Source organism: Cellulomonas chengniuliangii (assembly GCF_024508335.1).
Lineage (GTDB): Bacteria > Actinomycetota > Actinomycetes > Actinomycetales > Cellulomonadaceae > Cellulomonas_A > Cellulomonas_A chengniuliangii.
Genome location: NZ_CP101988.1, coordinates 1,712,239 through 1,827,062 on the forward strand (window position 1 = coordinate 1,712,239; position 114,824 = coordinate 1,827,062).

Annotated in this window: 105 protein-coding genes, 1 pseudogene and 1 riboswitch (1 of these 107 running past the window's edge); of the genes and pseudogenes, 57 read left to right on the forward strand and 49 right to left on the reverse strand. The window is 72.6% G+C overall.

The window, feature by feature from the left end; all coding sequences use genetic code 11:
- Positions 1-28 precede the first annotated feature (28 nt).
- From aroC to nusB, 7 genes are all read left to right on the forward strand, one after another.
- A complete protein-coding gene (aroC, locus tag NP064_RS07940; RefSeq protein ID WP_227569079.1) occupies positions 29-1,219 on the forward strand; it encodes a chorismate synthase in 1,191 nt (396 codons plus the stop codon).
- Positions 1,219-1,782, forward strand: a complete 564-nt coding sequence (locus tag NP064_RS07945; RefSeq protein ID WP_227569081.1) for a shikimate kinase — start codon at positions 1,219-1,221, stop codon at positions 1,780-1,782. The genes aroC and NP064_RS07945 overlap by 1 nt, the downstream gene beginning before the upstream one ends.
- Positions 1,779-2,909, forward strand: coding sequence for a 3-dehydroquinate synthase (gene aroB, locus NP064_RS07950; protein ID WP_227569083.1), 1,131 nt, complete (start codon positions 1,779-1,781; stop codon positions 2,907-2,909). The genes NP064_RS07945 and aroB overlap by 4 nt, the downstream gene beginning before the upstream one ends.
- Positions 2,910-2,996: 87 nt before the next feature.
- Complete coding sequence (locus NP064_RS07955) at positions 2,997-3,620, forward strand: MarR family transcriptional regulator (protein WP_227569085.1); 624 nt, start codon at positions 2,997-2,999, stop codon at positions 3,618-3,620.
- Between the two features lie 58 nt (positions 3,621-3,678).
- Positions 3,679-4,131 (forward strand): hypothetical protein, encoded by a 453-nt coding sequence (locus NP064_RS07960; RefSeq protein WP_227569087.1) that lies wholly within the window; start codon positions 3,679-3,681, stop codon positions 4,129-4,131.
- A 113-nt stretch (positions 4,132-4,244) separates the two neighbouring features.
- Entirely contained in the window at positions 4,245-4,808 is a 564-nt protein-coding gene (efp, locus tag NP064_RS07965) for an elongation factor P (protein ID WP_227569089.1), read from the forward strand.
- Between the two features lies 1 nt (position 4,809).
- The gene (gene nusB, locus NP064_RS07970) at positions 4,810-5,226 is read left to right on the forward strand and encodes a transcription antitermination factor NusB (protein ID WP_227569091.1); all 417 of its coding nucleotides are present in this window, start codon (positions 4,810-4,812) and stop codon (positions 5,224-5,226) included.
- An 82-nt stretch (positions 5,227-5,308) separates the two neighbouring features.
- Here the strand turns inward: nusB and NP064_RS07975 are convergent, their stop codons facing one another.
- Complete coding sequence (locus tag NP064_RS07975) at positions 5,309-7,522, reverse strand: putative bifunctional diguanylate cyclase/phosphodiesterase (protein ID WP_227569093.1); 2,214 nt, start codon at positions 7,520-7,522, stop codon at positions 5,309-5,311.
- A gap of 120 nt (positions 7,523-7,642) precedes the next feature.
- On the opposite strand from NP064_RS07975, the pseudogene NP064_RS07980 reads away from it, so the two are divergent.
- Positions 7,643-7,795: pseudogene (locus NP064_RS07980) on the forward strand (bifunctional pyr operon transcriptional regulator/uracil phosphoribosyltransferase PyrR); the annotation flags it as partial.
- A 123-nt stretch (positions 7,796-7,918) separates the two neighbouring features.
- Here the strand turns inward: NP064_RS07980 and NP064_RS07985 are convergent.
- The 5 genes from NP064_RS07985 to NP064_RS08005 are packed head-to-tail and all read right to left on the reverse strand — an operon-like array spanning position 7,919 to position 14,264.
- On the reverse strand, positions 7,919-9,241 hold the full coding sequence (locus NP064_RS07985; RefSeq protein WP_284439692.1) for an anaerobic C4-dicarboxylate transporter: 1,323 nt from the start codon (positions 9,239-9,241) through the stop codon (positions 7,919-7,921).
- Positions 9,238-10,689, reverse strand: coding sequence for an aspartate ammonia-lyase (aspA, locus tag NP064_RS07990; protein WP_227569094.1), 1,452 nt, complete (start codon positions 10,687-10,689; stop codon positions 9,238-9,240). The genes NP064_RS07985 and aspA overlap by 4 nt, the downstream gene beginning before the upstream one ends.
- A gap of 55 nt (positions 10,690-10,744) precedes the next feature.
- Positions 10,745-11,494: a succinate dehydrogenase/fumarate reductase iron-sulfur subunit gene (locus NP064_RS07995; RefSeq protein ID WP_227569095.1), complete on the reverse strand. Its 750-nt coding sequence runs from the start codon at positions 11,492-11,494 to the stop codon at positions 10,745-10,747.
- Complete coding sequence (locus NP064_RS08000; protein WP_227569096.1) at positions 11,491-13,476, reverse strand: fumarate reductase/succinate dehydrogenase flavoprotein subunit; 1,986 nt, start codon at positions 13,474-13,476, stop codon at positions 11,491-11,493. The genes NP064_RS07995 and NP064_RS08000 overlap by 4 nt, the downstream gene beginning before the upstream one ends.
- Positions 13,473-14,264 (reverse strand): succinate dehydrogenase cytochrome b subunit, encoded by a 792-nt coding sequence (locus NP064_RS08005; protein WP_227569097.1) that lies wholly within the window; start codon positions 14,262-14,264, stop codon positions 13,473-13,475. Before NP064_RS08005 ends, NP064_RS08000 begins: the two co-directional genes overlap by 4 nt.
- A gap of 383 nt (positions 14,265-14,647) precedes the next feature.
- Here NP064_RS08005 and pyrR point away from each other — a divergent pair, with 383 nt between their 5' ends.
- The 24 genes from pyrR (at position 14,648) to NP064_RS08125 (ending at position 39,354) form a co-directional block, all read left to right on the forward strand.
- Entirely contained in the window at positions 14,648-15,232 is a 585-nt protein-coding gene (gene pyrR, locus NP064_RS08010; RefSeq protein ID WP_227569099.1) for a bifunctional pyr operon transcriptional regulator/uracil phosphoribosyltransferase PyrR, read from the forward strand.
- Entirely contained in the window at positions 15,229-16,221 is a 993-nt protein-coding gene (locus NP064_RS08015) for an aspartate carbamoyltransferase catalytic subunit (protein ID WP_227569100.1), read from the forward strand. Before pyrR ends, NP064_RS08015 begins: the two co-directional genes overlap by 4 nt.
- Complete coding sequence (locus NP064_RS08020) at positions 16,218-17,564, forward strand: dihydroorotase (RefSeq protein ID WP_227569102.1); 1,347 nt, start codon at positions 16,218-16,220, stop codon at positions 17,562-17,564. Before NP064_RS08015 ends, NP064_RS08020 begins: the two co-directional genes overlap by 4 nt.
- Positions 17,564-18,097, forward strand: a complete 534-nt coding sequence (locus NP064_RS08025) for a PH-like domain-containing protein (protein WP_227569103.1) — start codon at positions 17,564-17,566, stop codon at positions 18,095-18,097. Before NP064_RS08020 ends, NP064_RS08025 begins: the two co-directional genes overlap by 1 nt.
- Entirely contained in the window at positions 18,094-19,284 is a 1,191-nt protein-coding gene (gene carA / locus NP064_RS08030; protein WP_227569104.1) for a glutamine-hydrolyzing carbamoyl-phosphate synthase small subunit, read from the forward strand. Before NP064_RS08025 ends, carA begins: the two co-directional genes overlap by 4 nt.
- On the forward strand, positions 19,284-22,658 hold the full coding sequence (gene carB, locus NP064_RS08035) for a carbamoyl-phosphate synthase large subunit (protein ID WP_227569105.1): 3,375 nt from the start codon (positions 19,284-19,286) through the stop codon (positions 22,656-22,658). Before carA ends, carB begins: the two co-directional genes overlap by 1 nt.
- On the forward strand, positions 22,658-23,518 hold the full coding sequence (gene pyrF, locus NP064_RS08040) for an orotidine-5'-phosphate decarboxylase (protein WP_227569107.1): 861 nt from the start codon (positions 22,658-22,660) through the stop codon (positions 23,516-23,518). The genes carB and pyrF overlap by 1 nt, the downstream gene beginning before the upstream one ends.
- A 78-nt stretch (positions 23,519-23,596) precedes the next feature.
- Positions 23,597-23,908, forward strand: coding sequence for an integration host factor, actinobacterial type (mihF, locus tag NP064_RS08045; protein ID WP_227569109.1), 312 nt, complete (start codon positions 23,597-23,599; stop codon positions 23,906-23,908).
- Between the two features lie 51 nt (positions 23,909-23,959).
- Entirely contained in the window at positions 23,960-24,529 is a 570-nt protein-coding gene (gene gmk / locus NP064_RS08050) for a guanylate kinase (protein WP_227569110.1), read from the forward strand.
- Positions 24,530-24,569: 40 nt separating this feature from the next.
- Positions 24,570-24,833 carry a DNA-directed RNA polymerase subunit omega gene (gene rpoZ, locus NP064_RS08055; RefSeq protein ID WP_227569111.1) on the forward strand — a complete coding sequence of 88 codons (264 nt, stop codon included), beginning with the start codon at positions 24,570-24,572 and terminating at the stop codon, positions 24,831-24,833.
- A 41-nt stretch (positions 24,834-24,874) separates the two neighbouring features.
- Positions 24,875-26,080: a bifunctional phosphopantothenoylcysteine decarboxylase/phosphopantothenate--cysteine ligase CoaBC gene (coaBC, locus tag NP064_RS08060; protein ID WP_227569112.1), complete on the forward strand. Its 1,206-nt coding sequence runs from the start codon at positions 24,875-24,877 to the stop codon at positions 26,078-26,080.
- A 26-nt stretch (positions 26,081-26,106) separates the two neighbouring features.
- Positions 26,107-27,315 (forward strand): methionine adenosyltransferase, encoded by a 1,209-nt coding sequence (gene metK / locus NP064_RS08065; protein ID WP_227569114.1) that lies wholly within the window; start codon positions 26,107-26,109, stop codon positions 27,313-27,315.
- Between the two features lie 67 nt (positions 27,316-27,382).
- Positions 27,383-29,596 (forward strand): primosomal protein N', encoded by a 2,214-nt coding sequence (locus NP064_RS08070; RefSeq protein WP_227569115.1) that lies wholly within the window; start codon positions 27,383-27,385, stop codon positions 29,594-29,596.
- Positions 29,593-30,213: an HAD family hydrolase gene (locus NP064_RS08075; protein WP_227569116.1), complete on the forward strand. Its 621-nt coding sequence runs from the start codon at positions 29,593-29,595 to the stop codon at positions 30,211-30,213. The genes NP064_RS08070 and NP064_RS08075 overlap by 4 nt, the downstream gene beginning before the upstream one ends.
- Before the next feature lie 61 nt (positions 30,214-30,274).
- Positions 30,275-31,270, forward strand: coding sequence for a methionyl-tRNA formyltransferase (locus tag NP064_RS08080; protein WP_227569118.1), 996 nt, complete (start codon positions 30,275-30,277; stop codon positions 31,268-31,270).
- The gene (locus NP064_RS08085; protein ID WP_227569119.1) at positions 31,267-32,793 is read left to right on the forward strand and encodes an RsmB/NOP family class I SAM-dependent RNA methyltransferase; all 1,527 of its coding nucleotides are present in this window, start codon (positions 31,267-31,269) and stop codon (positions 32,791-32,793) included. The genes NP064_RS08080 and NP064_RS08085 overlap by 4 nt, the downstream gene beginning before the upstream one ends.
- 62 nt (positions 32,794-32,855) lie before the next feature.
- Positions 32,856-33,530: a ribulose-phosphate 3-epimerase gene (gene rpe / locus NP064_RS08090; protein ID WP_227569120.1), complete on the forward strand. Its 675-nt coding sequence runs from the start codon at positions 32,856-32,858 to the stop codon at positions 33,528-33,530.
- Between the two features lie 305 nt (positions 33,531-33,835).
- Positions 33,836-33,970: riboswitch (FMN riboswitch) on the forward strand.
- A gap of 136 nt (positions 33,971-34,106) precedes the next feature.
- A complete protein-coding gene (gene ribD / locus NP064_RS08095; RefSeq protein WP_227569193.1) occupies positions 34,107-35,165 on the forward strand; it encodes a bifunctional diaminohydroxyphosphoribosylaminopyrimidine deaminase/5-amino-6-(5-phosphoribosylamino)uracil reductase RibD in 1,059 nt (352 codons plus the stop codon).
- Positions 35,165-35,776, forward strand: coding sequence for a riboflavin synthase (locus NP064_RS08100; RefSeq protein ID WP_227569122.1), 612 nt, complete (start codon positions 35,165-35,167; stop codon positions 35,774-35,776). The genes ribD and NP064_RS08100 overlap by 1 nt, the downstream gene beginning before the upstream one ends.
- A complete protein-coding gene (gene ribA, locus NP064_RS08105) occupies positions 35,773-37,173 on the forward strand; it encodes a GTP cyclohydrolase II (protein WP_227569124.1) in 1,401 nt (466 codons plus the stop codon). The genes NP064_RS08100 and ribA overlap by 4 nt, the downstream gene beginning before the upstream one ends.
- The gene (gene ribH, locus NP064_RS08110; RefSeq protein ID WP_227569125.1) at positions 37,170-37,646 is read left to right on the forward strand and encodes a 6,7-dimethyl-8-ribityllumazine synthase; all 477 of its coding nucleotides are present in this window, start codon (positions 37,170-37,172) and stop codon (positions 37,644-37,646) included. Before ribA ends, ribH begins: the two co-directional genes overlap by 4 nt.
- The gene (locus NP064_RS08115) at positions 37,643-37,906 is read left to right on the forward strand and encodes a phosphoribosyl-ATP diphosphatase (RefSeq protein ID WP_227569126.1); all 264 of its coding nucleotides are present in this window, start codon (positions 37,643-37,645) and stop codon (positions 37,904-37,906) included. Before ribH ends, NP064_RS08115 begins: the two co-directional genes overlap by 4 nt.
- Positions 37,907-38,005: 99 nt before the next feature.
- Complete coding sequence (hisG, locus tag NP064_RS08120) at positions 38,006-38,857, forward strand: ATP phosphoribosyltransferase (protein WP_227569128.1); 852 nt, start codon at positions 38,006-38,008, stop codon at positions 38,855-38,857.
- On the forward strand, positions 38,854-39,354 hold the full coding sequence (locus NP064_RS08125; protein ID WP_227569130.1) for a PH domain-containing protein: 501 nt from the start codon (positions 38,854-38,856) through the stop codon (positions 39,352-39,354). Before hisG ends, NP064_RS08125 begins: the two co-directional genes overlap by 4 nt.
- A 17-nt stretch (positions 39,355-39,371) precedes the next feature.
- On the opposite strand, the gene NP064_RS08130 is transcribed toward NP064_RS08125, so the two are convergent.
- Positions 39,372-40,550 (reverse strand): DUF3866 family protein, encoded by a 1,179-nt coding sequence (locus NP064_RS08130; protein WP_227569131.1) that lies wholly within the window; start codon positions 40,548-40,550, stop codon positions 39,372-39,374.
- Positions 40,551-40,583: 33 nt separating this feature from the next.
- Between NP064_RS08130 and NP064_RS08135 the strand changes: the two genes are divergently transcribed.
- The 8 genes from NP064_RS08135 (at position 40,584) to NP064_RS08170 (ending at position 49,706) form a co-directional block, all read left to right on the forward strand.
- Entirely contained in the window at positions 40,584-41,639 is a 1,056-nt protein-coding gene (locus NP064_RS08135) for a helix-turn-helix transcriptional regulator (RefSeq protein WP_227569133.1), read from the forward strand.
- Positions 41,632-42,618 carry a helix-turn-helix transcriptional regulator gene (locus NP064_RS08140; RefSeq protein WP_227569134.1) on the forward strand — a complete coding sequence of 329 codons (987 nt, stop codon included), beginning with the start codon at positions 41,632-41,634 and terminating at the stop codon, positions 42,616-42,618. The genes NP064_RS08135 and NP064_RS08140 overlap by 8 nt, the downstream gene beginning before the upstream one ends.
- Before the next feature lie 42 nt (positions 42,619-42,660).
- A complete protein-coding gene (locus NP064_RS08145) occupies positions 42,661-42,987 on the forward strand; it encodes a hypothetical protein (RefSeq protein ID WP_227569136.1) in 327 nt (108 codons plus the stop codon).
- Positions 42,988-43,078: 91 nt separating this feature from the next.
- Positions 43,079-43,384 carry a Sec-independent protein translocase subunit TatA gene (gene tatA, locus NP064_RS08150; RefSeq protein WP_227569137.1) on the forward strand — a complete coding sequence of 102 codons (306 nt, stop codon included), beginning with the start codon at positions 43,079-43,081 and terminating at the stop codon, positions 43,382-43,384.
- A gap of 44 nt (positions 43,385-43,428) precedes the next feature.
- A complete protein-coding gene (gene tatC, locus NP064_RS08155) occupies positions 43,429-44,247 on the forward strand; it encodes a twin-arginine translocase subunit TatC (RefSeq protein ID WP_227569194.1) in 819 nt (272 codons plus the stop codon).
- Entirely contained in the window at positions 44,244-45,158 is a 915-nt protein-coding gene (locus NP064_RS08160) for a diacylglycerol/lipid kinase family protein (RefSeq protein WP_227569138.1), read from the forward strand. Before tatC ends, NP064_RS08160 begins: the two co-directional genes overlap by 4 nt.
- 22 nt (positions 45,159-45,180) lie before the next feature.
- Positions 45,181-48,042 carry a DEAD/DEAH box helicase gene (locus NP064_RS08165; RefSeq protein WP_227569139.1) on the forward strand — a complete coding sequence of 954 codons (2,862 nt, stop codon included), beginning with the start codon at positions 45,181-45,183 and terminating at the stop codon, positions 48,040-48,042.
- Between the two features lie 20 nt (positions 48,043-48,062).
- Entirely contained in the window at positions 48,063-49,706 is a 1,644-nt protein-coding gene (locus NP064_RS08170; protein ID WP_227569140.1) for an amidohydrolase, read from the forward strand.
- 102 nt (positions 49,707-49,808) lie between these two features.
- Here the strand turns inward: NP064_RS08170 and aroD are convergent, their stop codons facing one another.
- Together aroD and NP064_RS08180 are read right to left on the reverse strand one after the other, a co-directional pair.
- The gene (gene aroD, locus NP064_RS08175; RefSeq protein ID WP_227569141.1) at positions 49,809-50,570 is read right to left on the reverse strand and encodes a type I 3-dehydroquinate dehydratase; all 762 of its coding nucleotides are present in this window, start codon (positions 50,568-50,570) and stop codon (positions 49,809-49,811) included.
- A gap of 16 nt (positions 50,571-50,586) precedes the next feature.
- Positions 50,587-51,465, reverse strand: a complete 879-nt coding sequence (locus NP064_RS08180; protein WP_227569142.1) for a hypothetical protein — start codon at positions 51,463-51,465, stop codon at positions 50,587-50,589.
- Between the two features lie 160 nt (positions 51,466-51,625).
- Here NP064_RS08180 and NP064_RS08185 point away from each other — a divergent pair, with 160 nt between their 5' ends.
- Entirely contained in the window at positions 51,626-52,309 is a 684-nt protein-coding gene (locus NP064_RS08185; RefSeq protein ID WP_227569143.1) for a TetR/AcrR family transcriptional regulator, read from the forward strand.
- Positions 52,310-52,471: 162 nt separating this feature from the next.
- Positions 52,472-54,571, forward strand: a complete 2,100-nt coding sequence (locus NP064_RS08190; protein WP_227569144.1) for an oxidoreductase — start codon at positions 52,472-52,474, stop codon at positions 54,569-54,571.
- A gap of 172 nt (positions 54,572-54,743) precedes the next feature.
- Here the strand turns inward: NP064_RS08190 and NP064_RS08195 are convergent, their stop codons facing one another.
- From NP064_RS08195 to NP064_RS08245, 11 genes are all read right to left on the reverse strand, one after another.
- Entirely contained in the window at positions 54,744-55,721 is a 978-nt protein-coding gene (locus NP064_RS08195; protein ID WP_227569145.1) for an electron transfer flavoprotein subunit alpha/FixB family protein, read from the reverse strand.
- Positions 55,722-55,731: 10 nt separating this feature from the next.
- Positions 55,732-56,505: an electron transfer flavoprotein subunit beta/FixA family protein gene (locus NP064_RS08200; RefSeq protein WP_227569146.1), complete on the reverse strand. Its 774-nt coding sequence runs from the start codon at positions 56,503-56,505 to the stop codon at positions 55,732-55,734.
- Between the two features lie 29 nt (positions 56,506-56,534).
- Positions 56,535-58,271, reverse strand: coding sequence for an AMP-binding protein (locus NP064_RS08205; RefSeq protein WP_227569147.1), 1,737 nt, complete (start codon positions 58,269-58,271; stop codon positions 56,535-56,537).
- Between the two features lie 5 nt (positions 58,272-58,276).
- Positions 58,277-58,582, reverse strand: a complete 306-nt coding sequence (locus NP064_RS08210; protein WP_227569148.1) for a ferredoxin family protein — start codon at positions 58,580-58,582, stop codon at positions 58,277-58,279.
- Positions 58,579-59,865 (reverse strand): FAD-dependent oxidoreductase, encoded by a 1,287-nt coding sequence (locus NP064_RS08215; protein ID WP_227569149.1) that lies wholly within the window; start codon positions 59,863-59,865, stop codon positions 58,579-58,581. Before NP064_RS08215 ends, NP064_RS08210 begins: the two co-directional genes overlap by 4 nt.
- Positions 59,866-59,923: 58 nt before the next feature.
- Entirely contained in the window at positions 59,924-61,057 is a 1,134-nt protein-coding gene (locus NP064_RS08220; protein ID WP_227569195.1) for an acyl-CoA dehydrogenase family protein, read from the reverse strand.
- 76 nt (positions 61,058-61,133) lie between these two features.
- On the reverse strand, positions 61,134-62,354 hold the full coding sequence (locus NP064_RS08225) for a CaiB/BaiF CoA transferase family protein (protein WP_227569150.1): 1,221 nt from the start codon (positions 62,352-62,354) through the stop codon (positions 61,134-61,136).
- Between the two features lie 108 nt (positions 62,355-62,462).
- A complete protein-coding gene (locus NP064_RS08230; RefSeq protein ID WP_227569151.1) occupies positions 62,463-63,638 on the reverse strand; it encodes an acyl-CoA dehydrogenase family protein in 1,176 nt (391 codons plus the stop codon).
- Positions 63,639-63,940: 302 nt separating this feature from the next.
- On the reverse strand, positions 63,941-65,215 hold the full coding sequence (locus tag NP064_RS08235; RefSeq protein ID WP_227569152.1) for an MFS transporter: 1,275 nt from the start codon (positions 65,213-65,215) through the stop codon (positions 63,941-63,943).
- A 162-nt stretch (positions 65,216-65,377) separates the two neighbouring features.
- Positions 65,378-66,634 (reverse strand): MFS transporter, encoded by a 1,257-nt coding sequence (locus NP064_RS08240; protein ID WP_227569153.1) that lies wholly within the window; start codon positions 66,632-66,634, stop codon positions 65,378-65,380.
- A 345-nt stretch (positions 66,635-66,979) separates the two neighbouring features.
- The gene (locus NP064_RS08245; protein WP_227569154.1) at positions 66,980-67,663 is read right to left on the reverse strand and encodes a TetR/AcrR family transcriptional regulator; all 684 of its coding nucleotides are present in this window, start codon (positions 67,661-67,663) and stop codon (positions 66,980-66,982) included.
- Positions 67,664-67,865: 202 nt separating this feature from the next.
- On the opposite strand from NP064_RS08245, the gene NP064_RS08250 reads away from it, so the two are divergent.
- The 3 genes from NP064_RS08250 to NP064_RS08260 all read left to right on the forward strand — a co-directional run bounded on the left by NP064_RS08250 (position 67,866) and on the right by NP064_RS08260 (position 71,312).
- On the forward strand, positions 67,866-68,507 hold the full coding sequence (locus NP064_RS08250) for a shikimate kinase (RefSeq protein WP_227584416.1): 642 nt from the start codon (positions 67,866-67,868) through the stop codon (positions 68,505-68,507).
- A gap of 451 nt (positions 68,508-68,958) precedes the next feature.
- Entirely contained in the window at positions 68,959-70,524 is a 1,566-nt protein-coding gene (gene lnt / locus NP064_RS08255) for an apolipoprotein N-acyltransferase (protein ID WP_227569156.1), read from the forward strand.
- Positions 70,521-71,312, forward strand: coding sequence for a polyprenol monophosphomannose synthase (locus NP064_RS08260; protein ID WP_227569157.1), 792 nt, complete (start codon positions 70,521-70,523; stop codon positions 71,310-71,312). The genes lnt and NP064_RS08260 overlap by 4 nt, the downstream gene beginning before the upstream one ends.
- Before the next feature lie 66 nt (positions 71,313-71,378).
- Here the strand turns inward: NP064_RS08260 and NP064_RS08265 are convergent, their stop codons facing one another.
- The 6 genes from NP064_RS08265 to NP064_RS08290 form a co-directional block, all read right to left on the reverse strand.
- Positions 71,379-71,723: an RNA polymerase-binding protein RbpA gene (locus NP064_RS08265; protein ID WP_066588806.1), complete on the reverse strand. Its 345-nt coding sequence runs from the start codon at positions 71,721-71,723 to the stop codon at positions 71,379-71,381.
- Between the two features lie 205 nt (positions 71,724-71,928).
- Positions 71,929-72,429 carry a hypothetical protein gene (locus NP064_RS08270; RefSeq protein ID WP_227569158.1) on the reverse strand — a complete coding sequence of 167 codons (501 nt, stop codon included), beginning with the start codon at positions 72,427-72,429 and terminating at the stop codon, positions 71,929-71,931.
- Positions 72,430-72,538: 109 nt separating this feature from the next.
- The gene (locus NP064_RS08275; protein WP_227569159.1) at positions 72,539-74,719 is read right to left on the reverse strand and encodes an ABC transporter ATP-binding protein; all 2,181 of its coding nucleotides are present in this window, start codon (positions 74,717-74,719) and stop codon (positions 72,539-72,541) included.
- Positions 74,720-74,789: 70 nt separating this feature from the next.
- Positions 74,790-75,662 (reverse strand): putative protein N(5)-glutamine methyltransferase, encoded by an 873-nt coding sequence (locus NP064_RS08280; RefSeq protein ID WP_227569160.1) that lies wholly within the window; start codon positions 75,660-75,662, stop codon positions 74,790-74,792.
- Between the two features lie 8 nt (positions 75,663-75,670).
- Positions 75,671-76,783, reverse strand: coding sequence for a carboxylate-amine ligase (locus NP064_RS08285; protein ID WP_227569161.1), 1,113 nt, complete (start codon positions 76,781-76,783; stop codon positions 75,671-75,673).
- 190 nt (positions 76,784-76,973) lie between these two features.
- Positions 76,974-77,456, reverse strand: coding sequence for a heme-degrading domain-containing protein (locus tag NP064_RS08290; RefSeq protein ID WP_227569162.1), 483 nt, complete (start codon positions 77,454-77,456; stop codon positions 76,974-76,976).
- Between the two features lie 168 nt (positions 77,457-77,624).
- On the opposite strand from NP064_RS08290, the gene NP064_RS08295 reads away from it, so the two are divergent.
- Positions 77,625-80,015 carry an ATP-binding cassette domain-containing protein gene (locus NP064_RS08295; RefSeq protein ID WP_227569163.1) on the forward strand — a complete coding sequence of 797 codons (2,391 nt, stop codon included), beginning with the start codon at positions 77,625-77,627 and terminating at the stop codon, positions 80,013-80,015.
- 84 nt (positions 80,016-80,099) lie between these two features.
- Here NP064_RS08295 and NP064_RS08300 read toward each other — a convergent pair whose 3' ends face one another.
- From NP064_RS08300 to NP064_RS08320, 5 genes are all read right to left on the reverse strand, one after another.
- Complete coding sequence (locus NP064_RS08300; RefSeq protein ID WP_227569164.1) at positions 80,100-81,506, reverse strand: glycoside hydrolase family 10 protein; 1,407 nt, start codon at positions 81,504-81,506, stop codon at positions 80,100-80,102.
- 1,044 nt (positions 81,507-82,550) lie between these two features.
- Positions 82,551-83,048: a GNAT family N-acetyltransferase gene (locus NP064_RS08305; protein ID WP_227569165.1), complete on the reverse strand. Its 498-nt coding sequence runs from the start codon at positions 83,046-83,048 to the stop codon at positions 82,551-82,553.
- A 113-nt stretch (positions 83,049-83,161) separates the two neighbouring features.
- A complete protein-coding gene (locus tag NP064_RS08310; protein ID WP_227569166.1) occupies positions 83,162-83,386 on the reverse strand; it encodes a hypothetical protein in 225 nt (74 codons plus the stop codon).
- Positions 83,387-83,425: 39 nt separating this feature from the next.
- On the reverse strand, positions 83,426-84,079 hold the full coding sequence (locus NP064_RS08315; protein WP_227569167.1) for an MBL fold metallo-hydrolase: 654 nt from the start codon (positions 84,077-84,079) through the stop codon (positions 83,426-83,428).
- 70 nt (positions 84,080-84,149) lie between these two features.
- Positions 84,150-87,551, reverse strand: coding sequence for a pyruvate carboxylase (locus NP064_RS08320; protein ID WP_227569168.1), 3,402 nt, complete (start codon positions 87,549-87,551; stop codon positions 84,150-84,152).
- A 168-nt stretch (positions 87,552-87,719) separates the two neighbouring features.
- On the opposite strand from NP064_RS08320, the gene NP064_RS08325 reads away from it, so the two are divergent.
- Positions 87,720-88,496: a ParA family protein gene (locus NP064_RS08325; protein ID WP_227569169.1), complete on the forward strand. Its 777-nt coding sequence runs from the start codon at positions 87,720-87,722 to the stop codon at positions 88,494-88,496.
- Between the two features lie 115 nt (positions 88,497-88,611).
- On the opposite strand, the gene NP064_RS08330 is transcribed toward NP064_RS08325, so the two are convergent.
- The 8 genes from NP064_RS08330 to clsA all read right to left on the reverse strand — a co-directional run bounded on the left by NP064_RS08330 (position 88,612) and on the right by clsA (position 94,365).
- Complete coding sequence (locus NP064_RS08330) at positions 88,612-89,205, reverse strand: MerR family transcriptional regulator (RefSeq protein ID WP_284439661.1); 594 nt, start codon at positions 89,203-89,205, stop codon at positions 88,612-88,614.
- A 185-nt stretch (positions 89,206-89,390) separates the two neighbouring features.
- Positions 89,391-89,903 carry a bifunctional nuclease family protein gene (locus tag NP064_RS08335; RefSeq protein WP_227569170.1) on the reverse strand — a complete coding sequence of 171 codons (513 nt, stop codon included), beginning with the start codon at positions 89,901-89,903 and terminating at the stop codon, positions 89,391-89,393.
- A 77-nt stretch (positions 89,904-89,980) separates the two neighbouring features.
- Positions 89,981-90,784 carry a transcriptional regulator FtsR gene (gene ftsR, locus NP064_RS08340; protein ID WP_227569171.1) on the reverse strand — a complete coding sequence of 268 codons (804 nt, stop codon included), beginning with the start codon at positions 90,782-90,784 and terminating at the stop codon, positions 89,981-89,983.
- A 26-nt stretch (positions 90,785-90,810) separates the two neighbouring features.
- A complete protein-coding gene (locus NP064_RS08345; protein WP_227569172.1) occupies positions 90,811-91,329 on the reverse strand; it encodes an FHA domain-containing protein in 519 nt (172 codons plus the stop codon).
- Between the two features lie 117 nt (positions 91,330-91,446).
- Positions 91,447-92,253, reverse strand: coding sequence for a DUF881 domain-containing protein (locus NP064_RS08350; RefSeq protein WP_227569173.1), 807 nt, complete (start codon positions 92,251-92,253; stop codon positions 91,447-91,449).
- A 200-nt stretch (positions 92,254-92,453) separates the two neighbouring features.
- Positions 92,454-92,786, reverse strand: coding sequence for a small basic family protein (locus NP064_RS08355; RefSeq protein ID WP_227569174.1), 333 nt, complete (start codon positions 92,784-92,786; stop codon positions 92,454-92,456).
- Positions 92,783-93,646 carry a DUF881 domain-containing protein gene (locus NP064_RS08360; protein WP_227569175.1) on the reverse strand — a complete coding sequence of 288 codons (864 nt, stop codon included), beginning with the start codon at positions 93,644-93,646 and terminating at the stop codon, positions 92,783-92,785. The genes NP064_RS08355 and NP064_RS08360 overlap by 4 nt, the downstream gene beginning before the upstream one ends.
- Before the next feature lie 95 nt (positions 93,647-93,741).
- Positions 93,742-94,365 (reverse strand): cardiolipin synthase ClsA, encoded by a 624-nt coding sequence (clsA, locus tag NP064_RS08365; protein ID WP_227569177.1) that lies wholly within the window; start codon positions 94,363-94,365, stop codon positions 93,742-93,744.
- 124 nt (positions 94,366-94,489) lie between these two features.
- Between clsA and NP064_RS08370 the strand changes: the two genes are divergently transcribed.
- From NP064_RS08370 to NP064_RS08380, 3 genes are all read left to right on the forward strand, one after another.
- Complete coding sequence (locus NP064_RS08370) at positions 94,490-94,663, forward strand: CsbD family protein (RefSeq protein WP_227569178.1); 174 nt, start codon at positions 94,490-94,492, stop codon at positions 94,661-94,663.
- Between the two features lie 32 nt (positions 94,664-94,695).
- Positions 94,696-95,115, forward strand: coding sequence for a CoA-binding protein (locus NP064_RS08375; RefSeq protein WP_227569179.1), 420 nt, complete (start codon positions 94,696-94,698; stop codon positions 95,113-95,115).
- Between the two features lie 210 nt (positions 95,116-95,325).
- On the forward strand, positions 95,326-97,167 hold the full coding sequence (locus NP064_RS08380) for a DEAD/DEAH box helicase (RefSeq protein ID WP_227569180.1): 1,842 nt from the start codon (positions 95,326-95,328) through the stop codon (positions 97,165-97,167).
- Between the two features lie 64 nt (positions 97,168-97,231).
- Here NP064_RS08380 and NP064_RS08385 read toward each other — a convergent pair whose 3' ends face one another.
- Positions 97,232-99,922, reverse strand: a complete 2,691-nt coding sequence (locus NP064_RS08385; protein WP_256813514.1) for a substrate-binding domain-containing protein — start codon at positions 99,920-99,922, stop codon at positions 97,232-97,234.
- A 73-nt stretch (positions 99,923-99,995) separates the two neighbouring features.
- On the opposite strand from NP064_RS08385, the gene NP064_RS08390 reads away from it, so the two are divergent.
- Together NP064_RS08390 and NP064_RS08395 are read left to right on the forward strand one after the other, a co-directional pair.
- Positions 99,996-101,042, forward strand: a complete 1,047-nt coding sequence (locus NP064_RS08390) for a LacI family DNA-binding transcriptional regulator (protein WP_227569198.1) — start codon at positions 99,996-99,998, stop codon at positions 101,040-101,042.
- Between the two features lie 286 nt (positions 101,043-101,328).
- Positions 101,329-103,086 (forward strand): glycoside hydrolase family 6 protein, encoded by a 1,758-nt coding sequence (locus NP064_RS08395; RefSeq protein WP_227569199.1) that lies wholly within the window; start codon positions 101,329-101,331, stop codon positions 103,084-103,086.
- A gap of 198 nt (positions 103,087-103,284) precedes the next feature.
- On the opposite strand, the gene NP064_RS08400 is transcribed toward NP064_RS08395, so the two are convergent.
- The 5 genes from NP064_RS08400 to ku all read right to left on the reverse strand — a co-directional run bounded on the left by NP064_RS08400 (position 103,285) and on the right by ku (position 107,603).
- Positions 103,285-104,331, reverse strand: coding sequence for a threonine aldolase family protein (locus tag NP064_RS08400; RefSeq protein ID WP_227569200.1), 1,047 nt, complete (start codon positions 104,329-104,331; stop codon positions 103,285-103,287).
- A 35-nt stretch (positions 104,332-104,366) separates the two neighbouring features.
- Complete coding sequence (locus NP064_RS08405; RefSeq protein WP_227569201.1) at positions 104,367-104,828, reverse strand: Fur family transcriptional regulator; 462 nt, start codon at positions 104,826-104,828, stop codon at positions 104,367-104,369.
- Between the two features lie 152 nt (positions 104,829-104,980).
- Complete coding sequence (locus tag NP064_RS08410; RefSeq protein ID WP_066588874.1) at positions 104,981-105,265, reverse strand: HU family DNA-binding protein; 285 nt, start codon at positions 105,263-105,265, stop codon at positions 104,981-104,983.
- 169 nt (positions 105,266-105,434) lie between these two features.
- Entirely contained in the window at positions 105,435-106,484 is a 1,050-nt protein-coding gene (locus NP064_RS08415) for a PHP domain-containing protein (protein WP_227569202.1), read from the reverse strand.
- 6 nt (positions 106,485-106,490) lie between these two features.
- Positions 106,491-107,603, reverse strand: coding sequence for a non-homologous end joining protein Ku (gene ku / locus NP064_RS08420; protein WP_227569203.1), 1,113 nt, complete (start codon positions 107,601-107,603; stop codon positions 106,491-106,493).
- A gap of 100 nt (positions 107,604-107,703) precedes the next feature.
- Here ku and NP064_RS08425 point away from each other — a divergent pair, with 100 nt between their 5' ends.
- Genes NP064_RS08425 through NP064_RS08440 form a run of 4 tightly spaced genes read left to right on the forward strand, consistent with a single transcriptional unit; the run spans position 107,704 to position 110,812 of the window.
- Positions 107,704-108,630 (forward strand): ATP-dependent DNA ligase, encoded by a 927-nt coding sequence (locus NP064_RS08425; protein WP_227569400.1) that lies wholly within the window; start codon positions 107,704-107,706, stop codon positions 108,628-108,630.
- Positions 108,627-109,511 carry a non-homologous end-joining DNA ligase gene (gene ligD / locus NP064_RS08430; RefSeq protein ID WP_227569204.1) on the forward strand — a complete coding sequence of 295 codons (885 nt, stop codon included), beginning with the start codon at positions 108,627-108,629 and terminating at the stop codon, positions 109,509-109,511. Before NP064_RS08425 ends, ligD begins: the two co-directional genes overlap by 4 nt.
- Positions 109,512-109,559: 48 nt before the next feature.
- Positions 109,560-110,243, forward strand: coding sequence for a DUF4126 domain-containing protein (locus tag NP064_RS08435; RefSeq protein WP_227569205.1), 684 nt, complete (start codon positions 109,560-109,562; stop codon positions 110,241-110,243).
- Positions 110,243-110,812, forward strand: a complete 570-nt coding sequence (locus NP064_RS08440) for a Dps family protein (protein ID WP_227569206.1) — start codon at positions 110,243-110,245, stop codon at positions 110,810-110,812. The genes NP064_RS08435 and NP064_RS08440 overlap by 1 nt, the downstream gene beginning before the upstream one ends.
- A 128-nt stretch (positions 110,813-110,940) precedes the next feature.
- Here the strand turns inward: NP064_RS08440 and NP064_RS08445 are convergent, their stop codons facing one another.
- Complete coding sequence (locus tag NP064_RS08445) at positions 110,941-111,150, reverse strand: hypothetical protein (protein WP_227569207.1); 210 nt, start codon at positions 111,148-111,150, stop codon at positions 110,941-110,943.
- 91 nt (positions 111,151-111,241) lie between these two features.
- On the opposite strand from NP064_RS08445, the gene NP064_RS08450 reads away from it, so the two are divergent.
- Entirely contained in the window at positions 111,242-112,207 is a 966-nt protein-coding gene (locus tag NP064_RS08450; protein WP_227569208.1) for a pirin family protein, read from the forward strand.
- Between the two features lie 52 nt (positions 112,208-112,259).
- On the opposite strand, the gene NP064_RS08455 is transcribed toward NP064_RS08450, so the two are convergent.
- The 3 genes in view from NP064_RS08455 to modA are tightly spaced (each overlapping or abutting the next) and all read right to left on the reverse strand, a layout consistent with a single transcriptional unit that may run on beyond the window.
- On the reverse strand, positions 112,260-113,333 hold the full coding sequence (locus tag NP064_RS08455) for a sulfate/molybdate ABC transporter ATP-binding protein (RefSeq protein ID WP_227569209.1): 1,074 nt from the start codon (positions 113,331-113,333) through the stop codon (positions 112,260-112,262).
- On the reverse strand, positions 113,330-114,196 hold the full coding sequence (locus tag NP064_RS08460) for an ABC transporter permease (RefSeq protein ID WP_227569210.1): 867 nt from the start codon (positions 114,194-114,196) through the stop codon (positions 113,330-113,332). Before NP064_RS08460 ends, NP064_RS08455 begins: the two co-directional genes overlap by 4 nt.
- A protein-coding gene (gene modA / locus NP064_RS08465) for a molybdate ABC transporter substrate-binding protein (protein ID WP_227569211.1) crosses the window boundary here: on the reverse strand, positions 114,193-114,824 show its 3' portion. The gene runs 214 nt beyond the window's last position; only the last 632 of its 846 coding nucleotides appear in the window; its start codon lies off the right edge, out of view; its stop codon occupies positions 114,193-114,195. The genes NP064_RS08460 and modA overlap by 4 nt, the downstream gene beginning before the upstream one ends.

A 114,824-nucleotide genomic window follows, 5' to 3' on the forward strand; every position in this document is an offset into this window, starting at 1 on the left:
CGGTTCCCCCTCGTGGAAAGATGCCTGCATGCTCCGTTGGTTGACCTCAGGTGAGTCGCATGGCCAGGCCCTCGTCGGCATCCTCGAAGGCCTTCCGGCCGGTGTCGAGGTGCAGAGCTCGGACATCCAGGCGGCGCTCGCCCGCCGCCGGCTCGGCTATGGCCGCGGCGCCAGGATGAAGTTCGAGCAAGACGAGGTGCGGGTCCTCGCGGGGGTCCGGCTGGGGCTGACGCAGGGCGGCCCGATCACCGTGGAGATCGGCAACACCGAGTGGCCCAAGTGGGTCGACGTGATGTCCTCCGACCCGGTCGCGGATCCCGAGCTGCTGAACCGCGCGCGCAACGCCCCGCTGACGCGGCCGCGGCCCGGCCACGCGGACCTGGTCGGCATGCGCAAGTACGCGTTCGACGACGCCCGTCCGGTTCTCGAACGGGCGTCCGCGCGGGAGACCGCCACGCGCGTCGCCCTCGGCACATTGGCGGCGAAGTTCCTCGAGCAGGCGGCCGGCATCCGGCTCGTCTCGCACGTGGTGGGCATCGGCCCGGTCGCGGCTCCCGACGACGCCGCGCTCCCGACGCCTGACGACGCGGCCGCGCTCGACGCCGATCCGGTGCGCTGCTTCGACCCGGCCACGTCCGCGGCGATGGTCGCCGAGATCGACGAGTGCCACAAGGACGGCGACACCCTGGGCGGCGTGGTCGAGGTGCTGGCCTACTCTGTGCCCTCGGGGCTCGGCTCGTACGTGCACGGGGACCGGCGCCTGGACGCACGCCTCGCAGGGGCCCTGATGGGCATCCAGGCGATCAAGGGCGTCGAGGTGGGGGACGGCTTCCGCACCGCCACCCGTCGCGGCTCCCAGGCGCACGACGAGATGGAGCGGGACAGCTCCGGGAAGATCATCCGCCGGTCGAACCGCGCGGGCGGCATCGAGGGCGGCATGACGAACGGCGAGATCCTGCGCGTCCGCGCGGCGATGAAGCCGATCTCCACGGTTCCGCGCGCGCTCGACACGGTGGACACGGCCTCGGGCGACCCTGCCAAGGCCCAGCACCAGCGCTCGGACGTGTGCGCGGTGCCCCCGGCTGCGGTGGTCGCCGAGGCGATGGTCGCCCTGGTGCTGGCGGACGCGCTGCTGGAGAAGACCGGCGGTGACTCGCTCGACGAGGTCCGCCGGAACCTCGAGGGATACCTCGCGGCGATCCCCGAGCTGCAGCGCTGATGCCCCGTCCGTTGGTCGTGCTCGTCGGTCCACCAGGCTCGGGCAAGTCGACCGTGGCGACCGCGCTGGCGGCGCTTCGCGGAGTCACGGCACGCGAGACCGACGCGGATGTCGAGGCGGCAGCGGGCAGGCGGATCGGCGAGATCTTCGTCGAGGAGGGCGAGGAGCGCTTCCGGGAGCTCGAGAAGTCTGCCGCTGAGGCGGCGCTCGACGAGCACGACGGGGTAGTGGCCCTGGGGGGCGGCGCGGTGCTCGACCCGGGCATCGAAGAGCAGTTGGCTGCGTACTCCGCCGCGGGTGGCCTCGTCGTGTTCCTCGACGTCAGCCTCGCCCATGCCGCCCCGCGTGTCGGCTTCAACATCTCGCGACCGTTGCTCCTGGGGAATCCCCGCGCGCAGTGGCAGTCGCTCATGGAGGCGCGGCGGCCCGTGTACGAGCGCGTGTCCGGCCTTCGGGTCTCGACAGACGGGCGATCGGCGGCGGAGGTCGCCGACCTGATCCACGACGCAGTCACGCGCCATACCGCAGGCGGCAGCGCAGTAGACGAGGGGAGCGGCACATGAGCGAGCAGGGCACCCGGGTGGTCCGCGTCGACGGGGAGCAGCCGTACGACGTCGTGATCGGCCGGCATCTCCTCGGCGAGCTGCCCCGGCTCCTCGGCGGGGGCGTCAAGCGGGTCCTGGTGATCCACCCGACCGCGCTCGCCACCTCCGCGGAGGCGATGCGCCAGGACCTGCTGGACAGCGGCTTCGAGGCGATCCTGGCGGAGGTTCCGGACGCCGAGGCCGCGAAGACGGCCCAGGTCGCCGCGTTCTGCTGGCAGGTGCTCGGCCAGGCCGACTTCACGCGCTCCGACGCGATCGTCTCGTTGGGCGGTGGCGCCACGACCGACCTGGCGGGCTTCGTGGCGTCGACCTGGTTGCGGGGCGTCAAGGTGGTCCATGTCGCCACGACCCTGCTCGGGATGGTCGACGCGGCGGTCGGGGGCAAGACGGGCATCAACACGGCCGAGGGCAAGAACCTCGTGGGCACGTTCTTCCCGCCCGCAGGGGTGCTGTGCGACCTCGCGGCGCTCGAGACCATGCCGCGCTACGACTACATCGCCGGCCTCGCCGAGGTCATCAAGGCCGGGTTCATCGCCGATCCGCGGATCCTGGAGCTGGTCGAGGACGACCCCGAGCTGGTCAGCGACCCGGTGCGCGCCGCGCAGTCGCCCGTGCTGCTCGAGCTCGTGGAGCGCGCCATCGCGGTGAAGGCACGAGTGGTCGGCGCCGACCTGCGCGAGCACGGCGACCGTGAGTTCCTCAACTACGGCCACACGTTCGGCCACGCGATCGAGCAGGTCGAGCGGTACTCGTGGCGGCACGGGGCGGCAGTCTCGGTGGGCATGGTGTTCGCGGCAGAGATCGCGCGCTTGGCTGGTCGTCTCGACGACGCCGACGTCGACCGTCATCGCGCGATCCTCACCTCGGTGGGGCTTCCGGTCTCGTACCGCGGCGACCGCTGGGAGCAGCTGCTGACGGCCATGCGCCGCGACAAGAAGACCCGTGGCGACGTGCTGCGCTTCGTGGTGCTCGATGGGATCGGCCGTCCGAGCCGGTTGGAGGGCCCAGACCCCCTGCTGCTGGCCGCCGCCTACGCCGAGGTCGGCGAGGGCGCCGCGCCGCCGAGCACCGCCATCTCGTTGTGACGGCCCGCCGTCACCACCGTCGACGTGGCTGAGAATCAACAAGTTCTAGACCTTGTAATGGTCTTCACAAGCATCTAGCCTTGTGTGATGTTCGTCGTGACGATCGACCAGCAGGGCAGTCGCCGGGTGGGTGACCGCGTCGACGAGCTCCTCGCCACGCTCCGGGCGCGGGGCGACCTGTATCGAGGCTCGGCGGGCGTCGCCGCGCCGTTCGAGCGGACGGTCGGCGACGAGGTCCAGTGCGTCCTCGTCGACCCCGCACTCGCCGTGGATGTCACCCTCGCCGTCCTGCGTCTGAAGGGGTGGAGCGTCGGCATCGGCGCGGGCCCGGTGGACGAGCCGCTGCCCGCGTCGTCCCGAGCCGGTTCTGGGCCTGCGTTCATCCTCGCGCGCGACGCCGTCGAGCAGGCCAAGAGCCGGCTGAGGGTGGTGCCGCTGGTCGTGCACGGGCACCACGAGGCGCGGGCCCGCGAGGCAGAGGCCGTGCTCGTGCTGCTCGGGGCCACCCTGCAACGTCGCACGCCGGCCGGATGGGAGGTCGTGGACGCCGTCGAGCGCTCCGGCGAGACCCGGCAGGACGAGATCGCCCGCCGGATCGGCGTCTCGCAGCAGGCCGTCAGCCAGCGCCTGCGCACGGCGCTCTGGGCCGAGGAGCAGGCCGCTCGGCCCGTCGCCGCGCGGTTGCTCGCCGCGGCGGCTGTCGACGGCTAGGCGCCGCGCCCGCGGCTCCGCCACACTCGTCCCGCCTGCCCGCACCGAAGGAGACCCTGTGCACCCCGTGCTCGTGCTGCTGACCGTCGTCCTCATGCTGGCGGTGAGCGCAGCGGGCGGATGGGTGCTGACCGGCGCGGTGCTGCACCTGGCCGGGCGGTCCTCCGACGCGGGATCACCGGGCGCCGACACGCCGGAGCCGCACGCGGTCGCCGAGGGGGCGGGCCCGCGCTCCACCGCGCTGTCGGACGGTCCCGATGGGGACCGGGCCCGGGCCGTGCTGCGCGGCGGCACGTGGATCGGGATCCTCGAGCGCGTGGCTGTGACGGGGTGCCTGCTGGTGGGGGAGTCGAGCGGCATCGCGATCGTCGTGGCGGTGAAGGGCCTGGGCAGGTATCCCGAGCTGCGGGAGAACCCCGGCGCCTCGGAGCGGTTCGTCATCGGGACGCTGACGTCCATGATCTGGGCCGCGCTCATCGGCATCGCGGGACGCTCTCTGCTGCTGGGCTGAGGGAGCGGGCGCCGCGGGCTGTACGATGGTCGGCGGTCTGGTCGCCCCCTCCTGCAAGGCAGGTGAGCGCGGCGACGACTCGCACATTCTCAACTCGACAGGAAGCAGCTCTCGTGGCCACCACCAACGACCTCAAGAACGGCACCGTGCTGAAGATCGACGGGCAGCTCTGGACTGTCGTCGAGTTCCAGCACGTGAAGCCCGGCAAGGGTGGGGCGTTCGTCCGCACCAAGCTGAAGAACGTGCTCTCGGGCAAGGTCGTCGACAAGACGTTCAACGCCGGCCTGAAGGTCGAGACGGCGAACGTCGACAAGCGCGACATGCAGTACCTGTACAAGGACGGCTCGGACTTCGTCTTCATGGACACCGACACGTTCGACCAGATGCCCGTGTCGGAGGCAGTCGTCGGCGACGCCGCGAACTTCCTGCTCGAGAACCAGAACGCCATGGTCGCCACGAACGAGGGCGTCCCGCTGTACGTCGAGCTGCCCCCGTCCGTGGTCCTGGAGATCACCTACACCGAGCCCGGCCTGCAGGGCGACCGCTCCACCGGCGGCACGAAGCCCGCGACGGTGCAGACCGGCTACGAGATCCAGGTCCCGCTGTTCCTCGAGGCCGGCACCAGGGTCAAGGTGGACACCCGCGACGGGAGCTACCTCGGCCGCGTGAACGACTGACATGGGCGCCCGCACCAAAGCCCGCAAGCGGGCGATCGACGTCCTCTTCGAGGCCGAGCAGCGCCGTATCGACCCGGTGACGCTCCTCGCGCAGCGGATCGCGGAGCCGGGCACTGAGGCAGCCCTCCCGCAGTACTCGGTGGACCTGGTCGAGGGAGTCGCCGCCCACCGGGCGCGCATCGACGAGCTGATCTCGACGCACGCGCACGGCTGGACGATCGACCGGATGCCCGCCGTGGACCGCGCGCTGGTCCGGCTGGGCATCTGGGAGGTGCTCTACAACGACGACGTCCCTGACGCCGTCGCCGTGGACGAGGCGGTCGAGCTGGCCCGGTCCCTGTCGACCGACGACTCGCCGACGTTCATCAACGGGCTGCTGGGCCGCATCGTCGACCTGAAGCCGACCCTGCTGGCCTGACGCGCGACGCGCGAGCCTGACGAGGAGAGCCCCGGAGCCGATCGGCTCCGGGGCTCTCCTCGCGTTTTGGGGGTCGCCAGCCTCAATGGGCGCCGAGGGCCCCGTGGCGGCGCGGCCGCGGACCTCGCACGGGCAGCCCCGGCGCGGCGCGGCCGAGGAGGTTGCCCTGCACCCGGGAGACGCCCAGCTCGACGAGGGCAGTGAGCTGGGAGGCCTGCTCCACGCCCTCGGCGATCACCTCGAGCTCGTGCGCCTCGGCGAGGCCGACGATCGCCCGCAGCACCGCGAGGCCCCGCTGGGTGCCGATCTCACGGACGAACGACTGGTCGATCTTGAGGATGTCCACGGGCAGGGTCGCCAGGCGTGACAGCGAGCTGTAGCCGGTGCCGAAGTCGTCGAGGGCGATCCGGACGCCGCGCTCCCGCAGCGCCTCCAGCTTGAGGGTCGCGGCGGCGTCGTCGGCCAGCAGGGCGCTCTCGGTGACCTCGATCGTCAGGCGCACCCAGTCGCTGTCGCCCCACGCCCGGCCGACCTGTGCGAGGAAGTCAGGCTCGGAGATCTGCCGGGCCGCGACGTTGACGGCGATGGGCAGCTGGAAGCGGTCGTACCCCGACCGGGCGCTCGCCATGAGCGCCTCCCCGATGGGGATGATGAGCCCCGACTCCTCGGCGAGTGGGAGCCACTCGGCGGGCTGCAGCATCGTGCCCCGGTGCGACCACCGGGCGAGTGCCTCGAGCTCCACCACCTCGAGCGTGCGCGCGTCGACGATGGGCTGGAAGTGGGTGGCGAACTCCTTGTCGGCGATGCCGGCGTCGAGCGCGCGGCGCAGCCGGGTCTCCGACTGGACGCGGCGGCGGAGCGGGCGGTCGAACAGGAGCACACCCACGCGGGTCCGCTTCGCCTCGAGCATGGCGGTGTCGGCGTGCCGCAGCAGCGCCTCGGCGTCACGGGGCTCGCCGGGCTCCCACGCGGCGATGCCGACGGTCAGCCTCGGGGCGTTGGTGGTCGCGCCTGGCCCGGTGAACCCGTTGCGCAGGCGGAGACCGAGCTCGCGCAGCGCGTCGTCCGACGGCGCCCGAGAGATGACCGCCACGAACTCGTCCCCGCCGAGCCGGGCCACGTTGGAGCCCGCGGGCACCTGCGAGCGCAGGTGGTCGGCCACCTGGACGAGGAGCGCGTCGCCCCAGGCGTGTCCGTGGTGGTCGTTCGCCTGCTTGAAGTGGTCGAGGTCGCAGTACACGACCGCGACGCGGGTGCGCTCGACCTCGGCCTGGTCCAGGGCGCCCGCGAGGTGCTCGTCCAGCGCGTGCCGGTTCGGCAGGGCCGTGAGCGAGTCGGTGAACGCGGCGCGCGCGAGCTGGTGGGCCAGCTCGGTGCGCTCGGCGTGGGCCGAGACGATCTGGGCGAGGTCCATCAGGAACGCGCGCTCACGGGCGTCGAGGGAGCGTCCCTCGTCGGGGAAGAGCTCGGTGACGAACCGGCCGCGCGGGAGGTTGCGCAACGAGCCCTCGATGGTGGGGTCGCCGAGGACCTGGCGCGCCTCCTCGCGGGCCCGCAGCAGGAGCGCCTCGGGGTCTTTGAGGAACCAGGCGGCGTTGGAGATGCGGGCCACCGCGTCGCGCATGCTGTTCTGCCGGTCGGCCTCCCATTGCGCTCGTCGCAGCCGGTGCAGCGCGAGCGCCTCGAGGCCGATGCAGAGCGGGATCGCCCAGGTGCTGGTGAGCGTCTCGCGCAGCGACGGGTCGGTCACGAGGAAGGAGAGCACCAGCACCGCGGTGGACAAGGACGAGACGGCCAGCAGGGCGGCGCCAACCGGGGTGAGTCGCGCCTTGCCGACGGCCACGACGACATAGACGCCGACCAGGGTCACGGGGACGAGGAATGTCACCGTGTCGAGCGGCCCGGGGACGGGGGAGGCGCCGTCGTGGGTCACCACGAGATCCGTCGACACCCACAGGCCGGCCCGGAGGGCGTAGAGCACACATGCCGCGATGACGTAGTGGCGGACGGGAGGCCCCGACGCGTACGCGCGGGTGGCCGGCAGGGCCAGGACCACGGCCGCGGCGAGCAGCTGGGCGCGCACGAAGGGCAGGACCTCGCCGGCTGGCAGCACCGCGAGCAGGCCGTTGGCGAGGAACAGCAGGGCCAGGGCCGCCGACCAGACCAGCGTCCACGCGGCGCCGGCGCGGCGGAGCTGTCCGCGCCACCACACCCAGTGCAGCACGCAGAAGCCGCCCACCAGCCCGGCGGCGGAGAACTGGACGAGCGCCGCCCACGTCGGCGCTGAGATCCCCATAGAGGCTCCATCGGCCAGAGACCCCGTGGCGTTGAGCCCGCAACCGGGTGATGAGGTGCACAACCACGCCACCGCCGTGCCCCGAGCACGGACGCGACCGTCGTCCTCGGTGGAGCGGAGATCGGCCGCGCGCTGACCCGCATCGCCCGCGAGATCCTCGAGCGCAACAAGGGCGGCGCGGACCTAGTCCTGCTGGGCATCCCGACGCGGGGGCAGTCGCTCGCGCAGCGGTTCGCCCAGAAGCTCGCCGAGGTCGAGCCGGCCCGTGAGGCGGCCGAACGGGTGGCCCTCGGGGTCGCATGCCCCGGGGTACGCGCCCGGATGCCCTGAAGGGCAGCGCCCGGGGATTCCCGGACGCTGCCCTTCAGGGGCGAAGAGGTACTGACCCGATCGTCCTCAGATCAAGAACGAGCTGAACAGGAAGCCGAACCCCACCGCGAGGGCGATGTTGATGACTCCCGGCACCAGGAACGGGTGGTTGAAGACGTACTTGCCGATCTGCGTCGTGCCCGTGTCGTCCATCTCGACCGCCGCGAGCAGCGTCGGGTAGGTCGGGAGGATGAACAGCGCAGACACCGCGGGGAACGCAGCGACCGCTGCGGCTGGTCCAACTCCGATGAGGAGCGCGGTCGGCATGAGGGCCTTGGTGGTGGCCGCCTGCGAGTAGAGCAGTGCGGAGGCGAGCGCCAGGACCACCGCGAGCATCCACGGGAAGCCGTTCAGGAGGTCGGACGCGGACGCCATGATGGCCTCCTCGTGCGCGTGGACGAAGGTCGTCCCGAGCCAGGCGACACCCAGCACGCAGATGGCGGCGCTCATGCCGGACTTGAAGGTCGAGGCGCCGAGGATGTCGGCGGTCGGGACCTTGCACACCAGGACGATGATGGCCGCGATGCTGAGCATGATCGAAATGATGGCTGCGTCGCGCGGCATGACGGGCTCGGCGATGAGGCCGACCTTGTCCGAGATCAGGGTGGCGTAGGTCATGACCGCCACGAGACCGATGAGGAAGATCAGCACCGAACGCTTGGCGCCCGGCTTCAGCACACGCTGTTCCTTGGCCGCGACGGTGACCGTACCGGCCGCCATCCGGCGCTGGTACTCGGGGTGCGTGTCCAGCGCCGAGTTGCCCCGAATCTTGTCGAACGCGATCATGATCGCGGCCGTGCACATCACCGCGAGGAAGGTGGACGGGATCGCGACGGCTAGCAGCTGGATGTAGTCGACCCCGGTGCCCTCGCTCTCAAGGAGCGACGCCATGAAGACCACCGCGGCGGAGATCGGTGACGCGGTGATCGCGATCTGCGAGGCGACGACGGCGATCGACAACGGCCGGCTCGGCCGGATGTTGTTCTCCTTCGCGACCTCGGTGATGACAGGCATGGTGGAGAACGCTGTGTGACCGGTGCCCGCCATCATCGTCATCAGGAAGGTGATGATCGGCGCGAGGAAGGTCAGGTGCTTGGGATTCTTGCGCAGGATCCGGTCGGCCAGGTCGACCAGGTAGTCCATACCGCCGGCAATCTGCATCGCGGCGATTGCCACAATCACGCTCATGATGATCGAGATCACGTCGAGCGGCATGGCGCCCGGGGTTACCCCGAGCGCAGCAAGCACAAGGACGCCGAGGCCACCGGCGAAACCGATGCCGATCCCGCCAATCCTTGCGCCGAAGAAGATCGCTGCTAGAACAACAGCGAACTGAAGTGCCATCATCATCGTGCCGCCACCACCGTCTTGTTGTCAGAATCGGGGCCGTACAGCGCACCGCGGAATTGCGGGCACATCAGATTCTCCGGAGAGAGCACGTCGTCGAGGGTCGCTTCATCGAGCAGACCCATCTCGAGCACGACCTCGCGGACGTTGCGCCCGGAACGGGCGCACTCCTTACCTACCAGGTCGCCGTTGTGGTGCCCGATCAGCGGGTTGAGGAATGTCACGATGCCAATGGAGTTGAGGACGTAGTTCATGCAGACGTCCGCATTGGCGGTGATTCCATCCACGCACAGGCGGCGAAGGGCCGAGATGGCGTTGCGCAGCAGCGAGACGGACTCGAAGATGCTCTGCGCGATCACGGGTTCCATGACGTTCAGCTGGAGCTGACCAGCCTCGGCCGCCATGGTGACGGTCATGTCGTTGCCGACGACCTTGAAGCACACCTGGTTGACGACCTCGGGGATCACCGGGTTCACCTTCGCCGGCATGATCGAGGATCCGGCCTGCATCTCCGGAAGGTTGATCTCGTTCAGTCCGGCACGAGGACCCGAGGAGAGCAGACGCAGGTCGTTGCAGATCATCCCGACCTTGGCGGCCACGCGCTTGAGAGCGGCGTGCACGGAGATGTAGGCACCGGTGTCCGACGTCGCCTCGATCAAGTTCTCGGACGGTACGACGGGCAGCCCGCTGACGAGGGCGAGGTTCTCCACTGCCCGGGGCGCATATCCGGTCGGGGTGTTGAGCCCCGTCCCGATGGCCGTCGCGCCAAGGTTCACCTCGAGCACGAGCTGCGTCTGGTAGGTGAGGTTGCGGATCTCCTCGCGGACCAGGATCGCAAAGGCCCCGAACTCCTGGCCGAGCGTCATGGGCACGGCGTCCTGCAGCTGGGTGCGCCCCATCTTCAGGACGGAGTCGAACTCCTTCGCCTTCGCTTCGAATGACTCGGCGAGGCTCTCGATCTCGGTCTTCAGTTGCTCGACGACGGTGTACACCGCGATGCGGAAGCCCGTCGGGTACGCGTCGTTCGTCGACTGGCTCTTGTTGACGTGGTCGTTCGGGTTCACGACGTCATAGCGCCCCTTGGGCAGGCCCAGGTGCTCGAGCGCCAGGTTCGCGATGACCTCGTTCGTGTTCATGTTCACCGAGGTCCCTGCGCCGCCCTGGAAGGCGTCGATCGGGAACTGGTCCAGGCAACGGCCCGCGACCAGAACCTCGTCGCAGGCCACCACGATGGCGTCCGCGATGTCCGCCGGAAGCGTCCGCATCTCCTTGTTGGTCAGCGCGCACGCCTTCTTCACCATGACCATCGCCCGGACGAAGTCCGGCGAGTCGCTGATCGCGGTGGGGCTGATCCGGAAGTTCTCCAGAGCCCGCACGGTGTGGACGCCGTAGTACGCCTCTTCGGGAACTTCCTTGGTCCCGAGCAGATCTTCTTCGATCCGTGTGTTCATTGAATTTCCTGCTTCCCTAGCCCAGGCGATGGGATGACCCCACGCTCTGTGGTAATCAGTCGTTGCCGCGGTGCAGCACGGCGCGCAACCGTTCCTTGTTGACGGCGGCGATCGCTGTCAGCGGAATACCGGCGGGGCACACGTCGGCGCATTCCCCGTAGGACGAGCACGGACCGAAATCGAGCTCCATCTCCGTGATCATGGCTCGGGCGCGACGGCCTCGTTCCGCCTTGGTCGTGGGCAGCGCCGCCAGGTGGGCGAGCTTGGAGCCGACGAACAGGTGCGCGGCGCCGTTGGGGCAGGCAGCCACACAGGCGCCGCAGCCGATGCAGGCGGCGAAGTCGAGGGCCATCTCGGCCGCGGCGAAGTCCAGGGCTGCGGCGTCGGCATCGGGAGCGGTGCCAGCGGCGATGGCGACGTGCCCGCCGGCGGTGATCACGCGGTCCAGAGCGCTGCGGTCCACGACAAGGTCGCGGATGACGGGGTAGGCGGCCGAACGCAGCGGTTCGATGCGGATCCGGTCCCCGTCGGAGTACCTCGCGAGCCGCTGGTGGCACGACGGGGTGTTCGGCTGAGCGCCGTGCGGGCGCTCGTCCACAGTGACGCCGCAGGCCCCGCAGATGCCCTCGCGGCAGTCGGACTCGAAGGCGATCGGGTCCGCGCCGGACTCCACGAGCTGCTCGTTGAGGCGGTCGAGGAGCTCGACGACACTCATCTCTGCGGTGGCGTCCAGCACCTCGTAGGTCTCGAGGCGGCCGGGCCCGGCCGGGTTGTCCTGCCGCCACACGTCCAAGGTCAGCTTCATCGGTAGTTCCTCTTCTGCAACGGGACGGCATCGAAGCTCAGCGGCTCGTGGTGGCGCACGAAGGTCCCGTCGCCGGGCGCCTCCCACGCGGAGACGAAGGCCCAGAGCTCGTCGTCACGGGCGGCCTCGCCGTCGACCTGGTGCTCGCCGCGGAAGTGCGCTCCGCAGGACTCCTCCCGGTCAAGGGCGTCGACGCACATGAGCTCGGCGAGCTCGAGGTAGTCGGCGACTCGGCCGGCCCGTTCGAGCTCCTGGTTGAGGTGGTCCCCGGTCCCCGCCACGCGCAGCTCGGTCCAGAACCGCTCCCGCAGCTCGCGGATCGCCGTGATCGCCGTGGTCAGCGTCTCGGCGGTGCGATGGACCCCGCAGCCGGCGTAGAGGATGTCCCCGAGCAGCCGGTGGAAGTAGGTCGGGCCGTGCTGGCCGTCGACCGCCAGCAGGGAGTCGACCCGGCTCCGCGCCCGGGCGAGGGCCTCGCGTGCGGCGGGCCCGTCGTCGGCAAGGCGAGGCTGGCCGAGCAACGGGGCGAGGTAGTTGGGGATGGAGTAGGGGAGGGTGAACCAGCCGTCCACGCACGCGGAGAGCAGCGAGTTCGCACCGAGGCGGTTGGCGCCGTGGTACCCCCATCCGGCCTCACCGCCCACGAACAGGCCCGGGATGGAGGTCATCTGGTTGTAGTCGGACCACAGCCCACCCATCGTGAAGTGCGCCCCGGGGGCGATGCGCATCGGCACCTTGTACGGGTCCTCGCCGGTGGCGTGGGTATACATCTCGAAGAGGTTGCCGTAGCGCTCGGCGATCTTCGCCGCGCCCAGTCGGGCGATCGCGTCGCGGAAGTCGAGGTAGACGCTGTTCTTGAGCGGCCCGACGCCCCGCCCCGCGGTGATCTGTTCGCTCGCGTTGCGCGAGGCGACGTCGCGGGGGGTGAGGTTGCCGAAGGTGGGGTACCGGCGCTCGAGGTAGTAGTCGCGCTCGCCCTCGGGAATGTCGTTCGGGGCGCGCTCGTCGCCGGGAGCCAGCGGCACCCAGATGCGGCCGTCGTTGCGCAGCGACTCGCTCATGAGGATCGTCTTGGACTGCCACCGTGAGCTCACCGGCAGCGCGGTCGGGTGGAACTGGATGAAGGACGGGGAAGCGAAGAGCGCCCCGCGCTGAGTCGCGCGCCACGCGGCCGAGGCGTTGGAGTTCTTGGCCAGGGTGGAGAAGTAGAAGACGTTCCCGTAGCCACCGGTGGCCAGAACGACGGCGTCGGCCGTGTGGGACGTGATCTCCCCGGTGAGCAGGTTGCGCATGATGACGCCACGTGCGCGGCCGTCGTCGATGATGAGGTCGAGCATCTCGTGGCGGGTGCGCAGGGTGACCGTGCCGGCATCGACCTGGCGCAGGAGCGCCTGGGCGCTGGCGACCTGGAGCTGCTGGCCGGTCTGGCCGCGGGTGTAGTAGGTGCGCGAGACCTGGACGCCGCCGAAGGAGCGGGTGGCCAGCGCGCCGCCGTACTCGCGGGCGAAGGGCGCCCCGATCGCGTTCAGGTGGTCGATCACGCGGACGGACTCTTCGCCGAGGCGGAAGGCGTCGACCTCGCGGCCGCGGAAGTCCCCGCCCTTGACGGTGTCGGTGACGAAGCGCTCGATCGAGTCGTTGTCGACCTTGCGGGCACGGGCGGCGTTGATGCCGCCCTGCGCGGCGACCGAGTGTGCCCGACGTGGCGCGTCGTGATACGTGAAGGAGTGCACGTCGTAGCCCAGCTCGCCCAACGCCGCGGCGGCGCCGGACCCGGCAAGGCCCGTGCCGACCACGATGATCTTGAACTTGCGGCGGTTGGCCGGGTTGACGAGCTTGTAGGCGAGCTTGCGGCGGGCCCAGGCGGTCGCCGGTGAGCCGTCCGGGACGCGGCCGTCGAGGACGTCGCCGGTGGTGACGCCGGGGACCCGGGAGGCAGGCGTGTCGTAGGTCTCGGGGGCGCTGGATGCTGTGGTGGTCATTTCACGATCCCGGTGAGTACGGCGATGGGAATGAGGATGTTGCCGAGCAGGATCGCCAGGGCCATCGCCCCGCCCACGGCGAAGGCGACCGCGCGGAGGCGCTTGCCGGTCATGCCGAGGTCGTGCACGACGGTGACCAGGCCGTGGGCCAGGTGCAGGAACAGCGTGAGCAACGCGACGATGTAGAAGGCCGAGGAGGCCGGGCGCTGGAAGCTCGCGATGAGGTTCTGGTAGGCGAAGGACGCCTCCGTGGTCCCGGCGGTGTAGGTCTCGGGCGCGACGCCGGTGGTCCCGATGGTGAGATCCATCAGGTGGAACCCGACGAAGGCGAAGAGCACGATGCCGGTGACGAGCATGTTGCGTCCGGCGAAGGTCTTGAGCGGCATGCGCTTACGGGCGACTTTCCCGCGGGAGGCGCGGGCGCGTCTTTTGAGCAGGACGGCGGCGACGACGTGCGCCACGAAGGAGGCGCCCAGGACGACCCGCAGGATCCACAGGACGCCATTCCACGGGAGGAACGGCTCCAGGATCGTGTGCAGCCAATGCGCATACTCATTAAAATGTTCTGCGCCGGTAAAAACCTTGAGGTTGCCGAACATGTGCACCAAAAGGAACAGCGCGAAGATGGTGCCGGTCACGGCCATCACGACCTTGAGCACCCACGACGGGACCGCGGGGGCCTTCCGGATGCGAGCGTTCGTGACGCGGCCGGTGGCCAGGGCCGCGGGGTCGGAGCCTGGAAGGGTGGCGGGCCCGGCCTCTGCGCCGGGGGTGATTGGGGACGGCATCGGGCTCCCTCATGGCTGCGTTCGGCGCTGCGTCTGCTGCGTGCTTGATAAGTTATGAGTAGGAATCCGGATCGGATTAGGACTTTCAGCCTGAGGCCGGGTGAAATGCGAGGGCCGAATATCGCTATAAATGCAGAAAAGGACGTCCTGCTGCCGGCGCATTCCTGGCCGCTCGGTCGTGCGTCCGCGCGGCGTGTCCTGCTCCCAGCTCCGAGCCCGGGCCGGGAGCCTCGGGCGGAGCGCCCTTCGTAGACGGCGAGATTCCCGCGACCTGCACGCCCGTGAGACGGCCGGTCGGGGCGGGCAGCAGCCGGGTAGGATCGGCGACCGAGATCGACATTCCTTTAAGTGCCGTCCGGTGAGGCGGGGAAGGAGGTCGCCAGATGAGCTCTGGCACCGGTGCGCCCGCAGAGGGCGCCGCAGGATCGACCGTGGTGCTCGGCGAGGCAGAGATCGCCCGCGCACTGACCCGTATCGCGCACGAGGTCCTCGAACGGAACAAGGGCGGCTCCGACGTCGTCCTGCTGGGGATACCCACCCGTGGGCTGCCGCTCGCGCAGCGGCTTGCCACGCGGCTTGCCGAGGTCGAGCCTGGCCTGGACGAGTCGGCGCTCGTCGGGAGCCTCGACGTGACGATGTACCGCGACGACCTGGCCCATCACCCCACCAGGGTCATCGGTGCGACGAACGTCCCGCACGACGGGATCGACGGCAAGGTCGTGGTGCTCGTCGACGACGTGCTCTACTCCGGCCGAACGATCCGTGCCGCGCTCGACGCGATCAACGACCTCGGACGACCACGCGCGGTGCAGCTCGCCGTGCTCGTCGACCGGGGACACCGCGAGCTGCCCATCCGCCCCGACTTCGTGGGCAAGAACCTGCCGACCTCCACCTCGGAGCGCGTGCGGGTGCTGCTCGCGGAGACCGACGGCCAGGACGCCGTCCTCATCTCCGGAGGCGCCCGATGAAGCACCTGCTCTCAGCCCAGGACCTCGACCGCGCCACCGCGATCCGCGTGCTCGACACCGCGGGCCAGATGGCCGCGACCCAGTCGCGGGAGATCAAGAAGCTGCCCACGTTGCGCGGGCGCACCGTCGTCAACCTCTTCTTCGAGGACTCGACGCGCACGCGCATCTCGTTCGAGACGGCCGCGAAGCGGCTCTCGGCCGACGTCATCAACTTCTCGGCCAAGGGGTCGAGCGTGTCCAAGGGCGAGTCGCTCAAGGACACCGCGCAGACCCTGCAGGCCATGGGCGCCGACGCGGTCGTCATCCGCCACCATGCCTCCGGGGCGCCGCACATGCTGGCCCACTCGGGCTGGACGGACGGCGCTGTGGTGAACGCGGGCGACGGCACCCACCAGCACCCCACCCAGGCGCTGCTCGACGCGTACACGATCCGCCGGCACCTCGTGGGCGACGGTGGGCGCGCGGACGTGACGGGCCGCGACCTGGACGGCCTCCGGGTCGTGATCGTCGGCGACGTGCTCCACAGCCGGGTGGCGCGGTCCAACGTGCAGCTGCTGCACACGCTGGGCGCCCAGGTGACCCTCGTGGCGCCGCCCACCCTGGTGCCCGTGGGCGTCGAGGCGTGGCCGGCGCAGGTGTCCTACGACCTCGACGCGGTGCTGGCCGACGAGCAGCCCGACGCCGTGATGATGCTCCGCGTGCAACGCGAGCGGATGTCCACGGCGGGCGGCGGCTTCTTCCCCAGCCCGGTCGAGTACTCCCGCGGGTACGGGCTCGACGGCCGCCGGCTGCGGGCCCTGGCCGACCACGCCATCGTCATGCACCCGGGCCCGATGAACCGCGGCCTGGAGATCTCGGCGGAGGCGGCCGACTCGCCGCGGGCCGTGATCGTCGAGCAGGTCGCCAACGGTGTGGCCGTGCGGATGGCGGTGCTGTACATGCTCCTCGCCGGGGAGCAGACGACGAACGTGAAGGTGGAGGCAGCGTGAGCACGAGGTACCTGCTCCGGGCGGTGGCGCCGCTGGGCGGAGACGCGGTGGACGTGCTGCTGGCCGACGGGGTGATCGCCGCGATCGGCGCCGACGCCTCCGCCGAGGCAGGCCCGGACGCGATCGAGGTGGACGGCGCGGGGCTGGTGCTCCTGCCGGGCCTGGTCGACCTGCACACCCACCTGCGCGAGCCGGGCCGCGAGGACGCCGAGACGGTGCTCTCGGGGACCCGCGCCGCGGCCCTCGGGGGCTTCACCGCGGTCCACGCGATGGCCAACACCACGCCGACGCAGGACACGGCGGGCGTCGTCGAGCAGGTCTGGCGACTGGGCCGGGACGCCGGCTGGGTCGACGTGCGGCCCGTCGGCGCGGTGAGCGTCGGGCTGGAGGGCGAGCAGCTCGCCGAGCTCGGCGCGATGGCCGGCTCCGCCGCCCGCGTGCGGGTCTTCTCCGACGACGGCAAGTGCGTGCACGACCCGGTGCTGATGCGCCGCGCGCTCGAGTACACCAAGGCCTTCGACGGCGTGGTGTCCCAGCACTCGCAGGAGCCGCGCCTGACCGCGGGCGCCCAGATGCACGAGGGCGTCGTCTCGGCCGAGATCGGCCTGGCCGGCTGGCCCGCCGTCGCGGAGGAGGCGATCATCGCCCGTGACGTGCTGCTCGCCGAGCACGTCGGCGCGCGACTGCACGTGTGCCACCTGTCCACCGCGGGGTCGGTGGAGATCATCCGCTGGGCGAAGTCGCGGGGGATCGACGTGACCGCCGAGGTCACGCCCCACCACCTGATGCTCACCGACGAGGAGGCCCGGGGCTACGACCCGGTGTTCAAGGTGAACCCGCCGCTGCGCACGGCCGCCGACGTCGAGGCGGTCCGGGCGGGCCTGGCCGACGGGACGATCGACATCGTGGCCACCGACCACGCGCCGCACCCGCGCGAGGACAAGGACTGCGAGTGGGCCGCCGCCGCGTTCGGCATGACCGGCCTGGAGACCGCGCTGTCGGTGGTGCAGGAGGCGATGGTCGACACCGGCCGCATGACCTGGGCCGATGTCGCACGCGTCCTGTCGAGCACGCCGGCGGCGATCGGCCGGGTCGAGGACCAGGGCCGCCCGCTCGCAGTGGGCGAGCCTGCCAACCTCACGCTGGTCGACCCCGCGGCACGGCGCACGGTGGTCCCCGAGGAGCAGGGGACCGCGAGCGCGAACTCCCCGTTCCGTGGCCGGCAGCTGCCGGGCGCGGTGGTCGCCACCTTCCTGCGGGGGCGTGCCACGGTGCTCGACGGGCGCCCTCAGGACGACCCGGACGGCAGCCTGCGCGCCGCCGGGCGCGAGGCGACGGTCTGATGCGGCAGGCCCTCACGATCGGCGCCCTCCTGGCCCTGGGCCTGCTGGCGCTGTGGCTCATGCGGCGCGGGTGGCGCAACCGTGGCGAGCGCACGGCCGCGGTGGTGCCGGATCTTCCGGAGGCGCCCGCGGACGGTGTGCGCGGTCCGGCGCTCACCGGGCCGATGGAGGCGACGTACGTCTCGTCGACGCGTTCGGGCGACTGGCTGGACCGCGTGGTCGCGCACGACCTGGGCGTGCGGAGCAGCGCTGAGGCGCAGGTCTTCGGCCAGGGCGTCCTGATCGCTCGTCGCGGGGCCCCGGACATCTGGGTCCCGGCGCACGCGCTGCGGGCGGTCGGGTCCACGTCAGGCATGGCCGGCAAGTACGTCGGGGGCGACGGGATCGTCGTCCTCACCTGGGCCCCGGACGGCGACGAGCGCGGGCTCGACACCGGTGTGCGGCCCCGCCGCGCCGAGGACCGTATCCGCCTCCTCGAGGCGTCCCGAGAACTGATCGACCCGGCGTCCCCCGCCACGAAGGAGCAGCAATGACCGACGCAGTCCTGATCCTGGAGGACGGGCGGACCTTCCGGGGGCGTGCCTACGGCGCCACCGGGTCCACCGTTGGGGAGATCGTCTTCAACACCGGGATGACCGGGTACCAGGAGACGCTCACCGACCCGAGCTACCACCGCCAGGTGGTGGTGATGACCGCCCCGCACATCGGCAACACCGGTGTGAACGACGACGACCCGGAGTCGGGCCGCATCTGGGTGGCCGGCTACGTGGTGCGCGACCCCGCGCGCCGCGCGTCGAGCTGGCGCGCGCAGCGGACGCTGGACGAGGAGCTCGAGGCGCAGGGCGTCGTGGGGATCAGCGACGTCGACACCCGCGCGCTGACCCGTCACTTGCGCGAGCGCGGCGTGATGCGCGGGGGCGTCTTCTCCGGCGACGCGCTGCTCGGCGAGGACGGCGCGCGCCTGCCCGACGACGCGCTGCTGGCGGCGGTCCTGGCCGCTCCGGCGATGCAGGGGGCCGACCTGGCGGGGGAGGTCTCGACGTCCGAGGCGTACGTGGTCGAGGCCCTCGGGCCGGATGGCGGGCCGCTAGCGGAGCCGGTGGCCACGGTCGCCGCGGTGGACCTGGGCATCAAGTCGATGACGCCGCAGCGGATGGCGGAGCGCGGGATCCGGGTGCACGTGCTCCCCGCGACCTCGAGCATCGAGGATGTGCTGGCGACTGGGGCCGACGGGGTCTTCTTCTCCAACGGCCCGGGCGACCCGGGCGCGGCGACCCACGAGGTGGAGCTGCTCCGGGAGGTTCTCGACCGGCGCATCCCGTTCTTCGGGATCTGCTACGGCAACCAGCTGCTGGGCCGCGCGCTGGGCTACGGCACCTACAAGCTCGGCTACGGCCACCGCGGCGTGAACCAGCCTGTGGTGGACCGCCTGACCGGCAAGGTGGAGATCACCGCGCACAACCACGGCTTCGCGGTGGACGCGCCGCTGGACGGCGAGTCCACGGCGCCGCACGACGGCGGCCGGTACGGCCGGGTCGTGGTCTCCCACGTGAACCTGAACGACGACGTCGTCGAGGGCCTGTCCGCCCTCGACCTGCCGGCCTTCTCGGTGCAGTACCACCCTGAGGCCGCCGCGGGCCCGCACGACGCCGCGTACCTCTTCGACCGTTTCCTCGAGCTCATGCACACCACGGGTGCGCAGAAGGGTGCCGACCGCTGATGCCCCGTCGCACAGACATCTCCAGCGTTCTCGTGATCGGCTCTGGGCCGATCGTCATCGGGCAGGCGTGCGAGTTCGACTACTCCGGCACGCAGGCCTGCCGTGTGCTCCGGGACGAGGGCATCCGGGTCGTCCTGGTGAACTCGAACCCCGCCACGATCATGACCGACCCGGAGTTCGCGGACGCCACGTACGTCGAGCCGATCACCCGTGAGGTCCTGACCTCGATCATCGCCAAGGAGCGCCCGGACGCGGTGCTGGCGACCCTGGGCGGGCAGACGGCGCTGAACGCGGCCATCGAGCTCGACGAGGCCGGCGTCCTCGAGGAGTACGGCGTCGAGCTGATCGGCGCGAACATCGCGGCCATCCAGAAGGGCGAGGACCGCCAGCAGTTCAAGGAGGTCGTGGAGGTCTGCGGCGGGGAGAGCGCCCGCTCGGAGATCATCCACACCGTCGAGGAGGCCGTCGCGGCGGCCGAGGTGCTCGGCTACCCGATGGTGGTGCGCCCCTCGTTCACGATGGGCGGGCTCGGCTCGGGCATGGCCTACGACGAGGCGGACCTGCGCCGCATCGTCGGCCAGGGCCTGCACTACTCGCCGACCACCGAGGTGCTCCTGGAGGAGTCGATCCTCGGCTGGAAGGAGTTCGAGCTCGAGCTCATGCGCGACAAGGCCGACAACGTGGTCGTCGTGTGCTCGATCGAGAACGTGGACCCGGTCGGCGTGCACACCGGCGACTCGGTCACGGTGGCGCCCGCGCTGACGCTGACCGACCGCGAGTTCCAGCGCATGCGCGACATCGGCATCGCGATCATCCGCGAGGTCGGCGTGGACACCGGCGGCTGCAACGTGCAGTTCGCGATCCACCCCGACACCGGGCGGATCATCGTCATCGAGATGAACCCGCGCGTCTCGCGCTCCTCCGCCCTGGCGTCCAAGGCCACCGGCTTCCCGATCGCGAAGATCGCGGCCCGCCTGGCCATCGGCTACACGCTCGACGAGATCCCCAACGACATCACCGGCTCCACGCCTGCGTCCTTCGAGCCGACGCTCGACTACGTGGTCGTCAAGGTGCCGCGGTTCGCCTTCGAGAAGTTCCCGGCGGCTGACGACACGCTGACCACGACCATGAAGTCGGTCGGCGAGGCGATGGCGCTGGGCCGCAACTACACCGAGGCGCTGGGCAAGGCGATGCGGTCGATCGACAAGAAGGGCTCGGTCTTCCACTGGGACGGCGAGCCCGCCTCCGGAGAGGCGCTCGAGTCCCTCCTGGCGTCGTTGACCCGCCCGACCGAGGGCCGCCACGTCGACGTGCAGCAGGCGCTGCGCGCCGGGGCGAGCGTCGAGGACGTGTACGCGCTCACGGGCATCGACCCGTGGTTCCTCGACCAGGTGGCGCTGGTCAACGAGGTGGCCCAGGCCACGGCCGACGCGCCGGCGCTGACCGCCGACGTGCTCGCGCACGCCAAGCGGCACGGGCTCTCGGACGTCCAGGTCGCCTCCCTGCGCGGCGTCACCGAGGACGAGGTGCGCCGCACCCGGCATGCCGTGGGGGTCCGCCCGGTCTACAAGACCGTGGACACCTGCGCCGCCGAGTTCGAGGCCCGCACGCCGTACCACTACTCGTCCTACGACGAGGAGACCGAGGTCGCCCCCCGCGAGCGCCCGGCCGTCCTCATCCTGGGCTCGGGCCCCAACCGCATCGGGCAGGGCATCGAGTTCGACTACTCGTGCGTGCACGCCGCGCTCGCCCTCAAGGGCGAGTACGAGACCGTCATGGTCAACTGCAACCCCGAGACGGTCTCCACGGACTACGACACCTCGGACCGGCTGTACTTCGAGCCGCTGACCTTCGAGGACGTCCTCGAGGTCTACGAGGCAGAGCTGGCCGCCGGGCCGGTGGCCGGGATCATCGTGCAGCTCGGAGGGCAGACGCCCCTGTCGCTGGCGCAGCGGTTGGCGGACGCCGGCCTGCCGATCCTCGGCACGTCGCCGTCGGCCATCGACGCCGCGGAGGACCGTGGCGCCTTCGGCGCGGTGCTCGCCGAGGCGGGCCTGCCCGCGCCGGCGTTCGGCACCGCGACGACCCTCGAGGCGGCCCGTGAGACCGCCCGGGACATCGGCTTCCCGGTCCTTGTGCGCCCGTCGTACGTGCTGGGCGGGCGGGGCATGGAGATCGTCTACGACGACGCCCAGCTCACCGAGTACGTCGAGCGCGCCCTCGAGGCGGCGGTGGACCACACCGGTCGGGCCGGCGCGCTGCCGCCCCTGCTCATCGACCGCTTCCTCGACGACGCGATCGAGATCGACGTCGACGCCCTCTACGACGGCCATGAGCTGTTCTTGGGCGGCGTCATGGAGCACATCGAGGAGGCCGGGATCCACTCGGGCGACTCGGCGTGCGTGCTGCCGCCGGTGACGCTGTCCACCTCGGAGCTCGAGCGCATCCGCCGCTCCACCGAGGCCATCGCCCACGGCGTGGGGGTGCGCGGCCTGCTCAACATCCAGTTCGCGCTCGTCTCGGACGTCCTGTATGTGCTCGAGGCGAACCCGCGCGCCTCGCGCACCGTGCCGTTCGTCTCCAAGGCGACGGGGGTCTCGCTGGCCAAGGCGGCCGCCCTGGTCATGACGGGCCACACGATCGCCGACCTGCGCGCCTCAGGGGTGCTGCCGGCGGCCGACGCCAGTGTGCTGGACCTCCACGCGCCCATCGCGGTCAAGGAGGCGGTGCTGCCCTTCAAGCGCTTCCGCACCACCGACGGCACCGTTGTCGACACCGTGCTCGGGCCGGAGATGCGCTCCACCGGCGAGGTGATGGGCTTCGACGTGGACTTCCCCACGGCGTTCGCCAAGTCGCAGGCGGCGGCTTTCGGCGGTCTGCCGACCTCCGGCGCGGCGTTCATCTCGGTGGCCGACCGGGACAAGCGCTCGATCGTCTTCCCGGTGAAGCGGCTGGCCGAGCTGGGATTCGAGATCCTCGCCACCGAGGGCACCGCCGCCGTGCTGCGCCGCAGCGGCATCGACTCCCGGGTCGTGCGCAAGCACTCGTCGGGGCGGGGGGCCGCGGGGGAGCCCACCATCGTGGACCTGATCACCCAGGGCCTGGTGGACATCGTGGTGAACACCCCGTCCGGGCAGGGCGCCCGCGCGGACGGCTACGAGATCCGGGCGGCGACCACCGCGGCGGACAAGGCGATCGTCACGACAGTGCAGCAGCTGGGCGCCGCGGTGCAGGGCATCGAGGCCGCCCTCGCCGGGCCGTTCCAGGTGACCAGCCTCCAGGAGCACGACGCCGCGGCCCTTGTGCGGCGCTCGGCGGTCACGGGGACGAGCGGCGCCGGTGGCGCCGCGTCGTTCGCGGGATCGGTGGCCTGATGGCCGCCGCGTTCGGCGCCCGGCTCGCCGAGGCCATGGACGCGCACGGCCCGCTCTGCGTGGGCATCGACCCGCACCCCGGGCTCCTGGCGGCCTGGGGCCTGCCCGACGACGCCTCAGGGCTGGCCGCGTTCGCGCGCACGGTCATGGAGGCGGTGGGGGGCCGCGTGGCGGCCGTCAAGCCGCAGTCAGCCTTGTTCGAGCGGCACGGCTCGGCGGGGGTCGCGGTGCTCGAGGAGGTCGTCGCCGCGGGGCGCGCCACCGGGACGCTCGTGATCGTCGACGCCAAGCGGGGGGACATCGGCTCGACCATGGCCGCCTACGCCGACGCCTACCTGCGGGATGGGTCGCCGCTCGCCGGGGACGCGCTCACCGTCTCCCCGTTCCTCGGCTTCGGCTCGCTGGAGCCGGCGGTCGAGGCTGCACGGGCGACCGGGCGGGGATTGTTCGTGCTGGCGCTCACCTCCAACCCCGAGGGCGCGAGCGTGCAGCACGCCCGGGACGCGAGCGGGGTCTCCGTCGCCGCGGCGATCGCCGGCCAGGCGCGCCTGCTCAACGAGCGTGAGACAGCGGCATCGGGCGCGGAGCTGGGCTCTGTGGGACTGGTGGTGGGCGCCACCATCGGGTCCGCGGCCCACGACGCCGGCGTCGACCTGGCCGCCGTCCGGGGGCCGCTCCTGGCCCCCGGTGTGGGCGCCCAGGGCGCCGGCGCCGCCGAGCTCGCGGCCGTCTTCGGGCCCGCGCGGCGGGCGGTTCTGGCCTCGTCCTCGCGCGGTGTCCTGGCCGCCGGGCCGGACCGGGAGGCCCTGCGCCGGGCCGCGGAGCGCGCCTGCGCGGAGGCGGCCGCGGCGCTTCGTTGACGTTCGCGTTGCCGACCTGTGCGAATGCTCGCTAGGTTCGGTGGACGATCACGTCCCACTGACGAGAAGGTGACTCGAGTGGCTCTTCCACCGCTGACTCCAGAACAACGCGCCGCAGCTCTAGAGAAGGCCGCCGCCGCGCGGCAGGCACGTGCCGAGGTGAAGAACCGGCTGAAGTACTCGCAGGGGACTCTCTCGGAGGTGATCGCCCAAGGACACGAGGACGACACCATCGGCAAGCTCAAGGTCGTCGCCCTGCTCGAGTCCCTTCCCGGGGTCGGCAAGGTCAAGGCCAGGGCCATCATGTCCGAGGTCGGCATCTCCGAGACGCGCCGCGTGCGCGGCCTGGGCCCGCACCAGATCAAGGCGCTGGTCGACCGGTTCGGGTGAGGTAGCGTCAGTGGTTCCCCCCAACCACTGGCCCAGGAGTGCTGCAACGCCATGACGACGACGCCCGCCCGGCTCACCGTTCTCGCCGGACCGACCGCCGTCGGAAAGGGCACCGTGTCCGCCGACGTCCGGCAGCGGTACCCGGATCTGTGGCTCTCCGTGTCTGCGACGACGAGGTCGCCGAGGCCCGGGGAGGTCGAGGGGGTCCACTACCACTTCGTGTCTGGCGCGGAGTTCGACTCGATGGTCGAGCGCGGCGACATGCTCGAGTGGGCCGTGGTGCACGGGCGCAACCGCTACGGCACCCCGCGGGGCCCCGTCGAGCAGCACCTCGCGGCAGGTGAGCCGGTGCTCCTCGAGCTCGACCTCCAGGGCGCGCGGCAGGTGCGCGCGAGCATGCCGGACGCCCAGTTCATCTTCCTCGCGCCGCCGAGCTGGGACGAGCTGGTCCGCCGGCTGGTCGGCCGGGGGACCGAGGACGCCGAGGAGCGCGAGCGGCGCCTGCAGACAGCGCGCGTCGAGCTCGCGGCCGAGCCCGAGTTCGACCACACGATCATCAACGACGACGTCCAGCGGGCCACCGACGAGCTGGTCCACCTGATGGGACTGCCGACCGGGTAGCATGGCCTCAGTCCCACCCCTGCAACGTGCGGAGTTCACCGTGTCCGGAACCGTCGCCGCCCCAGTCGGCATCACTGACCCGCCCATCGACCAGCTGCTCGAGCGCGCCGACTCCAAGTACGCGCTCGTCATCTACTCGGCCAAGCGCGCGCGCCAGATCAACGCGTACTACTCGCAGCTCAACGAGGGCCTCCTGGAGTACGTCGGCCCGCTCGTCGAGACGCGCCCGCAGGAGAAGCCCCTGTCGATCGCCATGCGCGAGATCGACGGCGGCCTCCTGACGGTCGAGTCGACCGAGGCCTGAGCCGCCTCGCCCCCCGGGCAGGCGCCACGGCGGCGGACCACATGCGCATCGTCCTCGGCGTCTCCGGCGGCATCGCCGCCTACAAGTCCGCCCTGCTGCTGCGCCTGCTCACCGAGGCGGGCCATGACGTCCGGGTGGTCCCCACCCGCGCGTCGCTCGAGTTCGTCGGCGCCGCGACCTGGGAGGCGCTGTCCGGGCACCCGGTGAGCACCGAGGTCTTCGAGGACGTCGCGCACGTCCCGCACGTCGCGCTGGGCAAGTCGGCGGACCTCGTGGTGGTGGCCCCCGCGACCGCCGACCTGTTGTCGCGCGCAGCCACCGGGCGCGCTGACGACCTGCTCACCGCGACGCTGCTCACGGCCCGCTGCCCCGTGCTGCTCGTGCCCGCGATGCACACCGAAATGTGGGAGCACCCCGCCACCGTGGCGAATGTGCGCACGCTGCGCGAGCGCGGGGCGCACGTGCTCGAGCCCGCCTCCGGCCGCCTGACCGGCGCGGACACGGGCCCGGGCCGGATGCCCGACCCCGAGGTGGTGGCCGCCGCGGCGCTCGCGCTCGTGGACCCGGCGCCGGACGCGCCCCCGCAGGACCTCGCCGGGAGGCACGTGGTCGTCTCCGCCGGGGGCACCCGTGAGCCGCTGGACCCCGTGCGCTACCTGGGCAACCGCTCCTCGGGCCGCCAGGGCCACGCCCTGGCGCAGGCCGCCCGGCGCCGCGGCGCCCGGGTGACGTTGGTCGCCGCGAACGTGGGCCTGCCCGCGCTCGAGGGCGTCGAGACCGTGGCGGTCGAGACGACCGAGCAGCTGCGGGATGGCGTCCGCTCCGCCGCGAAGGACGCCGACGCGGTGGTCATGGCCGCCGCCGTGGCGGACTACCGTCCGGAGGCGAGCGCCACCTCCAAGATCAAGAAGTCGGGCGACGACCCGCTCGTCCTGCGCCTCGTGCAGAACCCCGACATCCTCGCCGAGCTCGCCTCCGAGCGACTCCGGCCGGGACAGGTCATCGTGGGGTTCGCCGCCGAGACCGGCGACGACGGCGCCTCGGTGCTCGACCATGGCCGGGCCAAGGCGCTGCGCAAGGGCGCCGACCTGATGGTCGTCAACGCGGTGGGCGAGGGCCGCGGATTCGGCACGACGGACAACGAGGTCACGATCCTCGACCGCGACGCCGAGATCGTCGCCACGGCCAGTGGGTCGAAGGACACAGTCGCCGACGCTGTCTGGGATGCGGTACTCGCACATCTGTGAGGCCTGCCCGCATTAGGCTGTTCGCCATGACCGAGCCCGACATGCGTCTGTTCACCTCCGAGTCCGTCACGGAAGGTCACCCGGACAAGATCTGCGACCAGATCTCCGACGCGATCCTCGACGCGATCCTCGAGCAGGACCCGGCGGCGCGCGTGGCCGTGGAGACCATGGTCACCACGGGTCTGGTGCATGTCGCGGGCGAGGTCACGACCAGCGCGTACGTGGAGATCCCGCAGGTCGTGCGCCAGGTGGTCCGGGGCATCGGGTACACCTCCTCGCACATCGGATTCGACGGCGACTCGTGCGGTGTGTCCGTGTCGATCGGGCAGCAGTCGCCCGACATCGCCCAGGGCGTCGACAAGGCCCTCGAGGCGCGGCAGGACACCGCCGACCACGACCCGCTCGACCTGCAGGGCGCCGGCGACCAGGGGCTCATGTTCGGCTATGCCAGCAACGACACCCCCACGCTGCTGCCCCTGCCGATCTTCCTCGCCCACCGGCTCGCCGAGCAGCTCGCCGAGGTCCGCAAGTCCGGGGTCGTCCCGCGGCTGCGCCCCGACGGCAAGACCCAGGTCACCATCGGGTACGAGGGCGACCGGGCCGTGCGGCTCGACACCGTGGTCCTTTCCACCCAGCACGACCCCGACCTGAACCTCGAGGCCGTGCTCGCGCCGGCCATCGCCGAGCACGTCGTGGCGCCGGTGCTGGCCGGGCTCGACATGGACCTCGACGTGCGGGGGCACCGCCTGCTGGTCAACCCCACCGGGACGTTCGTGGTCGGCGGCCCCCAGGGCGACGCTGGCCTCACCGGCCGCAAGATCATCGTCGACACCTACGGCGGCATGGCCCGCCACGGCGGCGGCGCCTTCTCGGGCAAGGACCCCTCGAAGGTGGACCGGTCCGCCGCGTACGCGATGCGCTGGGTCGCCAAGAACGTCGTCGCCGCCGGGCTCGCGAGCCGCTGCGAGGTGCAGGTCGCCTACGCCATCGGCAAGGCGCAGCCCGTGGGCCTGTACGTCGAGACGTTCGGCACCGAGACCGTCCCGCTCGACCGCATCACGCGCGCCATCCGGGACGTCTTCGACCTGCGCCCGGCCGCGATCATCCGCGACCTCGACCTGCTGCGGCCGATCTACCAGCGCACCGCCGCCTACGGTCACTTCGGGCGGGAGCTGCCCGAGTTCACCTGGGAGCGCACCGACCGGGTCGCGGACCTGCTCTCCGCCGTCGGCTGAGCGCTCGGAGCGACGGTCGACGGCCGGATCGAGGAGGTCGTGGCAGCAACGCTCGGGAGGTTGAGAGGTGCCGGTGGACGGAGAGGGCGTCGCTCAGGGTGAGCAGCTGACCCTGCTCGACCTGCCCGCCGCGCCGGCGCCCAAGGGCCGTGCCCGGCTTGCCCGCGACGGGGTCCAGCCCGCCGCCGAGCTGCCGGTCGCCCGGGTGTGCGTCGACCTGCCGCCCGCCCACCTGGACCGGCCGTTCGAGTACGTGGTGCCCGCCGCGCTGAGCGACGCCGCGCAGCCCGGCACCCGGGTCAAGGTGCGGTTCGGCGGCCAGGATGTCGACGGCTACCTGCTCGAGCGCGCGGAGCAGGCGGAGCACGAGGGAACGCTGGCGCCGCTGCGCCGGGTCGTCTCGCCCGAGAGGGTCCTGACCCCGGAGGTGCGGGTGCTCGCACGAGCGGTCGCCGACCGTTACGCGGGGACACTCGCCGACGTGCTGCGCCTGGCGATCCCGGCGCGGCACGCCCGAGTCGAGGGCGCCCCCGCGGAGGCCCCACCCGCCACCGCGACTGCGGACGCCGACCGTGCCGACGCGCCCCGCCCCACGGTCGACGCCGAGCCGCCCTCCCGCGCGCCGGCGCCCTCGACCGCGTGGCAGCCCTACCGCGGTGGCCCGGCGTTCCTGCAGCACCTGACCGCCGGCGGCGCGCCGCGGGCTGTGCTGTCCGCGCTGCCTGGGCCAGCCGGGCAGCGTTGGCCCGACGCCCTCGCGCAGGCGGCCGCCGCGTGCGTCGCGGGCGGACGCGGGGTGCTGATCGTCGTCCCCGACGCCCGCGACGTCGTGCGGGTGTGCGAGGCCCTCGAGGCGTCGGGCATCGGCCCCTGGGCGGGCGGCGCCACGGGCGGGTTCGTCCGGCTCCTCGCCGATGACGGTCCGGCGCCCCGCTACCGCGCCTTCCTCGCCGCCCTGCGCGGCCAGGCCCGCGTCGTGGTGGGAACCCGTGCGGCGGCCTTCGCCCCGGTGGCCGATCTCGGCCTGGTGGTCTGCTGGGACGACGGCGACGACCTGCACGTGGAGCCGCGGACGCCGCACCCGCACGTGCGCGAGGTCCTCGCCCTGCGCGCGGCCCAGCAAGAGGCCGCCTTCCTGCTCGCCGGGCACGGCCGCACCGTCGAGGCACAGGCACTGGTCGAGCGCGGGTGGGCGCGGGAGGTGGCGGCCGAGCGGGCCGTGGTCCGCGCCCGCACCCCGCAGGTCCGCGCCCTGACCAGCGTCGAGCTCGCCCGCGAGGGGGCGGCTGGCGCCGCGCGGCTCCCCAGCCCGGCCATCCGCCTGATCCGCGAGCGCCTCGAGGCTGGCCCGGTGCTGGTCCAGGTGCCGCGCGCGGGGTACCTGCCGGTCGTGGCCTGCGGGAGGTGCCGCGCGGTCGCGCGGTGCGGAGCCTGCCACGGCGCCCTCGCGCTGGCGTCCGCGCAAGCGGTCCCGCAGTGCCAGTGGTGCGGGCGCCTCGCGACGGGCTGGCGGTGCCCCGAGTGCGGCGACGGCGGGTTGCGCTCGGTGCGTGTGGGCTCGGATCGCACGGCAGAGGAGCTGGGCCGGGCGTTCCCCGGGGTGGCGGTGCGGTCCTCAGGCGCCCGTGCCGCGACAGGCGTCCTCGCGACAGTCCCCGACTCGCCGGCGCTCGTGGTCGCCACGACCGGCGCGGAGCCGGTGTGCGAGGCGGGCTATGCGGCGGCCGTGCTGCTGGACGCGGGCGTCGGCTCGACGTCGACCTCGCTGAGCGCGGGCGAGGACGCGGTGCGCCGCTGGCTCGCCGCCGCGGCCCTGGTTCGGCCGCACGGAGAGGGTGGCGTGGTCGCGCTCGTCGGAGACGGCGCGCCCGGCCCCACGCAGGCGCTGGTCCGCTGGGACCCCGCAGGACTGGCCGCACGCGATCTGCTCGAGCGCCAGACGCTGGCGCTGCCCCCGGTCGTCCGGGTGGCCGCCGTGACCGGGACGCGCGAGGCAGTGCAGGCCGTCGTCGACCGCCTCGAGCTGCCGCCCGGCGGGGGGGTGCTGGGGCCTGTGCCGGTCGTCGGCGGGTCCTCGCAGATCGGCGTGGCGCGACGTGCGGGCGCAGCGCGCGGCGCCGCCCAAGAGACGCTCGACGCCGAGGTGCGGGTGCTGATCCGCGCCCCGCTCGCGGAGGGCCAGGCGATGGCCCGCACCCTCGCGGCGTCGCTCGCGGTGCGCAGCGCGCGCCATGAGGGCGGGATCGTCCGGGCGCAGGTGGACCCGGCGGAGATGCTGTGACGCGCGACCGGTCGCCGATCGAGGCGGTCGTCTTCGACCTGGGCAACGTCCTCGTCCAGTGGGACCCGTACCTCCCGTTCACGGGCCGCCTGACCCGGGACGAGGTCGACGCGCTCTTCGACGAGGTGGACTTCGCCGCGTTCAACCACCTGCAGGACGCTGGCCGGCCGTGGGCTGAGGCGCTCCAGGCGGTGCGCGAGCGCCACCCGCGTCACCTGGCGGCCCTGACCCTGTACCGCGACAACTTCGCGGCCTCGCTGCCCGGGCCGGTGCCGGGATCAGCCGCCGTGGTCGCGGACCTGCGGGCGGCGGGGGTGCGGCTGCTCGGGCTGACCAACTGGTCTGCCGAGACGTTCCACCACGCGGCGCCCGCGGCGCCGGCCATCGACCTGCTCGAGGACGTCCTGGTCTCCGGGGAGGTCTTGCTGGCGAAGCCGGACCCGCGGATCTTCCAGCTGCTCGCGGACCGGTTCCGGCTGGTCCCGTCCCGGACGGTGTTCGTGGACGACTCCCCGGCGAACGTCGCCGCGGCGTCAGGGGAGGGGTTCGACGCGGTGCTGTTCACCGGCGCGACGGCGCTGCGGGGGGACCTGGCGGCTCGCGGCCTGCCGGTGTGACGCGTCACAGCCGACGCTCCGGGCGCGAGGCGGGGCCCGTGCGGGCACCTAGGATCGAGGGATGCGACTGCTCTTCGCCGGCACCCCCGAGGTGGCTGTTCCCGCGCTCGACGCCCTCCTCGACTCACGGCACGACGTGGTGGCGGTGCTGACCCGCCCGGACGCCCGATCCGGTCGTGGCCGCACGCTCGCCCCCAGCCCGGTGAAGCGGCGGGCCCTCGAGGCCGGCGTCGAGGTGCTGACACCGCCGAGCCCGCGGGACCCGGAGTTCCAGGCACGCCTGGCGGAGCTCGCCGTGCACGTGGCCCCGGTCGTCGCGTATGGGGCCCTGGTCCCCGCGGCGGCGCTGGGCATCCCGACGCACGGCTGGGTGAACCTGCACTTCTCGGTGCTCCCCGCGTGGCGGGGCGCCGCGCCGGTGCAGCGCGCCATCATCGCGGGCGACGAGGTCACGGGGGCGAGCACGTTCCTCCTCGAGGAGGGCCTGGACACCGGGCCGGTCTTCGGGACGCTGACCGAGACGATCCGTCCCCGGGACACCGCGGGCGACCTGCTCGGGCGGTTGTCCGTGGCGGGCGCGAGCCTGCTGGCCCGCACGCTGGACGCCATCGAGGACGGGATCCTCAGCCCCGTCCCCCAACCACACGACGGGGTGAGCCTGGCCCCGCGGCTCGAGGTCGAGGACGCACGGGTGCGGTGGGAGCACCCCGCGTACGCGGTGGACCGGCTCGTGCGCGGGTGCACGCCGGCGCCCGGCGCCTGGACGCTGCTGCCGGACGGGTCCCGTCTCGGGCTCGGACCGCTGACCGCTGACCCGGAGGTGACGGACCTGGCGCCAGGCGAGCTCCGCCTCGGCAAGCGGCACGTGCACGTGGGCACGGCCACCTCCGCGGTGCGGCTCGGCGAGGTCACTCCGGCCGGGAAGCGCACGATGGACGCGAGCGCCTGGGCGCGCGGCGCGCGGCTGGGCGACGGCTCCCCGTTGCGGGACGGCATCCGGCTGGGAGCCGCGGCGCCGGTCGACGACGACGCCGAGCGGGCGGAGGCTCAGGCGTGAGCGCCCCGGCAGGCCGGGGCCCGGGCTCCTCGCGCCGGGACGCGCGTGGGCGTGAGCGCGGGGCCGCGCGCGCCGATGGGCGCGGGGCCAGGACGGCGAGCGCGCCGTCGCAGCGGAGGAGAGGCGCCGACGCCGCGCGCACGGCCGCGTTCGACGTGCTGCGCGCCGTGGGCGGGTCGGACTCCTACGCGAACCTGGTGCTGCCGCCGCTGCTGCGGGAGCGGCGGATCGACGGCCGCGACGCGGGATTCGCGACCGAGCTGGCCTACGGGGCCCTGCGGCTGCAGGGCCGGTACGACGCCGTGATCGAGCAGTGCGCAGCGCGCCCGGTCGCCGCGATCGACGCTCCCGTGCTCGACGTGCTGCGGCTCGGCGCCCACCAGCTGCTCGGGATGCGGGTGCCCCCGCACGCCGCCGTCTCGGAGACCGTGGGCCTGGCCCGCGAGCAGGTCGGGGCGGGCGCCGCGCAGTTCGTCAACGCCGTCCTGCGAGCGGTCAGCAAGGAGCCCCTCGAGGTGTGGCTCGAGCGCATCGGGGACGCCGCCGACCCTGCCGGCGAGGAGCCGCTCGAGCGGCTCGCGGTGGTCGAGAGCCACCCCACCTGGATCGTGCGGGCGCTGCGGGAGGCGCTGGTCGCCCATGGCCGTCCCGCCGACGAGATCGAGGCGCTGCTCCGGGCCGACAACGACGCCCCTCGGGTGACGCTGGTCGCGCGTCCCGGGCTCACGAGCTCCGCCGAGGTGGTGGCAGGCCTGCCGGAGAGCCGCCCCGGGCGGTGGGCGCCCACCGCCGTGGTGCTGGAGTCCGGCGACCCCGCCTCGCTCCCGGCAGTGCGCCGCGGCGCGGTGGGGGTCCAGGACGAGGGAAGCCAGCTGACCGCCCTGGCCCTGGCGCGGGTCCCGGTCGAGGGGCGCGACGAGCGGTGGCTCGACCTGTGCGCTGGCCCCGGTGGCAAGGCGGCGCTGCTCGCCGCTCTCGCCTCCGAGCGGGGTGCGCGGCTGGTCGCCAACGAGGTCCAGCCCCACCGCGCGCGACTCGTGGAACGCGCTCTGGCGGCGCTGCCCGCAGACGCGGTCGAGGCCGTGCGGGTGGGCGATGGGCGGATCGTGGGCGAGCAGGAGCCCGGCGCCTACGACCGGGTGCTGGTCGACGCGCCGTGCACGGGCCTGGGCGCGCTCCGCCGACGGCCCGAGGCGCGGTGGCGGCGGAGTCCGGCCGACCTGGCGGGCCTGGGCGAGCTGCAGAGGGCGCTGCTCGGCTCGGCCCTCGAGGCGGTCCGGGTCGGGGGAGTGGTCGCCTACGTCACCTGCTCACCGCACCTGGTCGAGACCCAGCTGGTGGTCAAGGACGCGTTGCGGGCGGCTGCCCGACGTGGCCTGGACGTCGAGGTCCTCGACGCGCGGGGGCCTCTTCGGGACATCGCCCCCGGCATCGACCTGGCCGACCGAGACGACGCACAGCTGTGGCCGCACGTCCACGGCACCGACGCGATGCACCTGACGCTTCTGCGACGCCAGGGCTGACGGGCAGGGCGCTCCCGCGCGCCCCATCCTGCGGTGCGTGGCAGCGCGGATACGCTGGTCAGGTGGCCGCACTCGTCAATCCCAGCATCCTGTCCGCAGATTTCGCGAACCTCGAGCGCGACCTCGCGGTGATCAGCGGCGCGGACTACGCGCACGTCGACGTGATGGACAACCACTTCGTCCCCAACCTCACGCTCGGCCTGCCCGTGGTCCGGAGGATCGTCGAGGTGTCGCCAGTGCCCATCGACGTGCACCTGATGATCGAGGACCCGGACCGCTGGGCCCCGCTGTACGCGGAGGCGGGCGCCGCGTCGGTCACGTTCCACGCCGAGGCGTCGCAGGCGCCGGTCCGCCTGGCCCGGGAGCTCCGGGCGCAAGGGGTCCGGGCCGCGGTGGCGCTGCGGCCGGCCACGCCCGTCGAGCCCTACCTGGACCTGCTGGACGAGCTCGACATGATCCTGGTCATGACCGTGGAGCCCGGGTTCGGGGGCCAGGCGTTCATCGAGGGCACACTCGCGAAGATCCGGCGGGCGCGGGCCGCGATCGACGCGGTGGGCGCGTCCACGTGGATCCAGGTCGACGGCGGGGTCTCCCGCGAGACGATCGCCACGATCGCCGCGGCCGGCGCCAACTGCTTCGTCGCGGGCTCGGCGGTGTACGGGGCGCCCGACCCGGCCGCGGAGATCACCGCCCTGCGAGACCTCGCGGACGAGGCGACCGCCCGCACCGACGCCTGACCCCTCCGACGCCCGGGCCACGCTCCTCCGCCCACAGCTCGACGCCGGGGACGACGGTGACACGGTGCTCGACGGGTGGGGCGTGCTCGACGGGTGGGGTCTGCATGGGACTCCTCCAGGATCGGCGGACGTGACGTCCTCTGACTTGGCGCCCCGACCTGGGCCTGTGGTCCTCCGCGCGGCGGATGCGCCCCCGGCCCTTCGGTTGACCCGGCCCCACCGTCCGGGGCAGGGGGAGGCGCCGGCTCGCGCGCCGCTGGCCGGAGGACCCACGCGCGTGTGGCATCATCGTCAGCAGAACGCACACACGTGCTCCGGGGTCGGTGTAATTCCGAGCCGGCGGTGACAGTCCGCGACCCGGCCGCTCTTTCACAGAGCGTCCGGTTGACCTGGTGGAACTCCAGGACCGACGGTGAAAGTCCGGATGGGAGGAGACGTGGCGGCGCGTGCCCTTCGGGGTCGCGTGCCGTGGGTGGCGGACGTCCCCGACGGGCGTTCGTCCTCCCGCTAGCCCCCGGAGCCCAAGCGGCACGGGAGGCGGATGTGGACCAGCTGGACCAGGCTCTGGAGAGCGCGATGGCGCGCGCGCTCGAGCTGGCGCTCCGCGGTCCCGCCCACGGCCCCAACCCGCGTGTCGGCTGCGTGCTGGTGAGCCCTGACGGGCATCCGCTCGGCGAGGGCTGGCACCGGGGCGCCGGCACCCCGCACGCCGAGGTCGCTGCGCTTGACGACGCCCGGGGACGCGGCGCGGTTGTCCGCGGCGCCACCGCTGTCGTGACCCTCGAGCCCTGCGACCACACCGGCCGCACCGGCCCGTGCTCCCGTGCGCTGCTCGACGCGGGCGTCTCGCGCGTCGTGATCGCCGTGGCGGACCCGAACCCGGTCGCGGCAGGCGGGGCCGCGCGGCTGCGCGCGGCCGGCGTTGACGTGGTCGCCGGGGTCAGCGAGCAGGAGGGCCGCGCCGTGCTCGGCCCGTGGCTGCACGCCATCGAGCACGGGCGCCCGTTCGTGACGCTGAAGCTCGCGACGTCCCTCGACGGACGGGTGGCCGCCGCCGACGGCTCCAGCCGGTGGATCACGTCGCAGGCCTCGCGACGCGACGCCCACGTCCTGCGCGCGCAGGTGGACGCGATCGCCGTGGGCTCTGGCACGGCCGTGACCGACGACCCCGCGTTGACGGCGCGCGACGAGGCCGGAGGGCTGGCGGACCACCAGCCGCTGCGCGTGGTGGTGGGCCGTCGGCCGGCGCCCGCCAACGGCAGGCTGCGCGGGCCGGGCGGAGAGCTGGTGCACGCGGCGACGCACGACCCGCGCGAGGTGCTGGCCCTGCTGCACGCCCGGGAGGTCCGGCACCTGCTCGTCGAGGGCGGCCCCACGATCGCCGCCGCGTTCCTGCGCGCCGGGCTGGTCGACGAGGTGCGCGCCTACGTGGCGCCCGTGTTCCTCGGCGCCGGACGCCCTGCGGTCGCCGACCTGGGCATCGGGTCCATCGACGGGGCGCTGCGGCTGGAGCCGCACGAGGTCCGCCGGCTCGGGCCAGACGTGCTGATCGTCAGCCGCCCGCGCCCGCACGACCCGCCCCCAGGCACGGCGCAGACAATTCATCTGGTCCGCACGCCCAGCGAGGAGAGCTGATGTTCACCGGAATCGTCGAAGAGGTCGGCGCCGTCGTCATGATCGAGGCGGCCGCCGGCCAGGGGGACGCCCGGGTGGCGGTCAAGGGGCCACTGGTGGCATCCGACGCGGCGCTGGGCGACTCGATCTGCGTGGCGGGCGTGTGCCTGACCGTCACCGGCCTCCCCGGCGATGGGACGTTCACGGCGGACGTCATGCCCGAGACGCTGCGGCGCACCGCCCTCGGCGACCTCGCGGCGGGGTCGCCGGTGAACCTGGAGCGCGCGCTGCGCGCTGACGCCCGCCTCGGCGGGCACATCGTCCAGGGCCACGTGGACGGGGTCGCGGTGCTGCGCTCCCGCACCCCGGGCCCTCGCTGGGACGACCTGGTCTTCGAGGTCGGGCCGGAGCTGGCCCGGTACATCGCGGAGAAGGGATCGGTCGCGGTCTCCGGAGTCTCCCTGACCGTGACGCAGGTGTCGCAGGACTCGTTCGGGGTCTCGCTGATCCCGACGACGCTCGCCGCGACGACCCTGGGCGCCCTGGCCCCGGGCGCGCGGGTCAATGTGGAGGTCGATGTGCTCGCCAAGTACGTGGAACGGCTGCTGCAGGCGGGGGAGGCGGTCCGATGAGCGCGCCTGTTCTGGGAACCATCGAGCAGGCCCTCGACGCGCTGCGCGCGGGACGGCCTGTGCTCGTCGCGGACTCCCCAGACCGCGAGAACGAGGCCGATGTCATCCTCGCCGCCGCGTCCGCCACACCCGAGTGGGTGGCCTGGACCATCCGGCACTCCTCGGGCTACCTGTGCGCCCCCATGCCGGCCGCGCGCGCCGACGCCCTGCAGCTGCCCCTGATGGTGCCGCAGAGCGAGGACCCCCGCCGCACGGCGTACACGGTGACGGTCGACGCGGCCTCCGGCGTGACCACCGGGATCTCGGCTGCCGACCGCGCCCGCACGCTGCGGGTGCTGGCCGATCCGGCGTCCGGGCCGGAGAGCCTGATCCGGCCGGGGCACGTGCTGCCGCTGCGCGCGGTGCCCGGCGGCGTGCTGCACCGATCGGGCCACACCGAGGCCGCCGTGGACCTGTGCCGTCTCGCCGGGCTCGAGCCGGTGGGCGCCATCGCGGAGCTGGTCAACGACGACGGCACGATGGTGCGCCTCGACGAAGCCGCGCAGGTCGCCGCCGAGAACGGCCTCGTGCTGATCACCATCGCCGACCTGGTGGCGTGGCGCACCCAGCACGGCGACGTCGTGGAGGCGGCCGACGCGGACGCGGACGCGCACGGCGCCGGCACGACGCCCCGGGTGCACGCGACGCACACGGCGTACCTGCCGACCAGGCACGGCGAGTTCCGCATCCACGGCTACCGCGACCTGCGCACCGGCTCCGAGCACGTGGCGCTCGTGGCGACGCAGGGCCTCGCCGAGCAGCCCGTGGTCCGGGTGCACTCGGAGTGCCTGACAGGCGACGCGTTCGGGTCGGCGCGCTGCGACTGCGGACCGCAGCTCGACGCCGCGCTCGAGCTCGCCGCGCGTGAGGGCGGCGCCGTCGTGTACCTGCGCGGCCACGAGGGCCGGGGGATCGGGCTCCTGGCCAAGGTCGCGGCCTACGCGCTGCAGGACGAGGGCCGGGACACCGTCGAGGCGAACCTCGACCTCGGCTGGCCGGCCGACCGACGCGAGTACGGCGCCGCCGCGGCGATCCTCGCGGACCTGGGCGTGCAGCGGGTCACGCTGCTCACCAACAACCCGGCGAAGGTCACAGGGCTGCGAGCCCACGGCATCGACGTCGTCCAGATCCGGGCGCTCGAGGTGGGCCGGACGCCGCACAACGAGGCGTACCTACGCACCAAGGCCACCTCGATGGGACACGTGCTGACGTTCCCGCCGGGCACCGAGCAGACCGAGCCGCTGCGGCTCGACCCGGTCGAGGCCGCACCGGCCGCGCCCGGCACCGACACCGGCGACCACGTCCTCGTCGAGGACGACCTGGGCGCTATCCCCACCAGCGAGGAGATCAGGTCATGAGCGGCGCAGGAGCACCCACCCTGGACGTCGACGGCGCGGGACTGCGGGTGACCGTCGTCGCCGCCAGCTGGCACACCGTCGTCATGGACGGGCTGATCGAGGGGGCGCGACGCGCCCTGGCGGCGGCGCGCGTGACGGACGTCACGTGGGTGCGTGTCCCCGGCACGTTCGAGCTGCCCGTCGCCGCCCGGCACGCAGCCGGCCACGCCGACGCCGTGGTCGCGCTCGGGGTGGTCATCCGGGGCGGCACCCCGCACTTCGACTACGTGTGCCAGGCCGCCGCGATGGGCCTGACGGACGTCGCGGTGCGCACCGGCGTTCCGGTCGGGTTCGGTGTCCTCACGTGCGATGACGAGGCGCAGGCGCTCGATCGCGCGGGGCTGCCGGGATCGCACGAGGACAAGGGCGCGGAGGCCGCTGAGGCGGCCCTGGCGACGGTCGCGGCCCTGCGTGCGTCTAGGCTCCTGCCGTGAAGACGTTCGACGCGCTGTTCGCTGAGCTGGCCCAGAAGGCCGCCACCCGCCCCGCCGGATCCGGCACTGTCACCGAGCTGGATGCCGGCGTCCATGCGATCGGCAAGAAGGTCGTCGAGGAGGCCGCCGAGGTCTGGATGGCCGCCGAGCACGAGGGTGACGAGCGCACCGCCGAGGAGATCTCGCAGCTGCTCTACCACCTGCAGGTGCTGATGCTCGCGAAGGGCCTGACCCTCGAGGACGTCTACGCCCACCTGTGACCGCGGCGACCTGGCGCACCGCCCCGACGTGGGGGCGCCAGGGCTCCGCCGCCCGGCCACACCCGTCTCTTCCACCGAACGACCCATCGTGAGGACCCCGTGCTGAGGATCGCTGTCCCCAACAAGGGCTCGCTGTCAGAGCCCGCCGCCGAGATGCTCCGCGAGGCGGGCTACCGCCAGCGCCGCGACTCCCGCGAGCTCGTGCTGCCCGACCCGGACAACGACGTCGAGTTCTTCTTCCTTCGCCCCCGCGACATCGCGGTGTACGTGGGCGCCGGCACCGTCGACGTCGGCATCACCGGCCGCGACCTGCTCCTGGACTCCGAGTCGGCCGCGAGCGAGCACCTTCGCCTCGGGTTCGCCCGCTCGACGTTCCGGTTCGCGGCTCCCGCTGCCCAGGACCTCCAGGACGCCTCGGAGATCGCCGGGCGCCGGGTCGCCACGTCCTACCCGGTGCTCGTGCGCGCCTACCTGGCCGAGCGCGGCGTCGCCCCCTCGGAGATCGTGCGCCTCGACGGCGCCGTCGAGACCGCCATCCGGCTGGGCGTCGCCGACGTGATCGCGGACGTCGTCGAGACCGGCACGACGCTGCGCGCAGCCGGGCTGGCCATCTTCGGCGAGCCCATCCTGCGCTCCGAGGCCGTGCTCGTCCGGCGCTCGGACGGGGACGAGCCTGCGGGCCTGGACGTGCTGACCCGCCGCCTGCAGGGCGTCATGACGGCGCACGAGTACGTCCTGATGGACTACGACGTGCCGCTGGCCCTGGTCGACGAGGCCGTGGCGATCACCCCCGGCCTGGAGTCCCCGACGGTGTCCCCGTTGCACAACCGCGAGTGGGCCGCCGTGCGGGCGATGGTGCGGCGCTCCGACACGAACCGGGTCATGGACACGCTGTACGACCTGGGCGCGCGGGCCATCCTCGTGACGTCGATCCACGCCTGCCGGCTGTGACCGAGCACAGCCCTGGCGCGAGCCGGGGCGATGACGACCGGCCAGGGCTGGCCGACCTCTACGCGCCGTTCCGCCCCCGGTACGCCCGCCTCGTGACGCTCGGGCTCGCCGGGGTGGTCCTCGCGCTCACGGTGGTGCTCATCGTGACGTTCCCGCGGCTCGCGCCGGGCAGCGACGTGCTGGGCGACCAGGTCGGCTTCGGCCTGGTGGGCGGGGCGATCGCGCTGTTCTGCTGGCGGCAGGCGACCGTCTCGGCCCGGGTCGACCCGCAGGGCATCTCGGTGCGCAACCTCGTCTTCTCCCGGCGGCTCGAGTGGGCCGAGATCGTCTTGGTGCGCTTCGGCGAGGGGCGCCCGTGGGCGCAGCTCGACTTGGCGGACGGGGACACCCTCGCGGTGATGGGCGTGCAGCGCGCCGACGGCGCCAGGGCCGAGCGCGAGGCGCGCCGGCTGGCGACCCTGGTCGAGCTGCACAGCCGCACGCCCCGCGACGACTGACCGGACGGCCGGCGGCGTCAGGCCCGGCGACCGGCCGCGATCTCCTCGGCGTGCACGCCGGCGACCGCCGCGGCGAGGAACGCGCCCGGATCCGCCCCCAGGCCTCGGCCCATGGTGGACAGCCGCACCGGAGACGCGCCGAGGGCGGCGAGCAGCCCCTCGTCGGCGGACGTCTCCACCAGCCGGTGGCGTCCGGAGGGCGCGACGAGCCCGAGCGCCTGGGCCCGCACCCGCTCGCCGAGCTCGGCGAGCGTGGGCTGGCCCGACACGCCCTCCTGCGCGAGCCCGGTGGCGAACACCGGCACCACGACGTCGGCCGGCGCCAGGGCGACCCGGCCGTACGCCGTGAGCGAGTGGTGGGAGACCCCGAGGTGGCGCTCCCGTGGGTCCGCCCCGGACACCCGCAGCGACGCGACAGGCGTCCCGCGCAGCGTCGCCGCGGCGTTGACCGCCTCGCCTGCCGCGACGCCGGAGAACCCCCACCGCGTCCCGGTGCCCAGGTTGCCGGGGCCCTGCGCGACCACCACGAGGTCCGCGTCGACCACGTGCCGGGCGGCCAGCAACCCGGTGTGCACCGTGACGGCCTCCAGGTCCCCGCCGAACGCCTGCCCCGTGGTGACGCACGCCTCGATCCAGCCCGCGGACCGCAGCCCCGCCACCGCCTGGGAGAACCACGCGGGGAGCGCACCGCCGTCGGTCATCACGTAGGCGACCCGGGGCGCCGGCCGGCCGGCGCGCGCGGCCGCGTGCCGTGCGCCGGCGACGATCGCGGGCAGGGCGGAGTGCAGGTCGGCGACGACCACCGGCAGGCCGGCGAGGTCGTCGGCGTCCCGCAGCACGTCGTGGTGCGGCGACTCCTGGTCGTCCACGCCCAACACCATCTCCTGCAACGGGGTGTACCGGGCCTTGACGAGGTGCCCGGGACCCGGCTCAGCGTCTGCCGGGAGCGTGTCGACAGGCGCCACGACCATCGCGTAGCCCCCGGTGCCGAGCCCGCGCGCCAAGGCCGTGACGTTGAGCAGCACCCGCTCGCCCACCGCGGGGAGACCGACCAGGCCGGGGTAGGCGAGGGCGCGCACCGTCCCGCCGGGAGGCAGGCCGCCGACGCCCTCTCCCTCGAGGGAGGCCTCGAGCTCCGCCGCACCCGGCCAGCGCCGACCGTGCGACACCACGACTGCTGAACGCCAGGTGATCACCGGATCACGCTACCGGCCACTAGCGTGGTGCCGATGCCAGAACAGATCCATCCCGCCGAACGGCTGCTCAACCTGGTCATCGCGTTGGTCAACACCTCCGCGCGCATGACCAAGGAGCAGATCCGCACGAGCGTCGCCGGCTACGGCGACGCTCCGTCCGACGACGCCTTCGAGCGGATGTTCGAGCGCGACAAGGACACGCTGCGCGAGCTCGGCATCCCAATCCTCACGGTCACAGGCGCCGGCCACGGCGACGACATCGGGTACCGGATCGACCAGGAGGCGTACGCGCTGCCGCCCATCGAGCTGACGCCCGCCGAACTGGGCGCCCTGTCGTTGGCCGCCCAGTTCTGGCAAGACCAGTCGGTGCGGACCGACACCACCCGGGCGCTCACCAAGCTGCGCGCGGTGGGCGACGCGCCTGAGGCCGCAGACCTGGTGGCCGGCCTCGCCCCCCGGGTGCGCGCCGCCGGCGACAGCTTCGGCCCGCTGCTCGAGGCCGTCCACGCGCGGCGGGTCGTGTCGTTCACCTACCGCGCGGCCAGCACGGGGGAGGTCCGCACCCGCTCGGTCGAGCCGTGGCGGCTGCTGGCCCGGCGCGGCGGCTGGTTCCTCGTGGGGCACGACCGCGAGCGTGGCGAGGCCCGCTCGTTCCGGCTGAGCCGCATCGAGGGGCGCGTCCGCGCCGACGGGCCCGAGGGCGCGTTCGACCCTCCGCGCCCCGACCTCGTCGACGCAGCCACGAGGGCGTGGAGCGGTGGCTCCCAGCAGGTGGCGGTGCTCGCGGTGCGCCCCGAGCGCGCGGAGGCGCTGCGGGCCCGCGCCTTGCCCGCCGCGGCGTCCGGCGCCGATGCGGATGCGGCCGATGGCGTCGAACTGCGCGACCCGGCCGTCGCGGCGGTGGTGGCCGACCGCGACGTGCTCCATGTGCCCTTCACCTCGCTCGGCGAGATGGCGGAGGACGTGCTGGGGTACGGGGACGCCGTCGTGGTGCTCGACCCACCCCCGTTGCGGCAGGCCGTGCTGCGGCTGCTTCGGGTGGCCGCCGACCTGCACCCCGCCGAGCATGGAGGCGCATCCCGTGGCTGAGCGGGCGAGTGAGCGGCTGCTGCGGCTGCTCGGCATGATCACCTACCTGGACCGGCACGCGGGCGTGCCCGTCGAGCAGGTCGCGGCGCACTTCGGGGTGACGCCGCGCCAGGTGATCGACGACGTCGACACCCTGTGGATGACGGGCACCCCCGGGTACTACCCGCACGACCTCATCGACTTCGACGCCGCCTCGTACGAGGAGGGCGTGGTGCGGCTCACCGAGGCGCGGGGCATGACCCGGCCGCTGCGCCTGGGCACCCGTGAGGCGGTGGCCCTCGTGGCGGCGCTGCGCGCGATGCGCGAGGCGCTGGACCCGAGCCTCGACGCTGAGCGGGCCCAAGTGCTGGCCTCGGCCCTCGAGAAGCTCACCGCGGCGACCGGCGAGGCCGCGGCAGGCGTGGACGTGCGCTTGGCTGTCGACGGCGCCCCGCAGGTCGTGGCGGCCATCGGCTTGGCGCTGCAGCAGGGGCGCCGGATGTGGATGCGGTACGTCAACGCCTCCGACGTCGCGAGCGAGCGGGAGGTGGACCCCATCCGCCTGGTCACCTCGGACGAGCGCTCGTACCTGCTCGCCTGGTGCCTCCGCGCAGGCGGCGAGCGCCTGTTCCGCGTGGACCGGGTCGTGGCGGCGCGGGTCCTGGACACGCCCGCCGAGCCGCACGCGGTGAGCGACCGCGCGACCGAGTTCCGGCCGGACCGGTCGGAGGGCCTGGTGACGCTCGTCGTGCGGAGCCGTGCCCGCTGGATCGCGGAGAGCGTGCCCGTCGAGGCAGTGCGGAACCATCCCGACGGCTCGTTCGAGGTCGACCTGCGGGTCGCGAACGTCGCATGGCTCCGGCACCTGGTGCTCAGCGCCGCGGAGGACGTCATCGAGGTCCGCCCGCCCGAGGTGGCAGCCGCTGTGGCGGACATGGCACGGGCGGCGCTCGACGCGTACGGGCCTCTCGCCGACCGCGACATGCCGACGGGCCGGTAGCAGCGGCGCCTGGCTCGACGGTCGTCACACTAGGGTGGTCGCGTGCTCTGGTTCTTCGTGTGGACGGCCCTCGCCCTGGGGACGCTGCTCGGCGCGTTCTGGCTCGGGCGAGACCTGTGGCGCAAGGGCATCGCCCTGCTCGAGGAGCTCGGCCGCGCGGCCGAGGTGCTCGGCGTGCTGGCCGAGCGCACAGCCGAGCTGGCGGACGCCGCTGCGGCGGCCGCGCCGGCTCGCCCACAGTTGCTGGACGACCCCGCCACGCACCGCGTCACCGTCGACCGGTTGCGCGAGGAGCGGGCCGAACGGGCCGCGCTGCGCGCGGAGCGCCATCGTCAGACCTTCGCGCGCTGGCGGGCCTACAGCCGCTGAGCGGCCACGACGCGGGACCAAGGGCGGCGTGGCGGCGCCACCGCAGGCGGTTAGTATCTGGGCACCACGAAGGTTCCGAGGGAGACATCCGATGAACGCGCTCAAGCCCATGCACATCTTGGTCCTGGTGATCGTCGTGCTGCTCCTCTTCGGGGCGAAGCGGCTTCCCGACCTCGCCAGGAGCGTCGGCCAGTCGTTGAAGATCTTCAAGAACGAGGTCAAGGACCTCACGGACGACAACGACGTCCGTCCGATCCCCACCACGGCCGCCCCCGTGGCAGCCCCGCCGGCGAGCGTGGCTCCCGCGCCGCAGGCCGTCGACCCAGGCACGCCCGCGACGCCCGCTGATCGGCCGGCGCAGACGCCTCCGGCCGGGGGCGACCAGCACACGAGCTGACCCTGATGAGCGACAAGGCCCGTCGGCAGGCAGCCGGCGGCCGGATGCCGCTGCGCGAGCACCTCGTCGAGCTCCGCAAGCGGGTCTTCCTGGCCGCCTGCGGCCTTGTCGTCGGCGCGATCGGCGGCTGGCTGCTGTTCGATCCCGTCTTCCATGCCCTCCAGGAGCCGCTGCTCAACGCCGCGGAGGCCCGTGGGGCCAGCGCGTCGGTGAACTTCGGCGGCCTGGCGAGCGCGTTCGACATGCGGCTGAAGGTCTCGTTCTTCCTCGGCGCGATCCTGACCAGCCCGTGGTGGCTCTTCCAGCTGTGGGCCTTCGTGACCCCAGGGCTCACCCGCCGTGAGCGCGGCTACGCGGTGGGCTTCGTGGGGGCCGCCGCGCCGCTGTTCCTCGCCGGGTCCTGCCTCGCCTGGACCACGATGCCCACGGCCGTGCGCGTCATGACTGACTTCATCCCGGAGCAGGCCACGAACCTCATCGACGCGCAGAACTACCTCAGCTTCGTCATGCGCTTCGTCCTGGCGTTCGGCGTGGCGTTCGTGCTGCCGGTGATCATGGTGGCGCTCAACATGGCAGGGGTCGTGCGCGCCTCCACCTGGGCGAAGGGCTGGCGGTGGGCCGTCATGCTCGCCTTCGTGTTCGCCGCGGTGATGACCCCCACCCCGGACGCGATCACCATGGTCATCATGGCGCTGCCGATCTGCGGGCTGTACTTCATCGCCCTGGGCCTGTGCCTCCTCCACGACCGCCGCGTCGACAAGGCGCGGGTCGCCGCCGGCCTGCCGCGGCTTGACGGCACCATGGCCGACGAGCCGGCCGGCACCCCGGCCTCCGTCCACTCCGAGGAGCCCGGGCCTGCATGACCCACGTCGGTGTCGTCGCCAACCCCACCGCGGGGCGGGGGCGGGGCGCGAGGGCCGGCGCCCGCGCCGTGGAGCTGCTGCGCCGCAGCGGCCACCACGTCGAGGACCTGTCCGCCAGCGACCTGGAGTCCGCGAGCGCACGGGCTCGCCATGCCTCGGTCCGAGGCCTCGACGCCCTCGTCGTGGTGGGCGGAGACGGCATGGTGAACCTGGGAGCGAATGTCGTCGCGGAGACGGACCTGCCGTTGGGCATCGTCGCCGTAGGGTCGGGCAATGACCTGGCGCGCGCGATCGGCCTGCCCCGTGGTGACGTCGAGGCGTCGGTGCGCGCCATCGAGCACGGCTTGGCGCAGGGGCCTCGCAAGATCGACGCGGTGAGCGCCGGGCCGCCGAGGCACACGACCCGGACGTGGTACCTCGGCGCGCTCTCGTGCGGCGTTGACGCGGCCGTGAACGCCCGCGCCAACGCGATGCGCTGGCCCGGCGGCAGCGGGCGGTACGTGCGCGCCCTGGCCGCCGAGCTGCGGACGTTCTCCCCGTACGGGTACCGGGTCACGCTCGACGACGTGGTGTGGGAGTCGGCGGGGTGCGTGGTCGCCGTGGCGAACTCCCCGTGGTTCGGCGGCGGTGTGAAGATCGCGCCCGACGCGCTGCTCGACGACGGCTTGCTGGACGTGGTGGTCGCCGGGCCGTTCACCCGCGGCGGTGTCGTGCGGGTCTTCCCGGGGATGTACGCCGGCCGGCATGTGCGCCATCCCGCGGTCCAGGTCTTCCGCACCCGGACGGCGCTCATCGAGCCGGTGCCGATGCTCGGCCCGGCGCCACCCGACGCGTACGCCGACGGCGAGCGGCTGGGCCCCTCGCCGCTGCTGGCGCAGGTGCACCCGGGCGCCGTGCAGGTGCTCGCCTGACCCGTCGCCTAGGGTTGAGGACGTGGCAGGTCGTCTGGAGCAGTCCCCGGCAGAGCGGTACGCCGCAGCCCGTCGACGCGCGGCGAGCGCCGACAGCGAGCTGACGCGGTTCCGCGAGGTGCTCGACTTCCCGCTGGACGACTTCCAAGTCGAGGCGTGCGAGGCCGTCGAGCGAGGCAGCGGCGTGCTGGTCGCCGCGCCCACGGGCGCGGGCAAGACCGTGATCGGCGAGTTCGCGGTCCACCTGGCGCTCGCCACAGGGCGCAAGGCGTTCTACACCACGCCGATCAAGGCGCTGTCGAACCAGAAGTACGGGGACCTCGTGGCGCGGCACGGCGCCGAGAACGTGGGGCTGCTCACCGGTGACACCTCGGTCAACGGCGACGCCCCCGTGGTGGTCATGACCACCGAGGTGCTGCGCAACATGCTGTACGCCGGGTCCGGCGCGCTCGTGGGCCTGGGCTACGTGGTGATGGACGAGGTGCACTACTTGGCCGACCGGTTCCGCGGCCCGGTGTGGGAGGAGGTGATCCTCCACCTGCCCGACGACGTGCAGCTCGTGTCGCTCTCGGCGACGGTGTCCAACGCCGAGGAGTTCGGCGAGTGGCTGACGGCGGTGCGGGGCGACACAGCGGTGGTGGTGAGCGAGCACCGTCCCGTGCCCCTGGGCCAGCATGTGCTGGCACGCGGGGCGCTGCACGACCTGTACGCGGGCCACGTCGACCCCACCGACCCGGGGGTCAACCCCCCGATCAACCCAGAGCTCGCCCGCGTGGTCCGTCGGGACCGTGAGGACGGCGCGGCGCAGCACGGTCGGCGCGGCCCTGGCGACCGGGGGTACCGGGGGCGCGGGCACGGTGTCCGGGCGCAGGGCGGCGGCCAGGGGAAGGGCCGCCCGACGCCCCGGTTCATGGTGGTGGACCTGCTCGAGGAGGCCGGCCTGCTGCCCGCCATCGCGTTCATCTTCTCCCGGGCAGGGTGCGAGGGCGCCGTCGCGCAGTGCGTCGCCGCCGGCCTGCGGTTGACGGACCAGGAGCAGGAGGCCGAGATCCGCCGCGTGGTGGAGCAGCGCTGCGCCTCGATCCCGCCCGAGGACCTCGGGGTCCTCGGGTACTGGGGGTTCCTGGACGCGCTCTCCCGGGGCATCGCCGCGCACCATGCGGGGATGCTCCCGCTGTTCAAAGAGACCGTCGAGGACCTCTTCGCCCGTGGCCTGGTCCGGGTGGTGTTCGCGACCGAGACCCTGGCGCTGGGCATCAACATGCCGGCGCGCTCCGTGGTGCTGGAGAGGCTCGTCAAGTGGGACGGGTCGCGGCATGTCGAGATCACGCCGGGGGAGTACACCCAGCTCACCGGCCGAGCCGGCCGTCGCGGCATCGACGTCGAGGGCCATGCCGTGGTGGTCGACCACCCGGCGCTCGATCTGGTGGCCCTGGCCGGCTTGGCGTCCAAGCGCCTGTACCCGCTGCGCTCGAGCTTCCGCCCCACGTACAACATGGCGGTGAACCTGGTCTCCCAGGTGGGCCGTCCCCGTGCCCGCGAGGTCCTGGAGACCTCCTTCGCGCAGTTCCAGGCTGACCGGGGCGTCGTGGGACTGGCACGGCAGGCCCAGGCGCACTCGGAGGCCCTGGAGGGGTACGCCGAGGCCATGCAGTGCCACCTCGGCGACTTCCGCGAGTACGCCGCCCTGCGCAGGGCCATCTCCGACCGGGAGCGCGCGCTGTCCACGGAGGCCGCGGCGGCGCGCCGCCGGGAGGTCGGGCGGTCGCTCGAAGGGCTGCGGGTCGGGGATGTCGTCGAGATCCGCGCTGGACGGCGATCCGGGCACGCCGTGGTGCTCGACCCGGGGTCGGCCGCGGGGTTCGAGGGCCCTCGGCCCACCGTGCTCTCCACGGACCACCATGTGCGGCGCCTCGGGGTCGAGGACGTCGGCGAGGGCGTGCGCAAGGTCGGGTTCCTCCGGGTGCCGAAGTCGTTCAACGGCCGCACCGCCTCTGGTCGACGCGAGCTGGCGGCCACCCTGAGGCGCTCGCTCGCCGACCAGGGAGTCGCCGCGCCTGACGGCGGGCGCGGCGGTGGGCGCAAGCCCGGCAGCCGCCGCGCGCGGGCCGGCGGCGCGGAGGACGCGGTGCTGCTCGACCTACGGCGCCAGCTGCGGGCCCACCCGTGCCACGGCTGCCCCGAGCGGGAGGACCACGCCCGCTGGGCGGAGCGCTGGTCCAGGCTCAGCCGCGAGCACGACGCGCTGGTGGCGCGGATCTCCGGTCGCACCGGCTCCATCGCCAAGGTGTTCGACCGGATCTGCGACGTCCTCCTGCAGCTCGGGTACCTGGTCACCGTGACGGACGACGACGGGCAGTCCCGCACCGTCGTCACCGACGAGGGCCGGTGGCTGCGGCGGATCTACGCGGAGAACGACCTGCTCGTCGCCGAGTGCCTGCGGCGGGGCGCCTGGGCGGGCTTGGACGCGCCGGCCCTGGCGGCGGCCGTCTCGACGGTCGTGTACTCGGCGCGCAGGGACGACCGGGAGGGCAGTCCCGCGATCCCCGGCGGCCCGGCCGGCCCTCTGGGACGGGCCCTCGACGAGACCGTGCGCATCTGGTCCGAGCTGGACGACATCGAGGCAGCCCACCGGCTCGAGGCGACGGGCGCCATCGACCTCGGCCTGGTGATGCCCGTGCACCTGTGGGCCTCGGGGCGCTCGCTCGACTCGGTGCTGCGCGGCACCGAGCTCGCCGCGGGGGATTTCGTGCGCTGGTGCAAGCAGGTCATCGACCTGCTGGACCAGCTCGCGCAGGCGGCCCCAGACCAGCGGCTGCGGCGGACCGCGAGCCGTGCGGTGCTGGCGCTCCGTCGGGGGGTCGTCGCGTACTCCTCGCTATGACAGCGTTATCGTGAGCACTCGTGACCTCAACCCTGTATCGCCACGGAGTGGTGCACTCACCTGCGGACCCGTTCGCCGAAGCGCTGCTGGTCGAGGACGGAGTGGTCGCCTGGATCGGCGCCGACGACACCGCTGACGGCATCGCGCGCCGCGCCGACGAGGTCGTGGACCTCGACGGGGCCCTGGTGGCCCCGGGTTTCGTGGACGCCCACGCGCACCTGCTGGAGACCGGCTTCGCGCTCGACGGGGTGGCGCTCGACCGCGCCGCGGGGGTGCGGTCCCTCGCCGACGCCCTCGCCGCCGTCCACGACGCCGTGCAGCGCCTCAGGGGCGGCGAGCCGTTGCTCGGCCATGGCTGGGACGAGCAAGCCTGGCCCGAGGGGCGCGCCCCGCGCCTCGACGAGCTCGACCAGGCCGCCGGCGGCGCGCCCGTGTACCTGGCCCGCGTCGACGCCCACTCCGCCGTGGTCTCATCCTCGTTCGCGGACGCCGCGGGCCTGCGCGGCCTGCCGGGCTGGTCCGATGACGGCCGGGTCGAGCGGGAGGCCCACCATGCCGCCCGCGCGCTCGCCAGGGACGTCAGCCCGGAGCGCCGTGACGAGCTCACGCTCCGGGCGATGCGGGCCGCCGCCGCGGCCGGCATCGTCTCGATCCACGAGCAGAGCGCGCCATTCATCGACACCCGCGAGGGCCTCGCCCGGTTGATCGCGATGACCGCGGAGCCGTCGAGCGGGCTGCCGCATGTGGTCGGCTACCGCGGCGAGCTGTGCGTCACGAGCGACGACGCGCACGAGCTCGCCGCCGCGATCCCCGGGCTGACGGGCATTGGCGGAGACCTGTCGGTGGACGGCTCGCTCGGCTCGCGGACCGCGGCCTTGCGCGCCCCGTACGCTGAGGTCCTCCCGGGCTCGGAGCACGCGAACGGCGTCCTCCACCTGAGCGCCGAGCAGATCTGCAACCACCTCGGCTCGGTGACGCGCGCAGGTTTGCAGGGCGGGTTCCACGTCATCGGCGACCGCGCCATGGACGAGCTGATGATCGGCCTGCGGGCCGCAGTCGACGTCGAGGGCGTCGACGCGATCCGCGGCGCGGGCCACCGCGTCGAGCACGCCGAGATGATCGACGCCCACGCGCTGGCCACGCTCGTGCTGCTGGGCGTGCGGCTGAGCGTGCAGCCCGCGTTCGACGCGGCGTGGGGCGGCCCGGACGGCATGTACGCCGCCCGCTTGGGGGCTGGTCGGGCCGCGGGCCTCAACCCCCTCGCGGACCTCGCGGCCGCGGGTGTGCCGTTGGCCTTCGGCTCGGACGCCCCCGTGACGCCCTTCGACCCGTGGGGCGCGGTGCGCGCGGCCATCACCCATCACGCCGTCGACCAGCGCATCTCGGCGCGCGCCGCCTTCCGCGCCCACACCCGTGGCGGGTGGCGGGCAGCCGGGCTCGAGCACACCGGGGCCGGCGAGATCCGGGTGGGATCGCCCGCCCACCTGGCGATCTGGCGGGCTGAGCACCTCGCCGTCCAGGGCGCCGACGGGCGCATGTCCGCGTGGAGCACCGACGTGCGGGCCGGGACCCCGCTGCTCCCCGTCCTGGAGCCCGGCAGCCCGTCGCCGACCTGCCTGCGCACCGTCCGCGGCGGGGTCGTGCTGCACGACGCGCTCGGCTGACTCAGGCCGGCGGCGCAGGGCCAGGTTGACGACCCGGCTCGTGCCTCGACGTGGAGAGGGGCCCGTCAGCGCTTGCTGCCGGGCCCCTCTCCACGTGGTCGGTCAGTGGGCGTGCACCACGTCCAGCGTCGCCCGCAGCGCCTCGATCGCGACCTGGCCAGGGGCCGACGGGCGGCCCACGGCGCCGAACGTCGCCGACGACCCGAAGACGCCCCCAGCGAGCCGCGACACGACGCCCTGGCCGGCCATCGACATCGTGATCAGCGGCTGGTCGGTGCGCTGGGACACGGCCCAGGTGGCGCCCAGCAGCTCGAGCACATCGCCGGGGGTGCGGGGCATCACGGCGATCTTGAGGATGTCCGCGCCCCGTTCGGCCATAGTCATCAGCCGCGACTCGAGCTCGGTCTGGGGCGGGGTGCCGTCGAAGTCGTGGTTCGAGGCGACGACGGGCACGCTGGCCGCGTGGGCGAGGTCGATGAGGGTGCGGACGGCCTCGGCGTCGCGGAAGATCTCCACGTCGATCAGGTCGGCCACGCCGGCGTCGAGCACACCTCGGTACAGGTCGACGTACTGCTCCGAGGTCACGGTGGCCGCCCCTCCCTCGTCCGACGTGCGGACGGTGACTAGGAGAGGCAGGTCGCCGAGGGCCTCGCGCAAGCGCAGCCCCGCGTCGAGGACGGCGGCGGGGCCGTCGGTGGTGGCGGCGGTGAGCAGGTCGACCCGCCACTCGACGACGTCGGGCCCGGCGGCCACCACCGTGGCGGCGTCGGCGACGAGCTCGTCGGCGTTCGGAGACGTGAGGGGGACGATGACCTTGGGCAGGCCCTCGCCAAAGGTCACTCCGCGTGCGGTGACGGTGGTCATGCGGGGCTCCTGGGGATCAGTCGAACAGGTGGGCGCGGACGTAGTCGACCGGCATCGGTTGACCGGTCCACAGCTCGAAGGCGGCGGCGCCCTGGTGGAGCATCATGCCGAAGCCATTCATCGTGGCGCATCCCGCGGCCTCGGCCTGCTCGAGGAAGAGGGTGCGGGCCGGGCTGTAGACCACGTCGGAGACGAACAGGTCGGGGCGCAGCACGTCGAGGGCGGGGAGCGGGGAGACGCCCACGAGCTTGCCCATGCCGACGTTGGTGGCGTTGGCGAGCACGACGGAGCCGGCCACGGACTCGCGGAAGGCGTCGACGTCGTCGAGCTCGCGCAGGGTCGCCCGGGCGTTGGTGTGCGTGCGGATCTTCTCGACGGTCGACTCGCCGATGGACCACACGGCGTCGCGCCGGTTGTAGATGTCGATCTCGGCGACGCCGTCCAGGGCGGCCTGGATGGCGATCGCGGTGCCCGCCCCGCCAGCGCCGATGAGGGTGATGCGCTTGCCGGCGGGGTCGACGCCGGACTCGCGCAGCGCGGTCATGTACCCGGTGCCGTCGGTGACGTGGCCGGTCAGGACGCCGTTGTCGTTGACGACGGTGTTGCAGGCGCCGACGAGCTCAGCGGCGGGGGAGAGGTGGTCGAGCAACGGGATGATCGCGATCTTGTTCGGCATCGAGACGTTCCAACCGCGGACCCGCAGGGCGCGCAGGCCGGCGACGGATTCGGCCAGCGCGTCGGAGTCGACCTCGAACGCGAGGTAGGCGTAGTCGAGGTCCAGCTTGGCCAGGGCGAGGTTGTGCATCCGGGGGGACATGCTGTGCCGGATGGGGTAAGCGATCAGACCCAGCAGCTCGGTGTGGCCAGTGATCGCTCGGGGCTGTCCGTCAGTCATCGGTGCTTCCTCGACTTGTCGTAGAGCCACGGTCGGGCCGAGGCTCGATGAACGTACTTGATAGTTCATTATCGGACCGCAAAGCGGGTCCATGCGGGTCGATAGTCCTGCGAGGATGATCGCGTGGCGCGGGCGTCTCCGTGCCGGAGGGAGCGCTGCAGTGCCTGGACCGAGTGTCAGCCCAGTGGAGAACCGCGGCGGGGCGGCGAAGACCCGTGACGCGGAGCGCACGCGGCGGGAGATCCTGGACGCCGCGATTGAGGAGTTCTCCGAGCGCGGGCTGCTCGGCGCGCGCGTCGACGCGATCGCCGAGCGGATCGACACCACGAAGCGGATGATCTACTACTACTTCGGCAGCAAGGACGGCCTCTACCGGTCCGCCCTCGTGGAGTCCTACCGGCGCACCCGCGAGCGGGAGCAGCAGCTCGGCCTGGAGGCGGTGGATCCGGAGGAGGCGTTGCGGACCCTCGTCCGCTCGACGTTGTGCCATGACGCGCGCAACGAGCCCTTCGTGCGGCTGGTGATGTTCGAGAACCTCAACAACGGTGGCGCGATCCATACCATGGACGAGGAGGTGCGCGCGATGAACCAGGTCGCGCACACCATCCTCGATGACATCCTGGCCCGAGGGCGCGCATCCGGGGCCTTCCGCGACGGCCCGGACGCCCCGAGCGCGCTCGACGTGCACCAGGTCATCAGCGCGCTGGCGTTCTTCCGGACCGCCAACCGGTCGACCTTCCGCGAGCTGTTCGGCCGCGACATGCTGGGCGACGAGTCGCGCGACCATGTCCGCCAGCTCGTGGAGGACACCGTGATGCGCCTGGTGCTCGCCGATCCCCGCTGAGGCGGCTCCCGCCTCCCCGTTTCTCAACCGTGCCCCGGACTTGAAGTCCGGGGCACGGTCACATCCCCTCCGGGACCTACTGCCCACATCGGGCCGGGCTAGATGGAGCACCGTACTAACTAGAACGTTAAGTACCGGCTCTGCCGCTGGAAAGGACCACCCGTGAGCCTCGTGACCCCGATGCCGCCCTCTGCCCGGACACCCATCGGTCGGACCACCCGTCCCATCGCCCCCCTCGCCGTCCAGGTGGAGCGCCGCGACCCGGCGCCCGCGACCCCGGCACTCCTGTCGCCGCTGCGGGTGCGCGGCATGACGCTGCGCAACCGCGTCGTGATGCCGCCGATGGGCACGAACTTCGCGCTGCCCGACGGCACGGTGTCGGACACCCAGCTCGACTATTACGAGCAGCGCGCCCGCGGCGGCACAGGGCTGATCATCGTCGAGAACATCTGCGTGACGTTCCCGGCCGGGTCCAACGGCACCACCCAGCTGCGCATCGACCACGACCGGTACGTCCCGCGGCTGTGGGAGCTCACCGAGCGCATGCACCGCCACGGCAGCAAGGCCGCGATCCAGCTCAACCACTCCGGCGCCTCGGCGAACCCCCGGCGGACCGGGACGCCCGCGGTGTCGTCGTCCGACCAGCCCTCCAAGCCCGGCGGGACGATCCCCGTCCCCCTGGACGTCCAGGAGATCGCCTCGATCGTCCAGGACTTCGCCGACGCGGCCGCCCGCGCCCGCCGCGCCGGGTTCGACGCCGTCGAGCTGCACGCCGGGCACTCGTACCTGCTCAGCCAGTTCCTCTCGCCGCTGTACAACCACCGCACCGACGAGTACGGCGGCAGCCTCGCCGGGCGGGCCCGGCTCATCCGCGAGGTGCTCGCCGCGGTGCGCGGCGCCGTCGGCGAGACGATCCCGGTGATGCTGCGCATCAGCGCCGACGAGCTCGTCGCGGGCGGCAACACCATCGAGGACTCCCTGGCGATCATGGAGCTGCTCGTGGACGAGGTCGACATCATCGACGTCTCCGCGGGCCTGGCGATGAACCTGCAGTACCAGATCGACCGGATGGACCTGCCCGACGGGTGGCGTTCGGGCATGGCCCGCCGCTTCCGCGAGAAGTTCAACCTCCCGACCATCACCTGCGGGAACGTGCGCGACCCCCTCGTGGCCGAGCGCATCGTCGCCGAGGGGGACAGCGACCTGGTGGCCATGGGCCGCGGGCTCATCGCCGAGCCGTGGTGGGTGCGCAAGGTGGCCGAGGGGCGCGCCGACACCATCCTCGAGTGCGTCTCCTGCAACATCGGCTGCGCCGACCACCGCATCCGCCTCGACCGGCCGATCCGCTGCTCGATCAACCCCGACATCGTCCAGCACGAGGCCTTCATGCGCCGCCGGGTCACCAGCCCGACCCGGGTGGTCGTGGTCGGCGGTGGAGTCGGCGGGCTCGAGGCGGCCTGCACCGCCGCCGAGGTCGGCTGCGATGTCGTCCTGTTCGAGTCGCGCGACGTCGTCGGCGGCACGGTCGGCGAGGCTGTGCGACTGCCCGCCAAGCGCCGCATCGCGATCTTCCTCGACTACCTGGTCCGGCGTGCCGCCCGCGCGGGCGTCGACGTGCGGACCGGGACGCACGCCACCCCTGCGCTCGTCGCGTCGCTGCTGCCGGACGTGGTGGTCAACGCCACCGGGGCGGCGCCGCTGCTGCCCCCGATCCCCGGCCTGCGCGAGCGGGTGGATGTGCCGGGCTCCGGCGTCCGCTCGATCACCGACGTGATGGCGCACGCGTCCGAGCTCGAGGAGCTGCGGGGCCAGCACGTCGTGGTCGTGGGGGCCGGCGCGGTCGGGCTCGACGTCGTCGAGGTGTGCACCCAGCTGGACGCGCGTGTCACGCTCGTCGAGCGCCTGCCCGCGATCGCCGCAGACCTCGACCTCATCACCGCGATGCAGTCCCACGAGATGATCGAGCGCCATGGCGTCGAGGTGCGCACCGGGACCTCGCTCGTCGAGGTCGGGGACGGCTGGGTGGACGTGCGGACCGGCGACGGCCCCGTCGAGCGGATCGAGTCGGCGACGACGTTCGTCTGCTTGGGGATGCGCCCGAACGTCGAGTCCTACGCGGCGCTGAGCGAGCACTTCGCCGGCACCGACGTGCGGGTGCTCGACATCGGCGACTCCGCCGGCGTGGGGAAGATCATCGACGCGACCGCCGCTGGCCGCGACGTGCTGCTCGCCCTGGAGACGCGCGGCGTCCTGGCGCCCTGACGACGAGGGACGACCGACACCCGGGCACGGCCCCGGCTGGCCGCGAGCACGCGGCCAGCCGGGGCCGTAGTCGTCCCCCCAACGTCCCCCCGACGCGCGGCCCCCGAGGGCAGAGACGCCGAGGCCCCGCCGTCACGCAGGACGGCGGGGCCTCGGCGTCTGCCGCTAGTGGTCAGCCGCGACGGGCCCGGACCGCCGCCGTGAGGGCCGGCACGATCTCGAACAGGTCGCCCACCACACCGACGTCGGCCACCTCGAAGATCGGGGCGCCCGCGTCAGAGTTGATCGCGACGATGACCTTCGAGGAGGACATGCCCGCGAGGTGCTGGCTCGCGCCAGAGATGCCGCAGGCCAGGTAGACGTCCGGGCTCACCTTCTTGCCGGAGATGCCCACCTCGAGGTGCACCGGGACCCAGCCCGCGTCCGCCGCGGGCCGCGAGGCGCCCACGGCGGCAACCGGGCCGAGCGCGTCGGCGAGATCGCGCAGCACGCTGAAGCCGTCGGCGCCGCCCATGGCCCGGCCACCAGAGACCACGACCCGAGCGTCCTCCAGTGCCGTCTCCCCGTCGGTCTCGGTCACGACGCGCTCGAGCACGCTCGTGCGAGGCGGCTCCGGCGCCGCCACGTCCTCGACCACGACGGTCGGCGTCGCGCCACCGGAGTCGGCGGCGCTCAGGGCGCCGGCGGCCACAGTCACGACCTGCACGCCGGCCGGGATGGCGCAGCGCACCACCTGGGCGCCGCCCAGTACGTCCTTGGTCAGGACGAGCCGGCCGTCCGCGCCGAGCTCGACGCGGGTCGCCCCGGTCACGAGCCCGGTCGCCAGCCGCGCGGCGAGCCGTGGGGCGAGGTCGTTGCCGCGCGTGGTCGCGGCGAACAGCACCGCGTCCGGGGTGTGCCGGCCCACGAGCTCCGCGAGCGCGGTGACGTGCGTCTGGGGGTCGTATTCGGCGTAGGCCGCGCCGGACACCAGGCGGACTGTCGTGGCGCCGGCGGCCCCCGCCGAGGCTGCCAGCCCTTCGACGCCGTCTCCGATCAGCACGGCGGTCACATCGCCGCCCAGGCGGGCGGCCTCGCTGACCAGGGCGAGAGAAGCGTCGGACGCAGTCTGCTGCGACTGCTCGACGAGGATCCACAGGGCGGGGCTCATGTCTGTCTCCTTACAGGACGCCGGCGCTGACCAGCGCGGCGACCAGCTCGTCGGCGATCTCTTCGGGCGTGCCGCTGATGCGCACACCGGGCTCGCGCGGCGGGCGCGCGGTGATGTCGAGCACCGTGGTGGTCGCACCGGCGCCCGCGGCGTCGATGCCGAGGTCCGCGGCGGTCAGGACGTCGAAGGACGCCTTGTTCGCGGCGAGCTTGCTCTTGACCGAGGGGTACCGAGGGGTGTTGACGTACTCGTCGACGGTCACGACACCCGGCAGCGTGATCCGGATGCGCGCGTGGCCGTCCTCCAGCACCTGGCGGCAGACGAGGGCGTCGCCGTCCGCCTCGATCTCGGTGACGTTGGTGACCTGCGGCAGGCCCAGCAACTCGGCGACCATGGCGGGGACGGACGAGGTCCCACCGTCGAAGGACCGGGCGCCGGCGAGCACCAGGTCGAACTCCCCGAGCCGCCTCGCGGCGGCCGCGAGCACCTGGGCGGTGCCCCACGCGTCCGCGCCCACGAGGGCGTCGTCGTTGATGTGCACGCCGCGGGTGGCTCCGACGCTCACGCACTCCTTGAGCGCCGCCTTGGCGGACGCGGGGCCCATGGTCAGCACCGTGACGGCGCCTCCCTGTGCCTCGACGAGCTGGACCGCTGCCTCGAGGGCGTTGCGGTCCACGGGGTCGGTCACGGCGCCGCCGGTGGACCTGTCGATCGTGTGCTCGGCCGTCAGGCGCACGTCGGCGAGCTCGCCGGGCACCTGCTTGACCAGGACGAGGATGTCCATCTGTCCTACTTCTTTCTCTTGCGGGTGGGTCACCGTCGAGCGTTCTGCGGTGCGTGTGACATCGGGGGAGGCTGTGCGGCAGGCCCCGGAGGTGACGGGGGCGTCCCGGCCAGGGCCGCGGCCCGCGCGCGCAACTCGTCCTTGCGGACCTTTCCTGCAGGGCTGAGCGGGAGCTGGTCCACGACCACCACCCGCGCGGGGATCTTGTACTTGGCCAGGCCGTTCGCCAGGAAGAGCGCGCGCAGGCTCGCCACCGTCACCAGCGGTGGGTCGGCCCTCGGGTCGTCAGTGGTCACGAACGCGCAGACCACCTCGCCCAGGCGCCGGTCGGGCATCGCCACGACGGCGGCGTCACGGACCCCGGGATGCTCTCGGACTGCGGCCTCGACCGCGGCCGCGGAGATGTTCTCGCCGCCGCGGATGATGACGTCCTTGCACCGGCCGACGATCCGCAGGTAGCCGTCGGCGTCCTGGGTGCACAGGTCCCCGCTGTAATACCACCCGTCCGCGTCCAGCACCGCGGCCGTCAGCTCGGGCTCGCCGAGGTACCCGAGGAACACCTGTGGGCCGCGGGACGCCTCCTCGCCGACGACGCCGGGCGGGACCGGCTGTCGGGTGGCGGGGTCAACGACGCGCACCTCGACGCCGGCGACCGGGCGGCCGTCGGTGGACACCACGCGCTCCTCGGGATCGTCGGGCGTGGTCAAGGCGTGCGGTGCGCTCTCGGTCGAGCCGTAGACGCTCAGCAGCCGCACGCCATGCTCGAGCGCCCGCCGGGAGAGCTGCCGGGGAACGGGGGAGCCGCCGCAGCACAGGAAGCGCAGCTCGGGGGTCAGGCTGGTGGTGTCGGGGCAGGAGTCGAGCAGGCACGTGATGACGCTGGCCGCCGCCATGCCGCAGGTGCAGCGCTCCGCGTTGATCATGGCCAGCGCGGCCGGGCCGGTGGGCACGTCCAGCAGCACGGAGGCGCCGCCGACGAGGAAGGGCAGCGTCAGCCCGTGCAGGTAGCCCGTGGCGTGCCCCAGCGGCGCCGGCATGAACAAGCGGTCGGTGTGGTCGATGCCCAGCGCCCGCGCGAACGCCGTCTCGCCGGCGATCACGTTGTCGTGGGAGAGCAGCACCCCCTTGGGCCGGGCCTCGCTGCCGGAGGTGAAGAGCACCGCGGCCACGTCCGTGCCCCGGCCAGGCGTGTGGTCGGACTCGGGCAAGGGAGGGCATGAGCCGACCACCTGGTCGAAGGTCTGCCACGCCTCGCTGTCGGAGGGTGTGGGGGCGCAGGGGCCGGGCTCTTCCACGGGTCCGACGACCAGCACGGCGGCCAGGGAGTCGAGCTCGGCCAGCATGCGTGCAGCGGTGGCCCGGTACTCGTTCCCACGGAACTCGTGGGGGATCACCAGCACCCGGCTGCGGCACCGCGTCAGCACGTGGCGCAGCTCGGCCTCCCGGTAGGCGGTGAGCACGGGGTTGACCACCGCGCCCACGTTCAGGCAGGCGACGTTCACGCACAGGAACTCGGCCCAGGACGGCAGATGGATGGACACGACGTCGCCCGGCCGCACCCCGGACCTGCGCAGGAAGGTGGCGATCGCCGCGGCCCGCTCCGCGACCTCGCCGTAGGTCAGCCGGGCGCCCCGGCTGTCCACCACGGCCAAGGCCTCGGGGGCGGACTGGAGCGAGCGCTGCCAGTGGTCGGCGAGGGAGGAGTCGCCCCACCACCCGTCCGCGCGGAACCGCGCGGCCCTGCGCTCGTCGACCTCCACCTGCATGGCGCTCAGCCCTGCCGGTAGCTGACGCCGGCGCCTGTCGCGGGGTAGTTCCACGAGTAGCCCTCCGCGCCGAGGCGCAGCCGCTCGCAGACCAAGCGGCAGTTGCCGCACTCCAGGCAGCCGACGTGGTCGAACCGCATCTGGTCGGCCGCCTCGTCCCACACGTAGCGCTGGGCCGGGCAGGACGTCACGCACGCCCGGTCGGAGGGGCACGTGCGGCAGGCCTGCGGGTCGATCACGATGTGCGCGTTGTGCTCATCGGTCTCGAAGCGTGTGGTGGCGAGCAGCTCGTCGACTGACTTGCGGGTCATAGCGTCTTCATCCCCTTCAGCAGCGATCGGGCGGTCGAGAACGGCTTGCGCACCTTGCGCGCGGTGCGCCAGACGGTCGAGCCGACCGGGCGCACCGGCTCGGCGCCGACGTGGTAGAGGTCGGTCATGAGGTCCACGGCGAGCTTCGGGTAGACGGTGAACAGGTCGGGCGTGCCCGACATCCACGCGTGGCCGCCACGCAACGTGCGGAAGTCCTGCAGCAGCCCCTCGTCGAGCCGGCGCCGGTAGCCGGCGAGCCCGGTCGGCCCGGTGTCGCCTGCCTCGACCGCCTCGACGACCGTGTCCGCCGCGGCGATGCCGCTCATCACGGCGTAGTCCATGCCGCGGATGGTGAAGCCGCGGTTGAGGCACAGCCCGGCCGCGTCGCCGCAGATGAGCCAGCCGTCTCCGGACATCTGGGGCAGCGTGTCGTATCCGCCCTCGTACACGAGGTGCGCGCCGTACTCGAGGAGCTCGGCGTCGCCGACGTAACGGCGCAGGGCCGGGTGCTCCTGGAGGTCCTGCGCGGTCGCCAGCAGCGACCGGCCGGACTTCGCCCACGCCGCGGAGTCCACCACGAGCCCGAGGGAGACGGACTCGTTGTTGGTGTAGGCGAAGACGCCGCCGAACACCCCGTGGGTGGGGTCGCCCATGCCGAGCAGCGCGGCGCCCTCGCCGGGCTGGACTCCAAACCGCTGCTCGACCTCCGCGGCCGGCATCCCGAACACGAACTTGGCCCCGACCGCGACGTCGTGCGGGTCGAGCGGCCGGATCAGACCGGCACGCTCGAGGAGCAGGGGGTTGATCCCCTCGCAGTCGATGACGACGCTCGCCTCGAGTTGTTCGTCGCCCGTGGTGACGCCGCAGACGCGCCCGTCGCGGATGATCAGGCCGTCGACCGTGGTCTCGGTGACGATCATCGCGCCCGCCTCCTCGGCCTGCTCCGCGAGCCAGGCCAGGAGCGGGGCGGCGAGCACGGTGTACGACTCCTCCTCGACGCTCGTGAGCGTGGAGTCGACGTTGACGGCGTCCTGCTCGGTGAGCAGCGAGATGATCTCTCGCTTCACCTCGCGCTGGACGGGCGCCTCGCGCCACCGGTCGCCCAGCAGGGCTTGCAGGGCGTAGGCGTAGATCCGCCCGCCGGTCAGGTTCTTCGCGCCGCAGACCTGCCCGCGCTCCACCACCAGCACGGACTTGTCCGCCTGCGCCAGCCGGTAGGCGGCCGCCAGTCCCGCGAACCCGCCGCCGACCACGATCGCGTCGAACGCGTCCTCGTCAGCCATCACCGATCACCACCTCTCGTCGCACCGCGGCCGCTGCCGGGTGCCCAGCAGAACGGACTTACGCGTACTCGCGGTCGAGGGCCTTGCCGATGACGAGGGCCTGGATCTCGTTGGTGCCCTCCATGATCTGGAAGACCTTGGCGTCGCGGAAGATCTTCTCGACCGGGTACTCCTTGGTGTAGCCGTTGCCGCCCATGACCTGGATGGCCTTGCTCGCGACGTCCTGCAGCATGTCGGTGACGAGCATCTTGGTGATGGCGCCCTCCTTGGCCACGGACCGGCCCTCGTCCATCAGGCGCATGGTGTTCTGGACCAGGCAGCGCGCGGCCTCGGTCTGCGCCGCCATGTCGGCGAGCAGCTTCTGGACCAGCTCGAACTCGATGATGCGCTTGCCGAACTGACGACGCTCCTGCGCGTACTTCACGGCCTCGTCGAGGGCGCGCTGCATCATGCCGACGCAGATCGTGGGCATGAACGCCCGGGAGAAGTCCAGGCCGCGCATCGCGATCCCGAAGCCGGCGCCCTCGGCGCCCACCAGGTGGGAGGCCGGGACGCGCACCTGGTCGAAGACCACGTCGCACGTGTTGGACGTGCGCAGGCCGGACTTGTTCTCGTGTGTGCCCCAGGACACGCCGGGACGGTCGGTCTCGACGATGAAGCAGGAGATGCCCTTGTGGCCGGCGTCCGGGTCCGTCTTGGCCAGCACGGCGTAGATCTTGGCGATGCCGCCGTTGGTGATCCACGTCTTGGTGCCGTTGAGGACGTACTCGTCACCGTCGCGCACCGCGGTGGTCCGGATCGCCGCCGCGTCGGAGCCGGCCTGGGGCTCGCTCAGCACGAACGCGCCCAGCCCTCCCGGGGCGATCACGTCGGCGAAGAGCTTCGCCTGCTCGGGCGTCCCCGCGAGGATGACATTGCGCAGGGCCACGAAGGTCGAGACCAGGGTGATCGCGTAGCCGGCGTCGACCTTCCCGAGCTCCTCGAAGACCATCGCGGTGGTCTGGAAGTCCAGGCCGCCGCCCCCGAACTCCTCGGGGATCTCCAGCATGTGCAGGCCCATCTCGAACGCGGACTCGTAGAAGTCGGCGGGGACCTCACCGGCCTCGTCCTGCGCGGCGACGTGCGGGGCGACCTCCTTCCAGATGAAGTCGCGGACCATCTCGATGAGCTCGGCCTGCTCCTCGGTGTACATCTGCGCCACGGCGCACTCTCCTCGCAAAGTCGTGCCCCGGGGGATGGGGCGGGGGATTGGGGGTGGTGCGGGCCGGTCAGTCCCGGGCGGCCGCGTGCACGGCGCCCTCGGCCAGCAGCGCCGCGATGTCGGCCGCGTCGTAGCCGAGTTCGGCCAGAACCTCGGGGGTGTCGGCGCCCTGGGGGCGGGACAGCCGCAATGCCGGGTCGCCCTGGCCGCGGAAGCGCACCGGGTTCGTCGGCAGCATCCGCTCCGCGCCGTTGGGGTAGGTGAGGGTGCGCAGCACGTCGTTGGCGATGGCCTGCGGGTCGGAGTAGACGTCCTGCGGCAGCTGGCACTTCGCCATCGGCACGTCGTGCTCGCCGAACAGGGCAAGCCAGTGCTCGGCGGGCCTCGTCGCGAAGGCCTCGTCGAGGATGTCGACCACCTCGCCGTTGCGGCCGGTCTCGTTGACGGCGGTGCACACGCCCAGCACGGGGTCGCCGACGAGGTCGTCGCGTCCGATGAGCCGCATGACCTTGTCGAAGTCCCGGTCGTACTCGGGGGCGCACAGGGCCATCAAGCCGGAGTCGGAGCCGAGGTACGTGTTGTTGAAGGGGTTGATGACCTCGCGGCGGTTCTTCGGGTAGGTCGCGCCGTACTGGGCGGCGACCATCGCCTGGTTGAGCATGAAGACGCCCGAGTGGAACAGGTTGGCGGTGACGTAGTCGCCGTGGCCGGTCTGCTCGCGCTGGTGCAGGGCGGCCAGAACGCCGGCGAGCAGGACGAACGAGACCTGGAAGTCCCCGTAGCCGCTCGGGGGGAGCATGGGACGGCTGCTGGAGTCGCGGGTCGTGGCGAGCACGCCCGCGCGGGACATGTAGGTGGTCATGTCGAAGCCGGCGGCGTCCTTGAGGGGCCCGTTCTCGCCGAAGCCGAGCACCTGGGCCATCACGAGCCGCGGGAAGCGCTCGCGCAGCGTGTCGTAGTCGTAGCCCAGCTTGGCGAGGGAGCGCACCCGCGTGCTGGTCACGAAGACGTCGGCGTCGGCGAGCAGGCGGTCCATCACCTCGCGGCCGCGGGGCTGGCGCAGGTCGACGGTGACGAACCGCTTGTTCATGTTCGCCATGTCGAAGCCGGGGTTCTCGTCATCGGTGCAGGGCGTGCCGAAGACCGTGCCCTGGGTCCGGCCCGGGTCGCCGCGCGGTGGCTCGACCTTGATGACGTCCGCGCCCCACTCGCCCATGATCCGGGGGGTGGTGGGCGCGGCCAGGAACGCGGTCATGTCGACGACCTTGACTCCGGCCAACGGCTGCATCTGGTGTCTCTCCTTCGAGTCGTGCGATGAGCGAGAACCACCCCGAGCTGGCGGGGCCGGAACCGGGGGAGCCCGGCCCCGCCAGCGCGGGTGATCAGGTGCGGACGATCAGAAGGTGTATCCGTCGTTCGCGATGAGCCCACGCGCGGCCGTGATGCGCTGCACGGTGGGGGGGCCCTCCTCGAGCCACATCGCGCGGCAGTCGCGGTACAGGCGCTCGACCGGGCCGTAGGCGCAGTTCTCGAAGTAGCCGATGCCGCCGAGGATCTCGAGCATGTTGTCCGAGACGAGCTTGACGGTGCGGATCGAGAAGAGCTTGCACATGGCCGCGTAGGTGTCGGCCTCCTCGCCGCGGTCGTAGCGGTCCGCGGTGTCGTGGACCATCTGGCGCAGCGCGTAGATGTGCGTGCCCGACTCGGCGATCATGTGCTGGATCTCCTGGCGGGTGGCCAGCTTCTTGCCGAAGGTCACGCGGTCCTTGGCACGAGCAATCGAGATCTCCAGCATGCGCTGGGCCATGCCGAGGTTGGAGTCGGCGATGTGCGCCCGGGACAGGCCCAGGGAGAACATCGCGACGTGGTAGCCCTCGCCGACCTCGCCGAGGCGGTACTTGTCGGGCACCCGGCAGTCCGTGAACCGCAGGCCTGCGTGGCCGGCGCCACGGCAGCCCATCATGTGCTCCATCTCGACGATCTCGTAGCCCGGAGCGTCGGTGGGGACGAAGAACGCCGTGAGGCGGCTGTCCTTGTCGGCCGTGGGGTCGGTCAGCGTGATGAGGTAGGTGCCGTCGGAGCAGTCCGTGTGCGAGATGAGGGTCTTCTCGCCGTTGATGACCCACTCGTCGCCGTCGCGGACCGCCGTCGTCTTGATGTCGGCGCCGGAGCCGGCCTCCTCCTCGGTCAGCGCGAAGTTGACGAAGAGGGTCTTGTCCTGGAAGCGGGGCATGGCCCAGCTCTTGAGCTCGTCCTGGCCGAAGTCGTCCATGATGCGCCAGTTGAGACCGGCAGCGTGGTGCAGGTGCATGCGCATGCCGCCGGGGCCGCGCGAGAACTCCTCCTGGACCTGGAAGATCTGCTTGGTCGACAGACCCCAGCCGCCGTGCTCGACGGGCATGTAGAACCGGTACAGGTTGTGCTTCTTGGCGAGCTCGAAGAACTCGTCGGGGAAGACGTTGGTGTGCTCGATCTCCTTCTGCATCTCGTCGAACGGGCCTTCGGCCAGCTCGCGGATCTCCTGCAGATAGGCCTGGAACTCTTCGTCGTCGACCGGCTTGTGATCCAACATCGGCATCCTCCTTGGGCGGGGCGCTGCGTCCCGCCGACGGCGGGATCTCTCGTGGCGGTCGTCTCGTCAGCGGTGACGGCGGGACGGCCTCGATATCGCCTGTAGGAACTCACTGGTTCGTACAAAGCATGTCCAGTCTGCAGCCACGCTCGACCTCACGACGGGACCAAGGTCCTCGCACGCCGGGAAGATGCCTCCCTAGACCGTCGGCGCGACCCCGTGGGCCGGGCAACAGGCAACCGGCAACGTCGATCCCGGGCAGCGGACCGCTGCCCGGGATCGACGTGAGGGTCGTCGCCGCGTCAGGACGCGAGCGGCGCCACCTGCGGCTCCGTGACAGCGCGCGCGGACCCCAGGATGTGTTGGTGGCGGTAGCGGACGAAGAGGCCCAACAGAGCGGCCGCCACCGCCACGCCCACGCCCATGCCGAGCACCTGGCGGTAGCTCGAGACAGCGTTGCTCGCGTCGCCCACGAGCAAGCCGGACACGTAGGGGAGGGCGAAGGCGGCCGCGCCTGAGGCCAGTCCCACCATGGAGGTCACCACGCCCTTGCGGAGCGGGAAGAACTCCGCCAGCACCACCACGGTGAGCTGGAAGAGGCCGCCCGCGGCCGAGAACCCGATCACGAAGGCACAGGCATGGAAAGCCCCAGGGTTCGTCGACAACAGCAGGCCCACGTAGGCCAGCCCTGCCACGACCGGGTTGACCGACAGGATCGTCACCGGCCGGACGAAGCGCGCGACCAGGGTCGCGGTGACGAACACCCCGATGAACGAGCCGATCGAGTACGACGACACGAGCGAGCGCCCGGCGCTCTCCGACATGCCGGCGAGGTGGACGCCCAGCATCGGCAGCGTGTTCTGGGCCAGCCAGAACATCGCGGTCGCGCAGAAGCCGTACAACACGAGCGCCGCGCCGTCAATGCCGACGCAGGAGCGGGCGGCCGGCGCCGCTGCGCGCTCGGCGGCCTGGGCAGCGGCGTCGAGCTCCGCGCGCTGGGCCGCGGCCAGCGCGCGGTAGTCCGGAAACGGGGCGCGCAATTGGATGGCGAACAGGACCGCCAGGATGACGATGAGCGCGATCATCGGGGCGCCCCAGGCGATGCCAGCCGCGGCGACACCCGTCACCACGAGCGGCAGCGCCAGCTGGCCCAGGGAGATCGCAGCCTTCACCAGCACGTTCGCGCTGCCTGCGACCTTGGGGAAGATCTCCATCAAGGTCGGGTAGTTCCCGGTGTCGCCGACCGCGTTCGCCAGGCCGAAGAACAGCGCCAGCGCGAAGCCGACCTGCCAGTTCGGGCTCACCAAGAGCCCACCGAGGAAGATCATCACCATCACGAGGCCCGTCAGCACCGACAGGCGCCGGCCGAACCGGTCGGAGAGGAACCCAGCGAAGGACGGCCCGATGATCTTGCCGATGCCGACGCCGGAGATCGCCTGCAGGACCTGGCCCTCGGTGGCTCCCCACTGGAGCTGAAGGTGCGAGCTGTGCTGCGACATGATGATGACGACCATGCCGTAGACGATGAAGTAGAGGTAGATCACCATGGCCGTGGCCATGCAGGGGGTGCGCCTCACGATTGCCTCTCGAACTTGGAACGTGACCCGGCAGCGGCAAAGGCTCTCCTGGACAGTTGCCCAAGTTATGGGGTCGCTGGGGCCCTTGACGTAGGACCAGCGGCGGCCGACGGCTCCCTTTTGCGCCGTCGACCCCGCTGGTCCGTACTCATAGCGATGCGGTCAGTTGGCGGCGGTCAACTCGGGCGAGGTGATCTCCGCGACGTCGTGGCCGAAGACGATCCGGTGGCGGATGTTGACCAGCACGCCGAGCAGCGCCGAGATCACGGCCACACCGATGCCGAGCCAGACCACCCCGCGGTACGGCCCGACCAGGGCCGCGCCCTCGGCGTCGCCGAGGATGACACCGGTCAGGAACGGGAGGAGGAACGCCGCGACACCCGAGGCCAGGCCGATGAGCGAGGTCACCAGGCCCTTGCGGGCCGGGAAGAACTCGGCCAGGACGACGACCGTGAGCTGGAAGAGGCCACCGGCGGCGAAGAAGCCGACGAGGAAGGACGAGACGCGGTACACGGACGGGCTGTCGGAGGTGAGCAGCAGGACGTAGGCGATCGTGGTGATGATCGGATTGACGACCAGCAGACGCACGGGCTTGACCCAGCGGGCCACCAGGCCCGCGTTGGTGAACACGCCGATCAGCGAACCGGTCGCGTAGAGCGACACCAGCGTCTTGGCGCCAGCCTCGCCCATCCCGGCGATGTGCTCGCCCATGCCCGGCAGCGAGTTCTGCGCGAGCCAGAAGGTGCCGACCGAGGTGAAGCCGAAGAACACCAGGGCAGCGCCCTCGACCCAGATCTTCGCGCCGGCCTTCTCGCCGATGACCGCGGTGACGGCCAGCGCCTTGGCCTTCGCCTCGGCCGCGAGCGCCTTGTGGTCCGGGAACTTGAGGAAGCAGACGAGGATGAAGCACAGGCCGATCGCTGTGGCCGCGCCGTAGAAGGAGGTCTTCCAGAACAGGCCGCCGGCGACGAGGATCGGGAGCAGGAGCTGGCCGATGGCGATCGCGGCCTTGACGAGCAGGTTGGCCGAACCGGCCTTCTTCGGGAACGCCTCCATCAGGGCCGGGTAGGCGCCGACGTCGAGGATGGCGTTGGCCAGGCCGAACCACACCGACAGCACGAAGCCGACCTTGTAGTTGGGGCTGTTCACCATGCCGGCGAAGTAGACGACGCTCATGAGCAGCGAGGTCAGCAGCATGGCCTTGCGACCGAACTTGTCAGACACGAAGCCCGCGAACGCCGGGCCGATGATCTTGCCGATGCCGACGCCGGAGATGGCGAACGCGATCTGTCCGTCCGTCGCCCCCCACATCTCCATCAACGAGCTCTTGTTCTGAGACACGATGATGAGGGCCATCCCATACAGGATGAAGTAGAAGTAGATCGATCCCGCAGTAGGGATGTACGGGTTTCTCCGCATGACGACCTTCCTGGTGTGCCGTGCCGTGGGGGGGACGAGGTACTGCCAGAGCACATCGGGCGGAACCCGGAGGCGCCGTCCGCTGTCCTAGTGCCCCGCTCGGGCTGCCGCGTTCCCGCAGTTCCACCAAAGGACGACGACGTCGTGCGGTGTCTGTGCGGAGCCGTGCAGTAGGGCGATCAGGGACTCCCTAGTTCGAACATTGTTGCCCCGGCGAATCACCCGCCACGGGGCCCTTGGTCCCTACTGGGATAGGCGAAGCGTCAGAGACCGCTCGCCGCATAGCGGTCGGCAGTCGGGCCCGGGATCGCGCGCCTGGCGCGCCGCCGATCCCGTGGGGAGCCGTCAGGCGGCCAGATCCGCCAGCACGAAGCGCAGCACGACGTCCTCGATCATCGTCCGCACGTGGGGGGACTCCTGCTCGCCCAGCATGTCCCGGTCGAACAGCTCCCGGAACGTCGCGCGGTTCGCCACCCGCTGGAACGCCAGGGCGGATATCACCTGCTGCACGTCCAGCGCGGTCGGGGCGCCTGGCCCGCCGCGGAACACCCCGGACTCGCGACCACGCCGCAGTATGTCGTCGATGATCGTCAGCGCCGTGCGGTTGGCGGCCTTGCTCTCCTCCGTCATCAGGTGGATGGCGCCTTGGGGGAGGGTGTTCTCGAAGACGACCAGGCGGACGAACGCCGGGTTCTGCTCGTGGTGCAGCACGTTAGACCGCACGAGCAGCCGCAGGGCCTCCTGCGGCTCGAAGGAGTCGAGGTGGAGATTGACCTCGGTCTCTCGGATCTGCCGGTAGGCGTGGAGCAACGCTGCCGCGTACAACTCCTCCTTGCCGCTGAAGTAGTAGTAGATCATCCGCTTGGTGACGTTGGTCCGCTCGGCGATCGCGTCGACGCGCCCCGCCAGCAGCCCGTTGGCGGAGAACTCGTCGATGGCCGCCTCGAGGATCTGCCGTCGGGTGCCCTCGGGGTCGCGACGTGCTGCCACGGTCTGGCGTCGGGACTGCGCGACGTCGGCTGTGGTCATGTCACGGGCTCCCCAGGTGGACGGCGCTGCGGCGAGATCGAGCGGCGAATATGGTCCTGCGCACGATAGTCGACCAGATGCGGCGCGTCGGGACTCCTCGCCCCGTCGGGTACGAACTGGTCCATACAATCGACCCGACCGTGCTGTCCACATCACCCAGCGCCCGACGTCGACCGACGGGCTCACCGGAGGCGAACCGCCGATGTCCACCAGTCCCGCCCCCTCCCGCCGCCTCGCACCGGTGGCCCCGCCGGAGCGAGGGCCGCTCCTCGTGCTGTGCGGTCCGATGGGATCTGGCAAGACGTCCGTCGGCAGCGTGCTCGGCCGGCGCTGGGACGTCGCGCTGCGCGACACAGACGAGGATGTCGAGGACACGGCGGGCACGACGATCGCCGACATCTTCCTGCACCGTGGCGAGGAGGAGTTCCGGCGGCTCGAGCACGAGGCCGTCGAGCGCGCCCTCGTCGAGCACGATGGCATCCTCGCCCTCGGCGGCGGAGCCGTCCTGCACGAGGACACCCAGGCCGAGCTCGCCGCGTACGCGCGCGGCGGCGGGATCGTCACCTTCCTCGACGTGTCGATCGAGTACGCCGCGCCCCGGGTGGGCCTGGGCGAGGCGCGGCCGCTGCTCATGGGAGACCCGTACCAGCGCTGGCGCGACATCATGGACGCCCGCCGGCCGGTGTACGAGGCGGTGTCCACCATGCGCACCCTCACCGACGGAATGACCCCGCAAGAGGTCGCCCGGGAGATCGAGCGTCGCCTGCGCGTCGCCGCCCGTGACAAGGCCCGGGCCCAGCAGGCGGCACGCGGGCACGCGCACGGCCACGGGCACGGGCACTGACGGGCACTGACGGGCGCTGACGGGCACTGACGTCGCCCAACCGCCCGGCCGGGCGTGACGCGGGGGCCCTGGCAGCCGCCTCGCCCCGCCGTCGCGCAGAATCACCCGGACGGCGCAACGCCGGACGGCCCGGCCGACACTCCGTGCGACACGCCGAGTGGGCGCCGCCGATGTCGGATAAATGGGTGCGCCGCCGCCTGCGCGGACACCCCTGAGCAGCACCGTCGCCCGCTTGACAGCCCTTCCCGAGGCGGTAGGTTCTGCAGGTGTTCCGCATCTGCGGATGATCGGTCGGTCGAGCGGAGACGCGCGATCCGCCGCCCGCGGACCAGGACCCGGCTGGGCCCGCGTGTTCAGTAGAAAACGGATGTCGTCGCCACGCGACGGCACCCGGCACGAAGGACACGCGGGCCGGTCGGCCCTGGATGATGCGCTGACGTACCCTGCTTCGGTGCCCCTTCGCGAGCCCTCCCGCTGGTCGACGCTGATCCTCGCGCTCGTCGGCGGCGTCCTCACCTGGGCCGCATTCCCCGACGTCGGCTGGTGGGGCACGGCGTACCTGGGCGTGGCCACCCTGTTCCTCGCGATGCGCCGCGACAGCGCCTGGTGGAACGCGCTCGTCGGGCTCGTGTGGGGCGTGACGTTCTTCGCGCCGCACATCACCTGGGCGGACTTCGCCGTCGGGCGGGCGCCCTGGCTCGCGCTGGCCGTGGTCGAGGCCTGCTATGTGGCGCTGCTCGGCGCCGCGTGGGCGTGGGCACGCCGGGGGAACGCGGTGTGGCGCAGCGCCGGCCTGCAGCTCGTCGTCTTCGTGATCCTGTGGGTCGCCATGGAGGAGCTGCGCTCGGCGTGGCCGTTCGGCGGCTTCCCCTGGGGCCGGCTGGCCTTCTCGCAGTCGTCCTCGCCGCTGCTCGCCTTCGCGTCGATCGCCGGGGCGCCGCTGGTGACCGCGGTGGTCGTGGCCGTCGGGGTGCTGCTGGCCCAGTCCTGGACCGCCGCGCGGAGCGGCGCCATCGGGGTCGCGGGCCTGCGTGGAGTAGTGGCCGTCGTCCTGGTCGCAGCGGGGGCGCTCATCCCGCTCGACAGCCGCGCACAGACCGGGGAGCTGCGCGTGGGCGCCGTGCAGGGCAACGTGCCGACCCCCGGGCTGGAGGCCTTCGCCCAGCGCCGCGAGGTTCTCGACAACCACATCGCCGGCACGCACGCGCTGCTCGAGCGCGTCGAGCCCGGCCAGCTGGACCTGGTCGTGTGGCCGGAGAACGGCACGGACATCGACCCGCAGGTCGACGCGGAGGCAGCGGCGCTCATCGACGACGCCGCCCGCGCCGTGGACGCCCCGATACTGGTGGGCACAGTCGAGTACCCGCCCACCGGCGGCCGCTACAACACCGCGGTGCTCTGGGAGCCCGGCGTCGGCGTCGTCGCCGAGTACTCCAAGCAGCACCCGGCGCCGTTCGCCGAGTACATCCCGATGCGGGAGTTCTTCCGCACGTTCTCCCCGGCTGTGGACCTGGTCACCACGGACATGGTCGCGGGCACGGAGGTGGGCGTGGTGCCCGTGGAGTCGCCGCGTCTCGACCGCACGGTCCTGGTGGGCGACGTGATCTGCTTCGAGGTCGCCTACGACAGCCTCGTCCGGGACGCGGTGCGGGCCGGCGCCGAGGTCATCGTCGTGCAGACGAACAACGCGAGCTTCGGCTACACCGCCGAGTCCACCCAGCAGCTGGCCATGTCCCGGCTGCGCGCGGTCGAGCTCGGACGGGCGACTGTGCAGATCTCCACGGTGGGGGTCAGCGCCGTCATCGCGCCCAACGGCGCGGTCACCCAGCAGACGGGCCTCTTCACGGCGGACCAGCTCATCGCTACGCTGCCGCTGCGCGACTCCCTCACGCCAGCCGCCCGGCTCGGCGGCTGGCCCGCGTGGATCGCTGACGCTCTGGCTGTGTGCGTCGTCGTCACCGGGATGGCCGGTGCGCGTCGCATCCGGCGCGACGACCGCCCCGAGGGAGCACGATGACGTCCGAACTCCAGCCGCCCAGAGTCCTCGTGGTGGTCCCCACCTATGACGAGCGCGCCACCCTTCCCGGCGCCCTGGCGCGGCTGCGGGAGCACGCGCCCGCGGTCGACGTGCTGGTGGTGGACGACGGGTCGCCCGACGGCACCGGCGAGATCGCGGAGGCGATCGCCGCGGAGGACGCCGAGCGCCACGGTCGCGTCGCGGTGCACGTCATGCATCGGGCGGACAAGCAAGGGCTCGGCACGGCGTACGTCGCCGGGTTCCGGTGGGCGCTCGAGCGCGGCTACGACGTCATCGTGGAGATGGACGCCGACGGCTCGCACCGCGCCGAGGACCTGCCCGCGCTGCTCGCCGCGGTCGACGGCGCCGACCTGGTGCTCGGCTCGCGATGGGTGCCGGGGGGCGCGGTGGTGAACTGGCCGCTCAGCCGGCAGCTGCTCTCGCGGGGCGGCAACACGTACACGCGGCTCGTGCTCGGCCTGCCGTTGCGAGATGCCACCGGGGGGTTCCGCGCGTACCGCGCACCGATGCTGGGCAGGCTGCCGCTCGACGAGGTCGAGTCGCACGGCTACTGCTTCCAGGTGGACATGGCCTGGCGGGTGATCCGCGCCGGCGGCATCGCCGTGGAAGTGCCGATCACGTTCGTCGAGCGCGAGTTGGGCGAGTCCAAGATGAGCCGGGACATCGTGCTCGAGGCGCTGGGCAAGGTCACGGTGTGGGGCGCGCAGCACCGGCTCCAGCAGGTGCGCTCGGCCCTCCGCCGAGCCCTGCGGCCCGCGAAGCCCTAGAGGCCCCGAGCATGACGACGGGCGCCGGTCCACATGGACCGGCGCCCGTCGTCATGCTGGGGAGCGTCAGGCGCTGCGGCGCAGCTTCCCGGCGCGGAGCAGGTCAAGCCGCTCGTCGAGCAGTTCCTCGAGCTCCTTGACAGTGCGGCGCTCGAGCAGCATGTCCCAGTGGGTGCGCGGCGGCTTGCCGCCCTTGGGCTCAGGCTTCGAGGCGTCGCGCAGAAGCGCCTCCTCGCCGCAACGGCACTCCCAGGTGACCGGGACGTCCGCCTCGACAGAGAAGGGCAGGATGATGGTGTGCCCGTTGGGGCAGTCGTAGTGCGCCTGGAGACGGGGCGCGAAGTCGACGCCGTCCTCTGTCTCCATGCTGTGTGAACCGATGCGCATTCCGCGCAGGGACCGGTTCGACATCTGGGACCTCCGTGCCGTTGCCTGATGAAACTCTTCCGCAGGGCACAACGCCCGACCCGGCCCTGGTGTTCCATAGTGCCGTGAAGGTCTCGTGAACGCGCGACGAGCTTGGGGCCCGATGTGAGGGGTTTCCCGCCTGTCCGTCACCTTTTCGGGAGGCTGCGGGAGAACGGCGCTGTGACCAGCCACACAGCATAGCGCGGGCTCACCACCGCCCGCGCACCACCCCTGCCCGGCGGGGTCCGACGGCCACCTCCGCGCGGATCCTGAGCCCTTCGTGGGCGGCCAGCGCGCGCAGCAGGTGCGACCACCCTCGCTCGAAGGCGCCGTCGGCGCCGCCCTCGTCGCGGACGTACCCGATCACGACCGAACCGCCTGGCGCCGCGTGCTCGACCACGGAGGCCAGGACCCGCACGAGCAGCAGGCCGACCGTCCGGGACGGCGCGATGGTCGCGTGCTCGATGGGGAGCACGACGGGCAGCGGCCGGTCCTCGGCGTCGAGCACCAGGAACCACAGGGCCGCCGGCCCGCCGCGTCGGCCGCCCAGGGCGCCGAGCAGCGCCTCGAGGAGAGCGGCGTCTGAGGGGTCCGGGGGACCGACCTCCTCCGCATGGCGGCCTGGCGAGGGGAGCCCGTAGTGGAACGGGTCGTCCGACGGGGTGGGCGGGTGGGGCCGGGGCTCGGGAGCATCGTGATCGTTCGTCATGCGGCCACCGTTCGCGTCGGCCCTGACGCGTTCCGCCAGCGTGGCTACGGGGCTGTTGACGACCCCGCCGCGCTCCGGGACCGAGGGTGGACGGCCCGCGGCGGGCCGCTCACTCCTGCCGCGCCGGCTGGGTGAGCACGACCCCGTCGGTGAACATCACCCCGTCGCTGAACCGGGCCTGGACGCGCCCCCCGCCGAACTGCTCCGCGTACAGGCGGGCGTACAGGCCGTCGGGCGCGGCGACGAGCTGCTGGTGCGTGCCGCGCTCGACGACCCTCCCGTCGTCCACCACGAAGATGACGTCCGCGTCGATGATCGTGGAGAGGCGGTGCGCGATCGCCAACGTGGTGCGGCGCTTGAGGACACGCGCCAGCGCGTCCTGCACGAGCCGCTCGGAGGAGGTGTCGAGGGCCGACGTGGCCTCGTCGAGGATGAGGATCCGCGGGTCCTTGAGGAGCACTCTCGCGATCGCGACGCGCTGCTTCTCCCCACCCGAGAGGCGGTAGCCCCGCTCGCCGACGACGGTGTCGTACCCGGACTCGAAGGAGACGATGCGGTCATGAATGTTGGCCGCGCGGCAGGCCTCCTCGAGCTCGGCGTCGGTGGCGTCGGGTCGGGCGTACCGCAGGTTCTGGGCGATCGTCGCGTGGAAGAGGTAGGGGTCCTGGGTCACTACGCCGACGGTGTCGGCCAGGCTCGACAACGTGACGTCCCGGATGTCGTGGCCGTCGATCCGCACCGCGCCCCGGTCGACCTCGTACAGCCTCGGCACCAGGTGGCTCAACGTGGTCTTCCCCGCCCCGGACGGGCCGACGAACGCGGCGAGCTGGCCCGGCTCGACCTCGATCGACACGTCGCGCACCGCCCAGGCGCGGCGGCCGGTCGTGCTGGCGCCCGCTGCCGTGCGGCGGTTGTCCCGCGGCGCCGGCCGCGGCAGGCCGCGCGGCATCCCGCCACCCCCGTGGCCAGCGCTCGGCACGCCGAAGCCCATCATGGCCCCCCGCATGCCACCGCCCATGCCCGACCCGCGGCCCGGGGACGCGACAGGGGCGGGCTCCTGGAGCTGCGGTGGAGACGGGTAACGGAACCACACCTGCTCGAACGAGACGCGTCCCTGCGTGGTGGCCGGGTCGAGCGCGACCGCGCCTGGGCGGTCGCCGATCGCGGGCTCCATGTCGAGGTACTCGAAGATCCGCCGGAACAAGGCGAGCGAGGTCTGCACGTCGAGGGCGACTCGCATCAACGACACGACCGGCATCAGCAGCCGCGCCTGGAGCGTCGAGAACGCGACGAGGGTGCCCGCGGTCAGCGCGCCCGCCCCGGCGCCGCCCGTGATCATGTACCCGGCGGCCAGGTACACCAGGGCGGGGGTGATCGCCATGAAGGCGTTGACCACCCCGAAGAACCCCTGGCCGGCCATCGCCTGCCGGACCTGGAGCACCACCTGGCGGTCGTTCTCCTCGCGGTACCGGGCGATCTCCGCGTCGGAGCGGTTGAACACCTTGGTCAGCAGCACCCCGGAGACGCTCAGCGCCTCCTCGGTGATCGCCGTCATGTCGGCGAGCGACTCCTGGGTGGCACGCGCGATCAGCTGCCTGCGGGCGCCCACGCGGCGTTGCATCACCACGAACACGGGCAGGAGCGCGACGGCGACGATCGTCAGCTGCCAGCTCAGCAGCAGCATCGCGACGAGCGAGGCGATCACCGTCACGACGTTGGACAGGATCGAGGAGGCGGTGGTGGTGAGCACCGACCGCACGCCGCCCACGTCGTTCGCGAGACGCGACTGGATCGAGCCCGTCTTCGTGGCGGTGAAGAAGGCCAGCTCCATGCGCTCGAGATGGGCGAACAGCCGCCCTCGCAGGTCCGCCATCGCGAGGTTGCCGACCTTGGTGGTGAGGTAGGTCTGCCCCACGCCGATCGCCGAGCTGAGCAGCGGCACGAGGATCATCGCGCCGACGAGCCACAGCAGCAGCCGCAGGTCCACCACGCCAGACGCGGGGAACAGCGCGTCGTCGAACACCCGCTGGGTCAGGAAGGGCGTGATGATGCCGAGCCCGGCGCCGACCAGGATCGACAGCACCACCAGGGCGAGCGCTCCCCGGTAGGGCGTCAACAGCGCGCCGATCCGGCGCAGCAGGGCGCCCGAGGAGCTGGGGTTGGCGGGCGTGCCCGCCCTCGGCGAGGGGGCGGCTGGAGCCTCAGCAGGGGAGTCGGCGGCCAGCAGGTGGGAGGGCGGGTCCGACGGCGCCGGTGGGACAGAGTGCTGCGGGGGAGTCGGACCGGTCATACGCCCAGTCTGGCCCCCGCGTGCGCGTCGACGAGCACAGGCGCGCACGCTTCGGCCGGGCGCGGGCCCATCAGGGGAGTGAGGACCGGTCCCCCTGTGCCAGCGCGCCGCGCACGACGGTCGCCTCGCGGTCCGGGTCTTGCACGAGCGAGGGCGACAGCCCGGCACGGCCCAGGGCCTCGAGCAGCGTCGGGGCCTGCGCGCTGCCCGCCTCCATGAGGACCTCGCCGCCAGGGGCGAGCCATCGTGGCGCGAGGGCGGCCACCCGCAGCAGCAGGTCGAGCCCTTCCGGCCCGCCGTCCAGAGCGGCCCTCGGCTCGTGCTGGCGCGCCTCCGGGGGCATCAGGCGCAGAGCCCGCGTGGGCACGTAGGGGGCGTTGGCGGTGAGGACGTCGACCGCTCCGCGCAGCCGCGTGGGCAAGGGCCCGTCGAGGTCGCCCTGGTAGACGCGGCCGGCCGGCGGCGGGATGTTCTGCCGCGCGCACCGCACGGCGGCGGGGTCGATGTCGATCGCGTGCAGCTCGATCGCCGGCCGTGCGGACGCCACAGCCATCCCGACGGCGCCCGACCCGCAGCACAGGTCCACGACCCGAGCGGGCCGCAGGGCTCCCCGTGCCGCGAGCGCGGCGAGGGCCAGCTCCACGAGGAGCTCGGTGCGGCGGCGGGGGACGAAGACGCCCGGGTGCACGAGCACCCGGTGGCCGAGGAAGGAGGCCCATCCGAGGACGTGCTCGAGCGGGGCGCCCTCGACCCGTCGGGCGGTGAGCTCGGCCAGGTGGACGGGCGACCGGGCCTCGGCGCGCAGCAGGGCGGCCTCGTCCTCGGCGAAGACGCACCCGGCGGCCCTGAGCGCGGCCACGAGCTCGGACGCGGGTGGCCAGCCGTCCGCGCCCGACGCTTCCGCCGCCGTGGGCGGTGAGACGGCGAGCGGGTCCTCAGGCATGGGTGTCCTCAGGCATGGGTGGCGTCGACCGCGCGCTGCACGAGCTCCTGGTCGTCGGCGCCGTCGAGGCGCCACCCGCGCTGCCGCATGGCGCCGTTGCCGCGGCGCAGCACCTCGTCGAACTGGGCGGCGACCCATTCCCGGTCCCCGGCGGCGTCCAGCGCCGGCCCGACGTGGTCGAGCAGCACCTGGACCGCCTCGACGGCGGGGATCGGGCGCAGCGTGGCAGGGCTCAGCAGGTCGCCCGTGAGGCCAGACCGCGCCGCCCGCCAGGCCGCCAGGCGCAGCGCCTCCGTCCGCGGCTCCGGCCCCAGCGCCGCGCCGCCGGAGAGCGAGGCGTCGAGCGCGGTGTCGGCGAGGGCCCGCACCAGCACGCCTTGGAGGACGGCGTCGGCGGCGTCGAGGCACACGTCGGGCACGCGGACCTCGACGGTGGGGTAGGCGGGGGAGAGGCGGGCGTCGAAGTAGACCATCCCGGGGTCGAGGATCGTCCCGCTCGAGACCAGGTCGTCGACCAGCGCGTGGTAGGTGGCGGCGTCGCCGAACGGCCCAGTGGGCCCGGCGGTGGGCCACCGCCCCCAGACCTGGGAGCGGTAGCTCGCGTAGGCCGTGTCCTCGCCGTGCCAGTAGGGGCTGTTCGCGCTCAACGCGAGGAGCAGTGGCGTCCAGCGGCGGAGGTGGTCGATGACCCGGACCCCCTCCTCGTCGTCGGCGACCTCGACGTGGATGTGGCATCCGCACGTCAGCTGCTCGCGCGCGATCTCGCCGAACTCGTCGCGGATGGCGCGGGCGCGCTGGTTCACGATGACGGTGGGATCCCCGCCGGTGGGCGCCGTGCCCAGCGCGACGACGCGCGCCCCCACGTGCTGCGCGGAGGCGTCGGCCCGGGCGCGGCCTGCGCGGACCTCGGCCAGGATGTCGGTCACGGTGGAGCGCGGCCGGGTGGACGTCTCGACCTGCTCCTGCGTGAACTCCTTCTCCAGGCGCCCTCCTGGCGGGTCGTCGACCGACTCGTCGGCGGCATGGGCCGCTGCGTGCTGCAGCGCCGGGGCCGCGACAGCACGCAGCGTCCCGTCGGGAGACACGAGCAGGAACTCTTCTTCAATCCCTATGCGGCGCACCACCACAGTGTGGAGGGAGTGCGCGCCCCTGTCGCGCCGGATATTACTTTACTGACATATTGTCCATTATTGGCATTTCCTTTACCAACGGGCGCACAACCGTCGCCACCTCCCACGCGCTGCTGGCGCTGTGGTCGGGCAGCCCGGGAGCGACGGCGCAATTCGGGCGCGCGGTGGGGGGGCGGGGCCGTCAGGACAAGAACGTGGTGATCGCCTCGACGACGAGGTCGTGGTCATCGCCCTGCGGGAGGCCCGAGACCGTCACCGTGCCGACCGGACCCACGTCCTTGACCCGCACCGGGAAGCAGCCCCCGTGCGCCGCGTAGCGCTGCACCGGCAGGTCGTGCTGCTCGGCGAACGTCGTGCCGTCCGCCCGCGCCCGCGTCCCCACCAGGTACGACGACGCCCCGAACCGCTCCGTCACGCGCACCTTGCGGTCCACCCAGGTGTCGTTGTCAGGCGTGGTCCCCGGCAACGAGGCGTGGAACAGCTGGTGGCGGCCACGGCGCACGTCGATCGTCACCGGCAGCGAGCGCTCCTGTGCGATCTCGACCAGGAGGCACCCCAGCCGCCAGGCGTCGTCGTTGTCGAAACGCGTGAAGACCAGCGTCCGCTCCTGCTCCTCGAGCGTCGCGACGAGTTGCACCAGCTCGAGATTCGTTGTCAGGCTCATCCCTCGATCATGGCCGCGCCAGCCATCGCAGTCGAGCGGGCACGCGGGACGCCCGGGCAGCCCTAGTAGTTCGTGCGGGTCGCCGTGGCGCGAGCGTTGCCCCGCGCGCCCCCGCGCGGTAGAACCAGACCTCTCGCACGTCGCCGACGACCGACCGATGGAGACACCATGACCAGTGCCACCCGATCGGACGCGCAGCCGGCCGCGACGCATGTCGCCGACAGCCACGACATGATCCGCGTGCAAGGCGCCCGGGAGAACAACCTCCAGGACGTCAGCGTCGAGATCCCCAAGCGCCGGCTCACGGTGTTCACCGGCGTGTCTGGCTCCGGCAAGAGCTCGCTGGTCTTCTCCACGATCGCCGCCGACTCGCAACGGATGATCAACGAGACGTACAGCGCGTTCGTGCAGGGCTTCATGCCCAACCTGGCACGGCCCGACGTCGACGCCCTCGACGGCCTCACGACCGCGATCATCGTCGACCAGGAGCGGATGGGCGCCAACCCCCGCTCGACCGTCGGCACCGCCACCGACGCCAACGCGATGCTCCGCATCCTGTTCAGCCGGCTCGGCGACCCCCACATCGGCCCACCCAACGCCTACTCCTTCAACGTCCCCTCGGTGACAGCCAGCGGCGCCATCACCGTCGAGCGCGGGGGCAAGACACGCGCCGAGAAAGCCACCTTCAACCGCCTCGGAGGCATGTGCCCGCGCTGCGAGGGCATGGGCTCCGTCACCGACTTCGACCTGTCCGCCCTGTACGACGACACCAAGTCGCTGCGCGAGGGCGCGCTCACGATCCCCGGGTACAGCACCGACGGCTGGTACGGCCGCATCTTCAGCGAGTCCGGGTTCTTCGACCCGGACAAGCCGATCAGCGCCTTCACGAAGCGCGAGCTCCACGACCTGCTCCACAAGGAGCCCACCAAGATCAAGATCGAGGGCATCAACCTCACCTACGAGGGGCTGATCCCGAAGATCCAGAAGTCCATGCTGTCCAAAGACCGCGAGGCGATGCAGCCGCACATCCGCGCCTTCGTGGAACGCGCCATCACCTTCACAACCTGCCCCGAGTGCCAGGGCGCCCGCCTCAGCGCCGAGGCCCGCTCCTCGACCATCAACGGCACGAGCATCGCCGACGCCTGCGCGATGCAGATCAGCGACCTGGCCGAGTGGGTCCGCACCCTGCACGAGCCGTCGGTCGCCCCTCTCCTGGCAGGGCTCCAGCACCTCCTCGACTCGTTCGTGGAGATCGGGTTGGGCTACCTCTCCCTCGACCGCCCCTCCGGGAGCCTGTCCGGGGGCGAGTCCCAACGCACCAAGATGATCCGGCACCTCGGCTCGTCCCTCACGGACGTCACCTACGTCTTCGACGAGCCGACGATCGGCCTGCACCCCCACGACATCCAGAAGATGAACCAGCTGCTGCTGCGGCTGCGCGACAAGGGCAACACCGTGCTCGTCGTCGAGCACAAGCCCGAGACGATCGCCATCGCCGACCACGTCATCGACCTCGGGCCAGGAGCCGGCGCCCACGGCGGGACGGTCTGCTTCGAGGGCGCCGTCGAGGACCTGCGGGCGAGCGACACCGTCACCGGGCGCCACCTCGACGACCGCGCCCGCCTCAAGGCCGAGGTGCGCCGGCCCACCGGCGCGCTCGCGGTCAGGGGCGCGTCCACGAACAACCTGCGGGACGTGGACGTCGACGTCCCGCTGGGGGTCCTGTGCGTGCTCACCGGAGTCGCGGGGTCAGGCAAGAGCTCGCTGGTCGACGGCTCGATCGCGCGGCGCGAGGGCGTCGTGGCCATCGACCAGGGGGCGATCAAGGGCTCGCGGCGCAGCAACCCGGCCACCTACACGGGGCTGCTCGAGCCGATCCGCAAGGCGTTCGCCAAGGCGAATGGCGTGAAGCCGGCGCTCTTCAGCTCGAACTCCGCGGGCGCCTGCCCCGCCTGCAACGGCGCGGGGGTGATCTTCACCGACCTGGGCATCATGGCCACCGTCGAGTCCACCTGCGAGGAGTGCGAGGGCAAGCGGTTCCAGGCCGCGGTGCTCGAGCACACGCTCGCGGGGCGGAACATCGCCGAGGTGCTCGCGATGTCGGTGACCGAGGCCGAGCAGTTCTTCGGTGACGGCGAGGCCCGCACACCGGCCGCGCACGCGATCCTGCACCGTCTCGCGGACGTCGGGCTCGGCTACCTGAGCCTGGGCCAGCCGCTCACCACGTTGTCCGGCGGCGAGCGGCAGCGCCTGAAGCTCGCGACCCAGATGGCCGACAAGGGCCAGGTCTACGTCCTCGACGAGCCCACCACCGGCCTGCACCTGGCCGACGTCGCCCAGCTGCTCGCGCTGTTGGACCGGCTCGTCGACTCCGGCGCCTCGGTCATCGTCATCGAGCACCACCAGGCCGTGATGGCGCACGCGGACTGGATCATCGACCTCGGCCCGGGCGCGGGCCACGACGGCGGACGGGTGGTCTTCGAGGGCACGCCCGCCGACCTCGTCGCAGGCCGCGCCACGCTCACCGGCGAGCATCTGGCGGGCTACGTCGGCGCCTGACGCCTCGGTGGGTCACGCCGGACGACCCAGGGGCGCGACGCCGGATGGCGCCGCGCCCCTGGTGCACGAGCCCTGGGTGAGGGATCAGGAGGCCGAGCAGCTCACCGTCGGCCACGTCCAGTTGCCACCGTGCGAGACGGTGAAGCCGAACGAGGTCGTCTGGCCTGCCGCCAGCGAGCCGTTGCCGCTCGGGCGCATCGTCATGACGTTCCCGGAGCCGTCCCACGTGGGCGAGCCGTTCCAGGTCGCGGTGATCTTCTGCGGCGAGCGGACAGTGACGGTGGACTGCCAGTTGCTGATGTTCGTGTTGGCGCGGATGGTCACCGTGCCGTTGAACCGGTCATTCCACTTCTCGCCCTCCGAGTAGGTCGCCGTGCAGCTCGCTCCGCCGGGGGGCGGGGTGGTGGGCGGCGGGGTCGTCGGGTTGCCCGTGGGCGGCGGGGTCGTCGGGTTGGGGGCGGGCGTGCCACCGGCGTTCAGCTGGTTGAGCACGCTGGTGTAGGCGGCCTTCTTGTTGCCGGACCCGTCGAACAGCAGCGGGGTCCCGCTGGCGCGCCAGGAGTCGGTGTCCCGCACGCCCCACACCGTGATGCCGGTGCAGCGGGCCACGGACAGGCACGCCTGGACCACGCCCTGGTACTGCTGGGCCTGCGAGCTCCCCGAGCCCTCGATGTCGAGCTCGGTGATCTGCACGTCGACGCCGAGGTCGGCGAAGTTCTGGAGCGTCGTGTGGTAGTTCGACGGCACGGGGTTGCCCGAGTTGAAGTGCGCCTGGAAGCCGACGCAGTCGATGGGCACGCCGCGGGCCTTGAAGTCGCGGACCATGTTGTAGACGCCCTGGGTCTTGGCGTGCGACCAGTTGTCGGTGTTGTAGTCGTTGTAGCAGAGCTTGGCGTTCGGGTCGGCGGCGCGAGCGGCGCGGAACGCGGCCTCGATCCAGTCGCCGCCGGTGCGCTGCAGGTTCGAGTCGCGACGTCCGCCCGAGTTGCCGTCGGCGAACGCCTCGTTCACGACGTCCCAGGAGTGGATCTTGCCGCGGTAGTAGGTCGCGACCTGAGTGATGTGGTTGAGCATCGCGTTCCGCAGCGCGGTGCCGGACATGTTCTGCATCCATCCGGGCTGCTGCGCGTGCCAGGCCAACGCGTGGCCGCGCACCTGCTTGCCGCTCTGCCGCGCCCAGTTGACGATCCGGTCGCCGCTCGACCAGTTGAACTGGTTCTGGTTCGGCTCGAGCGCGTCCATCTTCATCTCGTTCTCGGCCGTGATCATGTTGAACTCGCGGTTCGCGATGGTCGTGTAGGTCGAGTCGTTCAGCCGGCTCGCCGCGATGGCGGTGCCGAAGTAGCGACCGCTCTCCGCGGCTGCGGCCTGCAGCGTGCTGCCCGCCGCATTGGCCGGCACGGCCAGCGTGACGGCGAGCACCGCCGCGGACAGGCCGCCCGCAGCCGTCACGAGACGGCCACGGGTGCTCCTCAGACGTGGGGTCGTCATTGATCCCTCCTCAGGGGTGGATGTGTCGGCGGTCATCGCCGGCACGTCACCCTCAGGCGGTGCGCCACAGGGCGTCAAGGGGATCGATACGTTCAGATAGTTTCGAAGGGGGATTCGAAACGATTAACCACCCATTAGAGCGAATTCTAACGATAAAAAGCGGCGTCTGGTCCGGTCCAGGGGGCGCCGAGACGCCCGATCTGCGGCAGCGCTCCCACGCGGCGACCGAAACTATCGGCCACTCACACCGCCGGACGGCGCCAGCGGGCTGCCCGACGAGCGGCTTCCACGACGCCGTGCGCAGAAGTCGGGCCGCCTGTGCGCAGCCGTCGAACCGCGACGGGGGAGTGGCGCATCCGCGCGGGCGGGCAACCGTCCACCTGGTCGGCGAGGTCACCGTGCCAGCGTCGGCTCTGCCTTCTGCCGGGTTCCACATCGGTCCCACTCGTCCACAGCGGCCAGGCGCTCAGACCGCGCCAGCCTCGATGCCCGGCGGCGTCGCAGAACGGCTCGCTCCGCAGCTCCCGTGCGGGCCCCGTCGCAGATCCGGGTCAGCTCGCCCTCCGCGCCATCCACGAGGCTCCTGGCCCGTGCAGGCTGGCCTCCATGTCGACCGCGCGACTCGCCCAGGCTCTCCAGGCCGAATCCTCAGGCGCCGGTCTGCCGTGGGCTCGGCGGCTGGTGGACTCCCAGCACGAGCTCAAGCCTGTGGCCCGCTTCCCACCAGCACACCCCTCAGCCGATAATGGACATTATGTCATTTCACGTCTGAGAGAGCCGCTTCTCTCCTCCCCAGGCCACTGACGCGCCCCATGATGGCAAGCCGCCGAGTCCCCGGCCAGGGGGCCGTCAGCCACCCTGCCCCTGGGAGGCGGCGAGACTTCACGAGCAGCGGACGTCGCGGCGCAGCCTCTCCAGCGCGTCCGGCGTCAACTGACGGCCGCATGGCAACCCGATGCATGAAATACGACAAGTCGTGTTTTCATGCAGATTGCAGCCCTGTGTCGTCAGGGCGCAGACGGCGCCTGCCCTTCGCAGGAGCGCTCAGTGCCCCTGGAGCGCGCACTCGAACCGCACCTCGGAGCGCGCCGGGTCCCGAGGATGAGGCTGGCTCGCGCCCGTCGGGACGAACCCGAACCCCGTGTACAGCGCGCACGCCGCGTCATTGTCATCGACCACCCAGAGCGACAGGGTCGTGGCGCCTGTCCCGACAGCCTCGTCAGCGACCCGACGCAGGAGCGCGCCGCCTATCCCCTGGCTCCTGTAGCCGGGATCAACCCACAGGCTGACCACGTGCCTGTCGTCCACAGGCGACCCCGGCTCGGTGATCATGCAGACGAGCCCGACAGGCGCCACCTCGGACGCGGTGCGGGCGACGAACCAGTGGCTCGATCGCAGGCGCATCCGCCAGTGGGACTCCTGGAAGCGCTGGTCCCTCGCGAGCGACGCGCCGAACGCCTGAGGGCTCTGCCACAGCGCGCGCAGACGGATGTCGCGAAGCACCTCCCACTCGTCCTCGGACAACTGCTCAACTCTGACCATCGGGTCAGCATGCCCGATTCGGGAGCGTCGCCACTCCCCCGACTCGCCGTTGCGGCGCACAGCCTCGTCGCGGACGGACACGGCTGCGGCAGCACGGCCCGGAGTCGCGGCGGTCAGGCCCCGTCGACGTCCAGAGAGCTGGGCTCAGCGAGCGGGCGGCCATCAGCGGCCAGGTCGTCGCCGCCGTCCGAACGCCTCCCCGGGTATGGCCCCACCGCGTGCTGGTCCGGCGGCTCAGAGCCCGGGCCGGCCTCGTCGGGAGTGTCCTCGTCGGGGATGGGCTCCTGGGCTGGGCGGTCGGGCGCAGCGTCCGGGTCCAGTGGCTCGGGAATCGTCATCACGCACCTCCGGTTCGGCGGCCGGCGAGAGGTGGCCTCTCAGAGCACCGGCAGCGCGTCCGCCGCGGGCAGCCGGTGATACTCCACGTCGGGGCACAGCTGGTGGACGAGGCGGTCGACCAGCGCTTTGCCAGCCGGGCTCAGCGTCGCGTCGTGGATCGGCACGACCGTGCGCGGCGCGATCTCATGGATGAAGTCGACAGCCTCCACGATCTTCATCCACGGGCCCGCCACCGGGGCGAGCAGCGTGCCCACCACGCGATCGGCGGGAACGGTGAACGAGTCCCCGGGATGGAGCAGGGCGCCGTCGATCAGGTACGCGACGTTCACCACCCTGGGGATCGTGGGGTAGACGACGGCATGCCACTCCCCCAGCACCTCGACGTCGAACCCGACCGCCTCGATGCGCGCACCAGCGGTCACGCCATGGAGTCGCTCGTCGCCCGCCGTCCCGTCCGACAGCGCGATGATGACCGAGGGCGGCCCCCAGACCTGCAGGTCAGGGTCGACGTCCAGCGACTGGCGCAGCATGGACATGTCGACATGGTCGCTGTGCTCGTGCGTGACCAGCACCCCCGCGGCGCCGGTGAGGGCATCGGGGGCGCTCAGGCGGCCGGGGTCGATCACCAGCCGCATCCCGTCCCGCTCGAGCCGGATGCAAGAGTGCCCCCACGCGGTCAGTTCGCTCGCCATCACCCCAGCATCAGGGGGCGCGGGCCAGCGCGCCAATGGGCGTGAGCCGCATCGGCGCGCTGGCGTCCGATCAGGAGATGACCATCACCAGGTCGCCGCCCTCGAGCTGCTGCACCGCGCCGATCGCGAGGCGCTGCACCTTCCCGGCGACGGGCGTGGTGATGGCGGCCTCCATCTTCATGGCCTCCACTGTCGCCACCGTCTGCCCGGCCTCGACCGACTGGCCCTCCTGGACCACCGGCGTCACGGCCCCGGCGAACGGGGCGGCGATCTGGCCGGGGTTCCCGGGGTCGGCCTTCTCGGCCGCGGCCACGTCCACCTCGACGGTCCTGTCGCGGACCTGGATCGGGCGGATCTGCCCGTTGAGCGTGAACATGACGGTCCGCATGCCGCGCACGTCAGGCTCGCCGACGGCCTCGAGGCCCACCAGCAGGCGCACGCCCTTGCCGAGCTCGATGTCCACCTCGTCGCCGTTGGTCATGCCGTACAGGTAGCGCGTCGTGTCGAGCACGCTGACGTCCCCGTAGGAGCCGCGAAACGCCTGGAACTCCTTGGTGGGGCCGGAGAACAGCAGGTGGTTCAACCGGTCGCGACGCGTCGCGGAGTCCGCTGCCAGGTCCTGGCGGTCCTGGTCGGAGAGCGGCGTGACCGAGGCGCGCACGGTGCGACCAGCGAGGGCCTTGGAGCGGAACGGCTCCGGCCAGCCGCCGGGCGGGTCGCCCAGCTCGCCGGACAGGAAGCCGACCACCGAGTCCGGGATGTCGTAGGACTGCGGGTTCTCCGCGAAGTCGGCGGGATCCGCGTGCCGGGCCACCAGGTGCAGCGCGAGGTCGCCGACCACCTTGGAGGACGGGGTGACCTTCACCAGGCGGCCGAGGATGCGGTCCGCCGCGGCGTACGTCTCCTCGATCTGCTCGAACCGGCCGCCGAGGCCCAGCGCGATGGCCTGCTGGCGCAGGTTCGACAGCTGGCCGCCGGGGATCTCGTGGTCGTAGACCCGCCCTGTGGGGCCGGGCAGGCCGGACTCGAACGGGCGGTAGAGCCGGCGGACGGCCTCCCAGTACGGCTCGAGGTCGCAGACCGCGCGCAGGTCCAGCCCGGTGTCGCGCGGCGTGTGCTCGAGCCCCGCGACGAGCGCCGACATCGACGGCTGGCTGGTGGTGCCGGCCATCGCCGCGCTGGCGGCGTCGACCGCGTCGACGCCTGCCTCGACGGCCGCCATCAGCGTGGCCAGCTGGCCGCCGGTGGTGTCGTGCGTGTGCAGGTGCACGGGCAGGTCGAACCGCTCACGCAGCGCGGTGACGAGCTTGGTCGCCGCAGCGGGACGCAGCAGCCCGGCCATGTCCTTGATGGCGAGCACGTGCGCGCCGGCCTCGACGATCCGGTCGGCGAGCCGCAGGTAGTAGTCGAGCGTGTACAGGTCCTCGGCCGGGCTCAGCAGGTTCCCCGTGTAGCAGAGGGCGACCTCGGCGATCGGGGTGCCCGCCTCGCGGACGGCGTCGATCGCCGGGCGCATCTGCTCGACGTCGTTGAGCGCGTCGAAGATCCGGAAGATGTCGATGCCGGTGGCCGTGGCCTCGCGGACGAACGCCGCGGTGACCTCGGTGGGGTACGGCGTGTAGCCGACCGTGTTGCGGCCGCGAAGCAGCATCTGCAGGGCGAGGTTGGGCATGGCCTCCCGCAGGGACGCCAGACGCTCCCACGGGTCCTCGCCGAGGAAGCGCAGCGCGACGTCGTACGTGGCGCCTCCCCAGGCCTCAACCGAGAGCAGTTGCGGCAGCACGCGTGCCTCGGTGGCGCTCACCGCGAGCAGGTCGTGCGTGCGGACCCGGGTGGCGAGCAGCGACTGGTGGGCGTCGCGGAAGGTGGTGTCTGTCACCGCGACGGCCGTCTGCTCGCGCAGCGACCTCGCGAAGCCCTCGGGTCCCAGCTCCAGGAGCCGCTGCCGGCTCCCCGCCGGGGCCGGGCTCGCGAGGTCGACGGTCGGCAGTTTGAGGCGCGGGTCGACGGCGTCGCTCGGACGGGCGCCGTGCGGCCGGTTGACCGTGACGTCACCCAGGTAGGACAGCAGCCGGGTGCCGCGGTCCGCGCTCTCGCGCGCGGCGAGCAGCTCAGGACGCTCGTCGATGAAGGAGGTCGAGATCCGCCCGGCGGCGAACTCCGGGTCGGCGAGGACGGCCTGCAGGAACGGGATGTTGGTCCGGATCCCGCGGATCCGGAACTCGGCGAGGGCGCGACGGGCTCGGCGCACCGCCGTCGGGTAGTCACGGCCACGGCACGTGAGCTTGACCAGCATCGAGTCGAAGTGGCCGGAGATCTCCGAGCCCGCCGACGCCGTCGCGCCGTCGAGCCGCACCCCGGCGCCGCCCGGCGAGCGGTACGCGACGATCCGGCCGGTGTCGGGACGGAAGCCGTTGGACGGGTCCTCGGTGGTGATGCGGGTCTGCAGCGCCGAGCCGTTGATGCGGATCGAGTCCTGGTCGATGCCGAGGTCCGCCAGCGTCTCCCCCGCGGCGATGCGCATCTGCGACGAGACGAGGTCGATGTCGGTGACCTCCTCGGTCACGGTGTGCTCGACCTGGATGCGGGGGTTCATCTCGATGAACACGTGCTGGCCCGCGCGCTCGCCGACGGTGTCGAGGAGGAACTCGACGGTGCCGGCATTCTGGTAGCCGATGCTCCGGGCGAACTTCACCGCGTCGCGGCACAGCGCGTCACGGGTCTCGGGGTCGAGGTCCGGCGCCGGCGCGATCTCGACGACCTTCTGGTGGCGACGCTGCAGCGAGCAGTCGCGCTCGTAGAGGTGCACCACGTTGCCGGCGCCGTCGGCGAGGATCTGCACCTCGATGTGGCGCGGGCGCAGCACGGCGCGCTCCAGGAACACCGTGGGGTCGCCGAACGCGGCGTCCGCCTCGCGCATCGCCGCGGACAGCGCCTCTGGGAGCTCGGCCGGCGTGGCGACCCGGCGCATGCCGCGCCCACCGCCACCGGCGACGGCCTTGACGAAGATCGGGAATCCGACCTCCTCGGCGGCGGCGATCAGCTCGTCGACGTCAGAGGACGGCGCGGAGGACGGCAGCACGGGCAGGCCGGCGTCGCGGGCAGCCTTCAGCGCGCGCACCTTGTTGCCGGCGAGCTCCAGGACCTCCGGCGGCGGGCCGATGAAGGTCAGCCCGGCGGCGATGGCCGCGCGGGCGAACTCGGGGTTCTCCGAGAGGAAGCCGTAGCCCGGGTAGATGGCGTCCGCGCCGGAGTCGGCGGCGACGCGGATGATCTCGTCGATGTCCAGGTAGGCACGGACCGGATGACCAGCGGTCCCGATCGGGTACGCCTCGTCCGCCTTCAACCGGTGCTCGGAGTTCCGGTCCTCTTGGGGGAAGACCGCTACTGTCCGCGCGCCCAGCTCATAGGCGGCGCGGAATGCGCGCACTGCGATCTCAGCGCGGTTCGCGACGAGCACCTTAGAGAACACGACTCACCCCATCCGTTTGGTTCGGGAGCACCGTAGCGGCTGCCCTCCGCACGGGCCGTCGGCAACCGCATGCCGAAACAGCGCCCCGCCCGCTCCCCCGGCAGATCTTGCCATGTCGGCTTTCGTTCGCGTTTTCGTGCTCAGCCGACGCCCCGCTACCGTGAGCCCGTGCTGGTCTTGGGTGTGTGCAGTCTCAAAGGTGGAGTAGGCAAGACGTCGGTGACGCTGGGGTTGGCCTCAGCCGCCCTGGAGCGTGGTCTACGCACCCTCGTCGTCGACCTCGACCCGCAGGGCGACAGCACCCTCGCCCTGGGCGTGGCTCCGGGTGAGCACCTGGACGTCGCCGCCGTGCTCGACGACCCGTCGGCCGAGACCGTCCGGGCCGCCACGGCGCCCAGCGGCTGGGCGGACGAGGGCCTCGACGTCCTCGCCGGATCCGACCGTTCCGCGCGCCACGACGGCATCGACGCGACCGGCAGCGACGTGGACCGGCTGCGCTTCGCGCTCTCGTGGGTGGGCGGCTACGACCTCGTCCTCCTCGACTGCCCGCCGTCGCTCGGCGGCCTGACCCGCGCCGGGCTGACCGCGTGCGACCGGGCGGTCGTGGTGACCGAGCCCGGCCTGTTCTCCGTCATGGCCGTGGGCCGGGCCATGCGCACGATCGACGAGCTGCGCCGGGGGCCGGCGCCGTCGCTGCAGCCGCTGGGCGTGGTGGTCAACCGCGTGCGGTCGCGCTCCGTCGAGCAGGCTTTCCGGCTCGAGGAGCTGCGCTCGCTGTACGGGCCGCTGATCCTGTCCCCCATGCTCCCCGAGCGCGCTGCGCTGCAGCAGGCGCAGGGTGCTGCGCAGCCCGTGCACGCGTGGCCGGGCGCGGCCGCGGGGGAGCTCGCCGACGCGTTCGACCAGCTCCTGGAGCGCGCGCTCCGGGCTCCCGCCACGCGCTGAGGGCCCACCGGGGCGCGTCACGCGGCCGATCAAGCTGCGAAGGGCAGCGCGCTCGTGGCTGTTCCGACGCGCGCGGTCAGCCCGGAGAGCGCCTCAGCGTCTCCCGGGACGTCGATCAGCCAGCGCTGCGTGCTCGGCGGCGCGCGGCCAGCTCGTCGTCCGCGCTCGGCTCCGAGACCACGTCCATGCCGTCGTCCGCGCGCTCGGTGGGCAGTTGGGCGAGCGTGCCCTCCACCTCCCGCCACACACGGCCGACGGCGATGCCGAAGACTCCCTGGCCGCCTTGCACGAGGTCGATGACCTCGTCCGCGGAGGTGCACTCGTAGACGCTGGCGCCGTCCGACATGAGCGTGATCTGGGCGAGGTCGTCGACACCGCGCTCGCGCAGGTGGCTGACGGCCGTGCGGATCTGCTGCAGCGAGACGCCAGTGTCGAGGAGCCGCTTGACGACCTTGAGCACCAGGATGTCGCGGAAGCTGTACAGCCGCTGCGTGCCCGACCCGGTGGCCGGGCGGATGGTCGGCTCGACCAGGCCGGTACGCGCCCAGTAGTCGAGTTGGCGGTAGGTGATGCCGGCGGCACGACACGCCGTGGGACCTCGGTAGCCGGTGGTGGTGTCGAGGTCGGGGAGCTCGTCCCCGAACAGCAGGCCCTGGGCCCGCTGGGGAACGCCGCCAGCAGCCTCCACGCTGTCACCGGTGCCGCTCACGGGTCCTCCACTCATTGCGTCATCCGCCGTGTCGGCGCCCTGCACGCTAGGCGCGACCTGGGCTTCGGATGTCCTTCGGTCACGCTAGGCCTGGGGCCCCGGGTCGTCAACGACGTCGCCCGGCGCGCCGCCCGGGAGTGTCGTCTCGGCGAGTCTCACCTTCGACCTGAGATCGAAAGTCCTGGTCACCGGCCCTCCGCGCCCGGCTCCGGACCCGTGTCGAAGTCCTCCGGAGTCACCTGCTCGAGGAACTCGCGGAACTTCTCGACCTCTTGCTCGGCGGGGCCGTTCTGCGCCTCGACGCCGGCGATCGCCACCACCTCGGCGGAGCACAGCACCGGGCACCCCACCCGTACCGCGACGGCGATGGCGTCGGACGCTCGGGAGTCCACCCGGCCGCCCGATCCCAGGACCAGCGCCGCGTGGAACACCCCGTGCTCCAGGCTGGTGATCTCCACCCGCCGCAGGGTCGCGCCCACTGCGGTGATGACATCGCACAGCAGGTCGTGCGTCATCGGCCTGCGAGGCACGATGCCCGCCTGCGCGGAGGCGATCGCGCTGCCCTCGCTGGGGCCGATCACGATGGGCACGAAGAGCTCAGAGGCTGGGTCCAGCAGCAGCACGACGATCTCCTCGTCGACCATGTGCTGCCGCACCCCGACCACCTCGACCGGAACCAGCTCTTCGTCCTCGCCCACGTGACCACGCTACGACGGGCGCGCGCGCTCGGCTTCGCGAGAATGCCGCCGTGTGACGGCTGCGGAGTACGTCGAGGTCAGGGCGTCAACTCGGACACGGCGGCACGCACCAGAGCCGTGTGCAGCTGGGTGCACAGCTCCCCGACCTCCGCCGCCAGCGTGCCCGCGCGCGCTCGCGAGGACGCCGCCTGACGCCCTCTCCACGGCGCGACGACCTGCTCGACGAGGTCCGCCTGCCGATCGGCGGCGGCGCGGAACGCCCGCAGGTGCCGCGAGTCGATGCCGTGCTCGCGAAGCGCGACGGCCAGCACGACCACATCGCGGGCCCAGGCGTCGAAGTGCCCCGAGGCCGTGGGCCGGAGCACTCCGGTGCCGACCAACTCGGTGACGACCTCGACATCGACCCCCGCCTCGCGAGCCAACGACTCCGAGGTCAGACGGGCTCCCGTCACGGCGGTCTGCCGCACACCGTCACGCGTCGCGAGCTGCGCCCGCGAGGGGGGCTCGTCCTCCGCGCCGGAGTCCAGCGACGCGAGCTGCTCGCCGATCACCTTGAGGGGGACGTACCGGTCCCTCTGCTGGCGCAGCACGTACCGCAGCCGCTCGATATCAGCCGGGCTGTACTGGCGGTAGCCGGCCGGCGTGCGCACAGGCTGCACCAGGCCCTGCTCCTCGAGGAACCGCAGCTTCGAGTTCGTCACCGCCGGGAACTCGATCTGCAACGCGGCCAGCACGTCTGAGATGCGCATCGTCGCCCGGCGCGAGATGCCGCGCGGCCAGGGCTCGACGCGCTCGGCCGCACCGCCCTGGTGCGCCGACTCGTCCTCCAACGGCTCCTCGACGGCCTGTCGCGCCGTCGCCTGAGCACTCCCGCCCGTCACGCCTCGTGCTGAGCGGCCCGCCTCTGTCACAGCGGGTGGACGGCCGGCTCGCCGCCCGTGGCTCGCGCGGGGCTCGGGTGGAACGTCATCCGGTACTTGCCGATCTGCACCTCGTCACCGGGCCGCAGCGCTGTCGCGTCGATCCGGTTGCGGTTGACGTACGTGCCGTTCAACGAGCCGATGTCCCGCACCACGAAGTCGTCGCCCTCACGCACGAACTCCGCGTGCTTGCGCGAGACGGTCACGTCGTCGAGGAAGATGTCCGCGTCAGGGCTGCGCCCGGCGACGGTGCGCTCCGCGTCCAGGAGGAACCTGGCGCCCACGCTCGGCCCACGCTGCATGATGAGCAGGGCCGAGGTCGGCGGGAGCGCGTACACCGCGGCGCGCGCGTCGCCGCTCATCCCGGCCGGCGCCACGATCTCCAGCTCGGTCGAGTCGATGCTCGAGAAGACCGTGGTGTCAGACGCCGACGGGGCGCGCTCCGGACGTCCGTGCTCGTGCTGGGCGCTCCGCTGCTGCTCCGGTAGCTGCCGATCGTCGCTCATGCCGCCTCCCGGGCCTGCTGTGACTGCGACCCGCCTTCGAGGTCACGATGTGTCACCAGCCTATGCGGATGCGCGCCGATGTTGTAGCACCGCGCCGTCGATGCGTCGGCCTGTCGCTCAACTCGTCTGTGCTGGCTGCGGCGTCGCGAACCGCGGGGCGGCGGGCTCGCGGGTAGCCGTGACCTCGACCCGGTCCTCGAGCGTGACCACCGCCTTCGCCCCGGTGTTGCGGATCATGGCCAGGGCGCCGCCGTGCATGTCGAGCGCCGTCGCCATCGTCTGCGGGCTCCCGATCACCGCCCATTGGTACGGCGGGCGGACCAGTGCGCCGTCGACGACGAGGCCGCCGTCGCCAGGCGCGAAGTAACTCGAGGCGGTCAGCCGCCTGTCGTTGAGCTGGATCGCCTCCGCCCCGGCGTTGCGGAGCTCCTCGAGCATGTTGACCATGTGCTCGTACCCGACCGCGACGGCCGGGTCGGTCAGGTTGACGGTGATCCCCGGGCCCACCGCGGGCAGTCGCCCGGTGAGGATGCCCTGCATCTCGGCGCTGCGGGTCGCCGCGTCGAGCGCCGCCTGGCGGCTGTCCGTGCCGGACTCGAGCTCCGCCCGCGTGCGCTCCAGCTCGGCGATCTCCCGCTGCAGGTCGTCGCCTTGGCGCGTGGTCTGGTCGAGGATCCCGACGAGCTCCGACTGCCGCAGGCTCGCGAGCCCGTCGTCGCGGGTCTGCCGGAGCTGGGCGACGACCGCGAAGCCGAGCAGCGCGCACAGCAGCGCGGTGAGGATCTGGGAGCGGGTGGCGCGAGGTCGCATCAGCCCGCGCAGCGTTGTCCACCCGCCGCTCCCCGCAGGCGCCGGCTCCTCGTCGTGGTCCGACGACGGCTCGGCGTCCGCGGTGGCCGGCCGCGCCGGCACGGACTCTGCCACGGGCTCTGCTGGCACAGGCTCTGCTGGCACAGGCTCAGTTGGCACGGGCTCAGATGCAGGTCGGGCGTCTGGCCGGGTAGCGGGCTGCGCTCCGGTACGCGTCTCCGGCTCGGCCAGCAGGGCGGGCTCCGCGGCGGACGCTTCTGGCGTCACTGTCTCGGGGGCAGGCATGGCCGCGTCGCCACCGGCGTCACGGGCGCTCATGCCTTGAACAGGTGCCGGCGAATCGAGGCGGCGTTGGAGAAGATCCGGATGCCGAGCACGACGACCACTCCGGTGGACAGCTGGGCGCCGACCCCGAGCTGGTCGCCGAGGAACACGATCAGCGCCGCGACGACGACGTTGGACAGGAACGAGACCAGGAACACACGGTCGTCGAAGATGCCGTCCAGCATCGCGCGCAGGCCGCCGAAGAGGGCGTCCAGCGCCGCGACGACCGCGATCGGGAGGTAGGGCTGGAGGAACAACGGCACGACAGGCTGCACCAGCAGCCCAGCGACGACACCGACCACCAGGCCGATCACTGCGATCACGTGCGACCACTCCTCCCATTCGCCGTCGGCGACGACCCTGCCACATGTCCATTGGTGATCAGCGACGTTCCGGGCGGCACGGTGGCGGACCGGAGTGCCGCCCGGGTGGCCGCGGGCAGGCGGACCTCCGGCTGAGAGCTCACATCGACGTCGATGTCGTACCGGCGAAGGTCGGTCATCCAGAACCCCGACGCCGATCGCGCCAGGCCGGTCTGCAGTCCCTGCGGGTCGCCGACAGCCTCGACCACGTACGGCCCGATGATCGGGACCAGGTCGACCAGGATGGCTCGCCCGGCGCTCCGGATCGAGGTTGTCGCGCTCAGCCGCTGGCCGTTGACGGCGACGGCCTCCGCACCCGCCTGCCACAGCCCGTTCACCACGATCTGGAGGTCCCTGTCCTGCAGGCTGGCGAGCGGGTCTGCCTGCCCGCCGTCGTCAGGCGGCGGGTCGGTGAACGTGATCCGTATCCCTGGCCCCACGACGCCGACGGCGCCTGACGCGATCGCGTCGTCCTCGAGCTGCCCGACGAGACGCGAGTCGCTCGCCGCCAACGCCGACGCGTGCAGCTGGTCGATCTCCGCGCCGAGGGCGTGGGCGTGCTCGCGGAGCAGGTCGACATCAGCCGTCCGGTCCCGGATCTGCTCCTCGAGGAGATCGCGTGCGGCTATCCCGGACGGCTCCGGCGCCCGCAGCGACATGGCCGCCGCGGTGGTGCCGAGCCCGAGGCCCATCGCGCACAGGAGGACGACGGCGACCCGCCGCGCTGCGGGGGGCGGCGCCCCGTGCAGCGCCTTGCGCTCGGCGGCGAGGCGGTAGCCGGGATCCAAGGGCTTGCGGATGACCTCGTTCAGGAGCGTCATCGACGCGTCGAGCGCGGGGCCGCGCTGGGCGCCCCGCTCCCCAACGCCGCCAGGCCCCTCGCTGTCCAGACCGGCCCCCGGCCGGTTGCCCTGGCTCACACGGGGGCCGAGGAGCGCGGGGACTCGACGTCGGCGGCGAGGACCTGCTTCGCCTGCACCACGTACAGGCCGCCCGCGAACCAGTACAGCCCGACTCCCCACCAGGCGAACGCCCAGCCCAGCACGAGGGCCACCGACCCGACGGGGTCAGGCCACTCGGCGAGCAGGAGCAGCGGGAAGGCGTAGAGCAGCGCGAAGGTGCCCGCCTTGCCGGCCAGATGGACAGGCAGCGGGCCGTAGCCCCGTCGAGCCAGCACCCCGAGCAGCCCGAGCAGCAGGAGGTCGCGGAGCACCAGCACCAGGACGAGCCACCAGGGCACGACCTCGCGCCAGGCGAGCCCGAGCAGCGTCACCAGGATGAAGAGACGATCGGCGGCGGGGTCGAGCATCTGCCCGAGCCGTGAGACCTGTCCGAGTCGCCGTGCGAGGACGCCGTCGAGCCAGTCGCTCGCGCCGGAGACCGCGAGGACGATCAGCGCCCACCCGTCCTCGCCCACGCCGATGAGCACGGCGAAGACCGGCACCAGCAGGAGCCGCGCGAGGCTGATGACATTCGGGACCGTGAGCACGCGGTCTGAGACGGCGGAACTCTCCGTCACGTCCTCCCCTGTCGTCGACACACGTTGAGCCTTGATCTTAAGCGTCGCGGGAGGATGCGAAGCCCTCACCGCGCGGGCTGGGCGGTCGCGACGTACGGTCGAACGTCAGGTGAAACGCATGTCGCACGGTGAAAGGTGGGTCGAGATGGGTATCGACGACAAGGCCAAGCACGCCGCCGAGGACCTCACGGGCAAGGGCAAGGAGGCGACCGGCAAGGCGACCGGCGACGAGCAGCTCGAGTCCGAGGGTCGTGGCGACCAGGTCAAGGCCGACCTGAAGAAGGCTGGCGAGAAGATCAAGGACGCGTTCAAGCACTGATCGCCCGCGCGCGGGTGTGGTTCGCTGAGGCGGTGTCCCACAGCAACGACCCTGAGGTCATCCGCCGTCTGCTGGCCACGCCCGGCCGGTGGGCCGTGGTGGGGCTGTCCACGAACCGCGCCCGCGCCGCATGGGGCGTGTCCGCCTATCTGCGCGAGACGCTGGGGCACGAGGTGGTGCCCGTGCATCCGCGCGCCGAGACGGTCGCCGGCGTAGCCGGTCGTAGGAGTCTGGCGGCAGTCCCAGGCCCGATCGACGTCGTCGACGTCTTCGTCAATTCCACGCGCGCGGGCGCCGTGGTCGACGACGCCATCCGGGCGGGCGCCGGCGCGGTGTGGCTGCAGTTGGGCGTGGTCGACGAGGCTGCCGCGCAGCGGGCCGCGGACGCCGGCCTCGACGTCGTGATGAACGCGTGCCCCGCGATCGAGGGGCGGCGGCTGGGAATCATGTGAGGCCGCGGGCCTGCCCGTGTGTGCAGCGTCACCCCCCATGGCCGCTCCGGCTCCGGTAGACTCAGTTCGAACCTGGAGTTCGTCGCGCCTCCCTCGTGCCTGTGTACCGGCGTCACCGCCGTGGATGTGTTCGGGACTGCGACCTTCGGGACGGCCCCCCTGGCCGGCCCGCACGCGACTCCCAAGCAATCCGAACGGTGCCATTCACATATGACGTCCTTGCCTTCTGCTGCGCTGCCCGTGACCGAGTCGACGGAGGCGGCAGACGCCGCCGTCACCTTCGCGGACCTCGGCCTCCCCGCCTCGCTTGAGCGCGCTGTGGCCGATCTGGGCTTCACGATCCCGTCCGCCATCCAGGCCGAGGCCATCCCCGCGCTCCTCTCGGGTCGTGACATCACCGGTGTCGCCCAGACCGGCACCGGCAAGACGGCCGCGTTCGGCCTGCCGCTGCTCGCCGCTGTCGACCCGGAGCTGCGCGAGGTCCAGGCCCTGGTCCTGACACCGACGCGCGAGCTCGCGATGCAGGTCGCCGAGGCCATCGAGACCTTCGCCAAGCACCTGCCGGGCGTCGAGGTCGTCGCCGTCTACGGCGGTTCCCCGTTCCTGCCGCAGCAGCGGGCGCTGGCCCGCGGTGCGCAGATCGTGGTCGGCACCCCCGGTCGCGTGATCGACCACCTCGAGCGCCGCACGCTGCGCCCCGACAACGTTCGCTTCCTCGTGCTCGACGAGGCCGACGAGATGCTCCGCATGGGCTTCGCCGAGGACGTCGACAAGATCTTCAACACGACGCCCACCAGCCGCCAGGTCGCGCTGTTCTCCGCGACTATGCCCCCGGCGATCCGCCGCGTGGCCGGCCAGCACCTGAACAACCCGGTCGAGGTCGCGGTGTCGCGCCAGTCGTCGACCGTCACCAGCGTGAACCAGACCTACGCCGTGGTGCCGTACCGCCACAAGGCCGGCGCGCTGGCCCGCGTGCTCGCTGTGTCCGACGCGGACGCGGCGATCGTGTTCGTCCGCACCCGTGGCGCGGCCGAGGAGGTCGGCAGCGCGCTGATCGAGCGTGGCATCTCTGCCGCGTACATCTCGGGCGACGTCGCCCAGGGCGAGCGCGAGAAGATCGTCGAGCGCCTTCGCAGCGGAGCCCTCAACGTCCTGGTCGCGACGGACGTCGCGGCCCGCGGCCTCGACGTCGACCGCATCGGCCTGGTCGTGAACTTCGACGCGCCGAGCGAGCCCGAGGCCTACGTGCACCGCATCGGCCGCACGGGCCGCGCGGGCCGGTCCGGCGAGGCCCTGACGTTCGTCACGCCGAGCGAGCAGCACAGGCTCCGCGCGATCGAGCGCACCACCCGCCAGAAGCTCGAGGAGATCTCGATCCCCTCCCCCGCCGACGTCTCGGCGCACCGCGTGCAGCGACTGCTGCGCGATGTCGCCACCCGGACCGAGGCCGGTCGTCTCGACCTGTACCGCACCGCTGTGACGACGTTCCTCGCCGAGAACCCGTCGATCGAGCCGGCCGAGCTCGCCGCCGTCATGGCCGCCCTGGCCGTCGGCGACACGGGCCCCACGGCCCGCCCGACCCACGGCGACGACATGGACGACGCGCTGAGCCGCGCGTCCCTGTCCGACCGCGGCGACCGCCACGAGCGCTCGGCACGCCCGTCCTCGGACGGCCCGCGTCGGGCCACGCACCGCGCCGAGGGCGCCGCCCTGCGCTACCGGATCGCGGTGGGCCACACGCACGGCGCGCAGGCTGGGGCGATCGTCGGCGCCCTCACCAACGAGGGAGGCCTCACGGGCAAGGAACTGGGCAAGATCGACATCTTCCCCAGCTTCTCGCTCGTGGAGATCCCCGCCGGCCTGAGCCCTGAGGCGTTCGACCGCATCGGCCGCGCCCGGGTCGCTGGCCGCCCGCTGCGCATCCGGGTCGACGAGGGCCCCGGGCCCCGCGCCGGGCAGGGCGCCTCACGTCCGGCGGGACACCGCCCCGACCCGCGTGGCGAGCGCTCCGACTCCCGCGACCGTCGCCCGCGCTACCCCGCGGCGCGCTGACCCGCGGCGGCTCCTGGCGACAGGATCCGCACCAGCATCACCGCGCGCAGGCGCTCGGCCCCGCTCATCGCAGGGCCGAGCGCCTGCGCGTCTCTGGTTGGGACTGGGCGCGCAGCAGCGCGATGTCCGCCTCGCGCAGCGCGTCATCCGCGTCGTGGTACCGCTGCACGCTGGCCAGCACCCCCGTGGCCAGATCGACGCCGAGGTCGATCTGCAGGCGGGCCAGCAGCTCGTCCATGCGGATCGGGTCGCCGCCCGGGCCGACGTCGTCCATGAGCACCGCGAACTCGTCCTGGCCCAGCCTCGCGGCGGTGTCGCCCTCCCGCAGCGCCCGGCGCAGACGTCGGACCACCTCGTTGCGCGCGGGAGCGTCGTCACCGGGCTCCTCGCCCCGAGGAGCGCTCCCCGTCTCGAGCCGGAGCAGCACAACCGAGCAGTCGTAGTCCTCGGAGCGCCTGGCGCGCCTGATCGCCGCTCCGAGCCGTTCCAGGAACAGCATGCGGTTGGCCAGCCCGGTCTCCGGGTCGCGCAGCGCGTTTCGCCGCAGGGCGAGCTCCTGCTCCTTGCGCTCCGTCATGTCGACGAGGGCGCCGACGAGCCGGGCGGGGCAGCCCGCGTCGTCGAGGACGGTCACAGCGCGGCACATCATCCACCGGTAGTCACCGGTCGCGGTCCTCACCCGGTGCTCGAGCTCGAGCGGCGCCCGGGCGCCCCCGAGCTGGGCCGCGATGGCCGCGGACAACTCGTCCCGGTCGTCGGGGTGGACCCGCTCCAACCACTCGGTGGGCGAGACGCTGATGTCCTCCTCCTGGTAGCCCAGCACCTGCTTCCACCGTGGGGAGTAGTACACCGTCCCCGCGGACACGTCCCAGTCCCAGGTGCCGTCCTGCGCCGCCATCGAGGCGAGCGCGTACCGCTCCTCACTAGCCCGGACCTTGTCCGCCAGCGCCCGCTCCCGGGCGGCCGCCTGCTCGAGGGCCCGGCGCTGCTCCCGGAGCGAGCCGAGCAACCGCTCCTGGTCGAGAGCCACCGCGAGCAGGGCCGCCCAGTGGTTGTACTTGTCCCGCGCGCTGGTCATGCGCGCCTCCACGACCCCGTCGATCGCCAGCAGTCCCCAGTCGCTCCCCGCGAACGTCACCGGCACCACGAACGTCAGGTCGCTCCCGCCGACGCTCCCAGAGCGGGTCAAGGCCGGCGGCGGGAACTGGCTCGCGGGCATGCGCGTGCCGATCAGCCGGGTGAGGGTGCCGCTGGTGTCGTAGACGCCGACGATCTCGACCTCGCGATCGCCCGGTGCCCGCTCGCGCCCGACCCACAATCCGAGGCAGGCGGGCCCGCGCACAGCCCGGGGCAGCCAGGTCAGCGCGCGAGGGCTCGCCCCCTTGCCGCGCAGCAGGTCCATGTCAACCTCGTACTGATCGGCGATGACCCGCTCGAGGTGGCCGCTGCGGGCCAGCAACGGCCGCACGCAGCCCTTCGTCAACGCCAGCAGCAGCTCCGTGGCGACCCGGCGGACCACGTCCCCGTGCGGGGACCCGCCGGGCAGCCCGTCGAGTGTCTCCGCCTCGAGGTCGCGCACGACCCCGACCAGCTGCTCGAGGGCCTCGGGGTGGGGCTGCAGCGCGGACGACAGGTCCGCGAGCCGGGTGAGCGTCTGCGGCGGCGGCGCCGCGCCCCGCTCGGCCGCTGCCAGCAAGGGGTCCAGCACGCCGTGGCACCACGCCGCCCGGGCGTCGTCGGTGGGCCGGCGGCCATTCCCAGTGACGGGCGATCCGCCGAACGCCACGTCGGACAGCAGGCGCAGGCGGCTCCGGGCCGGGCTGGCGCCGAGCGGGGAGCCCGCCTGTTCGAGGGGCGCCACCGCCGCGGTCGCCCCGCACCCGCACGACTCCCGCGTGAGCAGCGTGGCGGGCGAGCGGTGCGCCCCTGGCTCCACCTCCTCGCCGCGCATCCGCGCGAGGAGCAGCGACACCGCGAGCTCGCCCAGGCGGTCGTTGTGCGGGTCCACGGTGGAGAGGCGGGGTGACAGGCGCGCCCCGCTCTCCGTGTGGTCGAACCCGACCACGGCCTGGTCCCGCGGCAGGACGAGCCCGCCCGAGCGCAAGGCGCGGGAGAAGCCGATCGCGTTACGGTCCGTCGCCGCGAAGGTCGCCGTGGTGGGCGCGCCGGCTGCGAGGAACCGCGCAGCCGCGTCGGCGCCCCCTTGCTCGTGGTTGTCGACGGTGTCGAAGAACCACTCCGGCCGGGGCTCGATCCCGTGCTCGGACAGAGTGGCGCGGTACGCCGCGTACCTCTCCCGCAGGTCACGCTGCGTGATGTTCCCGACGAAGCCGATCGCCGTGTGCCCGTGCTCGATCAGATGGCTCACCGCGGCGCGCACCCCTCCGGCGTTGTCGGGGACCACCACCGGGACGGGCATGGACGTCTCGTCCTCGCTGATGAGGACGAGCGGCCTGCCCCAGTCCTGGACCGACTCGAGTCGGTCGTGGCGCACCGCCTTCGCGATCACCACGATCCCGTCGACGGCGCCGAGCGCGACGGGCACCTCGAGGAGCGGCTCGTCCGGGTACCGCTCGCGGTCGAGCCCGGCCGGGTACGTCTGCACGGCGACGACTCGGTGCCCGGAGGCGCGAGCCGCGCGTGCCACGCCCGCGATGAGCCCGCCGAAGTAGAAGCCCCCCACTACCGGCGACAGCACTCCGATCGTCCGCCGTGCGCTGAGCGGTACATGACCGCGCCGGATGGTGGCCACCATTGCCCACACCTCGCCTACGTCGTCGGAGCCGAGTCGGTGCATTCGCGCGCACCGGGCGACACACTAGGTGATCATGGACATACCCGCAGCAGACGGATCAGGTTCTCTCACCCGCCGACCGACCATCTCGGATGTCGCCAAAGCCGCCGGCGTCTCGATCGCCGTGGTGTCCTACGCGCTCAACGGCAGGCCGGGGGTCTCGGCGGCCACCCGCGAACGCGTGTTGAGGGTGGCCGACGAGTTCGGCTGGCGCCCGAGCGCGGCGGCCCGGTCGATGCGGACCGGGCCCCGGGCCGTCGGCCTGGTGCTGGGTCGTGGGGCGGACGCGACGGCCCACGCAACGTCGTTCCTCGACTTCGTGACCGCGACACAGGACGTTGTGGCCGCCCGCGGGCTCGCCCTCGTGCTCCAGATCGTGGGCTCGGTCGACGAGGCCGTGGCCACGTACCGCACCTGGTGGGCCGAGCGGCGGTTCGACGTGATGATCGTCGCCGACCCGTTGACCCGCGATCCCCGTGTCGAGGCGTTGGCCCGCATGCGCGCTCCCGCGGTGGTGCTCGGGCCGCCCGAGGTGGCGCAGGGCCTGGCGACCGTGTGGCTCGACGACCGGGAGGCGTTCACCCGGGTCGGCACCTACCTGCTCGAGCTGGGGCATCGGGAGGTGGCTCTGGTGACAGGGCCCGCGGCGTCGCACCGCACCCAGGTCCGGCTCGACTCGCTGACGGCGGCGTTGGGCAGGGCGGGAGGCACGGTGGCGCACGAGCCGACGAACGCGACGGCCGAGGAGGCCGCGGCTGCCACCCGCAGGCTGCTCACCTCCCCGCTCCCCCCGTCGGCGATCGTGTACGACTCGGACCAGATGGCGGTCGCCGCCCTGGACGTGGCCCGCCGGACCGGCCTCGAGGTCCCGTGGGACCTGTCGGTCCTGGCGGGCAGCGACTCCGCGCTGTGCCGGCTCGCTACGCCGTCGATCACCACGCTCCCGGCCCCGCTGAGCGCGTTGGGCACGGCGGTGGGCGAGGCTGTGCTGGCCGTGCTCGACGGGGACCACGATGCGAGTCGCATGGTTCCGATGGGTGGAATCGCCGTCCGGGGTAGCACCGGCCCCCGGGCCCGATAACCCGTCGGCACGCGGTTTCCCGGCACATCCGCCAGCTCCGACGCCGGTCACGATCAGGTAACGGCGAGTTGCCTAAAGGATTCACGCCGTGCCGGGGCCAGACGCCGCCGTGCCACGTTCCGGGTAGTCGCCGTGGACTGATCGCCGGCGACTGTCGCCTCGGCGGATCGACCAGGGCGGCGTGCCGATCCCACCGGAGGACCGCGTGTCCAAGATCTCCACGAGGCTGAGAGTCACCGCCGCAGCAGCGACGGCGACGGCTCTGGTCGCCCTGCCACTGACGTTGATGTCGACGGGGGCCAGCGCCGCGCCCACCCACGTCGACAACCCGTACGCCGGCGCGACGCAGTACGTGAACCCCACCTGGTCGGCCGCCGTCGAGGCGTCTGCCGCCAGCGCCGGGGACCCGACTCTCGCCGCGAAGATGCGCGCGATCAAGAACGAGCCCACCGCGGTCTGGATGGACCGGATCAGCGCGATCACCGGCAACGCCGACGGCAACGGGCTGAAGTTCCATCTGGACGAGGCCCTCAAGCAGCGGCAGGGCAGCACGCCCCTCGTGTTCAACCTGGTCATCTACGACTTGCCCGGCCGGGACTGCTACGCCCTCGCGTCCAACGGGGAGCTGCCGGCCACCGACGCCGGCATGGCCCGATACAAGACCGAGTACATCGACCCGATCGCCGCGCTGCTCAGCGACCCCAAGTACCAGGACATCCGGATCTCGGCGACGATCGAGCCCGACTCGCTGCCGAACCTCATCACCAACACCTCAGAGCCCGCCTGCCAGCAAGCCGCCCCGTACTACCGCGAGGGCGTGAAGTACGCGCTCGACAAGCTGCACGCCATCCCGAACGTCTACACCTACATCGACGCCGCCCACAGCGGCTGGCTCGGCTGGCCGTCCAACGCCGCGCCCGCCGCGAAGCTGTTCGCTGACGTCGCCCGCAGCACCGTCGCGGGGCTCGCCTCGGTGGACGGCTTCGTCACGAACACCGCGAACACCACGCCGCTCGTCGAGCCCTTCTTGACGAACCCGACGCTCCAGGTCGGCGGCAACCCCGTGAAGTCGGCCTCGTTCTACGAGTGGAACGACGACTTCGACGAGATCGACTGGACCGCCCACCTGCACTCGCTGCTCGTGGCGGAGGGCTTCCCGGCCAGCACCGGCATGCTGATCGACACCTCGCGCAACGGCTGGGGCGGATCCGCGCGTCCCACGGCCGCGTCGACCAGCACCACGCTCAACACCTATGTCGACCAGTCCCGCATCGACAAGCGCGTGCACCGTGGCGCGTGGTGCAACCCGCTGGGCGCCGGCATCGGCGAGCGGCCCCAGGCCACGCCGTCGGGCTACGCGAGCTCGCACCTCGACGCGTTCGTCTGGATCAAGCCCCCGGGCGAGTCGGACGGCGCCTCGTCGGAGATCCCCAACGACCAGGGCAAGCGGTTCGACCGGATGTGCGACCCGACGTTCGTCGCGTCCAAGCTGTCCAACCAGCTGACCGGGGCCACGCCGAACGCGCCCCTGGCCGGCCAGTGGTTCGACGCGCAGTTCCGGACCCTCGTCGAGAACGCCTACCCGGTGATCTCCACGAACGGCACGACGCCGCCGCCCACCACGCCCCCGCCGACGACGCCGCCGCCGACCACGCCCCCGCCCACGACTCCGCCGCCCACCACGCCCCCGCCGACGACGCCGCCGCCGACCACGCCCCCGCCTGCCGGGGCCTGCGCGGTCACCTACACGGCGAACAGCTGGAACACGGGCTTCACGGGCTCGGTGCGGGTCACCAACACGGGAAGCTCGGCGCTCAGCGCATGGAGCCTGACCTTCTCGTTCCCCTCGGGCCAGCAGGTCACGCAGGGGTGGAGCGCCACCTGGTCGCAGTCCGGCTCGGTTGTGACCGCGTCCAACGCGGCCTGGAACGGCTCGCTGGCTCCGAACGCCAGCGTGGAGATCGGCTTCAACGGCACCCACTCGGGGACCAACACGGCGCCGACCGCGTTCTCGCTCAACGGGCAGGCCTGCTCGGTGAGGTGACCGCCACCTGACCGGTGGCCCTCGTCCGGACGGGCGGGGGCCACCGGCTCATCACCGCACGGCCAGGGCCAGCGTCCCCGGCCTGTCCACCCAGGCGTCGGCCCGTGCCCGCCTGCCCCCCCAGCACAGGTGCGGGGAGCGCGACCACCCGCTCCCCGCACCTGTCTCCACGTCGACCAGGCGCCGCCCCGGTGGGCGTCAGGCGACCGCGGCCCGCAGGGCGTCGAGGAAGTCGTCCACGTCCTGCGGGGTCGTGTCGAACGCGCACATCCAGCGCACCTCGCCGGTGGCGGGGTTCCAGTCGTAGAACCGGCGGTACTCGCGCAGCCGGTCGGCGGCGCCAGGCGGCAGCACGGCGAAGACCGCGTTCGACTGCGTGGGCTGCGTGATCCGCACCCCGGCGACGGCACGCGCGCCCTCGCTCAGGCGGGCAGCCATCGCGTTGGCGTGCGAGGCCGATCGCTGCCACAGGTCCCCGTCGAACAGGGCCACCAGCTGCGCCGAGACGAAGCGCATCTTCGAGGCGAGCTGCATGTCGAGCTTGCGCAGGTAGTCGATGCCCGTGACGGCCTCGGGATCGAGGACGACGACGGCCTCCCCCATCATCAGCCCGTTCTTGGTGCCGCCAAGCGACAGCACGTCGACCCCGACGTCCGTGGTCAACGCCCGCAGGGGGACGCCGAGGGAGGCGGCCGCGTTGGCCAGCCGCGAGCCGTCGAGGTGCAGGCGCATCCCCAGGCTGTGCGCCTGGTCGGCCAGGTCGCGGATCTCCTGCGGGGTGTACACCGTGCCGAGCTCGGTGGCTTGGGTGATCGACACCACGCCGGGCTGGGCGCGGTGCGTGTCGCCCCAGCCCCAGGCCTGCCGGGCGACGAGCTCGGGGGTGAGCTTGCCGTCGGGCGACGGCGTGGTCAGCAGCTTGAGTCCGCCAACGCGCTCGGGGGCGCCGTTCTCATCGGTGTTGATGTGCGCGCTGTCCGCGCACACCACCGCTCCCCACCGCGGGAGCATCGACTGCAGAGACAGCACATTCGCCCCGGTCCCGTTGAACACCGGGTAGCCGAGGGCAGCGGACCCGAACTGACGTCGCAGGACGTCCTGGAGTCGCGCGGTCCATTCGTCGTCGCCGTAAGCCACCTGGTGCCCGCCGTTGGCCTCGGCCAGGAGGTCCATCACCTCGGGGTGGACACCCGCGTAGTTGTCGGAGGCGAAGTCGCGTCGGGCGGTGTCGTGGGTCGCTGTCACCGGGTCATTGTGCCGGAGACGCGTGGGCGATGGGCTCAGGCCCGGCCCTCGGGGGCCGGTGGCGCCGCCAGCTCTGCCGAGGCGCGCGCCCGTGCCTCGGCCTCCGCGGCGCGGCACTCCGCGCAGGTGCCGACCAACTCGATCGTGTGCTCGACGTCGGCGAAGTCGTGCGACGCGGCGACCTGGTCGGCCCAGGCCTCGGTGCCCGGCCCGTCGATCTCGACCGCGCGCCCGCAGTGCCGGCAGACGAGGTGGTGATGGTGGCTGCGGCGCTCGCACCGGCGGTAGACCGCCTCGCCGTCCGGCGACCGGAGGACGTCGACCTCGCCGCTCTCGCTCAGCGTCTGCACCGCGCGGTACACGGTGGCCAGGCCCACGCTCGAACCGCGCGCCCGAAGCAGCTCATGAAGCTGCTGCGCGCTGCGGAACTCGTCGAGCCCGTCGAGCAGTGCGATCACCTCGGCGCGCTGCCGCGTGTTGCGCTGCACCACCGTCATCAGACCTCCGCTTGACTGCCACCGCTCGACGCGCCCTCGCACGTGCCCGGCCAGTCTAGGCGACCCTTCCGCGGCGCCACGGCCTGGCTGCCAGACGTGAGGAAGCCCCCCACCGCGACTGCGGCGAGGGGCTTCGTCAGAGTGCTGCTGCCTTACTTGGCGGCCACGGCGCGCTTGAGGGCGCTGCCCGCCGTCAGCTTCACGCGGAAGCCGGCGGGGATCTCGAGCTTCTCACCCGTCTGCGGGTTGATGCCCGTGCGCGCGGCACGGTCGGCGCGCGACACCGCGAGCAGGCCGGGGATGGTGACGCTCTCGCCGGCGGCAAGCTGCTCGACCAGGACCTCCTGGAAGGCCTTGAGCGCCGCGTCGGCGGCGGTGTTGGTCAGGCCGGCCTTGGCGGCGATGGCCTGGACGAGCTCGGTGCGGTTGACGCTCACGGGGATTGTGCTCCTTGTCGGTCGGGACGTGCGTGCCCGGGTGAGTGCCCCGGGCGACGGCGGAGACGGAAGGTAGAGAGTCCCGGACGGGCTCATCGACGCGTGTCCACCGCGGACGACCCTAACGGCCGTGGCGGTGTGCTCGCTGCCACGGCACGCCTGATCCTGCTCACACTCGGGCGGAGAGCCTGTCCAGCAGCTCGTCGAGCGGCCACGCGTCGATGACCCGATCCGCGTCCAGTCCGTGCGTGGCGGCGCGGTCGCACCCCGCGATCTGCCAGTCGAGTTGTCCGGGAGCGTGGGCGTCGGAGTCGATGGTGAACAGGCAGCCGAGCTCGATCGCCTGCTCGAACAGGGCGTGCGGCGGGTCGAGCCGGTCAGGGCGGCAGTTGACCTCGACCGCCACGCCGTTCTCCGCGCACGCGGACAGCACGGCCTCGGCGTCGAACTCGCTCGCCGGGCGCTGCCGCCGGCCGGTGAGCTGGCGGCCCGTGAGGTGCCCGAGCACGTCCACGTGCGGGTTGCCGACCGCGGCGACCATCCTCCGTGTCATGGCCGCCCGGTCCATCCGCAGCTTGGAGTGCACCGAGGCGACCACCACGTCGAGCCTCGCGAGGAGTTCTGGGTCCTGGTCGAGCGAACCGTCGTCGAGGATGTCGACCTCGATCCCGGTGAGCACCCGGAACGGGGCGACCGCGCGGTTGAGCGCGGCGATCTGGTCGAGCTGGGCCCGCAGCCGCGCCGCGGACAGCCCGTTGGCCACCGTCAGGCGTGGCGAGTGGTCGGTGACCGCCATGTACTCATGCCCGATCTCGATCGCCGCGAGCACCATCTCCTGTATCGGTGACCCGCCGTCGCTGGCGTCGGTGTGAGTGTGCAGGTCGCCGCGCAGTCGCGCCCGCAGCGCGTCGCCCGGCCGAGGCTCACGACTGGCGGCGTCCTCCGCCTCGAGCCGTTCGAGGTACTCCACCGGCTCCCCGCGCGCCGCGGCCACCGCGATCGACGCCGTGCGGTCCCCGATCCCGGGCAGGTCGGTGAGCGAGTTCCCGTCGAGCCGAGCCTGCAACTCGTCGGCGTCCATCCGCTCGATGGCTCGTGCCGCGTGCCGGAACGCGTCGCTGCGGTAGGCGCTGGCCTGCGCCCGCTCGAGCAAGAAGGCAACGCGGCGGAGGGCGGCGACGGCGTCGGCCTGCGACGCGACCGCCTGCTTCGATCCCATCGCAGGTCAGGATGCCCGGCGCTTGGCGCGCCGCGCTGTGCTGGAGGAGGCGCCGTCTCCCTCGTCCTGCTTCGCCGAACTGCGGGACGCGGCGGGCTTGCCGGAGGCGGCCGCCTTCTTCCGCCCGCTGCCCCCACCGCGTCCTCCCCCGCGGGCCGGCGCTGCGCCCTCCGTGCCCGTGGCGCGCTCCTCGGCGGCCGTGTCCCCATCGGCGGAGGCCCCGGCGGACGTCTTCGCGCGACTGCCCCTCTTGGCCGTCGCGCGCTCCTTCGGCTCGGCGCCGGAGCCGCGGCCGCGGGACGTCCCCGCGGCCTGCTTCTCGGGACGCCCGCCCCGGGCCTTCTCGACGCTGCGCTGCAAGGCGGCGAGCAGGTCGACCACCTCGGCGCCGTCGGAGTCCCGACGCCCAGCGCCCTCGACCTCGGGGACGCCCTGCGTGCTGCCAGCCGCGACCTTCGCCTCGATGAGGCTCTCGAGCGCGCCCTCGTACGAGTCCTCGAACCCGGAGGGGTCGAAGTCCGCGGCGAGGGACTCCACGAGGGAGGACGCCATCGCGAGCTCCTGGGGCCTGACCTGCACGTCCCCCTCGAGCACGGGGAAGTCGGCGGCCCGCACCTCGTCCGGCCACAGGAGCGTCTGCAGGCAGATCACGTCGTCACGCACCCGCAGCACAGCCATCGACTCGCGCTGCCGCAGGGCGACCTTGACCACCGCCATCCGCTCCGTGGTCGCCAGCGCCTCGCGCAGCAGCGCGTACGGCTTCACCGCGGTCCGCTCAGGCTCGAGGTAGTACGTCTTGGCCAGCAAGATCGGGTCGACCTGCTCCTGGGGGACGAACTCGACGACCTCGATCTCCCGCTCGGTGGCGAGCGGCAGCTGGGCTAAATCCTCGTCGGTGAGAATCACCAGCTCGCCGTCGGCCGTCTCGTAACCCTTGGCGATGTCCGTCATCTCCACCGACTCGCCGCACACGCTGCAGGTCTTGCGGTACCGGATGCGCCCACCGTCGGCGCGGTGCACCTGGTGCAGTGGAACCTGGTGCTCGCCGGTGGCGGCGTACAGCTTGACGGGGACGTTGACCAGCCCGAAGGCCACCGCGCCCTTCCAGATCGCGCGCACCGACGACCACCTCCCACTCAGCCCGCCGGGCGATCGCGCGGAGGAGGGCCCGAACGCGCGACGTCCCGGGTCATCTGGGCAGGATGGACCCGTGCAGCCCATGCTCGCCACCGGAGCGGACCCCAGCGCCGGACTCCCGTCCGGTCCCGAGTGGGCCTTCGAGGTCAAGTGGGACGGCGTGCGCGCGCTCGCGGACACCACCCGCGGGACGCTGCGGCTGCTCAGCCGCACGGAGCGGGACATCACCGTCGCCTACCCGGAGCTCGCGTCCCTGGCCTCCGTCCAAGGCGCCGTCCTGGACGGGGAAGTGGTCGCCATGTCCGGCGGCGTGCCGTCCTTCGAGGCGCTCGCGGAGCGCATGCACGTGCGCGATCCCGCCCGCGCCGAGCGCCTCGCCCACGAGCTCCCCGTCTCCTACCTCGTGTTCGACGTCCTGAGCCTGTACGGCGTCGACGTCACCCGACGGTCCTTCGACGAGCGCCGCGCCACGCTGGAGCGGATCACGCTGCCCCCGCCCGCGCAGCTCTCCCCCGTGTACGACGACGGCGACGAGCTCTGGCAGGTCACCCGGGAGCACGGCCTCGAAGGAGTCGTCGCCAAACGCCGGGCGTCCGTCTACCAGCCCGGCCGCCGGTCCCGCGACTGGGTCAAGGCCGCCCACCGCACCACCCGCACGGCCCTCGTCGCAGGCTGGCGGCCGCCGACCGCCGGCGCCGGGGTCATCGGGGCGGTGCTGCTCGCCGCCCCCGACGAGGAGGGCCGGCTGCGGTACCTGGGCCGGGCAGGCAGCGGCATCGCCGGGCCGCTCGAGCGGCAGCTCGCCCACCTGCTCGGGCCGCTGCGCCAGGCCGCCAGCCCTCTCGACGACGCCGTCCCGCCGGTCGACGCGCGGGGCACGGTGTGGTGCGATCCGGTGGTGGGCGTCGACGTCGCGTACCTGCACCGCACCGCCGCGGGCCGGCTGCGCCACCCCGTCGTCCGCGGAGTGCGCGACGACACCGGCATCGACCCCTGGGAGGACCTGTGAGCCCCGCAGACGACGTGCAAACCGTCGACGTCGACGGCCAGCGGGTGCGGCTGACGCACCTGGACCGTGTCATGTACCCGTCAGTCCAGATGACGAAGGCCGAGGTGATCCAGTACGTCACGCAGGTCGCGCCCGCGCTGCTCGGCCAGCTGCGCGACCGGCCGGTCACGAGGATCCGCTTCCCCGAGGGCGTCGACGGCGAGCGGTTCTTCGAGAAGAACATCCCCGCGGGCGCCCCGGAGTGGGTCCGCCGGCAGACGCTGCCCGCCGCCCCCGGCACGGACGACGAGGGCAAGGACCTCACCTACCCCTTCCTCGACGACCTGGCCGGGCTCGTCTGGGCCGCCAACCAGGGCGCCCTCGAGCTCCACACCCCGCAGTGGCAGGTCGGCCCCCGCGGCGGGATACGCCCGCCCGACCGCCTCGTCATCGACCTCGACCCCGGCCCGCCCGCCGGACTCGACGAGTGCGCCCGGGTGGCCCACATCGTCGCCGACCGACTCGCTGAGGACGGGCTGACCACTGTTCCCGTCACCTCCGGCAGCAAGGGCATGCAGCTGTACGCCCCGCTGCCGGGCCGGCGCGGAGCGATGGAGGTGCGGGAGTACGCCAAGGCGCTCGCGCACGAGCTCGCGTCTGCCCACCCCCGCCTGATCGTGGCCCTGATGCGCAAGGACATCCGCGGCGGCAAGGTGCTCCTGGACTGGTCGCAGAACCACCCGTCGAAGACCACGATCACCCCCTACTCACTGCGGGGCAGGGAGTTGCCGGCCGTCGCCGCTCCGCGCCGCTGGGAGGAGATCGAGCCCGGCCTGGCCCAGCTCGGCCCCGACGAGGTCGTGCGCCGTCTGGCGGAGGACGGCGACCCGCTGGCGCCCTGAGCGGCCAGATCGCACGCGCCGCCGCATCGGCGCTGGCATGCTCGCCCTATGTTCGAGATCCTCGCCGGGACGGGCCTCGCCACCGCGGCGGGCCTCAACGCCTACGTGCCGCTGCTCGTGCTCGGCGCGTTGGCCCGCTGGACCGACCTGATCAGCACGCCCTCCGGTTGGGAGTGGCTCACCGACGGCTGGGTCCTCACCGCGCTGGGCGCCCTGCTCCTGCTGGAGGTCGTCGCGGACAAGATCCCCGGCGTGGACCACGTCAACGACGTGGTGCAGACGATCGTGCGACCTGGCGCCGGCGGCATCGCCTTCGGCGCCGGCATGGGCACCCAAGATGTCGTCGTCACCGACCCAGGTGGGTTCGTGGCCTCCGGGCAGTGGGTCCCGGTGGCCGTGGGGATCGCCCTGGCGCTCGCGGTCCATGCCGCGAAGGCGCTTGCACGGCCGTTGGTCAACGCGGCGACGTTCGGGCTGGGCGCCCCGCTGCTCAGCGCCGCCGAGGACGCGGCCAGCGTCACGCTCTCGCTGGCCGCGCTGCTAGCGCCGCTGCTGGTCGTGGGCCTGATCGCGACAGGCGTCCTGGCCTGGTGGCGCTGGCGCCGCTCCCGGGCCTCGGCAGCCCAGGGCGAGCCGCCAGCGGATGCGCCTTCCGCGAAGGTGCGGCAGCGTGGGGGCCGCACGGTCCCGCCACCCGCGGTGGCCGAGAACGCGAAGGAAGGATCCACATGATGGCCCGCTCCGACCTGCCCAAGTACACCGTCCCCGGCCTCACCCCCGAGGAGGGCGCCGCCACGGCCGCGATCTTGCAGGATCGGCTGAACTCTCTGAACGACCTGGCGTTGACGCTCAAGCACATCCACTGGAACGTCGTCGGCCCCCAGTTCATCGCGGTGCACGAGATGCTCGACCCGCAGGTGGACGCGGTGCGGGAGATGGTCGACGAGACGGCTGAGCGGATCGCCACGCTCGGGGTCGCGCCCGAGGGCACGCCCGGGTTCATCGTCAAGAACCGCACGTGGGACGACTACGCGATCGGTCGCGCTGGGGCGATCGATCACCTGGGCGCCCTCGACGAGGTGTACGACGGCGTTATCTCCTCGCACCGCACGGCCATGGAGGAGACGGAGAAGCTCGACGACGTGACGAACGACCTGATCGTCGGCCAGCTTCGCCAGCTCGAGTTGTTCCAGTGGTTCGTCCGCGCCCACCTGGAATCGGCGGGCGGCCGTCTCAGCACACAGGGCGCCGAGACGGAGAAGCAGGCGGCCAGCAAGGCGGGGGCCGCCGCGAAGCGCTGACCTCGCACAGTCGGAGGGCCCGGCCGCTCCCCTTTCGGGGGCGGCCGGGCCCTTTCTCGTGTGCTGGCACCTTGGGCCGTGGAGCGCGGCGGAGGCGGCACGGGCACGAGCCGGCGCCGCGCCCGGCGTCACAGGCGCTCGGGGTCGTCCCACTCGTCGTTGCTCGAGATCGACTCGTCATCCGGTCGGAGCTCGACCGCGCGCAGGGATCGGGGGGCTCCGGCGGGGTCGCCACCCGAGCGGGCGTCCTCTGCGTGGACCTCGTCCTCTGACGGGCGGCGGACGGCGATCCGCTCGGCTGCCGGGTCGGACGTGAGGTTCCTCTGGTCGCGCGTCATGCTGAGGTTCTACCCCGTGCGCCTGGGCGTCGCATCCCGGCGCGGGGCGCTGCGGGCCTGTGGCCCGACTCCCCAATGGCACAGTGGTCGGGTGACGAACCTCGAGACGCAGCCTCAGGAGTCCGAGCTCCACGCCGACCAGCCCGGGCAACAGGGCTCGGGCGTCCAGCTCCTCGAGCCCCGGGAGGTGCCGCTCGGTGGCGTCCGGGGGATGCGCGTGCGACGCACGCTCCCCCAGCGCGGCCTGCCCATGGTCGGCGCGTGGTGCTTCCTGGACGAGTTCGGGCCGGTGGACGTCGATATGCGGGTGCTGCCGCATCCGCACACCGGCCTGCAGACCGTCACCTGGCCGCTCGTCGGGGAGATCCGCCACCGTGACAGCGCGGGCAGCGACGTGGTGGTCCGGCCCGGCCAGCTCAACCTGATGACGGCGGGCCGCGGGGTCGCGCACTCCGAGATGTCCCTGGGCGACCGGCCCCTCCTGCACGGCGTCCAGTTGTGGATCGCGCTGCCGTCCGCGGCCGCGGACATCACCCCCCGGTTCGAGCAGCACACCGACCTCCCGGTGCTGGCCCACGACGGGCTGCGCGCGACGGTGCTCGTCGGGGAGCTCGAGGGGGCGCGCTCAGCCGCGACCGTGCACAGCCCTCTGATTGGCGTGGAGCTGGCGTTGTCCCCGGGGGCCTCGACCGCGCTGCCGTTGCGGCCCGGGTTCGAGCACGCGCTCCTCGTGCTCGACGGCGCCCTCGAGGCGGACGGGGTCCGCCAGGCGCCGGGGCCACTGCGCCACCTCGCCACCGGGCTAGGCCGGTTGGCTCTGCGCTCGGAGCACGGCGCGCGGGCGCTGCTGATCGGCGGCGAGCCCTTCGCGGAAGACCTCGTCATGTGGTGGAACTTCCTGGGGCGCAGCCACGCCGACATCCTCGAGGCCCGCGACGACTGGGAGCGGCGCGACGGGACGAGGTTCGGCGCGGTGGCCGGCCACGGCGACGCGCGCATCCCCGCGCCGGACCTCCCCCGCGTCCGGCTGACCCCGCGCCGCCGGCGCCGCCCCTGACGCCTCGACCTCACGATCGCCCGCGCCGATGACGGAGGCCGGTCGTGCGGCGTCAGCGGCGGTGCAGACCCACCTCGGTCGCCTTCACGGACAGCCACACCTCGGAGCCCGGAGCCAGGCCCAGCTCGGCCACCGCCGCGGGAGTGAGGTCGGCCACGACCTCGGGGCTGCCCGCTGTGCGGACCCGGATCACGGCCTGCCCTGGCTCGAGCGCGACGACGTGGGTGCGCCACACGTTGCGCGGGCTGGCTCCCGCAGGCGGACGGGTGTGCACCGCCACCGCCGAGGGCGCGAACACCGCGGCGGCCTGGCCGCCCGGCTCGATGGGCTCGCGCCCGGCGACGTGCCGACCGTCCGGAGCCCGCACTCCACCGTCCCGCGCCTCGCCGACCACCAGGTTCACCCCCGCCAGCGTCGCCGTGAACGGATCGCGCGGCGCGGCCAGCACCTGCGCGGTGAGCCCTTCGTCGACCACCGCTCCCCCGTCGAGGACGATCACCCGGTCCGCCAGGACAACGGCGTCGAGCACGTCATGGGTGACGAGGACTGTCGTGGTGCCGGTACGGGCGACCTGCTCCCGCAGGACCTGGCGGAGCTGGGGGGCCACGCCGACGTCGAGTGCGGCGAGCGGCTCGTCGAGCAGCAGCACCCGCGGCTCGGCGGCCAACGCCCGCGCCAGGGCAACACGCTGGCGCTGGCCGCCGGACAGCTCGGCGGGGCGCCGCAAGGCCATGCCCGCCAGGCCGACGGCCTCGAGCCACCCGGTGGCCCGTCGCGCCGCCTCAGCGCGCCGCACCCCCACCGAGCGAGGGCCGAAGGCGACGTTCTCCAGGGCCGTCAGGTGGGGGAACACCAGGCCGTCCTGGCCTAGGAGGCCCACGGCCCGGTGCTCGGGCGCGACCAGCCGCGCACGGCCGGCGACGGGCACGTCGGTGAGCACCTGGTCGCCCACCCGCACGAATCCCTCGCTGGGCCGCAGCAGCCCTGCGAGCACCGCGAGCAGCGTGGACTTCCCGGCGCCGTTGGGCCCGAGCACGGCGAGCACCTCGCCCTCGGCGGCGGCCAGGTCCAGGTCCAGCTCGAAGTCGCCGCGGCGCACCGAGAAGCGCGCCTCCAGATCGCTCATCCGCGGCCACCGGGCTTCCAGGCGCGCGCCAGCACGAGGATGACCACCGCCACCACGACCAGCAGCAGCGACAGCGCGACAGCGGAGTCTTGGGTGACGCCCGCGCCGTTGAACGCGGTGTAGATGGCCAGCGGCATGGTGCGGGTCACGCCAGCGCTGTTGCCCGCGAACAACGCGGTGGCGCCGAACTCGCCGAGCGCCCGCGCGAAGCACAGCACCGTGCCGCTCACCAGCCCCGGCGCGGCCAGCGGCAGCGTGATGCGCCGCAGCACGGTCCACCGCCCGGCGCCGAGGGTCGCCGCGACGACCTCGTAGCGGTCGCCCGCGCTGCGCAGCGCGCCCTCGAGCGCGATCACGAGGAACGGCAGGGCGACGAAGGCCTGGGCGATGACCACGGCAGTGGTCGTGAAGGGGATCCGGATCCCGAAGAGCAGGTCCAGCTGCTCTCCCACCAGCCCGCGGCGGCCGAGCAGGTAGAGCAGCGCGATACCGCCCACGGTGGGTGGCAGCACGAGCGGGAGCGTCACCAGAGCGCGCACGACGTCCGCCGCCCGCGTGGGCGTCCGGGCGAGCACCACGGCCAGCGGCACCCCCAGCAGCAGGCACAGAGCGGTGGCGGCGAGGGCTGTGCGCAGCGACAGGCCGAGCGCGGACAACGCCTCGGGAGAGGTGATCGCCGCGGGGACCCCGGGCCAGTCCGCGCGCACCAGCAGCGCGAGCACCGGCAACGTCAGCAGCGCGAGGCCGGCGAGGGCCAGCACGTACAGCAGGCGCGGCACCCCGACGGCGACCGCCCGCGGTGGCTGCGCCGGACGCGGGCCAGGGGCGGCGCGGGTCGTGGCGCGGCGCTCGGTGACCGTCATGCCGGGCCGAACCCGTGCGCCGCGAGGACCCGCTGGCCGGCCGGGGACAGCACGAGGTCGACGAAGGCCCGCGCGTCGGGGCTCGACGCGCGGTCGAGCTCACCGATCACGTACCTGTTGACCGCTGTGGCCTGCTCCTCGAAGGCGACGCCGTCCACCCCGCCGTGGGTCACCAGGACGTCCGTGGCGTAGACCAGCCCGGCGTCGGCCTCGCCGAGCACGACCTTCGTGAGCACCGCCGTGACGTTCTGCTCCTCGCTGGCCGGCGCGACGCTCACCCCTGCCGCCGCGAACGCGGTGGCTGACGCGGCGCCGCAGGGGACCTCGGGGGCGCACAGGACCACCTGCAACGCCGGGTCGGCGAGGTCGGCCAAGGACTCGATGCCGGCCGGGTTGCCCGGCGCGACGGCGATCTGCAGCACGTTCGTGGCGAAGACGGCCGGGGCGCCCTGGACGAGGCCCGCCTCGACCGCCTTGGCCATGTTCGCCTGGTCGGCGGAGGCGAAGACCTCGGCTTCCGCGCCCTCGATGAGCTGGGTGACGAGGGTCGACGAGCCGTCGTAGGTGATCACGGGCGCCTCGGCGCCGGGGTTCTCGGCGACGTACAGCGCCGCCAGCTCGTCGAAGA

Coding starts and splice junctions, on each gene's coding strand:
- NP064_RS08300 (WP_227569164.1), bottom strand. CDS start 81,506: ATGACGACCCCACGTCTGAGGAGCACCCGTGGCCGTCTCGTGACGGCT.
- NP064_RS08015 (WP_227569100.1), top strand. CDS start 15,229: ATGAAGCACCTGCTCTCAGCCCAGGACCTCGACCGCGCCACCGCGATC.
- NP064_RS08455 (WP_227569209.1), bottom strand. CDS start 113,333: ATGAGCGATCTGGAGGCGCGCTTCTCGGTGCGCCGCGGCGACTTCGAG.
- tatC (WP_227569194.1), top strand. CDS start 43,429: ATGCCGCTGCGCGAGCACCTCGTCGAGCTCCGCAAGCGGGTCTTCCTG.
- NP064_RS08000 (WP_227569096.1), bottom strand. CDS start 13,476: ATGACCACCACAGCATCCAGCGCCCCCGAGACCTACGACACGCCTGCC.
- NP064_RS08360 (WP_227569175.1), bottom strand. CDS start 93,646: ATGACGCTCCTGAACGAGGTCATCCGCAAGCCCTTGGATCCCGGCTAC.
- NP064_RS08370 (WP_227569178.1), top strand. CDS start 94,490: ATGGGTATCGACGACAAGGCCAAGCACGCCGCCGAGGACCTCACGGGC.
- NP064_RS08305 (WP_227569165.1), bottom strand. CDS start 83,048: ATGGTCAGAGTTGAGCAGTTGTCCGAGGACGAGTGGGAGGTGCTTCGC.
- NP064_RS08405 (WP_227569201.1), bottom strand. CDS start 104,828: ATGACGGTGGTGCAGCGCAACACGCGGCAGCGCGCCGAGGTGATCGCA.
- NP064_RS08100 (WP_227569122.1), top strand. CDS start 35,165: ATGTTCACCGGAATCGTCGAAGAGGTCGGCGCCGTCGTCATGATCGAG.
- pyrF (WP_227569107.1), top strand. CDS start 22,658: ATGGCCGCCGCGTTCGGCGCCCGGCTCGCCGAGGCCATGGACGCGCAC.
- NP064_RS08160 (WP_227569138.1), top strand. CDS start 44,244: ATGACCCACGTCGGTGTCGTCGCCAACCCCACCGCGGGGCGGGGGCGG.
- NP064_RS08435 (WP_227569205.1), top strand. CDS start 109,560: ATGTTCGAGATCCTCGCCGGGACGGGCCTCGCCACCGCGGCGGGCCTC.
- NP064_RS08210 (WP_227569148.1), bottom strand. CDS start 58,582: ATGACCCGCAAGTCAGTCGACGAGCTGCTCGCCACCACACGCTTCGAG.
- NP064_RS08215 (WP_227569149.1), bottom strand. CDS start 59,865: ATGGCTGACGAGGACGCGTTCGACGCGATCGTGGTCGGCGGCGGGTTC.
- NP064_RS08460 (WP_227569210.1), bottom strand. CDS start 114,196: ATGACGGTCACCGAGCGCCGCGCCACGACCCGCGCCGCCCCTGGCCCG.
- NP064_RS08280 (WP_227569160.1), bottom strand. CDS start 75,662: ATGCCTGAGGACCCGCTCGCCGTCTCACCGCCCACGGCGGCGGAAGCG.
- NP064_RS08415 (WP_227569202.1), bottom strand. CDS start 106,484: ATGGGATCGAAGCAGGCGGTCGCGTCGCAGGCCGACGCCGTCGCCGCC.
- aroD (WP_227569141.1), bottom strand. CDS start 50,570: ATGACCACCGTCACCGCACGCGGAGTGACCTTTGGCGAGGGCCTGCCC.
- NP064_RS08390 (WP_227569198.1), top strand. CDS start 99,996: ATGGACATACCCGCAGCAGACGGATCAGGTTCTCTCACCCGCCGACCG.
- NP064_RS08240 (WP_227569153.1), bottom strand. CDS start 66,634: ATGCGGAGAAACCCGTACATCCCTACTGCGGGATCGATCTACTTCTAC.
- NP064_RS08260 (WP_227569157.1), top strand. CDS start 70,521: ATGACGTCCGAACTCCAGCCGCCCAGAGTCCTCGTGGTGGTCCCCACC.
- carA (WP_227569104.1), top strand. CDS start 18,094: ATGACCGACGCAGTCCTGATCCTGGAGGACGGGCGGACCTTCCGGGGG.
- NP064_RS08025 (WP_227569103.1), top strand. CDS start 17,564: ATGCGGCAGGCCCTCACGATCGGCGCCCTCCTGGCCCTGGGCCTGCTG.
- NP064_RS07995 (WP_227569095.1), bottom strand. CDS start 11,494: ATGAAGCTGACCTTGGACGTGTGGCGGCAGGACAACCCGGCCGGGCCC.
- NP064_RS08380 (WP_227569180.1), top strand. CDS start 95,326: ATGACGTCCTTGCCTTCTGCTGCGCTGCCCGTGACCGAGTCGACGGAG.
- NP064_RS08290 (WP_227569162.1), bottom strand. CDS start 77,456: ATGAGCCTGACAACGAATCTCGAGCTGGTGCAACTCGTCGCGACGCTC.
- NP064_RS08310 (WP_227569166.1), bottom strand. CDS start 83,386: ATGACGATTCCCGAGCCACTGGACCCGGACGCTGCGCCCGACCGCCCA.
- NP064_RS08265 (WP_066588806.1), bottom strand. CDS start 71,723: ATGTCGAACCGGTCCCTGCGCGGAATGCGCATCGGTTCACACAGCATG.
- aroB (WP_227569083.1), top strand. CDS start 1,779: ATGAGCGAGCAGGGCACCCGGGTGGTCCGCGTCGACGGGGAGCAGCCG.
- ribA (WP_227569124.1), top strand. CDS start 35,773: ATGAGCGCGCCTGTTCTGGGAACCATCGAGCAGGCCCTCGACGCGCTG.
- aspA (WP_227569094.1), bottom strand. CDS start 10,689: ATGAACACACGGATCGAAGAAGATCTGCTCGGGACCAAGGAAGTTCCC.
- ribH (WP_227569125.1), top strand. CDS start 37,170: ATGAGCGGCGCAGGAGCACCCACCCTGGACGTCGACGGCGCGGGACTG.
- tatA (WP_227569137.1), top strand. CDS start 43,079: ATGAACGCGCTCAAGCCCATGCACATCTTGGTCCTGGTGATCGTCGTG.
- NP064_RS08080 (WP_227569118.1), top strand. CDS start 30,275: ATGCGACTGCTCTTCGCCGGCACCCCCGAGGTGGCTGTTCCCGCGCTC.
- NP064_RS08220 (WP_227569195.1), bottom strand. CDS start 61,057: ATGTACACCGAGGAGCAGGCCGAGCTCATCGAGATGGTCCGCGACTTC.
- NP064_RS08395 (WP_227569199.1), top strand. CDS start 101,329: ATGTCGACGGGGGCCAGCGCCGCGCCCACCCACGTCGACAACCCGTAC.
- NP064_RS08445 (WP_227569207.1), bottom strand. CDS start 111,150: ATGACGCGCGACCAGAGGAACCTCACGTCCGACCCGGCAGCCGAGCGG.
- NP064_RS08425 (WP_227569400.1), top strand. CDS start 107,704: ATGCTCGCCACCGGAGCGGACCCCAGCGCCGGACTCCCGTCCGGTCCC.
- carB (WP_227569105.1), top strand. CDS start 19,284: ATGCCCCGTCGCACAGACATCTCCAGCGTTCTCGTGATCGGCTCTGGG.
- NP064_RS08180 (WP_227569142.1), bottom strand. CDS start 51,465: ATGACTGACGGACAGCCCCGAGCGATCACTGGCCACACCGAGCTGCTG.
- NP064_RS08345 (WP_227569172.1), bottom strand. CDS start 91,329: ATGAGCGACGATCGGCAGCTACCGGAGCAGCAGCGGAGCGCCCAGCAC.
- NP064_RS08275 (WP_227569159.1), bottom strand. CDS start 74,719: ATGACCGGTCCGACTCCCCCGCAGCACTCTGTCCCACCGGCGCCGTCG.
- pyrR (WP_227569099.1), top strand. CDS start 14,648: ATGAGCTCTGGCACCGGTGCGCCCGCAGAGGGCGCCGCAGGATCGACC.
- gmk (WP_227569110.1), top strand. CDS start 23,960: ATGACGACGACGCCCGCCCGGCTCACCGTTCTCGCCGGACCGACCGCC.
- ribD (WP_227569193.1), top strand. CDS start 34,107: ATGGCGCGCGCGCTCGAGCTGGCGCTCCGCGGTCCCGCCCACGGCCCC.
- NP064_RS08225 (WP_227569150.1), bottom strand. CDS start 62,354: ATGCAGCCGTTGGCCGGAGTCAAGGTCGTCGACATGACCGCGTTCCTG.
- nusB (WP_227569091.1), top strand. CDS start 4,810: ATGGGCGCCCGCACCAAAGCCCGCAAGCGGGCGATCGACGTCCTCTTC.
- NP064_RS08005 (WP_227569097.1), bottom strand. CDS start 14,264: ATGCCGTCCCCAATCACCCCCGGCGCAGAGGCCGGGCCCGCCACCCTT.
- NP064_RS08315 (WP_227569167.1), bottom strand. CDS start 84,079: ATGGCGAGCGAACTGACCGCGTGGGGGCACTCTTGCATCCGGCTCGAG.
- NP064_RS08295 (WP_227569163.1), top strand. CDS start 77,625: ATGACCAGTGCCACCCGATCGGACGCGCAGCCGGCCGCGACGCATGTC.
- aroC (WP_227569079.1), top strand. CDS start 29: ATGCTCCGTTGGTTGACCTCAGGTGAGTCGCATGGCCAGGCCCTCGTC.
- metK (WP_227569114.1), top strand. CDS start 26,107: ATGACCGAGCCCGACATGCGTCTGTTCACCTCCGAGTCCGTCACGGAA.
- NP064_RS07945 (WP_227569081.1), top strand. CDS start 1,219: ATGCCCCGTCCGTTGGTCGTGCTCGTCGGTCCACCAGGCTCGGGCAAG.
- NP064_RS08230 (WP_227569151.1), bottom strand. CDS start 63,638: ATGTTGGATCACAAGCCGGTCGACGACGAAGAGTTCCAGGCCTATCTG.
- NP064_RS08385 (WP_256813514.1), bottom strand. CDS start 99,922: ATGGTGGCCACCATCCGGCGCGGTCATGTACCGCTCAGCGCACGGCGG.
- NP064_RS08440 (WP_227569206.1), top strand. CDS start 110,243: ATGGCCCGCTCCGACCTGCCCAAGTACACCGTCCCCGGCCTCACCCCC.
- NP064_RS08200 (WP_227569146.1), bottom strand. CDS start 56,505: ATGGACATCCTCGTCCTGGTCAAGCAGGTGCCCGGCGAGCTCGCCGAC.
- NP064_RS08250 (WP_227584416.1), top strand. CDS start 67,866: ATGTCCACCAGTCCCGCCCCCTCCCGCCGCCTCGCACCGGTGGCCCCG.
- NP064_RS07975 (WP_227569093.1), bottom strand. CDS start 7,522: ATGGGGATCTCAGCGCCGACGTGGGCGGCGCTCGTCCAGTTCTCCGCC.
- NP064_RS07955 (WP_227569085.1), top strand. CDS start 2,997: ATGTTCGTCGTGACGATCGACCAGCAGGGCAGTCGCCGGGTGGGTGAC.
- NP064_RS08245 (WP_227569154.1), bottom strand. CDS start 67,663: ATGACCACAGCCGACGTCGCGCAGTCCCGACGCCAGACCGTGGCAGCA.
- coaBC (WP_227569112.1), top strand. CDS start 24,875: ATGCGCATCGTCCTCGGCGTCTCCGGCGGCATCGCCGCCTACAAGTCC.
- NP064_RS08205 (WP_227569147.1), bottom strand. CDS start 58,271: ATGCAGGTGGAGGTCGACGAGCGCAGGGCCGCGCGGTTCCGCGCGGAC.
- NP064_RS08270 (WP_227569158.1), bottom strand. CDS start 72,429: ATGACGAACGATCACGATGCTCCCGAGCCCCGGCCCCACCCGCCCACC.
- NP064_RS07985 (WP_284439692.1), bottom strand. CDS start 9,241: ATGATGATGGCACTTCAGTTCGCTGTTGTTCTAGCAGCGATCTTCTTC.
- NP064_RS08195 (WP_227569145.1), bottom strand. CDS start 55,721: ATGAGCCCCGCCCTGTGGATCCTCGTCGAGCAGTCGCAGCAGACTGCG.
- NP064_RS08135 (WP_227569133.1), top strand. CDS start 40,584: ATGCCAGAACAGATCCATCCCGCCGAACGGCTGCTCAACCTGGTCATC.